This is a genomic window from Mycobacterium sp. E1747 (assembly GCF_001667775.1).
Lineage (GTDB): Bacteria > Actinomycetota > Actinomycetes > Mycobacteriales > Mycobacteriaceae > Mycobacterium.
The window spans coordinates 1-87,231 of record NZ_LZJI01000083.1 but is presented as its reverse complement, the minus strand read 5'-3'; the positions used below and the strand labels follow the sequence as shown (position 1 = coordinate 87,231).

Below are 87,231 nucleotides of genomic sequence, written 5' to 3'. Positions count from 1 at the left end.
CCACCCCTACGTTCGTGGACCGCACGACCCTGGTGCCAGTGAGTTCTTCCAGGAAAGTGTGTTCCTGTGCTGGGCGGCCACGATCGCGTCCCGGGTGTGAGTTGGTGCAGCCATCAAAGTCTCCTATCTTGACCGTGGTCGTTTAGCCGAGCTCAGTTGCCGCCTGCGCGTCCGTCGTCAGTCGGACAGGCCTGCCGGTTTCAGATTATATGTACTTGTAAAGTTATGTAGTGTACAAGTATAGAAGGGATAGGTCACCCTCGTCCCAGGATCGGCCCGACATGTGCCGAGGCCCAAGATCGGCACAACGGGAGGAGACGCATATGCTCTTGCACGGCAAGCGAATCGTCATCACAGGCGGTGTCACTGGGATCGGAAGGGCGAGCGCGCTCGCGATGGCGGGCAACGGAGCGTCGGTAGTGACCATGTCGCGCTCGGCGCCCGAATCGGAACGTGCCGCGACGGTCGTCAGCGCATTGCGTGAACTAGGCTCGGGATCCTTCGCACACGTGCAAGTAGACGTGACGAAGCAGGACCACGTCGATGCGGCGTTCGACGAGGCCGTTGCCGTGCTGGGTGGTATCGACGTGCTGGTGAGTTCGGCGGGCATCGAGCAGCAGAAACCGACTGAAAACCTGCTGGAGAGTGACCTTTACGAACAATTCGCCGTTCACGTCCTGGGTACCGCGTTCACCAATGCTGCCGCGTTTCGGTACATGAAGCCGGTCGGTCAAGGTTCCATAGTCAACTACTCGTCGTATGCGGGTGTGGTCACCATGCCACAAATGGCTGCTTACGGCGCAGCGAAAGCGGGCGTCATCGCCTACACACGCGTGATCGCCCAAGAGTGGGGGCCATTGGGAATTCGGGCCAACGTGGTGTGCCCGGCGGTGCATACCGAATTGGCCGAGACCTGGTATTCGGAGATGTCACCGGAGAAGTCCGCCGAGATCGCCGCGTGGAAGCAGGCCGTGATCCCGCTGACCGGTGACTTGGGTAAGCCGGAGGACGCCGCGAACCTCAACGTGTTCTTGGCTAGCGACATGTCGTCCTTCATGACCGGGCAACTCGTCGGGATTGACGGCGGAATGTTGATGGCTCGGTGAGCCGGGTGGCATCACAACGAAAAAGCGACGGCACGCGGATGCGATTCGGACTGTGGATGATCAACGCCGGCATCTGGAGTCAGCCAGAGCTCGCAGCGCAGTTGGTGTCAGCCGCCGAGGCGACCGGGTTCGATTCCCTTTGGGTTGGCGACCACGTTGCCATGCCTGCGACACACGACTCGGCGTACCCGTACAGCCCCGACGGCAGCGTGCCGGTTCCCGCCGACTTTGCCTTCTCGGATCCGCTGATTCACCTGGCGTGGTTGTCCGAACGTACCTCCAGCATGCTGCTGGGCACCGCAGTCCTGCTGCTGTCCGTGCGGAGCCCGATCATTACCGCCAAGCAGGTCGCATCGTTGGACAGGATCACCGGCGGCAGGGTAGCCCTGGGGGTCGGCCAAGGCTGGTTGCGCAAAGAATTCGAGATGCTGACAAACGGCCAATGGTCCACTCGGATGGCGCGTCTCGAAGAAGGGATCAACGTTATGAGGGCGCTGTGGTCCGACGATCCGGCGACCTTCAGCGGCGAATTCACCCGCTTTGCAGACGTGCACTGTCTGCCGCAACCGATACGCCAGGGAGGGCCTCCAATTTTCATCAGCGGAAGCACTGTGGTGGCCGCTCGTCGCGCTGGCAGACTCGGTGACGGTTACCTGCCGATGGCAACCACGCCCGACGAGACCGCGCATCTGGTGGCTGAGGCGCGTCGCACGGCAGAGGAACATGGCCGCGACCCAGCTGCGATCGAGGTGACCTACTGTGCGCCACCCAATCCCACTGACTACACCGACCCAGCGGCCGCGTTGACCGCCGACTCCGTCGATGCTTACGCAGCGGCCGGCGTGACCCGGATCATCCTCGCGCCGCCGGTCATCGACTTGGCGTCAATGGAGTCCAACCTTCGAGAGTTCCTGCAGACTGTCAATCACTAGCGCGGCTGCGACTACCCGCGCAAACCGCTTCGCTTCATAGCCGAGTCAGCGTGCGCCGGCGACAACCTCACGATCCGGCGCAGAGAGTATCTCGCACGTGTTCCCGCAGGCGGTTTCGTCGTCCACGGCTTCGGCGGACATGGTCGCCGCGGCGCCCTTCACCATGGCGCGCAGCACGGCCGCGCGAGAAGTCTCCGCGGGAAGGAAACAGCTGGGCGATTGGCTCAGTCCCATCCTCACCAACATCGCAGCGTGGAGGAACGCAGCATCGAGCGGATTGATCACGGGCGCAGCGGTGTACGTCGCGACATCCTGCGCGACCGGCACCATACAGGTGCAGCCGAGGATGACCGAGTCGGCGCCGTCATCATCCACTGCTGCTCGGATCTGCGCCCCTATGCGTTCGACCATATCGGCACGACGCGACCGCATCCCCGCGTACCACCCGTCGGGGTCGGCGATCGTCGCCATCTCCGACGCACTCGTGACGAACCGCATCGAGGAGCACCGATCGCTCAAGCCGTATTCGCGCAGTTGCCGGTCATGGCACTCCCGGAGCGATGGTGACAACACGCTCACTATCGAGAACCGGTTGCCGAGCGAACATGCGAGCAACATGCTGGCCTGTCCGGTGCCCACCACGGGAATCCGCACCGCTGAACGGGCTGCCCGTAGACCGTAGTCGGCGACGGAGTTGATGACGATCCCATCGAAGCCCGAGGCTTGCGCGCGGATCGATGCCTCCACCGCGGCAACGTCGGTCAGCAGGAGGTCCACCGCGTTGGTCGGCAGTGCGGGCAGGTCCATCATCACTGGCTCGACGGAGACGCCAGGCCCAAGAAGCTCCGGTGCCGGGTCGAATCCTTCGGCGTACCCCGTGGGTAGCAGATTGGCGATACGCATCAAGACTCCTCACCGTCGACGCAGAGAGTTTTGCAGTGCCGGCAGGTCACTGCATGGGGGACAAGCGTCGTACGTGCATAGTTCAAATGTACTTGTACATAATCGAACGTACAAGTAAAGATTCGACACCGTCAGCGTACAAGTACAGCGCAAGGTTGTCGTCAGATGCGCCATCGGTCCGAAGTGGACGATGCGTGTGCCTCGTGGTACGCAAAGCATCCCTAATGCACGCCAATTGCGTTGCTAAATAACGCTATTGTGGCGAATGTCAGCTGCCGTGGGAACGGTGAAGGCGGTTGTGGACGAGCGGCTACAGGGTGTCAGTGTCACTGCGTGCTGCGTTATGTCGATTTGCTTGCGGCGAATCGCGCATCCGAATATGTTCCAAGCATGTCTGGATCACCGACGCCCGTCGGTTTTGTCGACCCGCTGCGCGGCCCGGAGACCAGCGCACGGTACTGGACGACTGTCAACGCTGCCGAGGCACTGCCGGGTGTTCCCACCCCGCTCAGCTGGTCGTGGTACGACATCGGAACCGAGAAGGCTCAGATCGCCGGGAGAGTGCTCGTCGGGGCAAGTCCAGTGGGTACTCGGCCCAGTCGGGACCGCGACCAGCGCCACCTCGGTATCTTCTACGGCCGGTGTGCGCTCAACGTCGACGTCTGGCGATCATTCGCCGACGCCATCCCAGGTACGTCGGGCAACTCGATGGAACGCGACTTCCTCAGCAACGTGCGACCCGGTCACCCCACCCGTGCCCTGCCGCAGCGCTACCCGATCGTCGCGGTCAAAGCGCCGTTGGCATTTCGTCGTGCCCGACGCGAGCTGATCATGGGCGCTCAGGACCACCGGCGATGGTGGCGCGAGGCCGTGACCGCCATGGACAGCGCTGACGAGCAGCAGGCGCGGGCCGCATTCGCTGACGCACTATCCGATTTCGAGAACCACGTCGGGCTTGCCCATCTGATCGCAACGATGGCCGCCAACGGGCTTTACGACGCCTTGGCCCGAATCTGCGCGAAGGCCGGACTGCCTGGCTTGGAACGTGCGCTGACGACGGCCATGGACACCGAGGAGACCCAATTGCTCGCCCAGCTATGGGCGTTGCGGTCCGCCCCCGACACGGACTCCTTCCTGGCGGAGTTCGGCTACCAGGGGCCCGCGGCGGGCGAACTGGCGAAATCGTCGTGGCGCGACGACCCGGGTCTGCTGGCCTCGGTGCTCGATCGCTACCGAACCCTGCCTGATGACCAGAACCCGGAGATCAGGGCCATACGTCAGCACGCCGAGGCGGTGCACGCCCGCGATCAACTGTTGGGTGCGCTACCCCGGCCCGCCCGGCGGCCGGCCGCGATGCTCCTTCGATTGGCGCATTCCTATTTGCCGCTGCGGGAAAGCGGGCGGGCCGCCGTGCTGCGCACTGTCGACGTCGCTCGTGCCGCTGCGAAGGTCGTCGGCTCGCACGCGGTCGCCGACGGCCGTATCCACCGGCCCGATGACGTGTTCATGTGTACGGTTCCTGAAATCATCGGCGAAGCAAGGCAACCCAGCGCTGACGAGCTTAAGTTTCGCCGTGAACGATGGGAGCTTTACCAGACCATGCAGGTTCCCGCGGTCTGGACAGGGTTGCCGACGCCATCGCTCATCGTTGCCCAGCCCGACGAAGAGACCGTAACGCTGCAGGGCATCGGGACGGGCGGAGGCACGGTGGAGGGAAGGGCTCGCGTCGTCGTCGACCCCAGTAGCGACGACGACCTCGAGCCCGGCGAGATTCTCGTCTGTCACACCACCGACCCGAGCTGGGTGTCGCTATTCCACTACGCCGCAGCGGTTGTCATCGACATCGGTGGGGCGGTGAGCCACGGCGCGATAGTCGCTCGCGAGCTTGGCGTGCCCTGCGTCATCAACACGGGGAACGGCTCACGCCGATTGCACTCGGGCGATCTGATCCGCGTCGACGGTGACGCCGGGACCGTCGTACGTCTTGATAGTGCACCGACCGAACACGACTTATTGGAGGAACACACATGACCGACGCCACGCTCGAACTCGACTTCCGCGCACAAGTAAGGGCCGCCAATCCCTTTGTCATCGGGCCGCATCAGCAGACCGACGACCCGGGGTGGCAGGAGAGCGTGTTCTTGTGCTGGCATGATCGATCAGCGGGTGTCGGCGGCTTTCAGCGCATTGGCTTCGAACCCAACCGCGGCACCTGCAACCAGCAGACTGCCGCCTACTCGTCGGACGGCACTCGGTTCCGCTCGGTCAACCACCTCCTGCCCTACCGTGCCGCGGATCGCGGCCGCGAGGCGTTTCACGCCAACGGCACCACCTGCCGGTTTGAAGGCGACAGCGAAACGCGTTGGATCGTGGATCACGGTGATGACTACCGCTGCAACCTGTTGTTGACCGACATCTACCCGTACACGCCGATGTACGCGACCGAACACGGGCGCGCCCGCGACTGGGCCGTCGACTCGGAAGAGGCCGATGGTTTCGTGCCCGCGCACTGGGAGACCTCGGCGCGCATCCGCGGTGAACTGACACTGGCAGGCCGTGACTATCACATCGACGGGTTCGCCCACCGCGACCAGTCGTTCGGCTTCCGAGACTGGAAGATCATCCGCAGCCACCGTGCGTTCGTCGGTACCTTCGGTGAGGCGTTCAACTTCTCGATCCTGAGTTGGCACACCAATACCGATGCCTACGCTGGCTACGGCATGGTGTTGCGCGACGGTGTCGAGGAGTGGACCGACGACGTCGAACTCGTCACGCAGATGGCGGCCGACGGGGTGACCGTGTACGGAGGCCAGGCCACGCTGCGGATGCCCAGCGGTGAAGTCATCGTCATCGACGCCAAGGCGCATGCCTCGATCATGCTGTCCAACTACGAGTACTTCGGCGTCGACACCAACTGCCAGGTTTCGGTCGGCGGCTTATCGGGCGGCTACGGCGATTTCGAAGTCTCCAACAACCCGTACGACGGCCGCCGCTACCCGACCTTCGCCATCGGCACCACTCTGGAGAACGGCCTCTTCTTGCCGTGAACTAGACAGCAGGCGTGATTCGGGCGCTGGCGCGCTCGAAACTACGCCTGAGTGCTCCTGCGGTCACTGCTTCAGCATCAACCTGCAGATTCGGAACCAGATCGAACGCGGCAGGCGTGTCCCCAATCATGCGAAGGCGGTCGCCTGACGAAGTGGTGTCACTTTTCGCCTGCCGGTTCGCAAGGCAGCGAGTACGGCCGCTGCGCACTGTTCGGCAGTCGCGTGAAGAAAGCAGCCGGCTTACGGTCGCCTTGAGCGGTCGCACCGGCGGGGTAGTCCGGTGAGTCACAGCCGCTCAGCCGGACCACCGATGCCGTGGAAGGTGATGTCCATAATCGCGTCGACCTGCTCGGCGAGATCGTCTTCACCGTCGTGCATCGAACGGTCCAAGGCCAACCAGAAGGCGGTGCCGAACAATGATTGGACCGCTATCTCGATGTTGAATTCGCGATGTTCCCATCGGTTGAGGTTGAGCCGGGTGGCATCGATGGCAGCTTCGATGAGGGGCCTGACGTGACCTGCGTAGAAGCGGCGCGCGTGGTCGCGATCACCGAAGAGGATGACCCCGAGCGCGCCAATCGATTCGACGAACATCTCGAGGAGAGCCGCCAGGAATTCGCGCGTCGACTCACGCTGTGCGGCACCTCCGGGGTCCGGCGGCAAGGCACGGACTGCATCGATCCGAGCACTGAGCAGGTCGTGCATGGGTGCCATGATCGCCTCGTCGAAGAGCTTCTCCTTCGACTCGAAGTGCTTGTAGAGCAGGGCGCTATTGACCCCTGCGGCGTCCGCGACGGACTGGATGCGCGCGCCGGAAAAGCCCTTGACGAGAAACTCGGCCCGGGCCACGTCGAGTATCTGACGGCGCCGTTGTGCTCCGGCAAGTCGCGGCGGCTGGGCACTTGACACAAAGGGTAACGTACCGCATCAGTGATGTAGGTAACTAATTACCTATCGTTTCGTCGGGTGTGGCAGCTGGCGTGAGAGAGCACATTCACAGGCCTTCACTCGATCCAGTACCACCCTTGAGCCGAGGAGTTTTTAATGGCTGTTAAGACATCGGTCCCGTTGATTTCTGATCGCTTCTCGCCTCCTGCCGCGTTTGCGGCCCAGGCGCAGGCGGCGGTCGAGAGCGGCGTGGTGGACGAGTTGTTGGTGTGGGACCAGATGACTAACTTCTGGCCTCGCCAATTGTGGTCGCCTGCGGAGTCTCCGATGGCTGCGGTGCTGCCGGATATCGATTCCTATGCCGACGCGTTCGCTGTCAGCGCGTATGTGCTCGCTTCAGCACCGGACCTCGGCGTGGCCATCAGCACGGACGCGATTCGCCGGGGACCCGCGGAACTTTTCCAGACGATGACGACCCTGCAGAACATGTCCAATCAGACTGCGACGGTGATGATCGGTGCCGGAGAGGCGAAGCAAATCACGCCTTACGGTTGGAAGCGATCAGAGGGCATCAAGCGACTCGAGGATCAGCTGCAGACGTTCCACGCATTGTGGGACGCCACGCAGCCGGTCACCAGAGAGGGCAATTTCTGGAATCTTCGGGATGCCTGGATGGGTTCTGCCCGGGCCGCGCGGCCGCACGTATGGGTACTCGGTGGCGGCCCGAAGCTGCTCGACCTCGGCACTACTTACGCCGACGGCATGGCCGCCATCGTGCCTTGTGTGTTTCCGACACCGGAAGCGTTTAAGGCGTCCGTGGATTCGCTCAAGGCCGACCTCGTGCGCAAGGGCCGCGACCCCGAGTCGTTCGACTTCGGAATCTGGTTCATGGCGCTCGTACATGAGGACCAGCAGGTCATTCAGCGCGCACTGGCAAGCCGATTCTTCCGGTGGATGGCAGGTATCTACGGGCGTCTGGAAATGCCGGTGTGGCGAACGGAAGGTTTCGAGCCGCCGCTGCCGGACGACTGGCATTACGCGACCAAGCTGTTGCCCGTGAAGTGGTCCGATGACGAGGTGGAGGAGCTGCTCTCGAAGGTCAGCGCAGAAATGGCCTCGCGGGCGTTCGTGCACGGAACGCCAGAGTCCGTTGCGAACCAGGTACAGGCCTACGTCGACGCCGGGGCTACCTGGGTCAGCGTGTGCGACATCCTGCCGATCGGGCTGGAACCCGAGGACGCCCAGCAGGGTCTGGCCCGCAACATCGAGATCTGCGCGCGACTGAAGGCGGCGGCGGAGTGAGTCTCAACGAAACGCTTGCACAACTAGACCGAGACTGGCTCGACGAGGTCCTGCGGGACGGAGGGCACAACCAGAGCAAGGTCACCGGTCTTCGCGTCGAACCGGTCGCCCTAAGTGGCGCGACGACCGACATGGCCCGGCTCAACATCACCTACGCCGACGTCGGCGCCGGACCCGAAACGCTCGTCGCGAAGATTCGCGGCACGAAGCCGGTTCAGGTCCAAATGGACCAGGCGATGGGGCTTTTCGAGCGGGAGCGGCGGTTCTACACCGAGTTCGCCGCCAAGGTGCCGGTGCACACCGCGAGTCTGTTCCACGCGGGCGACGGCGACACGACTCCATTGCTGCTCGAGGACCTCGGTGCGTTGCGAATGGGAGAGCAGCGACAGGGGCTCGCAGTCGATGATGCCGCCGCCTTGATGGACAGTCTCGCGACCATGCATGCCGGCTTCTGGCAGTCACCGGCGTTGGCGGCAGAGTGGTTGGTGTCCCCTACCGAAGGGATCTACTGCCAGATGATTGCCCAGGTCGTCGCGAGTGGCGCGCCCGCCGCGGCAGAGCGCTTCGACGGCGAGGTCAGTAGCGCCACGCTGGCGGCAATGATGGATGCCGCGCAGGACTGGAACCGGGTGCTGCAGCGATGCGCAGAAGGACCACACACGCTGACGCACAACGACTGTCGCCTAGACAACGTGTTCTTCAGCGACTCGCCCGGGGGTCGCACAGTGACGCCCTATCTCATCGACTGGCAGGTCCCCGCCGGAACGCGGGGTACCCAGGACGTCGCCAATCTGCTGGCGGGGTCGATGAACATCGACGACCTCGCTCAGCACTGGGAAATGCTCGTCGCGCGCTATCACGACGGCCTGCTCGCGGGCGGAGTTACCGACTACACCAGGCAGGAGTGCATCGAGCACTACCGGCAGAGCGTCATTTATCCCCTCGGACAGGGGCTGGCCATGCTGGGTGCGCTGGATACCGGCGACGGCCGCGGTGTCGGCGAGATCAGCGTGCTGCGGTGCCTCAAGCACATTGAAGCCCTCGACTCGTTCGCAACACTATGATCGACGATCTCAGCGCCTTCATCATTTCCGGCCGGGTACGGGCGCAGGCAGGTGATGGGCCTGAAACAGCGGCTCGGACCCCGCGTCAGGGGGTTCAGGACGGCGTCGACGCCGAGCAGATCGGCTTCCGCCGCGTCTTTCTATCGGAGCGGTGGAACCTCAAAGAGGCTGGTGCACTGCTCGGGGGTGTCGGTGCTCGCACGGACACCATCGGCCTCGCGACAGGCGTCATTCCGCCGTCGGGTCGTCATCCACACCATGCTGCGGCGTTCGCCTCGACGATGCAGGCCGCCTACGGGCCGCGATTCGTCCTGGGGCTCGGCTTGGGCGGCGGGGGCGCCGACACCATCGTCAACGGCAAGATCCAGTCGACAACCTACCCCGCGTTGCGGGATTACGTAGACATCATTCGCGCCCTATGGCGCGGTGAGAAGGTTGACTATGCCGGGCCGGCAGGCACTTTCGCCGGAATGCGCATGGACGATCGTCACGACGGGCCAGACCCCGAGATCTGGTATGGAACGTTCGGATTGGCAAAGGGCGCGCGGCTGGCGGCGCAGTGCATGGACGGCGTGCTGTTGATTCCCAACCTCACGCCGGAAGCGACGCTGGCCTCGGTCACGCGAATCCGTGCCGAGTGCGAGCGGATCGGCCGCGATCCCGCCACGCTCCGTATCGCGCAAAGCGTGGTGACGGCACCCGAGCTCAGCGACGTTGAGACGCGGCAGATCTGTCACGCGCGGGCCCTGACCTATCTGCAGGCGCCGGGCTGGGGAGAAACTCTGGTCAAGATGAACGGCTGGTCGATGGACACTTTGGCCGAGATCCGCTCCCACGCCCAGCTCCAAGGTCACGACACCATCGCCGACAGCGTGTATCACCGCGCGGAACTCGCCGAGCCGTCCAAGGCGGTGCCCGACAAGTGGATGCAAGAATCCTGCGCCATCGGATCCGTCACCGCGTGCGCTGACCAACTCCAACGCTACCGAGACGCGGGCGCCGACGAGGTGGTGACCTACGGGTCGACGCCGGGACAGAACGCCGCGCTCGCCCGCGAGTGGCGTAGGAGATCGGAATGACCCGAGCACGCGGTGTGGGCGCCGTGGGTGCGCCGCAGTTGCCGAACGCAGTCGATCGAGATCACGAAATCATGGAGATGGCATGGCAATTGGGCGTCTAGCAGGCAAGGTCGCGATCGTCACTGGCGGTGGCAGTGGAATCGGGGCTGCCATGGCCCGGGCGCTGCACGCCGAGGGCGCCCAGATCGCGATTGCCGACATCAGCGGCAAAGAAACCGAGGTGGCCGCGGAATTGGGCGATGACGCGATCGCAGTATCGACAGACGTTAGCGATGATGCCGCAGTCGCGGCACTGGTGACCCGGACGGTCGCCGAGTTCGGCCGCCTCGATGCACTCTGCAACAACGCCGGGATCGACGGAACCCTCAGTGCGCTAGCTGATTACACGCTCGAGGACTTTGATCGGGTGTATGCCGTCAACACCCGCGCGGTCTTCAGCGGTACGCGGCACGCGTTGCCCATCATGATCGCGCAAGGCGGTGGATCCATCATCAACACCGCTTCGGTCGCAGGTCTCATCGCCTTCCCGGGCCTGTCGGCCTACTGTGCCAGCAAGGCTGCGGTGATCGGCCTCACCCGCTCAACCGCGGCCGAATACGGTCGAAGCGGCGTGCGCTGCAACGCGATTTGTCCGGGAGTGGTGAAGACCACGATGCTCACTGCGCTCGAAGCAAATCATCCCGAAGTGCTCAAGGCACTGCTGGACACCACCGAGACCACGACACCGCTGGGACGACTGGGTACGCCGATGGAGATCGCTTCGGCCGCAGTGTTTCTCGCCAGCGACGAGTCGACGTTCCTAACCGGCGCGGCCATTCCCATTGACGGTGGCTACACCGCGGTGTGACCAGATTCCGCCGCACCACTCGGCCAGCGCGGGGTCCTCTGGCCGACCCCGTAACCCAAGCGCCCGCCCGAATCAGTGCGCGGCCCTCCACACGGGCCCGCGCAGGCCGAGTGAGTCCACGAGGAACACTTCGATCAGCGTGCGTCGGTGCTCTAGATCGGGGTCAGGACGCAGGATCAACGATGTCAGCACGGTTTGAAGCCACTCATAGATGTCTGCGTCGGCGACGTCAGACCGGAGAAGTGCCTCCTTGCGCGCCTGCCGCAACCAGGCTCGCCACTCCCGAAGTCCGCGGTCGTGCACGGCTGGCTGCCACAACGCTTGATGCAGGGTAACGGGCGAGTCCTTGCCAATGAGCGTCGCGAGTTCCGTGTCGGTGCCTATCGCGTCGACGATCTCCGACACCCGACGGACGAACGCATCGACGAGCGTGTCATGCTCGAACCGCTTGTCGATATCGTCTGCGAGTTCCGAGATCCGTTCGGCAACAGCCGCATTGATCAACTCGAGGCGCGTTGAGAAGTTCTTGTACACGGTCTGTCGTGACACCCCCGCGGTCTTGGCGATGACGTCCATGGTGGTGGCCCGGATTCCGTTGCGGCGGAAACAGTCGCGCGCCGCCGACAGGATCAGGCCGCGTGAGACGTCACGAGACGAGACTCCAGCCGGGTTGGACACACGCCGAAGTGTAAACCACAGACGTAGCAAGTCTGTCCGTCAAATCAGCTCTTTCGAGCACACAATGTGCGGAAATTTGTTGACAAATTCTCTCTGTTGTAATGTCATTTGAGGTCGAGTGTCCGACACTTCGTCGGCTCTCCGTACAGACTCACACAGGAGTGATACATGTCCGATGTCCGTGCCGGAATCGCAATCTGGGCGTCTCGCCACATCAGCCCCAAGACGGCCGGTCCGTACGCTCAGGCGCTGCAGGCGACCGGGCAGATCGACTACGCGACGATCTGGGATCAGCTCACCAGCTGGTTCCCGAACGCACTGTTCACTCCGGAGAACACGCCACTGGCCGAGCACTTTCCGGACATCGACTCCCTGCAGGATCCGTTCGTGACGATGTCGTTCGCGATGAGTGCGGTCGACCAGCTTGGCTTCGCGATCTGTACCGATGCCACCCGCCGCGATGCTCCCGAACTCGCTCAGACCATGCTCACGCTCGCGTCGGCCACCGAGGGCAACGCGCTGCTGTCGCTCGGCGCGGGAGAGGTGCGTCATATCGGGCCGTTCGGCCGCAAGCGGTCGCAGGGCCTCAAGCGGCTCAACGAGGCGCTGCAGGTGCTGCGCTTGCTGTGGACTGAACGCGAACCAGTGAGCTTCGAGGGGGAGTTCTTCAACCTCAAGGACGCGTTCATCGGTAACGCTGGCAAGGATCGCCGCCCAGAGGTGATCGCGATGGGCGGGGGGCCCCGTCTCGTCGAGATGGCGCTGAAATACGCGGACGGTTTCGGGACAGGTGCGCCGTTCGTGTACGCCGATCCCGAGGCGTACGGCAAAGTCGTTCAGGGGCACCGAGAGACTTTGAAGACACTCGGTCGTGGAGACGACACGTTCCACTTCGGTTTGCATCACATCTGTTTCATCACCAAGGACAAGGACGACTTCGAGCAATACGTCGACAACCCATTGGTGAAGTGGTACGCGGCGACCGGCGGCCGGATCAACCAGAATGATTGGGCGCCAGAGGGAATCGACCCAGTGATGCCGCTCGACTGGCACTACGCCTTGCACATGAGGCCCAACTCGATGACGCTCGACGACCTCACCGCCGTCACCGACCGCGTCACGCCAGAAATGGTCCGCAAGACCTTCTTCTACGGCACGCCTGACGACATCGCGGCTGAGATCAAGCCCTTCGTCGAGCAGGGCGCGACGATCAACCTGATCGCCGACTTCGCGCCGATGCTCATGCCGGTAGTCCCCGAAGAGATCATCGAGGCGTCCGCCGAGATCTGCCGCCTCATCAAGGCCTGACGGCGATACGTCTCCCGGCCCGAAGAAGGAGTGCGCTTCGGGCCGGGGACGGTCCCACGATGACTGCTTCCGTGCAGTGGGCTCGTTGCCGGTTGCCTTCGAGCCCAGATGCGTTGGCTGAGAGGAAACGGATCGATGCCGCAGAATCCCCCGGACGGTGCGGAAGCGCGACTGCAGTGGCTGGTCGACCGCGCTGAAATCGGCGACCTGCTGACGGCCTACGCCCTTGGCGTCGACGCGAAGAACTGGCCGGCCATCGCGGCGTTATTCACCGACGATGGTGTGATCGAGTCCCCGTTGGGCAGCTTCCCGGCGAGTGAGTACTCGCGGTACGCGGGGGCGGTGGTGGAGCCGTTCTGGGCGACCCACCACATGATCACCAATCACGCTGTCACGATCGACGGCGACCGCGCGACATCACGCGCCTATCTGCAGGCGATCCACCTCTCCGAGCCCTCGGATCCGATGCGGCACGCGGACATCGGCGGCTGGTACGACCACGAATATGTGCGGGTCGACGGTCGCTGGCGCGTCGCAAAGATGGTGTTGGGGTTCGTGTGGACTGATGGCGAGTCGTTGGCGCCGCCGGAACTGGACGGATAGGGAGCGGATTGAGATGGCGCCGACTGCACCCAATCATGCTCGTCAGTCGACGGCCTCGGGGCGTTGACGCCACAGCTCGATGACCTTCTCGTTGTCGGCGGTGGTGCTTCCGTATATGACCACTTCGTCGGCCCCCGCGTCGCGGAAGCGCTGCAGACTCGTGACCACCTCGGCTGACGAGCCGATCGCACAACTGTCGTGCATCCACTCCAGTGGAACGTGCTTGGCCGCTTCGATGAGTTGGTCACGGCGATAGCTCAAATCGGCGGTCTTGGTCCGCTGCGCCTTGAACAAGGCATGCTCGGTGAGTTCGTGGAGGATTCGAGCGTCCCACCCGTTCACGGCGGCGTAGGACTCCACCACCGACGGCATGCCCACGATGTAGGTGAGCAGTCGGGCGGCGGTTTGGTTCAAAACGCCCACCTCGTCGAAGTCGGGTGTGGTGATCACCCCTACTGCGAGTCGGAATCCGGCCGGATCGAGCCCGGCGCGTTCGCGCTCCGTTCTGATGATCTCGGCCGTGCGTGCCACCGCTTCGGGGGTAATCAGGTCGAGCATGACGGCGCCGTCGGCGACGGTTGCCGCGATCTTCGCCGCTTTAGGCCCACCCATGAGACCCCACCAGATCGGCGGTGGCGTGCACTGCGGCGGGTCGGCCATGAAGATGCCTTCGTAGCGACCGGCCGGCCCGTCGTAGTCGACGGTCTCACCGCGCCAGAGCCTGCGGATGATGTCGATGTAATCGACGAAGGCGCGCAACGAGTACATCTTCCCGAGTGCGCCAGGCTGGTTCGCCAGACCGAGGGTCTCCATCCAGGTGGTGTGGCCGCGGCCGAGCCCGAGGACGGTGCGCTCCCCGTAAGCGGCTTGCATCGTGGCGCCCAGTGCGGCGGTCATCACGGGATGCCTCGCCCCAGCTGCGAGCACGCCGGTCCCGAGCGAGAGCCGAGAGGTGACTGCGCCGACGCCGCCGAGCAACGGGCCGGTGACCTTGATGTCGTAGCGCTCGGATAGGAAGCCGCGATGCAAGCCAAGTGTCTCGGCGAGCCTGCCGTCCTCAAGTATCACGCCCGGGTGCCGCTGCCGGCCGGCCGTAAGGAAGATGCTCAAGTCGTCGATGACGGGCGCCGCATTCGCGGCCTGTTCAGTTGCGCAGGAATCGACCACACGGGCGACCTTACAGTGAGTACGCATTTAGTGTCAACTGAATAGTCCGGTACCTTTACCCTGGTGAGCAGCCCAACGTCACCCCGAGAGGCGCTGACCGCTCGACTCCGCGAGACGCTCGAATCAATGCTCGAACAAGGCGATACCAGCTACACCGAACTGACCGTGACAGGCATCTGCCGTGCCGCGGCCATCTCGCGCCCGACCTTCTATGCCCACTTCGATGACAAAGTCGACCTGATACGCGCCATCGCTGCGGACACCATCACAGAACTGGTCAGCGCCTCGGCGCTGTGGCTGGACGCGCCGAAGTCGACGCGAGTCGAGCTCAATCGGGCGATGACGGCGCTGTTCGCGGCGTATGCACCACATCGCCGCGTGATGGCCGCCGCTTCGGAGGTGTCGGAGTACGACACGCAGTTGCGGGAGTCCTTCACGACTTCCATGGAGCACGCGGCGCAGCGGGTCGGCGATCACATAATGGAAGGGCAGGCCGCCGGATTGGTCCGGGTTGGCTTGCAACCGCTGCCGACTGCTCGGTGGTTGGCCTGGATGACCGAGCTCGGCCTGCGTCGCAGCTTCGCCGGGCGGTCGACAGCCGATCCGGAGTCGATCGCGGCGATGACGGACATGCATTGGTTCACGCTGTACGAGGGGGTCTGATCGTGGTGCGGCGCGTGGGACGCGCCGAGAGCCGGGCGCAGCGTCGCTCAGAGGTGGAGCGAGCTTTGGTGAGCTCGCTCCAGGTTCTGATTGGTGAAGAACCGCGATTCGCCGATCTCACGCTCGCGCGCCTGGTCGACGCCGCCGGTGTCTCGCGCACCAGCTTTTACAAGTACTTCGACAGCAAAATCGACGTGCTCAGCATCTGGCTGGACGAGCTGATCGACCTGGTGGTGCAGGCCGCTCGGGCGTGGCCTGCTGACGGCCCGCCCACGCGCGCATTGCTCGCGCAGGGCCTGCAGGACGTCGTCGCGGTCTGTCGGCCACGGATGAAGCTGATCTCAGCTGTGTACGAGACCGGCGCCCACGATGCGGAGTTGCGCGCTCAACTCACCTCAGCGTTATCAAACGCCCAGCACGCAGTCGAGAAGCACATCGCCCTGGGACAAGGCGGCGGCTGGGTCAACCCCGCAATAGATGAAGCCGAACTCGCCCGGTGGTTGGTGTACCTGACCGAGAACGGGATACGCCGGATCATCGGGCCGGGGCCTGAATCCCGGATTTCCGAGAGCGTAGCGGCTTGGACCGACATCGTGTGGAACACGCTCTACGGCCAATTCTCCTGCTAGAGGTTTCCGAGGTAGCGAACGGAATCCCTTGCCAGCGTGAGGATCCCGAGGATGTCTGCTGAAACGAGTGTTTCGCAGATCGTCAATCGCTATCCGAGCTCTCGCGGGACGCGATGCGGACAGCCGTCCTGCCCATCGTCCATGCAAAACCAACCGCTGCATTGACGAGCTCCACTGGCGCCACTTATAGTTAACAGTGTGCGCGTACCCGTTGTAAAGTCGAATGAGCCGTTGACGCTCAACCGCTTTCTTCACGACCCGATTGATGCGTTCGGGGGGTCGTTGACACGAATGAACGGCTTGGATGCTGAGGTGCTGGCGGAACTGCAGCGAGGCGCGGTGCAAGCACGATTCGACCAGTTGCGCAACGAGATTCCGCTGCTGCGTCGAGTGGCGGACGAGCTCGGCGTGACTCGTCTGGACGCCGTCGACGATGTCGTTCCGCTGTTGTTCGACCACGCGTTCTACAAGTCGTATCCGACGTCGCTGATCGAAAAGAAGCGCTTCGCAGATCTCACGCGATGGCTGTCACGGCTGACGACCGTCGATCTGACCGGCTTGGATGCCGCAGCATGCCGGTGTCTGGACGAATGGTTCGCGCTGCTGGACGCCGAAAGCCCACTGCGCGTGTGTCATTCATCCGGAACTTCGGGCTCGTTCTCTCTGGTCCCGTGGACACAGCGGGAGTTCGACACCCTAGGCGCGGCATTCGCGGCGACATTCGCGCAGGAGTTCGGCGCCGACGAGGACTGCCGTGAAGCCGACCCAATGGACGTGATATTCCCCTACTTTCGCAGTGGCAGCGCGATGGTCACGCGTCTCAACGACGCTATCGAGGTCCACGTGGCCAAGAGTCCAGACCGCTTCCATGCGGCCTTGCCGGGCCGGCTCAGTGCCGACGTGATGTTCCTGGCCGGTCGCCTGCGCGACGCGACGGCAAAGGGGACATTGCGGCAGCTGACGCTCGATCCCGAATTATTAGCTCGCAAGGACGAATTCGACGGTCTGCTGCGCCGGATGCCGGAACTACTCGAGGAGTTTCTGGACCGACTGACAAGCGAACTGGCGGGGCGGCGGATCTTCACGGTCGCGGTCGGTCACACCGTGCACAGTCTCGCACTGGCGGGCCTGGCTGCGGGCAAGCGAGACGTGTTTGCAGCCGATTCCGTGGTCGCACTCGGCGGAGGCGCAAAGGGCGTGGTGCAGCCCGAGGGCTGGCAGAACGACGTCGTGGAGTTCTTCGGTGCGACGCGAATCCGATCAGGATACGGGATGTCCGAAATCACGCTCGCGGCAAGAGAATGCGAGCACGGACGCTACCACTTCAATCCATGGCTCGTCCCGTTCGTCCTTGATCCTGACACCGGTGCCGCCCACTCCCGAACCGGCACCGTCACGGGGCGAGCCGCGTTCTTCGACACCGCCGTGATGACCCGGTGGGGTGGGTTCATCACCGGCGACAAGGTAACCATGCACTACGAACCGTGCGCCTGCGGTCAAACCACGCCAGGCTGCGATAACCGCATCGAGCGGTTCGGCGCAGGACACGACGGCGATGACAAAATCACCTGTGCGGCAACCGACGCGGCACATCATGAGACGCTGGAGTTTCTGTCGACAACATGACTACCTCGAAACCTCTCGTACCGTTGGTGATTCGCGGTCAGGTCATCACCGACGACCTCATCGAACACGGAGCTCGCGCCGACGGCGGTATCTTCCTTTCGCCCGATGTCGCGTCGCGAACCGCGCAGCTGTCCTTAGCCGACCCCGCCGCATTAAGTGATATCCATGCTCGCCCGCTCGACGAGATCGTCGACTACCTTGTTGAACTCGGCACCCGATTGGACTGTGCGGGCAACGAGCATCTCGCACAGGCGCGCGAGATGTCCTACGATGCTGCTCCCACGACACCGCCGATCGTCGACGAGCAATTTCGGCTGATACCCGCGCTTTTCAGCCGTGAGGCGCTGACCGACATGCTCGATGTCGGGATCGGCCGCGCTCATCTCGACGGCTGGGTGCGCACAGCGCTGTCCGACGGCAGGACGCTGAACGTACGTGCGTTCGGCAGTCGTTGCGTGCACATCACAGCCGGCAATTCGCCCATGCTGGCAGCCCTCGCGGTCATCCGTAACGCGCTAACCCGCGGCGACGCGATCATCAAGAGCCCGTCGAATGATCCCCTGACCGCGGCGGCGATTGCCGTCACGATGGTCGAAATGGCGCCCGACCACCCCGAAACGCGTCATTTGAGTTCGGCATACTGGCGTGGCGGTGACGAGAAGGTCGAACAGCCCCTCTATCAGCCGGCGAACCTCGAAAAGATCGTGGCATGGGGCGGTTTCGGGTCAATCAAACATGTCACTCGGTATCTGCAACCGGGCCTGGAGTTGGTGAGTTTCGATCCCAAGCGCAGCGCGAGCGTGATCGGCGCGGCCGCGCTCAACACAGACGCGGCTTTCGCCGATGCCGCCGCACGGCTTGCCGTCGACATCGGGCACTTGAACCAGGCGGCCTGCGCGAACGCCCGGACGGTTTTCGTCGAGTCCGGCACCGACGGCGCGGGAATCGACAAGCTGCGGGAATTCGGGAAGCGGGTGTATCAAGAGTTGATGGCGCTGCCCCAACGTGTCAGTACGCGCCCCAAGAGAGGCATCGCGCCCGCACTGCGGGGGGCACTGGACGCCGCGCGCTTCGACGACGAGTGGTTCACCGTGATCGGCGGCCGCCACGACGAGGGCGCAATCATCGTCTCTCACATGCCGGAGCCGGTGGATTTTGCCGCAGCCCTCGATGACCGGGTGGCGAACCTGGTGCCAGTGGACTCGGTCGACGAAGCAATTCAGCGCTTCGACAGCTACACCCAGACGGTCGGTGTTTATCCGGAGTCGCTCAAGCTCGAATTGCGCGATGCCGCAGCACTGTCCGGAGCTCAACGCATCGTGTCGCTCGGCTACGCGTGTGCGCCCACATTCGCCGGACCGCAGGACGCGTTCGAGCCGTTACACCGGCTCACACGATGGGTGACCGACGAGGCGCTCAGTCCCGCGACGCATCCCTTGGGCGATCTCTTCCTCGACACCGCTGGTGCCGTCTGACGTTTCGTCTAGGCGCCGCCTCGTTCGTCCGTTCGGACGGACGGTCAGACGCGAAAGAACGCGGGAATCAAACGCGATGCGATGAACGCCGGGGTACGTCGTGCGGCGACCGCGGCCAGATGGACGGCGGTGTTGGGAACGATCTCGGGTTGGCCTCGCTCCAGTGCCCGGAATGTCGCCGCGACGCAGTCAGCGGGGGTTGCCTTCGCGAACGCGGGCATGGCGTCCATTGTCGCTTCCAAGCCGGAACTCGGCCCGAATTCGGTGTCGACCGGGCCTGGACACAGCGCCGTGACGGCCACGCCGACCTTGGCCAGCTCGTAGTGCAGAGCGTGGGCGTATCGTAGCGAAGCGCTCTTGCAGGCACCGTAAGCTGCGAAATTAACTGGCGGACATAGTATTCCGGCGAGCGACGACACGATGACTACTGCACCGAAACGCCGCTGGGCCATCCCTGGAGTGAGCGCACCGCAGAGCGCGAAGATCGCCTCGACGTTCGTACGGAGCATCTCCACGGCGCGGTCGGGGTCAAATGTGTACACGGTCCCGCCTCCGCCGAACCCCGCGCAGTTGATCAAAATGTCCACCTCGAGGCCGGCCTCGTCAACCGCGTCAAGCATGTCTGCGCGCGAACGTGGGTCGGCGACGTCGCAGCGCGTTACGAACGCATCACCCAGCTCTTCGGCGAGGGAGCGGAGCCGGTCTTCACGGCGTGCCGCGAGAGTCACGTGATGGCCTCGCGCGGACAGTGCACGGGCGAACTTGTCACCGATGCCCGACGAGGCGCCGGTCACCAATGCCGTCGCGCCGGGACGCGGAGCGGGCAGCCCTCGTCGCAATTCCGAAGCCATGTGGTGTTCTTACACCACAGCCGTACTCGATGTAAATCGTCACCGGCCGACCGCGAGCGGATGGTTGCCGGCGGTCGATACGTGCGCCGAACCGCCCGGTGAGGAAACGATTGACACCGAGTACGCACCATTCGTAAGGTCGAGCCATGGCGCTCATAAGCACTCTCGACCCCGCTACCGCGTCCGGCAAGCTCACGGAATGGCTAACGAATCAACTTCCGGCGGGTGCGAGGCCGGCCATCACGAATCTTCGGGTGCCCAAAGAGAGCGGGATGTCGGCGGAAACCTTGATGTTCGATGCCGAATGGACAACAGACGCCGGCCGGGTCTCGCGGGCGCTTGTCGCCAAGGTGGCGCCCAGCGGACCAGGAATCTACATGGACTACGACATCTTGCGCGAGGCCCGGGTATTGCGCGCAGTCGCGCAGGACTCATCGGTGCCCGTTCCCGAGGTGTTGTGGTCAGAGGCTGATACCTCGGTGCTCGGTGGGCAATTTCTCATCATGGAACACGTCAATGGTCAAGTGCCGCGCGATGATCCGCCGTTCACCGCCGAGGGCTGGGTCCTCGATCTGACGGCCGAACAACAATCGATCCTGTACGAGAACAGCCTTCGGGCGATGGCCGGCGTGCACGAGATCGACATTGACGATCTGGAGATACGGAGCGCGTTCGAGCGTCCGGATCTCGGTGACACGTTGGTCGCCCAGCACGTGGGCCATGTCGAATCGATGGCGCACTGGGCTTGCGGCGATACCCCCAATCCGGTCATCGACGCCGGCATGGCGTGGCTTCGGGCCAACCAGCCCACACAGACGGCTCAGGCGTGTCTCTGCTGGGGCGACGGGCGCTTGGGCAACCTGATGTACAACGACGACCTGTCCGTAGTCGCCGTGCTTGACTGGGAAGCCGCGACGATCGCGGTGCCCGAGTACGACCTCGGCTGGTGGCGGTTCGCCATGCGTCACTACTCCGACGGAATGGGTCTTGAGTTGCCGCCGGGCTTCCCGCCAGATCATGAAGTAGCAGCCCGGTTCGAAGCCATCACCGGTCGGCCGCTGCAGGATGCGCAGTTCTGGGAAGTGCTCAACGGCGTGCGATTCTGTTGCATCGTCGCCCGGGGAGCGTCGCTGATGATCGCCGCCGGCCTGCTGCCCCCTGATACTCAGATGGCGGTCAACAATCCCGGAACCAGAGTGCTGGCAGACATCATCGGAGTCTCCGTCCCCAGCGGTGACTCCGCGTATTACGTCGGTAATCGCTAGCTGCGTGCGGTCACGCATGGGTGGGGTTACGTGTCGGTTCATAGCGAGATGAGTTCGGCCACTGCGCCTTCGGGGCAGGACCGACAATGATCCGCGTGCCGTCCTCCGGGAGATGAGCGAGCCATCGAGCGCACCGGGACGCCGTCGACTCAGCTGTGATGCTATGCGGCGGCGATGCTCACCTGTGGAGAGCATGGCGTCCACCTGCGCGGCGTCAAGGTGTGCGCGCAGCTTCCGATCATATTTGGCCGCAACGGAACCGAACCGACGACGGCAGGCACTGTGCACTCCCGTCACTCTGTTTCGAACCACTGCCGCTTTCCTTCTCCAGGCCAGAAAGGCCGTCCTACAACTCTGCTAGACAGCATGTACGAAACATGGTAGACATCACATCAGCCCGTTTTTGGGCGTACTGCAGACTGCACCCGCTCTGCAGCCAGTTGGGGTGAAAGACCATGCGCGAAAGCAAATTTGGAACGGCGGCCGACAGTGAAATGTGATTGTCGCGGGCGCGAGACACGGACAGAAAGCGGCCGCCTAGGTGGCTGACCCCGGCCAGAAGGCATTCGTGCTCGAGATGACCCCGGCGTTCGGCGGCATGTCCGACCAGAGCGCGGCGAGCACCGTGACCGAACGAATCGAGGACGAGGACACGCGTGGCGGCCGGGGATCGAGCACAGCATTGGCGGATTCAATCGCTAAGCAGTCGGAAAAGGAGCTAAGTTGACGAATTTCGCTGTCCAGCCCCCGGAGTCGGATATGTGGCTACCCCGCCCTTCTCCCGGCGAGACATGGGATACCGCTATGGTCTCCACCCACTACCACGGGATCCACATCCCCGAGGAGCGCATCGGCGCCTACATCTACTCGCTCAATCGACCCGCCTTCGGCTGCAACCAAGGCGGTGTGCTGATTTTCCGCGGCGACCAGGCAATCGACCCCCTCGACATGGAATACATGGACTACGGCATGACGATGGCCTGGCCGGTAGTCGAGGGCAATTCACTCACGACGGAAAACGGATTGAAGATCGAGTTTTTGGAACTCGGTCGGGTGGTGCGGTTGACCTACGTCAGCGCCGACGAACAAACACGGTTCGACCTTCGCGGCGAAGCCGTTACACCGTTGATAGCTCGAGGGCACATCATCCCCGGGGAGGATGTCGAGACCAACCCTGCGATGCGGCCCGGTGGCAGCGAACAGATGATGCACATGACCGGTGAATTGGTGCTCCACGGAACGAGTTACCGGGTCGATTGCTACAACCCTCGCGATCGCTCGTGGGGTCAGGTGCGTACTGAACAGATGCGGCGCCGCCATGCGTTGCCCACCCTGCCTCCCGTCGGCTGGACACCCATGTACTTTGGCCCCGATCTGATCCTGAATACCGCAGGCTACGTCTCGCCGTCGACGAACCCGAACTGGTCGGGGTTGTACGACGTCGATCCGGACGCGCCCTCACACTATTTCGCATGGATGATCGTCGACGGTGAATCCGTCGATGTTGCCAGGGTGGTGCGCACCGCCCACGAGATGCACCCGGACCTGTACTCGGTCGCCCGCCAGCAAGTCGACATCGAGTTGGTGGACGGACGCATGTTCACCTTCCACGGCGAGACGACGTCGATGACCAATGGCTTTGCGTGGCCGAACTGCGCCATCCGAATAGGTACGTCGCATTGGGTGTCCAGTGACGGCAGGGAGTGTGACAACACGTACCAGGAGCAGTGGTTCGATCACTTCTATCAGAAGGAAATGAACCGCCGCCAGGGCCACCGCACCTCGGTCGCAACGGTCGGCGTCTAGGGGCCCAGACATGGCAGTCATCAACAGTGTCGATGCTGACGTCGCGCGCAGGGCATTTCAACAAGCGCTGACAGCGCACCTTCCGGGGGTCGACGGCGTCGAAATCACCGATGTGCGTTTGTCGACAACGAGCGGAATGTCGGCGGAGACAGTTCTTTTCGACGCGGCGTGGCATGTTGCCGGGAAGAGACTGCAGCGTGGACTCGTCGCTCGTGTGGCGCCGGCGGGGCCCGGGCTGTTCTTCAGTTACGACCTCGACCTCGAGGCCCATGTGATCGGTACCCTGCGCGACCGGGCTGGCGTACCCGCGCCAGAGGTCCTCTGCTACGAAGACGACTCGTCTTTGCTCGGTGCGCCGTTCTTCATTATGGAACGGCTCGCCGGTCGGACACCCGCCGACGACCCGCCGTTTACGGCGACGGGATGGATGTATGACCTTCCCCCGGAGCAGAAGCGGCTCGCGCTCGACAACGCGCTCGCCGCGATGGCGTCGGTCCACCGAGTCGATCCTGCGGCCGTGGGACTCGACGACATCGGCCGGTACGGCTCACCGGATGGCGATCCACTGGGCGCTCACATCGAGCACTGGCAGAAGGCCTTCGCCTGGGCCAGCGACGGAGTGCCGAACCCCTTCGTGGAAGCAGGTTTCGACTGGGTGAAGGCGAACCGTCCCACCAAAGCCGAGCCGCGAGTCATCAGCTGGGGTGATGCGCGCATCGCCAATGTGGTCTTTGCCGACGACCTATCAGTCTCTGGATTAATCGACTGGGAGATGGTATGCCTGGGGAGTCCAGAATTGGATCTCGGCTGGTGGTTCGCAACACTGCGTCTGTTCAGCGACGCCATCGGAATACCTCTTCCCCAAGGGTTTCCGACGCGGCAGGAAACGGTGAGCCGGTATGAAGACCTGACCGGTTTCGACGTCAAATACCTGCATTTCTACGAAGTATTTGCGTATCTGCGTCTGTCAGTTGCCATGATCCGCGGAGCAAGGATGCTGATCGCCGGCGGCGCTCTGCCGCCCGATGCTGGGATGGAGTTCAACAATCCCGCGACTCGACTGCTGGCCGAGGTCACCGGCGCAACACCGCCGACCGGAGACTCGCAGTACTTCATCGGCAATCGCCACTGACGGGGTGGCCTGCCACTTGATGCGCCCACGACACGGTTGGGTGCATGGTCCGATCCGGCCCCCGTAGCGCCATCCACAGCTGGCGCGCTACGTCGTTGTCGCAGCGCATCAGCATCGTCGTGACGTCGCAATCCAGCACCGCGTCCCGGTGGTTGTCCGTTGTCTTCAATCGGCCCTTACCAACGTGATACCGAAAACCGCACGGGGTCGGTAGCTGTCTGTTAAACAAGACAATGTGTTCGTTCGCACTGTCTGAATTAACGCGCATCTCACCGTTGAGGAGCAAGAATGCAATCGCCGATGACCACGGGCATACCGATTGACAACCACCGCGCCACCCCACTGGCTCAGGTTGGTGAACTCGCCAAAACCCTAGGAGCCAAACCCGAATTTGACTACCTGTGGTTCTTCGATGAGATCTCGGGTTGGTTTCATCGCAGCCTGTGGGTGCCCGAGAACGCGCCGATGGCCAGTGTTCGCGACAACAACTCCACGCACGATCCGTTCATCGAGGCCGCATTCGCCCTTGCCGCCAATCCGGACGCCGGCATTCGGTTGACGGCGGACGCCGTGCGTACGCGCCCCGGCGAGATGGTGCGTTCGTTGATGAGCCTGGGCAGCGCGGCGCAACGGCAGGGGCAAGTCGTGTACGTGATGGGTGCCGGGGAGTCGCGTCAGATCCGTCCCCTCGGATATCCATCAGGGCAGGGCCTGGGCAGATTGGAGGACTTGTTCCGGCTCTACCATCTGCTGTGGGAACGCGACGAACCGTTCTCCTTCGAGGGCAATCACTGGCGGTTGGACCACGCTTACCTTGGTGAGACGCGGCCAGCCGTACGTCCCGAGTACTGGGCGTTAGGCGGTGGCCCGAAACTGATTTCGATCGCCGCCCGCTACGCCGACGGCCTGGAGGCGGCGGCGCCCAACACCTTCGTGACTCCTGACGACTGGGCGCGCATGGTGACCGACGTTCGGAACAAGGTGGAGGCAGCGGGCAGGGACCCCGATGCATTCGGGTTCGGGCTGTGGCTGGGCTGTCAGATCCACGAGGACCGGGATGTTCTGGAAGCGTCGTATGAGAATCCGTGTATGAAGTACCTGGCCGCGATCCTCGGCCGGTTCAACCAAAGCGACTGGCGCCGAGACGGTATCGAACCGGTGATGCCCGATGACTGGCATTACGCCCGTCGCTGGCTGCCGTTCAAACAGTCCGCCGATGAAGTCAGGAAGATAGTAGACGCAGTACCGCCCGACATGGTGCGGAAGGCGGCTTACGGTGGGTCGCCGGCGCAAATCGCCTCCATCGCACAAGAGTTCGTTGACGCGGGCGCGACCTACGTCGGTCTGATCGACTTCATGCCACTGGTTCTCGACGGACTGACCGACCCGCCATTCGGCCGATGGGCCGAGGTATGCGGGACACTACATGCGACGGCAGGCAAATGACGGGCCATCTCGTCGATGTCCTCGACGACATGAGCGCATTCGTATTGGGAGGCCGGCTTCGATCGACCCTGCCCGACGGCGTTGCGAACGTAACCGAGGTGCGCACGCCAGCCATGGGGCTGGACGACGCGGTGGCGGCGGAGAGCATCGGATACCGTCGGGTCTGGTTGTCCGAGCGCTTTAACATCAAGGAAGCGGCCACCCTGCTGAGCGGTATGGCGGCGAAAACGACACGACTCGAGATCGCCACGGGAGTCGTCCGTCCAACCGACCGGCACCCGAAATTGATGGCGGCGACCGCGGCCACCATGCAAGCCTGCTATGGCAACCGGTTCGTTCTCGGGCTGGGACGTGGAGACGCCGAGTACAACAGGATCGCACTCGGGATGGCCGAGTCGCCGGCGTATGTCGCATTGGTCGACTACGTGGACATCTTGCGGCGTCTGTGGGCTGGTGAGCGCGTCGATTATGCCGGGCCCGCAGGCACTTTCAACGCAATGGCGTTCGGCGACGTCTACGAGGGCGATCCGCCACCGGTGTTCTACGGTAGCTTCGGCGGAAAGAAGGCGGCGACCGCAGTCGCAGCGGCATTCGATGGAATTCTGCTGTGCCCGTTGCTCACCCCGGAGGCGACGGCCCGTGCCAAGGCCAATGTCACCGAGGCCTGTGAAGCCATCGGACGCGATCCCGCCACCGTGCGTATCGCTCAAAGCGTCATCACAGCACCCGAACTCGACGATCTTGAAACGCGGCAGTTGTGTCACGCGCGCGCTGTCACGTACATGCAGATCGATCACTGGGCTCGCGCGACTGTGATTGCGAACAATTGGAGCCTCGAGCCCGCGCTCGCCCTGCAGAACCACGACAGGTTCCGCGGTATGCCCTCTGCCGACGAAGTCTTCCACCGCAGGGAATTGATGGATGCCGTCGACTTGATACCGGAGGACTGGATCTCCTCGACCTGTGCCACGGGTGCATTGGCCGACTGCGTCGCAAAGCTGGAGGAGTTCAAGGCGGCTGGGGCAGACGAGATTGTGACCTATGGCAGTGCGCCGCAACAGAATGCGGCATTGCTCGACAGGTGGCGGCGCCGATGAACGTGCCACGCCACATCGACGAACTCACGGCGGAGTGGTTGTCGACCGTGCTGGGTCGACCGGTTGAGGTCATGCGGGTGGATCGCCTGGCCGAGGACTCGGCCTTCGCCGCACAGTTGTTCCGGTTGCACCTCACGGGCGATTCGACAACGGAGGATTTCTCGTCCACGGTGATTGTCAAGTTGCCTGTCGGTGCCGACAATCCGGCACGCCAGATCCTCGACGGGTTTCACGCATATGACCGGGAGGTCGCGTTTTACCGTGATGTGGTGGGGAGGGGGGCGACCGTTCGCACCCCCCGAGCACGCTTCGTGGCGCACGATCCGGACTCACACGACTTCGTGCTGATCATCGAAGATCTCGCACCCCTGGAGGCGGCGGATCAACTCAGCGGCTTGAGCATGGCCCAAGCGGAAACGATCATCGACGCCCTTGCTGAGTTTCACTGCTGGGCCTGGGAGAACGACAATCTCGACGTCGCTGGTGCTGGGCTACCACGTATCGACGCACTCGACACCCGCGCCCATCATGCGATGTTCGGCGAGGTGTTCGACCTGGCTTGGCCGCAGGTCGCCGCACGACTGTACGACGAGATCGCACCCGAAGTCCACGAATTGTGCAACCACTTCTCCACTTTGATCCACTACCTCGCCGAAGCGCTAGGAACGCCGCGCACAATCATCCACGGTGAACTGCGCTCGGATAATCTGTTCCTGCCGCTCGACGGATCCGACCCCTACCTGATCGACTTCCAGGCGGCCACGCGTGCGTGCGGACTGCTCGACGTGGCTTACCTCATCACCTCCAGTGTGCGCAGTGACGTTCGGTGCGGCAACGACGCGGTACTGGTGCAGCGCTATGTCGACGGCATCGCTCGTCGCGGCATCACATCGTATGGCTTCGATCAGGCATGGCGTCAGTATCGAATTTCCGCGATGTTTGGCTTGGTCTACCCGGTCCTCGCTTCCACGCGATGGGAGGCGTCCGGTCCCCGAGGTCGCCTTCTGCTCGACGAGATGGTCCGACGTTCGACGACCGCGATCTCGCAGATCGGCGCTGTCGAACTCCTCCCCTGAGGGCAGCTGTACACGAGGAACGTGACCGCACCTACTGCGTCGCTTCGCTAGAAAGCGTTGCCAATAGCGCGTTTCGGCATTGCGAGATACACGCCTGGCGCCGACGATCCCTCGATCGCGTTACGAGTCGGCATCGCCGCGGGCAAAGCAGAAAAGCTGCGGGGGGCGGGGACGCGCTGAAGATTTTATGAAACGTATTGTGGTGACACCCTGTCTGATATAACGTCGAGGCAACCACAAAGGAGTGATATGAACAACACCCGTACTGCCGACGTGATCGTCGTCGGCTCCGGCCACAACGGACTTGTCGCGGCGTGCTACCTCGCCAAGGCAGGGCTCGATGTCCTGGTTCTTGAGGCCCACAGCACGCCGGGCGGGATGACGGCCACCAACCCGATGCCCGAGGCACCCGGGCACTACACGAACGACGCGTCGATACAGCCCTCGCTGTTCCGAACCACGCCGATATCGCGCGAGTTGGGGCTCGAAAGCAAATACGGGCTGCGCATGCGGATCATCGACCCAGCGCACGTCCACATGCAGGAGGACGGCACCTCGTTGGCCCTGCATCGCGATCCGCGCAAGACCGCAGAAGAACTCAAGTACTTCTCGCGTCGTGACGCCGCGGAATACCTTGAGATGTTCGAAACGATTCGTGCTGCAGTCGAGATCGGTCTGCCCTTCATGATGACCAACCCAGTTCGGCCGAGCTTCGGTCCAGTCTTGAAGATGCTCAAGGCCGCTGCGGTCAATCACCGACGGCTGGCGGCGATCGGACGCTGGGCGGGAGGATCCTTCAGCGAGACCCTCGACGACGCCTTCGAATCCGACATCATCAAGGCGCAGATGGCGATCAACCTGCCTTTTACGCCGTTCGCAACCGATGGTGGCGGGTGGGGCATGATCTACCTGGGCATTATGAGCAAGTACGGCACCGCGATGTTCGAAGGTGGCACTGGCAACTTTCCGCGCTCGCTCATCGACTGCCTCACCGATCACCGCGGCAGCGTGCGCTGTTCAGCCGAGGTCACCGAACTCATCGTCGACGACGGCCGGGTGACCGGTGTTCGGCTGAGCGATGGTGAGGAGATCTTTGCCCGTCGTGGAGTGCTGACCGCGTGTAGCCCGAAGACGACACTTACCAGGCTCCTGCCGCACGGCACACTGCCGTGGAAACTGGAGAAGCGCGCCGAACACATTCCCACGCGCGTCCGGGGGATCGCCGATTTCAAGATGGACGTTGCGGTCAAGGGGCGCCTCGACACGTCGCGCCACGAGAAGTGGCGAGGAGATGGCATCGACCTTCGGCTCGGTGCCAACTCGTTCAACACCTGGCAGGAAGTGCTGGCCGCAGAGCGGGCATGCCGCAGGGGTGAAATTCCGCTGCATGTCTGCGGTCTCGGCCAGGTCACCACGTCCATGGCGCCCGAACTCGCACCCAAGGGCCACGACACCTTCTGGATGTGGAGCGGTCTCACTCCGGCCGACCCCGCTGCCGACTGGGACACGGTTCGGAGCCAGCTGCAAGATGCCGCGATAAAGCACGTCGACAAATTCTACGTCGGCGTAGAAAGCCTGCAGATCGGCGCTCGCACGTTGGTACTCCCCGACATCGAGAAGCGATTTCACGCCATCGACGGCAGTGTCTATCACGTCGATCCCGTTATCACACGCTTCGGGCCGCGAAAGCCGGCTCCCGGGTTCGCAAGCTACTCCACCCCCGTGCCCGGCCTCTTCCTTACCGGTTCCGGCACCCATCCCGTGGCGGGCATCAGCGGCATTCCAGGGCGAAACGCAGCGCAGACGATGCTGCGCGTCTTCAAGAAAGAAACCGGGCGCGCCTCGGCGCTCGCCGACCGGCGCGCGCAGGATGCGGCCATTGACCACAGCCTCAAGTAGCGGAGTACGCGGTCTGTAGGCCACATCAACACGACAGATTTCGCAGTACGCCAGAAAGGCAAACCTATGAACAACATCCTCCACTTCGCCGATCATGCGGCGCTGACGCAGGAACAGACGGGCGGCAAGGGCGTCAACTTGAGCCGGCTGTTCCAGGCGGGATTTCCAGTGCCGCCAGGCTTCAGCGTTGCCTCGGATGCGTATCGGAACTTTATCGCCACCGATGGTCTCTCTGACCGGCTGTCCGGTCTCATCGACGCACTGACCTACGACGACCCCAGCGCGTTGGAGGCCCAGACCGCGGAGATTCGAGACCTCATCTTGGCCGCTCCGATGCCAGACGACCTGTCGATAGAGATCCGGGACGCTTATAAAGCGTTGGGCGACAATGCCTTTGTCGCGGTGCGGTCTTCGGGTACAGCTGAGGACTTGGCGGATGCTTCATTCGCGGGGCAGCACGACACCTACCTTGACGTGCTCGGCGCGGACGAGGTCATCGACGCCGTCCGCCGCTGTTGGGCGTCGCTGTGGACCGCCCGAGCCGTCGGCTACCGTAAGCACAACGACTTCGATCACGCCGCGGTGGCGATCGCGGTGGTCGTCCAGAAGATGGTGACCTCCGACGTCTCCGGTGTCATGTTCACCGGTAATCCGCTGACCACGGCCACCGACGAGACCGTCATCAACGCGACGTGGGGACTCGGTGAGGCACTGGTGCAGGGCATCATCACCCCAGACCAGTTCGTAGTGCAGGTACCCCAATTCACCGTTCTCGAAGAGCAGGTCGGTTCGAAGGAACTGCAGATCGTGCGCGACGAGACGAGCGGGCGAGGCGTGGTGGAGCAGGAGGTGCCATCGGACAGGCAGAAACAACTGAGCCTCAGCTCACGCCAGGTCATCGAGCTCGCTCGTCTGGGACAGTCCGTACAGGAGTACTACGGCGCCTACCCACAAGACATCGAGTGGGCGATCGAGGACGACAAGCTGTACCTCCTGCAGTCTCGGCCCATCACCGGTGTCGACTTCACTTGGGATGCCGAGGTCGACCTCGGTCACCTGCAACCCGTCGCGCAGGACACCGTGTGGACTCGGGCCTACGCGGACGCGATCATGACCGGATCGCCCGGTGCGCTCCAATACGCCTGTCGCACACCACAGTTCTCGAACCGACACATGCGACGTATGTGGGAGATCTTCGGCTTTCAAGACCTCGCCGAAATGCGCGCCTTCAAGTACTGGAAGGGGCAGTGGTACTTCAACGTCGACACCGAGCGGTTGCCGATCGAACGCCTCGTTCCACCGCCACTACGACACATGTTCCTCGACTTCATTCCGCCCACAATGCACGAGGATGTGCTCAACGCACCATTCGACTGGGGACAATTCGCCAGGGCCGTAATCCGTTGGCACACTCTGGATCCCGATACCACTCCCGGTCAGTTCCCGCGCACGTTCGAAGCATGGCGCGCCCGTACCGACTATGAAGGTCTGTCCAAAACAGAACTCCAGGCGCTCAACGACGAGGACCTGATCGCCTACTGCGAGCGCCTGACCGCTCTCGAAGGAGAGTGGGGCGAGGCGATCTTCCTCCCGTACTTCTTCACCCTGCGCATGGCCATGGCCGGGCTGGCGTGGATGCTGACGAACTGGTACGACGGCGGCGAACCCATGTCGGTGTTCGCCACACTCGTTGCCGGCGCCACCCGCCGCACGGACACCCAACGTGAGAACTCAGATCTACTCGAACTGGTCTCCATGATTAGGCGGTCGCCGGCGCTGTCGCAGGCGATTGAAGAACATGAGAATCAGGCATTCTTCGATCACCTACACACCTTCTTGGAGGGGCAGCACTTCTTGCAGCGTTACGACGAGTGGATCGAGAAGTGGGGCTTTCGCGGTCAAGCGGATCGCGACTTCCTACATCCGCGCAGGGCGGACGATCCGTCGATCGACTACCGCGCGTTCAGGATGTTGCTCAACGCGGATGCAGACCACGATCCGGAAGCCGGCGAACGGCGACTCGCGCAGCAGCGGAACGAGACCTTCGCGGACGTGCTGGCCAACGTCGGAGCCAAGCCGAACGGTGGCCTCAAGGTCGAACTGCTCAAGGCTGTACTCCCGTTGTGCCACGAATACCTCATCATCCGCGACAACGAGCGCTGCCGTCCGACCGACATGATGATGTATGCGTGGAAGCGCGGTTTCGACGAAATCGGCCGCAGGTTGCACGAACGGGGCATGACCGATGACCCCCGTGATCACAACTGCTTGTCCGAACTCGAGCTCTACCAGTACTTCCGCGGACTCGAAGAGCACCCGGAGTTGTTGAAGGTGAAAATCGCCGCGCGGCGCCGGCATATCGACGCCGCGCTAAATAAGGAAAACGACCCGCCGAAGTATCTGGTTCGCAATCGTGCGGTTGATCTGGATCATCCCCGCGGGGAAGGCGAGGAGGGCGTGTTGTCGGGCACAGCGACGAGCCCCGGCACCTACACCGGCGTCGCACGCGTGGTGCGTTCCCACAGCGAAATGGGCAGGGTCAACCAGGGCGAGATCTTGGTGACGCATTCGACGGACCCAGGGTGGAATCCCGTGTTCACCGTCATCAAGGCGGTGGTGGTGGAGACTGGTGGCATGCTCTCACACGCGTCCTGCCTTGCACGCGAAATCGGTTTCCCAGCAGTGTATTTGCCCGATGCCATGAAGCTCATCGAAGACGGTGCGATCATCACGGTTGACGGCAATACAGGTTCAGTCGTGCTTGAGGACGCTGCGCGAAGCGTCGAGGAAGAACCGGCGGAGGCTGGAGTTGCCGGCTGACGAGCCCCGTCGCAACGAATGTTCAATAGTTCGGCGGCCGGCGCGCCTCGACATCGAGGGAACCTTCAACCTGCGTGATGTCGGAGATCTGCCAGTGGCAGGAGGTGGGACCATTCGGTCCCACCTCCTGTACCGCGGAGACGCCATCGACGCGGTGACTGAGTCGGGTGCCGACGCGTTGAGACGACTGAACCTGCGCACCGTGATCGATCTGCGTGAGCCGGCGGAATGCAAACGGCCGGGGCCCGACCTCGGTGACCTTGTGAAGGTGACACGAATACAGGTATTTCGGGACAGATTCGACTACGGGAACTTCCATGGTATCGACGATCTGTACGCCGCGATTCTCGACGCCGCCGGGTCGGATCTTGCCGCGGCCATTTCCGTTCTCGCACAGCCGAATGCGCTTCCAGCTTTGGTGCACTGCACCGGAGGCAAGGACCGCACGGGACTAGTGATCGGCTTGTTGTTGGCGGCGTTGAACGTTCCGATTGATGCCGTGGCGAGCGAATACGCCCTCACCGCGGTGAATTTCGTCGGTGAGGCACGGACACGGGGACTCAAGCGCGCCGCAGAGGCTGGGGTGCCGGCGCAACAAATCGCTGTGCTCCTGGGCAGCCCTGCCGAGGCGATGACCCACGCGCTGACGCATGTGGTGAATACAGCGGGTAGCGTCGCGGAGTACTTGACGGCTCACGGCGTGACACCTGGTCAGCTGCAACGGATACGCGAGGAGTTGGTTACGCCTACGCACTGACGCCGTACAGCGTGTTCCACACGATCGCCGTCAAGCTGTCCGCCACTTTTCTCAACTGCGCCGGACTGGCGTCCTGGACGAGCTGATCTACACCTCGCTCCAGCAACCATCCCAACCAACCCGACACCGCCAGTGCATCGAGGGTGGGGTCTACTGAGCCGCGCGTCTGCGCAGCTGCGATGACGTTGTGCAGTTCCTCGATCGATTGACGACGGAGGGCGTCAACCGAGCGACGCGCGTTCGGATCGGTCACCGCACAGGCGTGCATTGCCCTGGAGAATCGTATGTTCCGCGCTCGATATCGCACCAGTTCGCCAAGCGCACGTCGCATCTCATCGCGCTCGATGGCGCCGTTGTTGTGCCACCAACTCGACAGCAGTTCCTTGCCGTGCGCGACGTGGTTCGAGTAAACCGAATACAGCAGGTCACCCAGGTCCTCGAAGTACATGTAGAACCGCGTCCGCGACATGCCAGCCTTTGTCGTCAAGCGCTCGACGGAGATCTGATTGAACGACTCGCCCGAATCCAGCAATGCCTGCATCGCGAGGAGCAGCTCGTTTCGAGTCGCGTTGCGCCTGCTGCTACGTCGGCCGTATTCGCGGCGGTCATCGCCGACGTCGGTCCGGCCCGATCTCACGCGGGTTCAGCTCCTCTCAGGGTGCGCCAGAAGATCTCGGTGAGAGCCTCGGCGAGCCTTTCGAGTTCGTCGTGGTGCGCGTCGGCGACCATCTTGGCCAATCCGCGTTCACTCATCCACATCAACAGGGCGGCCGTGGTTGCGCTGCTGAGACTCTTGTCGATCCTCCCGCTCGCCTGACCTTCTCGGATGAAGCGGGTGAGCACATCGGCAGATCGCCCCATCAGGCCAACGAACTCCCGCTCCGCGCTTCCGCCCGGGAGGGGTTCGTCGATCGCCAGCATCACCACACGATGAGTCCGGTACTTGGCGAAGATCTCGTCGATAGCGAGGCGAAGGTCCGCTTTGGAACCATCCGGTGGAAGGGACAGCCATGGCTGCAACAGATCGTCGAGAACCGAGCGCGCAAGATCACCCAGCAGTGCGTCCTTATCGACGAAGTAGGAGTAGAAGGTGGAGCGCGTGACACCGGCGGTGGTGATCAACCGCTCGACGCTCATGTCTCCGAACGCCAGCCCGTCGCCGTGGAGCGACTCCACGGCGGATAGCAGGTCGGCCTCGAGCGAGGCTTTGCGGCGCGCGCGCAGTGCCGTGGTGTCGCGCGTTTGACGTGCCATTTTTAGCATGGTAGCGCACTAATCGCGACAACACGTAGTGACATGGTGTTCGCGGTAGGCGAATGCCATCGCGGCACTTCGAGATCGGCACAGCCGGCTGGGCAGACGTCAGCGGCGGCGAAGTGGATGACCGCCTCGTCGGCCCGACGGCTACGGGAGCAAAGCGAAAGAGGTGATGCGGCCAACCCAAGCACGTAATCGGGGGGCTCTATCGGTCGTTGACTTTCGAGCAACAAGAAACTAACGTCCGGCCAAGAATGGCAGTCTCTGACATTCTCGGCTAGGAGGTCACGGGTGACGCAGGAGTTACAAGGCATGGTGGCTGTCGTGACTGGGGCCGGCCGTGGCATAGGCAAGGCGATCGCCGACAGCCTCGCCGGGCACGGAGCCACCGCATTGCTCGTCGACGGCGGCTACACCGCCTGACTTTCGGAGGACTACATGACTTGGGATCACGAAGCCGACCTTATCGTCGTCGGCTCGGGCAACGGCGGGATGAGCGCGGCCGTGGCAGCCGCCAAGAACGGCGCCGATGTCTTGGTGCTCGAGGTTAGCGGTGCCACTGGCGGTGGTTCATCGTGGTCAGGCGGCGGCCTGCACATCTGGGGAGTCCGTACCTACGACGAGTACCGAGCTCTAACCCAGGACTTGCATGACCGGCAGCTTGGGCGGGTCTTCTTCGAGGCGTTCACGCAATACTCGCCGTGGCTTCAAGAAATCGGTGCGGCGGTCACGAAAAGTCCGTACCTGCCAGATGGCAAGTACGACCTGCACATGGGCCGCGACGTGACTGGACCGCCCTTTTCGGCGTATTGCCGCGAGTACTTCGACAGCCTGGAGCGCATTCTCGAAGAGTGCGGTGGCCGCGTCATCCTTGGTACGCGGGTCACCGAAGTGCTCACCGACGAGGCCGGCACAGTGATCGGGGTTGCCGCGACGGGGCCGGAAGGACGGGTCCGCTGTCGCGCTGACGCGGTCGTGCTCGCATGCGGCGGTTTCCAGAACAACCCAGAGATGCGGGTGCGCTATCTCGGCCCCGATGCCGACCTCGCAACGATTTTGGGCTGCCCATACCAGACCGGTGACGGCATGCGTATGGCAGAGACCGCGGGCGGCTCGTTAGGCGGATCAATGAGCACTTTCTCCGCGGTTTGGATGAGCGCGTTCCCGGCGAGGAATCCTGCCGAGGACCCGGCAGAGTACGAGCGCCGGCCGTATACCCTCGATGGGAAATACGAATTGTCCGATCACTGCATTGTTTTCGAGCCGCCGGGGTCGATTCTGGTGAACCTGGACGGACGGCGGTTTATCGACGAGGCCGAAACCTATTACCGCGTCCCGCAGGCTGTGATCAAACAGCGTCGCGCGACCGCTGTGATGCTTTGTGATGCGACGGTCTGGGAGCCCTGGGCGAACCAACCCAACTTGTTCACTGGACGTACCCCGCGGGAGCAATTCCGCACGATGGAACGTGCCGGCGGTATCCTGCTCACTGCAATGACTATCGAAGATCTTGCTGATCAGTTGGCTGGCCTGACGCCTAATCGAGTGCATAAGGCTAATCTTTTGCGCACGATCGCGGGATACAACGAAGCGGTCCGCAACGGCACGGCCGCTCAAATGGAAGTTCCCCGCACAGCAGCGATGACCTCGGCCGGGACGATGAACGCGCCGGCGCTGTTGGAGAAACCGCCGTTCTACGCGTGGCCTCTTCGTCCCGCAATCTATATGTGTTACGGCGGGGTGCGGATCAATGAGCACGCTCAAGTTCTGGACGCCGGGAGCCAACCCGTCCCGGGCCTTTATGCGGTTCCGCCGGTCGCGGGCGGGGTCTTCCGCGAGGTGTACGCGGGCGGCATCTCGTGCGCGGGCGCGTTCGGCTGGATCGCCGGCCGCCACGCCACCGCCAGAATGTCGTGACCGAGAAGCGCCGGTACGGACGATCTCGGCGCGACCTGGCTGAGATCGCGATACGGCAATTCGACGCAAAGGGTTTCGATGCAACCACCGTCGAGGATATTGCTGAGGCGGCGGACTACTCACCGCGGACGTTTCACCGGCAATTCCCAGCCAAAGAGGACGTGGTTTTTTTCGACCTCCCCGACATCCTGGCGCCCCTGACCACTCTGCACAGGGCAGAGTCGGCGTCGGTCTGGTCGGCGGTCACCGCGCTTTTCATTGAGAACGCTCGACGGTGGGAATCGTGGAGCACCGACGTTGCACGCAGCCGCACCAGGCTGATTTTCGAAGAGCCCGCGCTTTACCGGCGCTTCCTCGAGATCATGGACCAGTGGGAGGCTGTGCTCACCCGAGTATTGGCTGACGAACGTGGTAACGATCCGTCGCACGACGCCTATGCTCAGCTGCTCTCTGGTTGCGCCATTAGTGCCTGCCGAGTCGCCTTGAGGTCATGGCTGGTACAGCCGCAACGCTCTTTGCCCGACCACATGAATGACGCCTTGGATCAACTCGCCCGCGGCTTTGACCTCGTGGCGGTAAGCGCGCTGGAAGGTCCACCGTGAACCGAAGATTCGTCAGCGAGCGTCGCGGTAGCGGCGCCCGAAAGAGGTTGTGCCAACTCGGCACAGTCCGTCAAACACCTTGCCGTTTTTGGCCAGGATTTGTTCAGGCACGCTACAGCAGAAACGACGCGTGAGTTGATGTGCTCGGCCTGCGCGTAAGCGAACGCGCAGGGCATTGGTCAGAACGCGCCTCTGTTCGGGCAGAGGTCTTGCACTGCCCGGTCGGCGAAGCTCAAGGCAGACGAGATCGTCCAGTCTCGATGTATCGACAACATATGCTGCCCGGCATCCCACAGCGATCCATCGTTGGGTGGTTGCATGAGCTTGCACACGCCTTGGGCCTCTTGGATCGCTTGGTGCTTGTCCATGACGATTCCGTCCCCTGCTATCGCCTGCAGGAAGACGTTGTAGTTCGGGGGAGTATCGATGCCGTCGTCTGGGTAGGCGTGTGCGGGCGCAACAGCCACAGCCACTGCCATCAATGGTAGGGCGGCAATCGCGGCGGTCTTTTTTAACATAGATTCGATCTTAGGCTTGTTTGCGCCTGGATCTGAAGGAATTGGCCCAGGTGCGGCAGCGGGAGGGTCGCAGCGGTGATGGGATCTGGGACGCGATCATCTAGTTCGGGGTACCCGGCGCACGACCCGTTGGGCGCGCGGCAGCCAGTCGGCGCTCGTCTGGGGCGGTGTCAAGGGTGGTGAGCGCAAGCTTTTGACGAGGGCTCTCAGCCGAGGTTCCTTATCGGTGCCCATAAACCCGACGAACCAATCGAATGCGGAGTCCACGAGATCGTCGGTGAGGGTCAGTTCGTGCTTCGCGATGGCGTTGAGCAGATGTTCGACGACCCGAGTGGAGTCGCCCGCGCCCAGCGTAATGCAGATCCATGCCCGCTCTCGAGGAGTGAACAGCTCATGCGCCTCTGTTGTCAGCGCCCAGGCGAAGGTGACCTCGTCCGATGTGGACATCGGACGGTAGCTGCCACGCCGGGTCGCGGCGTGAGTTGGACGTAATTCTAGTTGCGGGGAAGCGGAGTTCACCGGTAAAGCACGCCAGTACGCGTGGCGAGCGGCGCCGCCGTGACCGCTTCGTATGAACGCCGCCCGCGACCACCGAAGGCGCGGTGAGGCCACCCCACCAACGACCACTTCCAGATCGACGGCAGCTTGTCATCATTTTTGAATCTATAGTCAATTTGACTGTGTGAACCGCGCTTGTCAAGTATGTTTTCGCTGCTTACGGCGGTGATCTGAACGAGGACCGGCTACGGCGGAAGTCGGCAGCTGTGCTCTTCTCCGGCCCGGGCAGTCCGGGTGTGCAAGGTGTCACCGAGTTCGGGATAGCGGTGAAAGCTCAGACCCCGATAGAAGAAATTGGCCTTCACCCGCTGCGTCGCCAGCGTGGACTGACCGATGGCGAGGTCGCAGACGTATCCCGGATGCGCTATCGCCGATGCCGAACCGGTGACGGCTCGGCTCAGGGTGTGATCGAGCGGCAGTCGTAAGCGATCACCGACGATCATCTGATGCGCTGCTGCACCGCCGGCGGTCAGCGTCACGGCCGGCGCGGCGTCGAATACCGTTCCGACCGTGAGGTCCTCGAAGAACGGCCTACCAGACTCAGTCATTAGGTTCGGTCTCCGGGGAGAGCGCTACGACACCGAGCAGTGCGGCGGCTAATGCGGGCACGGCGATCGCCAAGCCGGGAACCGACATCCGTTCGCGGCGGACGCCGGCTGCGCCCACGCACGCATCGGCGAGATCAGTTGCCAATCCAACTCCGAGCACGGTGCGTCGGGCTCCGCCGTGCACGCGGGCAAGTAGCGTCGCGTAGCCAATCTCGCGCACACCGAACAGTCGAGTCGAAACGTCCGGTGCCGCTCCGGAAGTCCCAAACAGGGCCTGGAGCGCGCGTGGCGCCAGCAGTGCGACCAGACCTGCACCGAGTCTGGTCGCTATGAGCAGTCTCACCGCGGACCTGCGTTGGTGTGGTGCGAATCGTCTCATGGTGATTCCTGTTCCGTGTGTTCGAGTAGGTGATTGTGGAGGGCTTGGCGAGCAACCTGAGCAGCTTCTCACGTCCCTTCGGGTTGATTCGAAAATAAGGTGTCCGTTGTTCAAAAATCCTTGTGCGGTCATGGATCCGGTTCGTTTCGCCGCCTGTGCAGAGGTGGTGTTGATGGCGGCGGCGATGTCATCGGGCGTCGGCAGTCCTACAGCGGATTTCGGTTATCGAATGAGATTCGACGAGATTCGGCCGACGGTAGCACCCAGCTCGGCGGATTCGACGAAGGGCGGTTTGGTGACCTGACCCCAGGCCTGGAGGCCGGGTGCCCCCGCACCGTCGAGCAGGCCGAGGGCGGCGCTGAAACCGGCGCGCGCCGTGAAGTCGTAGACGTCGCTGATGTGCACTCGGGCGGTCGCGCGGCGGCCGCCGCCCTCGGCCACCGCGGTGGCGGTCGCGCGTCCTCCGCCGCCGTGGTGTTCACCGCCGCTGGCCCAACGGTCGACGCCGGCTCGAGCCAATCTGGCGATCCGGCTTCGGGACAGTAGTGATGCCGTCGCTGCGAGCACCGGCCCGCTGACCATGGGCGCCGTTGTCTGGGTGAAGCTTTCGATGCGCGCCTGCGGCCACCTGGCGCCGAGTGCGATCGGGTCGGGCGTGGGGAACTGCACCCCCCGCCCGCCGGGCAGTCGTCCCGACCTCGAACCCGCACGCAGGAACGTCACCGCTCCTGACGGATGATGCCGTGGCGCACCACCGGCCAGGATGTCGATCATCGATCGTGCCGTCGCCGCGGAGGGCTTCATGCCGACGATCCGGTAGGCGATCGTCAGTGATTCGACCGTCGGAAGGTTCGCCGCGACCAGCGCGGCCGCGAGGTCGCCTGAGGCGCCGACGCCGACGGACGGCACCAGCCGCACGTTCACTTTCGCGGCCGCGCAGGACAATTCGGTGGATACTTCGTACACCCATCGAGGCTCGCCGCTGAAGTCGACGTAGTGAGCGCCGGCCCGGATCGCGGCTTCTGCCACGGGCCGCCCGAAGGCGGTATACGGTCCGACGCTGTTCACTACGACGGTCGCATCGTCAAAGGCTTGATCGAGTTGGTGTGGTTCGAGCGAGCTGACGCGTACCTGCAGCGCGGTGCCCTGGGCGAGCCGATCCAGGGGCTGGCGGCGGCGTCCGACCACGACGGTGGGAATGTCGGCGTCCGCAGCGAGCGCGGCGATGCGGGACCCGGTGGATCCGGTCGCGCCGATGACGACGAGCGTTCCCGTACCGGCCAAGATCAGCGGTCTCCGAGGCGGCGGCTGATTTCGAGCAGGCCATAGGTGACCTCGCCGTCCCAGGTGTACTTGACGGCGACTTCTTTTGTCACCCAATGCTTCTCCTCAAGCATCCGTTTGGGGTCCATGCCGGCAGTTAATTGGCTGGGAGCGAAGCAGGTCCAGTAGTAACCCTCATTGAGGGTCTCTGCCTCGATGACGTGGTCCTTGCCGTCGGCGCGGAACACGACTTCGAATGTCTTGTCGTGGTAGTCGTTGCGGCCGGGACCCCAGTAGGGACCGCTGACGTACTCGGCCTGCTTAAGCTCTCCATCGATGACCACGTACGGTGTCGCTGAACGAACCGTTTCGCCCTGCTCCATGTTCAGCGTGCCGATCACTCGGCCGCTCTCTGGCCAGGTGGCGACGGTCCAGACGTGCCCGGTGAACAGTTCGAGGTTGCGTGGCCCGACGCTGTGATCTCGGTAGCCGGGGCCCCCGATGGTGATTTCCTTGTCGAAGTAGCGCAGGTAGCCGCGGAAAGTGCCGCCTTGCTCGTAGCGCACGTCGTAGCCGGTGGTGAGGTTTCCGTCCTCGGCGCGCTTCGACTGGAACATCGGAGAGCAGCCCTCCCAGATGATGTCGAACTTAGTGGGAACCGGGTATTGGTCGAACCCTGAGAATCGGTTGCGATTCTCCTCCTGGGTGGTCAGATAGGTGACGCCGTCGAAAGTCACTCGCCACTGCCGCAGAGGCTCCATGCACTCAAAGATCAAGGTTCCATCGCCCATGCCGGTCGAGGTCTCATAACGGCCGAAATTCCGGGCCATCAGCAGGCGGCCGTCGCCGAGGGCCAGGCAGAAATCACCTTGCCACAGCGTCGTATCGTCGGCGACCAGACCCATGTGGTGGTAGAAGAGGATCTGGTTTTCGGGATCGTAGCCCTGGAATAGACAATTTTCATTGGCCAGCGGCAGGTTGCGAGGCGCGGGCTGGTGGTGCAGGTCCCGGGCGGGGTCGATCCCGAACGGGTTCTCACGGGTCTTGGGTGCCATCTGCGTAACCTCTCTATTTCTTTGCGTTGTTCGTGGATGGGGTTGTGGCGACGCCTGCTTCGGCGGCGGAGCTGACGCGTTTCTCTTTACTGGCGAACATCACGGCTGCCGAGATGACGCGGGCGAACAGCCCTGCCGGCAGCAGGTGTCCGAGCGCGGCGATGGACCGGCTGGCGGGGTCGACGCCGGTGACGGTGCGACCGGCTTCGGCGGTGCGATATGCCGCGCTCGTCACCTGGCGCGGCGTGCACAGCAGCGGGCCCAGGCGCGACCAGTCAGCTCCGTGATCGGTGTTGTCGACAATGCCGGTGTCGCGTACGGGTCCGGGACACGCCACTGTAAAAGTGACTCCTGCTGCGCCGTATTCAGCGTCCAGCGTGCGAGTCAACACCACCAGGTAGTTCTTGATCGGGCCGTAGAACGTATTGAACGGAGTGGCCGGCATGAAGCCCGCCGCCGACGCGATGTTGATCACCTGCCCCCATCCACGCCGGAGCATGCCGGGCAGGAATCGATAGATCAGTTCGGCGGGCGCGAGAGCCATGACGCGATTGACGGTCTCGTGCTGTTGCCAATCGAATTTCAGCATGTGACCGTCGAGCATCAGACCGGCGTTGTTGACGAGCACGTCGACCTCCAGCCCCAGTTCGGCTGTCTGATCGGCGAGCATGGCTGGCACTGCGGGATCGGCGAGGTCTGCGCCGATCACCTCAACGCGGACGCCATGTCGGTGTCGCAACTCGTCGGCGAGCTCGTCCATCGGGCCCGTGCGTCTCGCCACGAGAACGAGGTCGTGGTCCTTTTCGGCGAGCAGTCTGGCGAAGTCCGCCCCGATCCCTGACGACGCTCCAGTCACCAACGCGGTGAGTCGGCGTTCGGCGACAATCCGGTCGCGCGCGGCGGTCATCGTTTGTCCTCTCTGCAGGGGGATTGCGCTCATCTGGATCATGCGGGCTTGTCAGCGGCGCGTTTGAGGATCTTGACGACCCCGGCCGTGCCGTCGACGCGAACGTAGTCACCGTCCTTGAGCACGTGAATTGCGTTGCGTGTGTTGATCACCGCGGGTATGCCGAGCTCGCGGGCGACGATCGCGCCGTGGCTCAACGGACCACCGACATCGACGACGACGGCACCGGCGACGAGAAAGAGCGCCGACCAGGATGGATCTGAAGTGTCGCAGACGAGGATCTCTCCGTCGTCGAGGTCGGCCTCCGCAGGGTCGCGTACGACACGGACGACACCTTCCACGACGCCGTGGCTGGCGCCGAGTCCGGTGATCTCGGTGACCTGGTCGCCAGTCAGTTCTGAGATAACCTGAACTTCCGGGACGCCCTCCCATGTTTGCGGGAGTTCGACCTTCGCGTATTCGTCGCGTTGTGCGCGTCGCTGGGCGGTGACGGCTTTCCAGTCAGCTTTACGGTCGTTGACGATCTCCTCGACGGTCAGATAGGCGATGTCCGCGGCGTCGTCGAGTTCACCGCGGCCAACCATGTCCTCGGCGATGACGCGGGAACTGGCGCGACACACGTCGATGGCATGCAGCAGGGTCGCCTTCCCCGTCTCGCGCAACGGAAAGAACGCACTAGTGGCGAACAGCACCGCACGGGCGAACACCCGCCGGGGGAGGGAGAGCCCCGACAGGAGTTCCTGGACCGCTGCGACGCGGTCCTCGGCGACTTCACGAGCCTTCACCCGGGGAGAGCGTTCCTCGGACATGCTTCGATAGGAGCGCAGGATCTCGGCCAGGGCATCCGGGTCGTCACGCCACACCGGGCTCGATGCGGACGCTTCGTTCGGACCGTGAAAACCATAGCGGCGCAAGAACTCTGCAACGTCGCGGTTGCCGCGAGAGACTTCCCACAGCATTGCGACCATCTCAGCTTCCTCCAATGAGCGAAGGCCGCGCGCGATGCGCAGTTCCAACCCGGGGGAGCCCGCACGAGCGCAGAGCTTCGTGAGTTGCTCGAAGGCCGCCTGCGTCAGGAAGGTGCCCAGGGTGTGCGGCCGCATGTAGCCGGCCATCCGGTCCTGCGCTTCCGACATCCGTCGCCGAGCGTCGTCGGCGGTCGCTGTCTCGAGGGCGTCGATGGAGTCGCGCCACCACTGCTGGCTCTCGACGAACATCCCACGGATGACCCGCACTACGGTTGCGGCTGCGATGGGCGCCTTCACGGCGACTAGGGGGTACCGGCGCCTGGATGCTCGGCTTGGGATACCCGCACGTACGTTGCTGAACAGCTGCTGTTCGAGTGCGTCGCCGGACGTGAAGGGCGTTCGGTCGGCGAGTGACCGCAGGAGGTCGACGTTGGCGACCAGCCGACCGTAAATGACCGTGCAGATGCGCTCGTCGCTGTTGGAGTTGTGCCGGGCTGCGGACTCTGGGAGGACGCCGAGCTCGCAGAAAGCGCCGAGGGTGCCGACCGTCACCGGCCGCATCCAGAAGCTGCTGCTCAGTGGTGTCACCACTCCGGCGAGGTTCTCCTCGGCATTGACCGTCGTCCAATACGTCGTCGGTCCGCCGGGTTGGTGTAGTGGATCGTCCGCGATCGTCATGCAGAGACCCCTCGTAGGCTCTCGCCGATCGGGAGTCCGATCGATGCGCCGAGGTCCGCCATGTCGAGAGTGACGTCGATGTCGGCACGTCCGTCCGCCAGAGCTGCGCGAAGGCCATCGCAGAATGCGCTGAGTTCCTCCTTGGTCGTGGCGGTCAGCTCATAGATGGCCAGGTAGCGCTGGTGCGGCCCCGTGACACCGGGGAGAGTCTCCACATCGTGTACCAACTTGTAGCGGCTGGCACGAATCACCCCCGGAATGTTCGCGACATCGGGTAGGTGCTTGTCGTCATACCAAGCGTTGTAAGCGTTTTCGGTTTGAGGACTTGTCGGTCCCGTGAAGGCGAGCATCACTGCGTTGTGCATGACGGCAACGGTATGCGCGGTTCGGTTTCGGCATCGCCACCAGCCCGGGGTGGTCTTTGTCCGGTGAGATGGTGGGAATTCGGGGGTGTCGCACCCCTCTCCTGCTCAGACACCGAGCGCCGAGAGCATGCCGAGATCCTCGGCGGCGGCCGCAAATCTCCCGCCCACCGTGGCCTTGTAGTCCTCGCTCTGGTCGGCATCGCCCGGGGTGAAGTAGTTCATGACCCCGTGCATCAGCCGGCGACGGTAGTCCAGCCAGAGCTCGTCCAGCGACGGTGCCGAGTCCACCCGAGCGGTCAGCGCCTGACGGTAGTGTTCCAGGAGTTCCCGTTCGTGCGTACGCCTGTCACTTGTCGACATCGCTCCGGCCAGCAGGTAGGCCACGTCGACTGCCGGCCGTCCCCGGCTGACGACCTGGAAGTCGAGCAGGCCCACCGTGTCGCCCACGAAGTACAGGTTGCCGATGTGCAAGTCGCCGTGAACGACACAGGCCGGACCGCCCCGCGCGTGTTCTACCATCGCCTCGACTGCTCGCGCGACCACCGTGCGGTCGCGCAGCCAGTCGGGCAAGCCGGCGCATCGGGGACGCTGGATGACGTCGTCCCAGTTCGCAGGGACGGCGAGGGCGTGGAATATCGGCCCAAGAATGTCCGTCAGGAAGGGTCGCTCGAGCATGCGGTCGTCGTTCCACCACTGAGCGTGGAGGACCGCGGCCTGCTCCAGCGCGGCGGCGACGGTGTCCGCGCCGAGGGGGCGGTCGAACCGCCCGAAGCTGTACCCCGCCGCAACGAGATCCTCCATGACGATCACAGCCGATCGTCGTTCGTCGGTGTCGGCGTACCAGGATCTCGGCATGACCAGCTCGAGTTCGGGCGCGAGATCGCGATAGAAATGGCCTTCCGCTACCCACAGACGGCTGAACGGGCCGGGCTCGGTGTCGTCGGCGTCGGGTCGAGAGGGGTTGTCGAGTGACGCCTTGATGCAGAACTGATCAGGGAGATCGCCTCGCAGATCATCGTCGTCGTATCGCACCGAGACGCGGTACTTGCTCGCCCATGACACGTGACCGCCTGCGAAGCTCAGGTCGGTGATGCGGATACCGGGATGCGTCGACTGCAGGCATGCGGTCAGCCACTCCGGCGTCAGATCCTCGGGCTGACGGGGCAGGGCGGGGCGCGCATTCACGAAGTGACGTCGACCGTGCTCGCCGCGCGCTGGGCGGCGTCGGTCATCAGCCAATCCATGAATGCCAGCGCGCCCTCGTGGACCTTTAGTTCGCCAGCTGCCGCGACGAGGTCCGTGGCGGAATCGCGTAGTGCTTCGGGAGTGGGCTCCGACCACCACCGGCCGGCAGGTTCACCGGTGACGATCCGTGCCGTCCGGCCGGCCCCGGTCTCGAAGAAGGCACCCGTACACGGGCAGCTCTCGTGGGCCAACCACACGACGGTTGGCGAAACCAACTCGGGCCGAAGGAGTGGCCTGAGTGTCGCGATGGCCTCGTCGTCGAACTCGCCTGCCGCCGCCATGCGAGTGAATGCCGCCGGCGCGACGCTGTTGACCTTAATGCCGTGCTTGGTGCCCTCGATTGCGAGCGCCCTCGTCAATCCGGCGATCGCCCCCTTCGCACTCGAGTACTCAGGCGATCCCTCCTCTCCGTAGAACCCGGCACACGACGTGGTCGTGATGACCCGTCCGTAGCCCTGATCAATCAGGTGTGGCCACGCGGCCCGCAACAACCCGTAGGTGCCTCCGGCGTGTACGCGCCAGGTTCGTTCGAAGTCGTCGAAGGATGTCTCGCGAAGTGGTTTGCGCGGCAACAGTATTCCCGCGTTGGCGACGATGATGTCAATCCTGCCGAAGGCGTCCAACGCTGTGTCCACGATCTTCTGGCCACCTGAGCTCTCGGATACGTCGGTCGTGTCCGCTACGGCCTCCGCTCCCGTCGCGCGGATCGCATCGACGACGTCAGCGGCCGGGCCGGGTGACGGCGCGTCGCCGACGACGCTGCCCCCGAAGTCGTTGACGACCACTCGGGCGCCGCGTTCGGCCAGCGCGATGGCGTGGGCGCGTCCCAGGCCGCGACCGGCGCCTGTGACGATGGCAACGCGGCCGTCCAATCGCATGAGTTCCGACATGACTGCTCCTTCTGAAGGGCCGGATGTTCCATCCCACGCTAGGACTGGTGAGGCCCACATTTCTCCACCCACCGGGGGTGGTGTTTTCCGTGAGCAAGGGTGGTCATTCGCTCGTCCACTCGCTCTCGGATGCGTTGTGCCCGAACGAACTCAGTGCGGCACCGACGTCCTCTCGCCGCGACACGCCCAGCTTCCGGAAGACGCTGCGAAGGTGCCAGTCGACGGTGTTCTTGGTCAGCAGCAAGGTTTCGGCGATCACCCGGTTGCTGTGGCCGTGAGCGGCCAGCTCGGCGATTCTCCGCTCGCTTCCGGTGAGCGAGGCGGATCCGGTGATGGAGGCGCGTCGTGGTCGCGCACCTGCCGACAGGAGTTCCTCTCGGGCAGCATTCTGCAGCACCACGGCGCCACAGCGGTAGGCGATGTCCATCGCTCGTCGTAGCGGGTCGCGAGCGGCGACCCGCTGGCCTCCTTTCCGCAGGACCCTGCCGAGATCCAGCAGCGACTTGGCGAGCTCGAGCTCTCGTGCCGACTTCTCGAGCACGTCGATCGATTCCGTCAGTGACTCAATCGCAGCGCGCTCAGCTTGGCCTCGCGCCTTGATCCGCAGTGCGGCGCCGAGAGCACCGTGGAGCGACTTCTCTCTCGCCAGCGCGATCTCGGCGTCGACGAACCCGTGCGCCCCGGACGGGTCCTCCAGCAGGAACGCCGCTTCGGCGGCGTGGGAACGCCATGGCAGCACGGCCGGGTTGCCGACAGTGAACGGCTCGAGATCATGGCCGGCAGCGACAAAGTCCGAGAGTGCGCCCGCGGCGTCGTGACATGCGAGCTTCAGACGCCCTCTGGACCAGTGGAACCACGCATTCAGACCAGAGGCCTCCGGACGCGCGGGCTCCATCTCGCCCGAGCGGATCAGCTTCTCAGCGGCAGTGAGGTCTCCCGTCTCGATGAGGCAGTCGACGAGGAAGCCGTGTGGTGCTGGCACTGTCGCGTGCCAGCCGGTCGCGGTTCCCTCGATCGCAAGTTCGGCCGCGCTCCGCGCTTCGTGTACCCGTCCTATCCGGTGCAGCACCATCGCCTGCAGGAATGACGCCTCCGCCAGCGCCAGCCCCGAACCGCGTTGCCGCGCGTGGGCCAGTACCCGATCGACAACGTTCGCCGCGAAGGTTTCGCGCTCGCAGAAGAGCAGCGTGACGACGATCAGCGAGGTTCCGACGTCGTCGTCGGAATCCGGATCGTCCATCAGGGCGTGGCCCTGGAGGGCCAGCGTCGCGATCTCGGCGGGCGACGTCAGGTCGTCGGAGGTCAGTCCGCGCTGAACTGCCAGGGCGGCAAGCAGATTGCGTTCTGCATCCGACACCGGTGTGCGCTGCGTGACGGGTGCGGCCAACGCCTCGAGGCGTGAGTGTGCGGCGGTGCGGCCGTCGGCGACGAAGTTTGACGAACACGCCCAGCCAGCGTGAAACGCCATCAACAGTTCGGCATCACGGGCGAAGAGCTCCGTGCCAAGGCGAAACACGTCGACGGCCTCACGGTGGCGGCCGTAACGGTGCAGCGTGCGGCCCAGTGCCTGGAGGGTTCGCGCTCGCTCGCCGTCATCCTCGACGTGGGCGAGCGCCTCCTCGAAGCGACGAAGGGAAGTCGTCCTGCCGCAAGCAGCCTCGGCAAGTCCGAGATCGAGCAGGAGTCGCGAGCTGCGACGGGCCGGGGGACTCCAGTCGACGGCACGGGTCAAGTAGCTCACCGCGACCTTTGGTGCCCCCCTGGCCGAGGCTGCCCGGCCAGCGTCGTGCAACGTGTCGTGCGCCCACCGTTCGAGCGTCGGCGTACCGAGCGCCAGGTGGCGGGCAATCTCCTGACTGCCCGCGCCGGCATCCCGCAGTAGACGGGCAGCTTCGCTGTGTGCTCGCGTCCGGGAGGGCACCGGGATGTCGTCGTAAACGGCCGCATGGATGACCGGATGGTGGAACTCGGTCGTCTCGGCACCGGCAAGGATTCCGCGTGCGATCAAGCGTCCCACGGCAATTCCAACCCGATCCGCGTCCAGCCGAGCGAGTCCCGCCGCCATCGTCATTGTTGCGGAGTCGCCGAGCACGGCGCAGGCTCGTGCCAGTTCGAACGCATCCTGGCCCAGGTGGGTAAGGCGCTGCACGACACTGCGAGTGACCGCTTCCGGCGCGAACTTCACCAATTCCTCGGCCGCGGTCGATCGCCAACGCTCCGGCTCGTCACGTAGCGCGGCGACCAGTTCGCGCACGAGGAAAGGATTGCCCCTCGTCGCGCGCCAGGCAGCGTCAGCCATTTCGGGGCGATCGGCGATGGTGGGGGCATCGAGGCTGAGCATGGTGCGCACCGCCTCTCTACTCAGTTCGGCAGGGTGGAGGTAGTCGATGTCGCCAACGTCGGCAATCGACGCAAGGCGCGCGGATTCCAGACCGTCGTCAGGGCGGCGGAACGCCATGACGAGGCAGACCGGTAGGTCATCGAGGCGTTGCCACAGGTAGTGCAGAAATCGCAGGGACAGCTCGTCGGCCCAGTGCACGTCGTCGACCAGCAGTGCCAACGGTTGTCTTTCGGCGAGGTTGACGATCGCCCAATAGAGGCCATGAACCAGTGCGAACTCGTCGGCCCCGGTCGGATTGACGACCGCCGTTGCGTCGTCATCCAGCAGGGCACGTGCCATCCCCGCGCGGCCTCGAAGGAGCTCGGTGCGCTCAGCGGCTGGTGCTCGCACGAACCGGGCCTCGAGCAGTTGAAGAGCCAGACCGAAGGGATAGTCCTGTTCGAGCGCGCCGGCGCGGGCGGTAAGCACCGACATGCCCTCCCCGGCCGCCATCCCGGCGGCTTCGTGTAGCAGTCGAGTCTTGCCGATACCAGGCGGCCCCACGACGAGTATCCGTCCGCCGCGGTCCTCGCGTGCCGAGGCCAGCGCCTCGGCTAGGCACTTCAATTCATCGTCCCGCTCCAACGGGGCTCGGGGTGTCTCGGGGAACACCGCACTCCTCCAAACGCGTCGCGTTACCGCTCAGATGCACAATCTAATCGGCGATAGACTTATCGGAATCGTTTTCCCTGGAGACGTCCAGGTTCGCCGGCGGGGACGAGGAGGTGTGCGTGGCGATTGAGGAGTATCCGGCCATGCACCGGGTCGAGGCGAACGGTGTGGACGTGCACTACTTCGATGTCGGCAGTGGACCTCTCGTGCTGCTGTACCACGGCTTTCCAGACACCGCTCACAGTTGGCTGCCGGTGGCGCGTCGACTGGCGGCGGAAGGCTATCGCGCGGTCGCGCCCAACCTCAGGGGGTACTACCCGACGTCGAAGGGGCCGGACGGGGGCGCCTCGCTCATCGACGGTGGGCTCGATGCCCTCGGCTTGATGACCGCGCTGAGAGCCGAGCGCGCCGCGATCGTCGGGTGCGACTGGGGTTCGCTGGTCGCCTACGCGGCGGCTCACCTGGCTCCGGAACGCATCTGGAAGGTGGCGCCGGGGACCGGAATGCATCCGGCCAACCTCTCGTTCTCCGATCCCGAATTGCTTTATCGTTTCCGCCACTTCGTCGTTCATCAGTTCCGTGGTCTTGCCGAGTTGCATGCTCGCCGCAACGACTGGGCCTACCTCAACCGGCTGTACCGACGGTGGTCGCCGACGTGGGACTTCGACGAGGCTGATCTGAGGGAGGTGAAGAATGCCTTCCGGGCGGGCGGGATTGGTGGGCCCTTCGCGTGGTACCGCAGTCTGGCGGCGGCGCAGGTACTGGCGTCGTATCGCGGTCAACGCGACATCATGAGCAGGCTGACCACCGTGCCGGCGCTGGTGTGGGCGGGTACCGCCGACGGCGCGACCCCGGCCCGGTTCACCATGGGCCAGGAGGCCTTTCATATTGGTGGCCTCACCACGCGATTCGTCGAGGGTGCCGGTCACTTCCCGCATGCCGAAAAGCCGGATGAGACAGCGGATCTGCTCCTCGAATTTCTCGGCCCGGCCGCAAGGGCTCCGCGGCAGCTATCGTGAGCTTCTCGGCTTCAGATGCGTACCGGCATGGTGATCCGACTTGGGGAAATGAAGTCGTTCCGCCATGTTTGCTGCTCAGTGAGGATGGACAGGGTGGGGAAGGCCTCGAACACGCGTGGCAACACGATTCGGCCTTGAAGACGGGCCAGTTGAGCGCCGATGCAATAGTGCACGCCTCGACCGAAACCGAGGTGCCGGTTGGGATGACGCGTGATGTCGAAGCGCTCGGGATCGTCGAACTGACGGGGATCCCGGTTGGCCGACGCCATACCGGCCCACACGAGGTCGCCCTGCTGGAAGGAATGGCCGGCCAGCTGCACGTCGCGGGTTGCGACCCGGCCGGTCCAACGTCCCGACGGCTCCAGACGGACGATTTCATCGACCGCTCCAGCCATCATCTGCCGGTCGCGCATCACCAGTTCGAGTTGGTCGGGATGATCATGCAGGAACTGGAGTCCGTTACCCAACATTCCCACGATGGTGTGTGAACCACCGGCCAGAAGCGCGGCCACAGAGGAGACCAACTCAGCAGTGGAGAGCTTCTCGCCGTTTTCCTCGGCGGCGATGAGCAGCCCCAACAGATCGGCACGTGGGTTACTTCGCCGATGCTCGATGAGCGAGACCGTGAACTCACTCAATTCTCCGGCCAGCTCGAGCGCCTCGGCTCGCGCCTGCCCGGTGACCGCTGCATCGAAGACGTTGACGAAGGCCGTCGTCATGCGTTTGAAGTACGGATAGTCGCCGGGATCAATTCCGAGGATCTCGGAGATGACACGAATCGGCACAACGTGCGCCACCACCTCGTTGTAGTCCACGATCTCGCCACGGTGCGGGATCAGATCGGCGATCACCTCGTCGACCACGGACTCGACGGTCTGTTCCCAGAGCAGAATCGCCTTGGCCGAAAACGCATGTCGGACGAGGGATCGCAAACGCGTGTGCGCTGGTGCATCAAGGAACAGCAGGATGTTGCCCACGGTATCGACCGCGAGCCGCTGCCGTGCGCTGCCTTCATCGTGCGCGGCTTGCGGGCCGCCCAAGAAGATCGCACTCGAGAACTCGTCGGGCATCGACAAGATCTGCATGACATCGTCGTATCGGAAGAACAACGTCCCGAGCGAATCCACGGCGTGCACGCCGTCACCGTCTTCGCGCATGGCAGCGAACACGCCGTGCATCTTCGGTGCGTCGATCGACTGCAGGTCGAAGCCGGCCAAGGTCATCCTGGAACCCCCGAACGGACGTCAAGTTGTCGTTGTGCACACACCGTGCACAACGACAACGCTACCCCGTCATGTGAGTCGCCGCGGCGATCCCGCGCAATATCTAACCAATATTCGAATCGGTGGACGTGCGCGTCGCCGAACCGCACCGCATCCGATAGGTGCTGGGCGTCATCCCGTGCCATCGCTTGAAAGCATGTGTCAGCGCCGAGGCGGTGGCGAAACCGGTGCGCTCCGCGATCGCGGCGATCGACAGCTTCTCGTCGACGAGCAACTGTTCGACGCGTTGGCGTCGCACGAGCTCATTGATGTCGCGGTAGGAGGTGCCCTCCGCCGCGAGATGACGCCGGAGCGAGCGCGGAGTCGTGTGGAGGTCACGTGCGACGATCGGCAGCGATGGTGTCGCCGCAGGCGATCGTCCCAGGCGCTCATACACGAGGCCCGTCATGCCGATCATCTCGTGGCGGCGTTGCTGGATCGTCAGACAGTGCTTCTGGCACATACGCGCGGCGCGTTCGTCCGCTTGGGGCAGTTCACGGTTCATATCGAACGCAGGTACACGAAGCCACGTCCGCGACATCGACGGGCGGGGCCCCACGCCCAGTAGTGCGCGGTACGGGGAGGCATCCTCCACCGCGTATGCCAGGCCCGCGTCCATCACGCGCGGTGCCGTTCCGCCGAGCACGGAGAAGATGTTCCAGAGGATGCCGATCTCGTGGTCCGTAACGAAACGCCTAACCGCCGTCGGCAGGTGCGTCGCATCCACTTCGATGCAGACGGATGCGCCGTCGCCGTGCACCGACACCTTGGCAAAACTCAGAGCTTGATCCTGAAATCGCAGGCCGACCTGGAGGGCTTCGGTCAGGGTGCGACTGCTCATCAACGCAAATCCGAGCATTCCGAACGCCCCGATCGTGTATCGGCCGCCCGCCGTCAAGCCCGGTGACGGGTCGGCTGGCAGCACCCCCGCGAGATTCTCGATGAGTCGAAGCTCCTGGTGTGTCCGGATCTCGGCGTCCGGGTCCGTAAGGTCGCCCCGTCCGAGCCCGGTGCCGGCGAGCATTACGTCCTGGCCGATACCTCGGGCTGCGCCGAACGCCATCAGCACCCTGGCACTTGCGGCAGTTCGCATGGCTCCGAACGAGATCACCAGCCGATGGTAGGTCGCGCATGGTAATGGCCGCAATCAGCAACTAACTGGCCGAACCGCGCATTGTCGCGACCACGGGACGAACTTTACGGTGCCATCACTATGGCTAACCCGGAGAACACATTTGACGTGATCGTGGTCGGCGGCGGAGCGGCCGGCGCGGTCTGCGCTGCGACCCTCGCTGCGCGGGGGGCGCACACGCTGCTCGTAGCCGAGACTCGCGAACTGGGCCGCAACCTGCGAAGCCCGATCGTCGACGGGCACCGGGCGATCATCCAGCATCCGTGGTGGCACGTCGGTTGGGGTGGCGGCGCCTGGGCGCGGGTGATGCGCGAACACAACCTCCCCGCCCGCGTACATCTCGAGACCGACGCCGTCCTGGGAGTACGGGGCGGTGCCAGGATCACGCTGCCTACCGTTCTGTCGGCCAAGTCCGTCAGCGACGCGCTGTTCGCGATTCTCCCCGTGGAGGACGAGAACATCCGCAGCGGCGTCGAGCGCGCGCTCTACCATGCGCTGGCCATTCCCTACGAAGAGTTGTTCGCCCTCGCGGACAAGCCGTTCACTGAGTGGTTGGATGACATCGGGGCCGATCCAATCTCGAAGATGATGATGGTTCAGCTGGGCGCCATGTTCACCAGCTTGTCTGCCGAGTCCATCCCCGATCACCTCTCGGTATTCGGCGCCGTGGCGAGCCTGCGGTCGTTCCTGGGTGGCGAGAGCTGGACATGCGTCATCGAACCCGATGCGCAAACCGGTCTGGTCTGGCCGCTCGGCGAGGCGGTAAAGAAGTACGGAAGCGAAGTCTGGACCGGCACTGCCGTCGCGCGAATCGTCGTCGTAGACGGACGGGCGGTTGGGGTGGAGATGAAGGACGGTCGAACCGCGCGCGCCGCGCATGTCGCCATGGCTGTCGGAAACCCGCGTCTCCCAGCTCTTCTGGATCCGTTGCCGAGTGAGTTAAGGGCGCCGCTGGAGAAGGAGTCGCCGCTGGCCCTCGACGAGGTATTCGTGCTCACCCTGCTCAAGCAGCCTCTCGTCGACGTCAAGACCTTCCTCATCCTGGTCGACCCCAGCACGGGTGGCCTGGTGTGGATAGCCCCGAGTAGCACCGTCGCGCCGTGGTTCTCACCCGACGATCGACAATTGGTCCCGGTCTGGATAAAGGACCTTCCTGGCAAGGCCGCGCTCGACGACGCCGCGGTCGACGAATACGTCGACACCGTGCTCGAGGAGCTATATCCCGGCTGGACCGAGGCCATCGATGCTCGTACACATTTGCGGCACGGCCATCACTGGTTGAACCCGGCCTACCTGGGCCCGAAGGTGCCGAGGCGCTCGCCGACGGTCGACGCACTCTGGTACGTCGGCGAGGGTACGACCCCGGTGGGGGGGTTGGGCCTCGAGCAGGCGGCGCATGCGGGCTACACGGGCGCTCTCGAGATCGTGGACAGCCTCGGCCTGAGCCGCGACATCGATCCCACGCGAGTGGTCGGCGCCTTCGCGACCGAGGCAGCGGTGCTCTGACGTGACCACGGCAGACCTGTCTCACGGTATTCACCAGGGAGACAATCCATTCGAGTTCGATGGCGCGCGCGATCTCTTGCAGCCCACTCATCCTGAACTCCCGCATTACAGCGAAACGATGTTCTTCATCGCGGTCAATCCGCAATCCGGCGACTCGGTCTTCGTCCATGTGGGCCGACAACCGGGCGATCTGGAGATGTGGTGGGCGCAGACGATCGCGGTGCTCGCAGATGGGCGGATCGTGGCGGACCGTTCCTTTGGACGAGCGCCGGACGACCGAGGCCCTGCCACAGGCAATCTCAGAATCACGTGTGTCGAGCCGCTGCGGAAGTGGCACATGACGTTCGACGGTGCGGGCGAACTCACGAATGCGACCGAGATGGCCACCCGAGTTGTCGGCGCGGGCTTGGCGGTTCGGATGTCGTTCCACGTCGAGTTCAGTGCCGCCGCACCCGTGTGCGACTTCGCCAGGATTCTGGGGTCGGGCGCGTTCGACTGGGCGAACGCGCATCAGGAGCAGAACCTCTGGTCGAAGGGGCAGCTGCGCATCGGTGACGAAACCTTCGACGTCACCGGTGTCGGATTTCGTGATCACTCCACCGGCCCTAGGGATTTCAGCAAGATGGGTGGCGATCACTTCGCCTTCGGCGGCTTCCCGGCGAGCCGGCGCACCTTCCACTCGCTCGTCGCGTGGTCGCGTGAGACGGAGGACGTGGCGATCCGGATGTTCGGACTCTACGAAAATGGGATCTACGAGATCATCCCGCATGTCGAGATGACCGGGCTTCGGGATAACGTCAGCGCCGAGCCCAGGACGGTGGACTTCGCAATTCGTCGCCCCGGCGACGATGCGTTCCGAGTGACCGCGGAGGTCATCAACCACTTCACCATCACCCTCGGTTATCCGAACGAGAACATCAACGGAGCGCTCTTGGGCAGGGACGACGTGTTGTCGTCGTTGGCGATCGTGAAGTTTCGTTGGTCCGACGGGGAAAGCGGCGCCGGACTCGTCATTCGCGACTACCGGCCGTCCACGTTGCCATCGGAGCGTTCGCGCTGACCCGCTGTCAGTCGTGCATGTCGTAGAGCGTGTGCCAGACGATGTCGGTCAGCGACTCCAGCAGACGTCGCTGCTGACGCGCGTTCGCCGACGTCGCCATCTGGTACAGACCCCGTTCCACCATCCAGATCAACCACCCTGCAATCTCCTTGGGATAAAGCGAGCCTCTGATGGTGCCGCCACGCTGGCCCTCCCGGATATGACGTTCCAGGCGCACGATCGAGCCGCGTTGCAGCCGTTGGACTTGCCCCTGAACTTCGGGCTCGTAGGCCGATGCCTCCGTCAGGGCGGCCATCGTGAATTTATTGGGCAGATACAGGTCGAAGACTCCACCGAGCGCATCCATCAAGTCGCCACGTGAGGCTCCCGCCTTCAGCTGCCACCACGGCCCCGCCGCCACCAACGCATCGCGATACAAATCCGCGGCGACTTCGAGAAGGAGTTCGGACTTCGCCTTGAAGTTGGCATAGTACGTCGCACGTGCCACACCCGATTCGGCCAGGATGTCGTCGACCGTGATCTCCGTGTATGCCTTCCGCGCGAGCAGTCTGCGCATGCCCTCGACCAGCGTGGCGCGGTAGTGCGCGCGCTGCTGCTCGCGGGTCCGCCGGATGTTCGACTGGCCATTCATGCAGGAAGTGTAGGAACTGCACTCCGCACTCCTTGCGTAGTGGTCCGATAGAGGGTCGGTCGGCAGCGGCTGAATAAACTCATACTTGACATCTGACTTTATTCTGGCATAGAAAAGTGCTCGGTGTCACAACGGCTTGGTGGGTGCATGGTCCCGGGCTCGACGCCGGTCCTCTCGCGAACTGAAGGTGGTCATGTCACAAACACTTGAACCCCGAATTCTGCACGGCGACAACCCGTTCAGCGTTCAGCCGGAGCACGAGTTGCTACATGCCGTGCGGCATGACGTCACGGACTGGAGTGAGACGCAGTTCTTCCAGGTCTGGAGTCCTGAGGCCGGCGTGGGTTTATTCATCCACATCGGCAGATGGCCCGGTGACCTCGACCTCTGGTGGGGTCAGGTGATCGCGATGCTGCCCGACGGCACGCTGCTGGCCGACAGGTCGTGGGGTCGAGCCGTCGACGACCGCGGGCCCGCCACCGGCAATCTGCGGGTGGAGTGCGTCGAGCCGCTGAAAAGGTGGCGAGTGACGTTCGACGGCGCGGGCGAGCCGACGACACGCGAGCAGATGGCGAAGGGTCCAGTCGGATCGTCGCGTGCTGTCGCGTTCAGATTTGCCGTCGAACTCGACGCCGCCGCACCAGTGTGGGATATGCATGGAGCACTTGGGTTCGAGAACCTCAGCTGGGCTGCGTTCCATCACACCCAGGGATTCCGGACCACGGGCACACTCTCGACCGAGGGTGGACGGGAATGGCGGTTGGACGGCGTGGGGTATCGCGATCACTCAAGCGGGCCGAGGAACTTTGCCGACTTCGGCGGGTTGCACTTTTTCGTCGCCGTCTTTCCGGAAGTCGGTCGTGTGTCCAATGGACTGGTGAATTGGCGTCGCCACGGCGACGTGGATCATCGGGTCTTCTCGATACAACAAGACGGCAGGTGCGAGATCGGCTACGACCTGCGCATCACGGGGCTGGAAGATCTTGCGACCCACCGGCCACACGACGTCGTGGTAGAACTCGGCGGTGAGACGCCCCGTCGCTATACCGCGGAATGGTTGCACGGTTACACGCTGTCGCTGCTGGAGCCGAACCTGAATGTCAACGGTGCCGCCCATGACGAAGAGGAGGATCCGCTGTTCGTCACTCAGGGCGCTTTCCGCATCGTCGCCGAGGATGGCGCCGAAGGCTGGGCCGTCATCGAGCGTGACTATCGGCGTTCGATGCTGCCGTCTGTCGAGATGCGCTGAAGGGAGGTCACGAATGGCTCTGTCGAACACGACCGACCCCCAGCGCGCGGCGACGTCGCTCGCTGAATGGTGGGAGAAGACCCATCCGGGTGACACCGGTGTCACGGTTACAGATCTTCACATGCCGCACTCCGCCGGGATGTCCAGCGAGACAATTTTATTCGATCTAATTAGGATCGACGCCGACGGGTGTACCCACCTCGAGAAGCTGGCTGCGCGGGTCATCCTGCCCGGCGGTGAGGTGTTTCCCGATTACGACCTGCGCCGAGAAGCCAGCGCGATGGAGTCCGTGGGCGCCACCACGAAGGCACCGGTTCCCGCTGTGCTCAGCGTCGAATACGACACAGCGATTCTCGGCGGCCCGTTCCTGCTGATGCAACAGCTTCATGGCCGAACGCTCGGGGATGACCCACCGTTCACCGCCGGTGGCTGGTTTACCGAGCTGCAACCCGAACAACGTGCCGCGATATTCGAAAACGGCCTCGCTGCACTGGCACAGGTCCACCGCGCGGACACGAGTGGATTCACATCGGAGATCCTCGGCCATCCGGATCGGGCCGCTGGCAGTGCCACGGGACAGCACATCAAATACTGGCAGGACTTCTTCGAATTCTGCCGAAATGGCAAGGCACACAGGGTAGTCGAAACGGCGCTGCAGTGGCTGACCGATAACGTCCCGGAGGACGAGTCCGCACTCGGGCTCGTCTGGGGTGACGCGAGGCCGGGGAACATGATGTTCGACGACGACTGCCGGGTCACCGCGGTGCTCGACTGGGAACTGCTCGCCCTTGGTCCCGCCGAGATCGACCTCGGTTGGTTCGCCTTCCTGAACAGGATGTACACCGAGGGGATCGGAGTGCCGATACCCGACGGAATGCCCAGCCAGGAGCAGATGCTCGCTCGATACAGCGAACTCGCCGGCGCTCCGCTACTGCACACCGAATTCTACGAGATTCTCGCGGGCACCCGGCTCTCCATCGTCATGATGCGTCTGGCGCACATGCTCATGGACAAGGGGTTGATGCCGTCCGACAACCCGATGCCCACCACCAACCCGGCGTCGATGGTGCTCGCCGGTCTGCTCGGTATCGATCCGCCGGGCGCGGAGACGGGCTGGGTGACCGGGCACCGCTAAGGTCCGTGAAACGGTCGGGGCCATCCGATGGCGGTCGGATGGCCCCGAACCCGTCACATCGGGGTCACGCGCGCAGGTGAGTCATGAACTCCATCGCCCGGGCTCCGCATGCGTCTGCCTCTGCAGGCCCGAGCACCAATGGCAGCACGTCGACCAGGCCTACGAAGGTTGCTCCGGCTTCGACGTATTGGCGTGCGATGGCGGCGCATTCAGCCGGTGTGCCGACGTGCAGCGCACGTTCGACCATCTTTGCCGGCGTGCGGTCGACAATCGACTGAGCCTCGGCCTCTGAGAGTTCGAACGGGTTGAATCGGATCGCGTAGTTGTAGTCGAGCGGCATCACCGGCTCGAGACCCTCTCGTTGCCAGGCGCTTTGACTGCTACGGCCGAAGATCGGGGCAAAGAACTTCATCAACGGGTTATTGAAGGCGCGCTGCAGAACCTCGGCATCGTCGTGCATGAACGTGGCGAACCACACCCCGAAGCCGAAAGCCTCGGGGTCGCGGCCATGCGCCTCCACACGTTCCTTGAGGTGCTTGACTTGGGCGGCGTAGTGCTCGGGATCCAGCGTCCCGACCGGGGCGTTCGTCTCGAAGCCGTCCGCGTACTGCGCGGCGAGCTCGATCAGGCGTGGGCCACCTCCGAGTGCCCAGAGCTCGGGGCGTCGCTCCGGACGGGCCGCGCCCAGGAACGCCTTATCGAACTTCCAGTAGTTGCCGTCGAAGTCGAACGGTTCGTCCCGCTCCCATAGCAGGCGGGAGAGCCGTAGGACGTCTTCCAGCCGACCCAGTCCCTCCTTCCTGCGGTACCCGAACGGCTTGGCTTGACGAAGCTCGCCTGCGCCGATTGCGAGGACTGGACGACGGTCCGTCGCCGTCGCCAGCGTCATCAGACTGCGCATCAGCTCGGCAGGGCGGGCGCGCACGGCGTCGGTCGATAGGTGCACGCCCAGACGGGAATTGGCTTGCGCGGCCATTGCCGCGAGCAGGAACGGATCGTTGGTCGAATGAAGGGGGAGCAGCTCGGCGAAGCCTGTGTTGTCGGTGTTCCAGAGATGCTCGGGGAACCAAGAGGTCAGTTCATCCCATGCCCAGAAGGTGTCCACGGCGCCGCTGGCGACCATCGCGTCGACGAACGGTGCTATTTGGGCCGTCGGAATGTTGCGGTTGTTGCCGTACGGAATCGCCGTTTCCAGCAAGGGGTCTCCTCGTGTCGCGGGAACTGTGACTGTCGTCACGGGACAAGCGGACATTATCATCGCGCCGCGAAAAAACAAACTAGTAGTCTGATTTGTTGGTGTGGGTTATAGTTTCCAAATTGTGTTCATACACAGCTTATTTAGATGACACGCGCGCCCCTGGCAGCCGCTCGTGGCATGTAAAATGGACTATCCATATGAGTTATTCGAAGGCGTCGGTCGCAACGACGCCGCGCGCCTTCGCTTCGAGAACCAGCCATTGCACGAGGAGGACTAGTAGGGATGCCAGCGCAATCCGATGTCATGGAAGCGACTGGGGCGGCGCCGGTCGTCGACGACCTAAGTACGTTCGTGTTGGGTGGGCGCCTTCAGTCGCAATTGCCGGATGGCCTGGCGAACACGACCGAGGTGAGGACCCCGATCCAGGGCTTCGCCGACGCAATCGACGCTGAACGGATTGGCTTTCGCCGAGTGTGGTTGTCCGAGAGATTCAACATCAAGGAAGCGGCCACCCTCCTCAGCGGGATGGCGGCTCACACGAGCCGGCTCGAACTGGGTACTGGTGTCATTCGGCCCAGCGATCGCCACCCCAAGCTGATGGCCGCGTTCGCGGCGACCATGCAAGCGTGCTACGGGCCGCGATTCGTGCTCGGACTGGGGCAGGGCGAAGCCGATTACAACCGCGTCGCGCTGGGCCTCTCGGCCGCTCCCGGATACGCGGGGCTGGTCGACTACGTCGGGCTTCTGCGCCAGTTGTGGCGGGGGGAGCGCGTGGACTACGACGGTCCGGCAGGGAGCTTCCACGGGCTGGCGATGGGCGACACCTACCACGGTGATCCACCCCCCGTTTGGTACGGCAGCTTCGGCGGTCCGCGTGCGGCAAGGGCAGTCGCAGAAGCGTTCGACGGGATCATGCTGTGCCCCTTGCTCACTCCCGAAGCCACCCGGGCAGCGCGGAAGAACATCGACGTCGCTTGCGAGAGGATCGGGCGCGATCCGGGCACGGTCCGAGTCGCCCAGTGTGTAATCACCGCACCCGATCTCGACGAATTCGAGACTCGCCAGCAGACGTACGCGCGTGCGGTGACGTATATGCAGATCGACCACTGGGCGAAGGCGACCGTGAAGGTCAACAACTGGGATCTCGCTCCGGCGGTGCGGCTGCAGCAGGCTGATGAATTTGCCGGAATGGCATCCGCCGACGAGCATTTTCACCGGCGGGATCTTATGGAGGCGACCAGATTCATCCCCGACGAGTGGATAGCCGAATCGTGCGCGCTGGGCACTTCCGAACAGTGCGTCGACAAGATGCTCGAATTCCGCAACGCCGGTGCCGACGAGATCATCATCTATGGCACGACCCCGGGGCAGAACCAGGGCGTCGTCGAGTCCTGGCGAGCCCGGGCTTCATCCGGAAGGTTGTAGCCGCGCAATGATTCCAGCGAACCAGGACCAGGTCGACGATGCGTGGCTGACGGCCGCGCTGCGACGAGGTGGTCAGATCGCGGACGACGACCGAGCGAATATCCTTCTCAAGGCACCGCTTGGCGAGCACTCCGCATTTGGCGGTGAACTGTTCCGGATGCAATACGCCACCACCTCGGGCTTAACCGTGAGTGCGGTGGTCAAGATGCCCTTTCCGCCAGGGCCGACGCGCGACGTGCACGATGTGATCGGCTCGTACGGGCGAGAGCTGGCGTTCTATCGCCACGTCGCGCACGGCTCATCGTCGGCTCCCGTCCGCACACCGCGGCCCATCGTCACCGAATCGGATCCGAACTCCAGCGACACGATCCTGATCATCGAGGACCTCGCCCCGCTCGTCGCCGCAGACCAGCGCACGGGGCTGTCGCTAGCCAACGCGGCGTCGGTCGTACGCGGCCTGGCTGCACTGCATGCGTGGGGATGGAACAACCCGGTGCTCGACGGATTGGCAGAGACGTTGCCGCGCATGGACTCTGACCGGGCGCTGATGGTGTGGTCAACGTTCGGGGAGGTCTGCCGGATCGCGTGGCCAGCCATCGGTTCCCGCCTCGCGGACGACATCCCCGCTGCGGTCGCGCGAACATGTGAGCGGTTCGCCGAGTTGATTCCGTTCTTTGTCGCGGAGCTGTCCCACCCGCGCACGATCATTCACGGTGAGTTGCGTTCAGACAATCTCTTCATCGGTGATGACGGCGTGCCGATATTCATCGACTTCCAAATGGCGGGTCAGGCCTGCGGGGTTTTCGACGTGGCGTATGTGGTGTCGCAAAGCATGCGGACGGATGTGCGTCGGGGACACGACGAGGAGTTGGTACGCGCATGGTGGGAGGGGCTGCGCGAGCGCGGCGTCACCGATTACTCGTGGGACACGGCATGGAGGCAGTACCGGATCGCCACGGTCTGGGGGCTCGTCTACCCGATGCTCGTCTCCACGCGCTGGGATGTCGCCACCGCGGAGGGGCGAGACTTGCTCGACGGCATGATGCTGCGGGGCGCCGCATGCGTTGACGATCTCGGCGCGGTCGGTCTGCTTCCGGGCGGATGACTCTGTGGCGCAATTCGACCCGCACGTGGGACAGAAGCGGCTGGCCGATGTTGGTCCGGCGGCGATGATCGATCGGAGAGTGACATGATTTCAGAGGACCCAACGCTGTCGGGAAAAGTGGCAGTAGTGACGGGGGCCAGTCGCGGTATCGGTCGCGGGGTATGCAGCGCCCTTCGCGATGTCGGGATGCGGGTCTTCGGCGCGTCGCGATCCGACCCCGCGCTACCCGGAATCGAGTGGGTGGAGGCCGACCTCCTCACGGCCGATGGAGTGGCGCTTCTCGCCGATACGGCGTTGGAAGCGGCTGCCGGAATCGATCTCGTCGTCAACAACGTGGGCGGGATCGAACAGCCGCGCACCAACGGGATCGCAGCGGTTTCCGACGCCGAGTGGCAGGTGTCGCTCGACCTGAATTTATTCGCTCCGGTGAGGCTCATTCGACGGGCACTTCCGTCGTTGGTGGAGCGCGGCGGGAGCATCGTCAACATCTCGTCGATAGGAGCGGTCAAACCGGAGCCGGGCATTGTCGACTACGCGGCGTCGAAGGCCGCCCTGAACACCTTCACCAAGGCGCTCGCCGTGGAGATGGGACCGCTAGGTGTGCGGGTCAACACGCTGTCTCTCGGCGCGATCGAGACCCCAGGGTGGACCGGCGAGGGGCAACTCGGCGATCAGCTCGCCGCTGCGACCGGCCTTCCCCGACAAGAGGCGATCCAAGCGATGTTAGACCAGCTCGGCGGCGTCTCGCTGGGACGACTGGGCTCCGTTGAGGAGGTGGCGGCGGCGGTCGTGTTCCTCGCCGGGAAGGGAGGGGCGTACATCACCGGCGCCGACCTGCGGATCGACGGCGGCCTGTATAAGGGCATGTAGCGGCTGGGGCATAATGACGCACCGCAGGCGAAGCATGTTCATGTGCGGCGGCTCCGTCCATGCCTCTCGAGTTGGATCGGAGCACCTGTGACCCGGCCCGGAGCCGACCAGCGAGCCGGCGCTCGAACGACCGCCGCTCGCAAGCAGCGCCGCACTCGGGCCGAACAGCGCGCGGAGCTTCGACAGCGACTGCTTGAAGCGGTCGAGCGACTCCTTGTCGACCATTCGTTTCCTGCCATCACCATCGACCAGATACTGAACGAGGCGCGGGTGTCGAGGGCAACTTTCTACGCCAACTTCTCGGACAAGGCATCATTGCTTCTGGAGCTCGCGCAGCACTTCATCGCCGAGTCGTCGGTCGTGGCCACACGGTGGTGGGAATTGCGCGCGGACTGCACCCGCGACCAGTTGGAACAGGCTCTGGGCGGAATCTTCGATATGTACCTGCGGCACAAGGTTGTCGAAGCCGCGATCTCCGATGCAGCCGGTTACGAACCGAATATCAAGAAGCAGGTGCTCGACCTGCAGAACGACGCGATCGCAAAACTGACAGCACATATCGAACGCGGGCAGGCGGAGGGATTCGTCGACGGCCGGTTGGAGCCCGCCGAAACGGCTGGCTGGGTGATCTGGATGATCGAACGCGGCCTTTACACCATGGCGGCTTCGGCGGGCACCGCGCGGACTGCCCGCTTGCTGAAAGCGTTGACCGACATCGTATGGAAAACGCTCTACGAATGATTCGCTCGGCTTGCGACGCATGCTCATCATCGTCCTTCGCGGAGGGTCTCCGGCGATGAGGTGCGCCGCCCGGCCAACTGGTCGCCAGGGCGGCGCCCCAGCAGCCCAATTTTCGCAGCTCTACAGGTACGACCTGGACGTTGAAGCCCGTCAAGGGTGCGGTGAAGAATCACACCTGCAAAGCCCTCCCCAATTTGCCACACAGATGACGGCCGGTGCGGCTCGACGCCCGCCTGCCATCGAGGTTCTGCGGTGTCTGGTCGCCGAGTGCGCGCCCTACCTCGTTTCTCGGGCGGCGACGCCGTACATAACGATGTCGGTCAGCGCACGCGCCCGGACGTCAAGGTCTGTGTTTGTCCCTCGCATCGACTCGTCGACGGCGAACCAGAACGCCATCCCGAACGCGGCCTGCACCGCTGTCTCGGTGTCGTAGTCTGCGTGCGGCCATCGCTCCCGGTTGACCTCTCCCGCCTCAATGCTGGCCTCGATCAACGGTCGAATGTGCTCGAAGTAGAACTCAGTCGCCGGGCCGCGATCGCCGAACAAGACGACGCCGAGTCCCGGTGCGGACTGGGTGAAGAACTCGAGCAGGGCGCGGACGAAGCGCAGCATGCTCGCGTACTGGGCTGCGCCGAGGGGATCTGACGGCAGCGTCTTCATGCCGGCGATCACCCCTTCCAACGCCGCCCGCAGCGGAGCGACCACGGCGACGTCGAACAGCTCCTCCTTGCTGCGGAAGTGCTTGTAGACCAACGCGATGTTCACCTCGGCGGCGCGCGCCACCTCACTGATGCGGGCGCCGGCGAAGCCGCGTGAGAGGAATTCTGCGCGCGCCGCGGCCACGATCTGCTCCTGGCGTGCCTCTTTGGAGAGGCGCGGACGTGACGCACTTGACACGACAAGCAGCTTATGGCAAAGATCACGAAGTAACCAGTTACTTACCTTCTACATCTAAGGAGGGCGACGGTGCCCGAAGTGCTGACCGGTGTGAATCTCTGGGGCTCGCGCTACGCGCCGCTGCGGCTGGCGGGAGACCTGGCTCGAACGATCGAGGCCAGCGGACACGTGGATCAGGTCCTGGTGTGGGACCAGCTGATGAGCTGGTTCCCGCAGCATCTGTGGACACCGGAGAATTCGCCCGTCGCCGCCGTAGCTCCAGACATCGACTCGATCGCCGATCCGTTCGCCACCGCATGCTTCGCTCTGAGTGCGACCGAGGGGAAGGTGGGATTCGGGGTGGGTACGGATATGCTGCGCCGTAATCCCTCTGAGCTCGCGCAGATGCTCCTGACCTTAGCGACCACGACGACCGGACCGGGTTGCTTCTACCTCGGCGCCGGCGAGGCTAAGAATACGGTTCCCTTCGGCATCAAGAGATCGATGGGCGTGAAGCGCCTTGAGGACGGCCTGGCTGTCCTTGAGAAGTTGATCAAGGGCACCGAGGCCTTCGACCACGACGGAACGGTGTGGAACCTCAAGGACGCGTTCATCGGCAACGGCGGCAAAGACCGCAAGCCCCGCGTGATCGCCATGGGGGGTGGCGACCGCCTCATTAATGCTGCCCTCAAGCACGCTGATGGCATCGCAGTCGGCGTGCCCTTCGTGATGCCGTACGCCGATCAGTTCGGCGAGTTCGTCGACACCCACAAGAAGACGCTATCCGAGATCGGCCGTGACCCCGAGGAATTCGACTTCGGGGCAATCCACATGCTTTTCGTCTGCGAGAGCGAGGACGCGTTCGAGCAGTACATCGACAACCCGCTGCTGAAGTTCTTTGCAGCGACTGCCGGCCGGCTGGACATGTCCAAGTGGGAGCGTGAAGGCATCGAGTCGGTCATGCCACTGGACTGGCACTACGCGTTCAAGATGCTCTCCGGGTCCTACACGCGCGACGAGGTCTATGCGATTACCGACAAGGTGACACCCGAGATGGTGCGCAAGACCTACCACATCGGCAATCCGGCCGAGATTGCCGCGAAGATTAGGCCGTTTACCGACGCAGGCGCCACTCGTCATGCGTTTGCCGATGTTTCGGCGCTGCTGGGCATCAAGGACGCGGCAGATGCCGTCAACGGAATGATTGAGGTATCCCGGTTGGTAAAGGCCGACTGAGGCTTTTCGTACAACTGCGGGTGGGGTGCTCTGGTCGAGAGCGGCGGAGCCACCGGTCTGCCAAGCGGACTCATCAATCGGCTTGAGGAAGCTCAATGTGTCGCCATCAGACATCAAATGGGATAACACGACTCGTGTGGTCGCGGACGGTCGCGGCTCCGAACCCGCACCGCGGCGTCGTCCTGCCCAATCCGGTGAGCCCTGTGAGGGCTCAAGTGGCCAGCCCCGCCGCCTTAGGTCGTGTCTTGCGTCGTGCCCGGGACGGTGTCGCGCTCAACGTCGACGAGGCGGCGATCGCGATGACCGCCCGCGGCGATGACCTGGCCGACTTGTGCGCCAGCGCGGCCCGTGTGCGCGACGCCGGCCTGGAGTCGGCCGGCCGTCGGGGTCCCGGCGGGCGGTTGCCGGTGACGTATTCACGCAAGGTGTTCATCCCGGTGACGCACCTGTGCCGCGACACGTGCCACTACTGCACTTTCGTCACGGTGCCGGGCAAGCTGCGCGCTCAGGGCAAGGGCATGTTTATGGAGCCCGACGACATCCTCGACGTCGCGCGCCGGGGCGCGGAGTTGGGTTGCAAGGAAGCGCTTTTCACCCTCGGCGACCGGCCGGAGGCCCGCTGGGACGAGGCCAAGCAGTGGCTCGACGAGCGAGGCTACGACTCCACACTGGATTACGTGCGCGCCATGGCGATCCGGGTGCTCGAGGAGACCGGTCTGCTGCCGCACCTGAATCCCGGCGTGATGAGCTGGACCGAGCTGTCGCGGCTCAAGCCAGTGGCCCCGTCGATGGGGATGATGCTGGAGACCACGTCGCGGCGGCTGTTCGAGACCAACGGGCTGGCGCACTACGGCAGCCCGGACAAGGATCCGGCGGTGCGGCTGCGCACGCTGGATGACGCCGGCAGGCTCTCAATTCCCTTCACCACCGGTCTGCTCGTCGGCATCGGGGAGACCCTGACCGAGCGCGCCGAGACCATGCACGCGATTCGCCGCTCGCACAAGGAGTTCGGACACGTTCAGGAAGTGATCGTGCAGAACTTCCGGGCCAAGGACCACACCGCCATGGCCGCGGTACCCGATGCCGGCATCGATGACTTCCTGGCCAGCATCGCGGTGAGCCGCCTCGTGCTCGGCCCGAAGATGCGCATTCAGGCGCCGCCGAATCTGGTCTCCCGCGACGAGTGCCTGGCCTTGGTCGCAGCGGGCGTCGACGACTGGGGCGGCGTATCGCCGCTTACCCCTGATCACGTCAACCCAGAACGGCCTTGGCCGGCGCTGGACGACCTGGCCGAGGTGACGGCCACCGCGGGTTATGAACTGGTGGAACGACTTACCGCGCAGCCGTCGTACGTGCAGGCGGGTGCGGCGTGGATCGATCCGCGGGTGCGCGGGCATGTGGATGCGCTGGCTGATCCGGACACCGGGTGGGCGCGGGATACCAAGTCGGTGGGCCGCCCGTGGCAGGAGCCCGATGAGGCGTCGGAGTCGTCGGGGCGCACCGATCTTCACGCGGCCATCGACACCGAAGGCCGGCTGACCGAGACGCGCAGCGACCTGGGTAGCGCGTTCGGGGACTGGGAATCCATTCGGGAGAAGGTCTCCGAGTTGGCGGCGCGGGCGCCCGAGCGCATCGACAGCGATGTGCTGGCCGCCCTGCGGTCGGCCGAGCGCGACCCGGGCGGCTGCAGCGACGACGAGTACTTGGCGCTGGCCACTGCCGACGGTCCGGCCCTGGATGCCGTTGCCGCTCTTGCTGATTCGCTACGCCGAGACGCTGTCGGCGACGACGTCACGTATGTGGTTAACCGGAACATCAACTTCACTAACATCTGCTACACCGGCTGCCGGTTCTGCGCGTTCGCCCAACGTAAGGGTGACGCCGACGCGTACTCGCTGTCCACCTCCGAGGTCGCCGACCGTGCCTGGGAAGCGCATGTCGCCGGCGCCACCGAGGTATGCATGCAGGGCGGGATCGACCCCGAACTGCCGGTCACCGGCTACGCAGATCTGGTGCGGGCGGTCAAGGCCCGGGTGCCCTCGATGCACGTGCATGCCTTCTCGCCGATGGAGATCGCCAACGGCGTCACCCGCAGCGGGTTGTCGGTGCGCGAGTGGCTGACCGCGTTGCGCGAGGCCGACCTCGGGTCCATCCCCGGCACCGCCGCTGAGATTCTCGACGACGAGGTGCGGTGGGTCCTGACCAAGGGCAAGCTGCCCACCTCGGAGTGGATCGACGTGGTGACCACCGCGCACGAGGTGGGGCTGCGGTCGAGCTCGACGATGATGTACGGCCACGTCGACACCCCGAAACACTGGGTGGGACACCTCAACGTGCTGCGCGGAATCCAGGACCGCACCGGCGGGTTCACCGAATTCGTGCCGCTGCCGTTCGTGCACCAGTCCTCGCCGTTGTATCTGGCGGGTGGCGCGCGTCCCGGCCCGACGCACCGGGACAACCGGGCGGTGCACGCGCTGGCGCGGATCATGCTGCACGGCAGGATCTCCCACATCCAGACGTCGTGGGTGAAGTTGGGGATCGAGCGCACGCAGGTGATGCTGCAGGGTGGCGCCAATGATCTGGGCGGCACGCTGATGGAGGAGACCATCTCGCGGATGGCTGGTTCGGAGAACGGCTCGGCGAAGTCGGTCGAGGAACTCGTCGCGATTGCCGAAGGCATCGGCCGCCCCGCCCGCCAGCGCACCACGGACTACACGCCGTTGACCTCGGCACCTGTAACCCAATCAGTTGTCTATGAAGGAGTATTGCATGCCTGAGTTAAAGCTTGGATATAAGGCGTCCGCTGAGCAGTTCGGTCCGCGTGAGTTGGTGGAGTTGGGTGTGTTGGCCGAGGAACACGGCATGGATAGTGCCGCGGTCAGCGATCATTTCCAGCCCTGGCGTGTCACGGGTGGGCATGCGCCGTTTGCATTGTCGTGGATGACGGCGGTGGGCGAGCGTACCAAGCGGATCACACTCGGCACGTCTGTGCTAACCCCGACATTCCGATATAACCCGGCGGTCACGGCGCAGGCGTTCGCGACAATGGCGTGTCTCTGTCCGGGTCGGGTGTTCCTTGGTGTGGGTACAGGTGAGGCGCTCAACGAGATCGCCACCGGTTTCACCGGTGAATGGCCGGAGGTCAAGGAGCGGTTCGCTCGTCTGCGTGAGGCTGTGCGGCTGATGAGAGAACTCTGGACGGGTGATCGAGTCGATTTCGATGGCGAGTACTACCGGCTGCGCGGGGCATCGATCTACGACGTTCCGGAGGGCGGGGTGCCCATCTATATCGCTGCCGGCGGGCCCGGTGTGGCCAAGTACGCCGGCCGGGCCGGCGAGGGGTTCATCTGCACGTCGGGTAAGGGTGTCGAGTTATACACGGAGACCCTCATTCCGTCGATGAAGGAAGGCGCAGAACTGTCGGGTCGAGATCCGCGCGATATCGACAAGATGATTGAGATCAAGATTTCTTATGATCCCGATCCTGAACTAGCACTGCAGAATACGCGATTTTGGGCTCCGTTGTCGTTGACCGCGGAGCAAAAGCACTCGATTCAGTCGCCGGTCGAAATGGAACAGGCTGCTGATGCCTTGCCTATCGAACAGGTTGCCAAGCGTTGGATCGTCGCTTCTGATCCCGATGAGGCCGTGGAGAAGGTCGCTGCCTATGTCGACTACGGGTTGAATCATCTGGTGTTCCACGCACCGGGGCACGATCAACGACGTTTCCTGGAACTCTTTCAAACGGATCTGGCACCTCGGTTGCGCAAACTTCAGTCTCGAGACGGTGTTGAGGTCTGCTGATACGGCGCTGATCGTCCCAATACGGTCCTTTGCCGACGGTAAGACCCGTCTGGCCCCGCTGCTGACCACGGAGGAGCGTGCTGAGTTGTTGTGCGGCATGGCGTCTGGTGTGGTGCAGGCGGCGGAGGGGTTGGCGACTGTAATCGTCTCCAGCGCAGTCGAGGTGCGGGCCTGGGCGTCTTGTCGCGGTCTTGCCTGCATCAATGACCCGGGGTCGTTGAATGCCGCAGCTGCGGCGGGTGTGGAATGGGCACGGTCGCGTGGTTGTCGTCGCGCGGTCGTCGCGCATGCCGATTTGCCGCTCGCCCGAACGTTCCGGGCGGTCGTTGACGGTTTCGCGGACGACGATGTGGTGGTTGTCCGTGGGAACCGGGATGGCGGAACGCCGGTGCTGGCGATCTCCACACGTGTGCAATTCCGGTTCTACTACGGGCCTGCCTCATTCGATCGGCATCTGCTCGAGGCACGGCGCAGAAGTCTGCCTGTTCGAACAGTCGTCGACCCCGATCTGGCAACCGACCTCGACACTCCCGAGGACATCGAACGACTCCTTGCCTCACCGTCGTTGAGCAGACGGGTAGCGGGTGTCGCTCCGCGAGGACGATTAGTCGCGAAATGACGTCCAGAACAGATGAACTCGCCGATATAGAAGACGGTGATCGGGAAACCCTCGTTGTTCATTCGGAGTCGATGATTGTGACGACCGATATCGGAGAGTTCACCGCGATCTGGTTTACTGTCTCTGCTGACCCTACGGTGCACATTGCCCTGGTTCGCGGTGACGTCACCGGGGGGGATGTCTTGACGCGGGTTCACTCGGAGTGCCTGACCGGCGACGTCTTCGGCTCCCGGCGCTGCGATTGTGGAGAACAACTCGGTGCCGCGATGTCAGCCGTTGTACGCGCTCGGCGAGGAGTGATCATCTATTTAAGGGGCCATGAAGGGCGCGGGATCGGACTGATCAATAAACTCAGGGCATACGCACTTCAAGAGGGCGGATTGGACACGGTGCAGGCGAATGTTGCGCTCGGCCTGCCGGTTGATGCCCGTTCCTATGAAGCCGCAGTCGCGATCCTGCGTTACTTGGACGTACGCAGCGTTGCACTGCTCACCAACAATCCGGAGAAGGTCGTAGGACTTCGTCAAGCGGGAATACTTTGCACCACAATGGTTCCCATGCCAGCGGCCGAAACCGAGGACAATCGCGACTATCTCACTACCAAGGCGGATCGCATGGGGCATCGAGGACTGATACCCAGATAAACCCCGGGCAAAGGCGCTGACTCCATCGCCTATAAGAAGGGGATGCGGCCAACCGCGGGCGTCGTAACCGGCCCGCTGCCTCACACGGTGTGCATTGGGCGGCCGACGGCGTCCGACATCTGGACGCAGAAGCCAGGTTTGACCGGTTGCGCCAGCCCGGCCCGGCGAGCGGGAGTCGCGGGTGCCCCCTGCTGGGGTGACGCGCCAGTCCAACGCAGTGTTCGACGATGCTAGGGCCGAGCACGCCAGGCAGACGTTTCTTCTGAGAGTCATCGCTCGTAGAAGTTAGCGCGTCGCGTAGTCGAGATAGCGCCATCGGTTCGAGAGAACTACGCCGCTAGGGCGGCCGAAGTGATTTACACACACCGTGCATACCGCTACAGTCCGAGTGGGCGACGTCACAGTTCGCGTCGCGCCTGCACGAACGTCAACGGAGGATGGTGGCAACGATGCCCTTGCCCGCACCGATGACCGGAATTCCGGTCGATAACCACCGCGGCACCCCACCAGCCACAGTGGGCGATGTGGCTCGGACGCTTGGAGCGAGTCCGGAGGTCGATTTCCTGTGGTTCTGGGACGAGATCTCCGGCTGGTTCCATAAATCGCTATGGACGCCCGAGAATGCGCCTATCGCTGCGCTTCTCGACAACAACTCGACCAACGACCCTCTTCTCCTAGCGATGTTGGGCTTGGCGGCCAACTCGGAGATCGGCGTACGCGTGACGGCAGACGCGGTGCGCAGCAGGCCCGCCGAGCTGTACCGGTCGCTCATGACGCTGTCGTCGGCGGTGACCGATGGGCCGGGCGTGGTGTGCACGCTGGGTGCGGGCGAGCTGCGGCAAACGCGGCCGCTTGGCTACGAGCGCTCCACAGGCCTCGCGCGCATGGAGGACATCTTCCGATTGAGCGGTCTACTCTGGGACCGTGACGAGCCGTTCGACTTCGATGGCAATGTCATTCGGTTCGACCAAGCGTATCTCGGTGCAGACCGACCGCAGCGGCGCCCCGAGCTGTGGGCGCTGGGCGGCGGGCCGAAACTGATCGATATTGCCACCCGGTACGCCGACGGCATCGAGGCGGGTGTGCCGAATGTGTATTTCTCACCAGATGATTGGGCCACGCAAGTTGGGAGCGTCAAGGAACGGGTAGAGAAGAATGGCCGAGACCCTGAGGCCTTCGGGTTCGGGATCTGGTTGGGGTGCCTCATCAATGAGGACCCCGACGTCATCGATCGAACTTTCGAGAACGAATGCTTGAAGTATTACGCGGGTGTGCTCGGCAGGTTCAATCAGGCCGACTGGTCGCGCCAAGGCGTCGAATCGATAATGCCGCCGGGGTTCCACTACGCGACGAACTGGTTGCCCTTCAACGAAACCGCTGAGGAAGTCGCGCAGATCGTCGCGCGTGTGCCGCCGGAAATGGTACGCAAGTCGGTGTATTACGGCTCGCCGGCCGAGATCGGGAAGATCGCCGGTGAATACGTCTGCGGCGGTGCGACATTCGTCGGCATCGTTGACTTGATGCCCCTCATGGCACCACTCGACGATGCGGTCAAGGCACCATCGCGATGGCTCGAGGTCTGCGCCGCACTCAAGCAGAAGTCGTGGGCAACCTCGTGACGATCCCACCCTCGATCGAGGGAGTCGACTCGGCGTGGACGTCATCCACTCGGCCTCCCCGTGACGGTGACCGGCATTGACCCCGTCGGGGTCGGGGCCACGTTCACCTCAGTCCTGTACCGCGTGCACATGCGGGGGCGCGGCGCTCCTTCGAGCGTCATCGTCAAACTGCCGGTGCCCGACCCGAAGATGCGGGCACCGGCCACGGCGCTCGGCCTCTACACCCGCGAGGTGACGTGGTATCGCGAAATTCCGAGTCGGCCCCCATTCGGTCCCCCAAGCTGCTGCATGCCGACTTCGACGAAGAAGTGCGGAGTTCGTCGTTGTGATGGAGGATCTAGCGCCGTTCGTGGCCGTGGATCAGATCGTCGGTTTGAGCCTGTACCAAGCCGAGGCGGTTGCCGACAACCTGGCGAGACTCCATGCCTGGTCGTGGGAGTCGCCACGGCTCACCAACGAAGCCGCGGTGTTCCCGGCACTGGATTCTCCCATCGGCAGGGCAGTCAACGCCCAACTGGCGCACTTGTTCTCGATGGGGTGGTCGCACTATCGACTGGTCGTTCCGCGCATCGCGCCCGAGATCAGCGACTTCGCCGACCGGTTCGGCGAGTTTGTCCCGATTCTGATCGATCGGCTCGCCACCCCAAGGACGTTGGTGCACGGCGAGCTCCGCTCAGACAACCTGTTCTTCGCTGCCGATGGTGAGCCGATCATCATTGATTTCCAGATGGCCTTGCAGGAGGCTGGAATTCGCGACCTTGCGTACGTCGTTTCCCAAAGTCTTCCTGTTGAACTCCGGCGTGCTCACGAAGGAGCGCTTGTTCGCCGGTATTGGGAGGGCCTCGTTTCCGCAGGAGTGCGGGACTACTCGTTTGCCCGTGCGCAACACCAGTACCGCAGTGCTGTTGCCTTCGGGCTGGTGTACCCGATGGTGGCGTTCACGCGATACGAGACGGCGAATGAGCGTGGTAGGGAAGTTCTTAAGACAATGTTGGGCCGGGCGATCGAGGCGATCGAGGACAATCAAGCCGTAGAGACCGTGGTGAGCGAAGGCTCAGTGAAATTCGACTAAGCGCCATGAGATCTCGGTCATTGCGGCAGTGATCGGTCCGAGAAGCTCGGGTTCACGGGTGATCTGGTGACACGACCGCTCAAGCATCCACACCAGGACCTTGGCCACCGATTCGATATCGGCAGGACCGTCAGTCCTATCGGCCCAGCGGCGGGTCAGGTATTCGGTGACGTTGTCGGCGATCGAGCCGAGTGCCCCGTCCCATATCGCCCTCATCTGATCGTCGTACTCCGCCATTTCGATTAGAGCGGTGAGCACGGTCTTGTGATCCATCCATTGCGCGGTGATGTCCACCAGCAGGCGGTCCAATTCATCGCGGGTGAGTTGGGGGTCGGCCAGCACTTCGGCGCCGACTTCCTCACGCCAGGCGATCTGCTCGCTTACTAGGCAGGCGACGACGTCCTGCTTGTCCTTGAAGTGAAGGTAGAAGGTTCGCCGTGCCACCCCCGCCTCGGTGACGATCCGGTCAACACTCAACGCGTTCACGGGCGTGCCGTGGGCCAGGAGCCGCGCCGTGGCTTCGAGTACATCGTTACGCGTTGCCTCGCGGCGCTGGCGACCGATGTGAGCCTGTATCGACATTCGGTGCGTCGCCATCGTCGAAGCCTACTGCCAACATAGTCGGTGGCTGGGCCGGTCCGGCTACGGGCTCACATGGCTGGTTGCGCCCGCCGACGATTCCGCGATCGGGGAGTGGCCGTCTGCCCGGCTGCTCGACACCGCCCGCCCGATCGCCGCCACCACCGCCAGGCAGAAGGCCAGCGAAAGGGAGCTGAGGGCGAACCGCACCGCTATCGGCGGATCCCATTCCAAGGCCATGTAGTTCGGCCAGGCAAGAGTAAACCACGAGGTGACGTATCCGAGCATCGGAATCATCACCACGAAGAGCCGGTTCCAGCCCTTGAGGTGCGGGGATGCCAACCAGAGGATGAAAGCGCCCAGTAGCATGCCGGTCGCGTTGATCCACGTGACCCATAAGGGAAGCGGACCGAGCTGAAACGGTTGGCTGCCGTAATACTCGTAGGCACCGAGCCCGACGCCGGGGTACTCCAGCGCGAGGTCCGAGACGATGAAGACGAGGAAGAGCATCCACACACCCTTGATGGAGATGCCGCGCCTCATGAAGACGTAGCCGATGTACCCGTCCAGGCCCACGAAGAACGCGTAGGCGAACGGGATGAACAGCGGGACGTTGACGTCCCAGCCCGAGAGCACCGGCCCCGGAAGGTCGTTCGGCCACCACAAGTAGCAGACGTGATCGATCAGCGGCTCGGGCACGATGGCCAAGGCGCCACCAAACCACATCAGCGTGGGTAGCCAGTTCTTGTCGCGAAACCCGCGGTGGACGCACCACGGAAGGGCGAGGAGTCCGATCCCGCCACCCCAGATGGTGAAGAACCACCCGACGCCCGTTCCCGCCTTCACCGCGTCCGGAACCGGCAGCGCGTTCGCCAGGTAGGAGATCGTCATGCCGCGTCCTCGGCCAAGGGGGTCCGGTCGAGTGAATAGAGGGGAGGTGCAGTGAAGTCGGGAGCCGGGCCGTCGGGTAACCCGGCCCTAGCTGTGACGCGCCGCATCACGGACTCCTGGAACAGCAGGCCGGGGTCCTGGGTGCCGATCGCGCGGAACATCATGCCTCCGACGTAGGGATCCTCCGTGGCCAGCCTGCGTACCTGCGTGAAGTACTCGACGGCCTCTTTTGGCGGCGGGGCATCGAGGTTCTCGGTCTCGGTAGCCTCGAACGCGAGATCGTTCATAGTCGCAGTTGACCACGGGAAGGCGCTAACTTCGAACAACTGTTGCGGCAACATCTCGATCGCCTTGTCGAGAGGGTGCTCGCGCAGCAGGTCCCGCAACCTTTTGGCCGACAGCGCGGCGTTGGTGATGCCCTGACCGTACACCGGATTGAATGCGGCGTAGGCGTCCCCGAGCGCGATGAATCTTTCTGGACGATCGGCGAGTTCGTGCCAGCGGCGCAGCTGATTGGTCGATGTCCGTGTTGTCGAGATGTCGCAGATCTGCTCGGCGCGTTGCCACATGTCGTATATCACGGGGGTAACGCCGGTCTTGAGGAACTCGGCGAAACCCTTTCTGTCCCTTGGGGGATAGTCTCGAGCTTGACCGACCGCGATGACGCCGACGATCCCGTCCTCCTGCGGGTTGATCGAGCCGCCGCGTGTGAAGCCGGGAATGGGCGGAGCTGTGATCGACCTCAGGTCGCCGGGCCACGCGTCCTCCGGCAGATGGCAGTAGGTGGTGGCATAACCTAGGTAGGACTTTACGGTGGTCTCAACCGGTGGCGCGTAGCCGATCTCCTCGAACCATTGCGGGGCACGCGACCCCCGACCGCTGGCGTCGACAACGAGGTCGGCCTCGAGTATCCGTTCGCTCTCGTCGGTCAACGCCACCACGCCCGTCACGCGTTTACCCTCCCCGGCCGTCGCCAGCCCGATCACCTGACCGACGGTGAACGCAATGTTCGGCACGTTTTTCACCAGAGTGCGCACCACCCACTCGGTCGTCCAGCGAGTGGCGAACGTGACGCGGAAATCGCCCGGTGCGCGTGCGATCCAACCCTCGGGCAGTAGTAGCGCTTGGTGGCGGCACATGTCGAAGAACGGCGTTGGGACGGCGAGCATCTCATCAGTGAAGGTGTCGAACAACTCATCGAAGGTGGTGCGCGCGACATAGAGGAGACCATGCAGGTGTGCGCCCTGCGGGACGCCGCGACGGGTGAGGGGTACCTGCCGCGGTCTCTCCTCGGTGAAGGCCAGCTCGTCTCGCTCGACGATGGTGACCCGGCCAAAGAAATGACTCAGCGCTCGGGCGGCGGCCATACCCGCCATGCTGCCGCCAATGACGATCGCGTGGTCCCCGTGTTCTGGCATCGTGCTCCTCGTTATTCCATTCGGCTCCACCGTGTTCCGATGTTATGCACATTATGTGCATAACGATTATGTCATCGGGGCCAGGCGGTGTCCAGGAGGTTGCGCGGTCCATTCGAATGCAGCGACTCGCCGTCGTGCGCGCTCGGCGGGGAGATAATCATGCACTTGCGACGTTACGAGGGACGCGAAATCCCTCTACTTAACAAGCTGAAGGCGTACGCCTTACAGGAGCACGGGTTGGACATGATCGAGGCCAACGTCGCACTCGGCCTGGTCGTGGACGCTCGCTCCTATGACGGTGCTGTAGGTGTTCTTCAGTTCCTCGGTGTGCGCAGCGTTGCGCTGCTCACCAACAATCCCGAGAAGGTGGTGGGACTTCAGCGTGCGGGAATCCGTTGCAACACAGTGGTGCCGATGCCGGCAACTTTGAATGCGGACAATCGTGATTACCTCAGTACGAAGTCGGAGCGGAGGGGCATCGAGGATTGCTGGCTCGTTGAACGTGTCGCGCGGCCACTGTGACCTTAGACCGTGTATAAGGTATGGCGGATGATGTCCGTACCGGTCTCGATCAGTGACGGATCGTCGGTCTCTCGAGACACCACCTGCTCCATCACCCGGTCGATCATCGCGACCAGCCATGGCGCGGTCGTGGCGGCGACGAGTTCGGGGTCGACCCACCCGGCCCGCTGCCCTCGCACCATGTGCTTGCGAAGTGCGGTCGTTCGGCGTTGAAACGCATCGTCGAGCGCTTCGCGCAGGAGCGGATCGTGTGCGCTCGTGTCCTGCACCGCGTTCACCACGAACCGCTGACCGGCGTACTCCGCGGCGAGCCTGCTCAGTACGCTTGAGAGCAGATGACCGGTGGGACGTTCCGCCTCCCACCATTCGGTGAGCACCCGGGCCACGCGGCGGTCGAGGGCGTCGTACCAGGCCCTCACCAGTTCGCCTTTGTCCTCGAAGTAGAGGTAGAAGCTGGCACGCGAAATGCCCCCTCGGCGTGAGAGTCGTTCGACACTCAGGTCTACGAATGTGGTTCCCTCGCTCACGCTTTCAGCCGCGGCATCTGCCAGTGCAAGCAGTATGTCGGCTCGCCGCGTAGACCGACTGGACGGCGGCCGCCGATTCGGCTTAGCCATTGCTACCGGCGTCCGCGTACAGCGTCTTCCATACGATGTCGGTTGCCGCCGAGGTGTACTTCTCGACAGCGCGATCGTCCGCCGGTGCGATGAGCCTCATCTGTCCGTTCTCCAGCATCCAGGTCAGCCAGACGGCAAGGTGGCTGGCCGAACGGGATTCCACGACGACACCCGCTCGCTGTCCCTTGAGGATGTGCTGCTCGACGGCGCCGACGAACACATCCATCATCTCCCGGAAGTGTGCCCCAATGACTGCATCCTGGGTCGACTGTTCAACGATGCACCTCATGACCACTCGGTGAGTTCGGTACGCCTCGAAAATGATACGAAAAGACTGCTCGTACTCCGCCCTGGTTCCGCCGGCGGTCATGGCGAGCCACGCGTCGGCGGCCTGGAGAAAATCGTCGCGGACGGCGACGGCCAGACTGGACAGCAAGCCGCTCTTGTCGCCGAAGTATTTGTAGAACGTCGAGCGCGCGACTCCCGCTTCATTGACCAACTGGTCGACGCTCAATTCGCCGTAACTCGTGTCCTCATCGACCAGGCGCTCGATCGCATCGGCCAGTCGGCGTTGAAACTCCGCAGCTGCCGTGGGATTTCGTCTGACGACCAGTTCCGCGCGGTGCCGGGAGCCCTCCGGTTGTACTCGCACGCCGCGATGATAACCGTGCATTCCCGCAGGCAACGCAAGTTGGTGGCTTTGGAGGTGACATCGTCCCCACAACCGCTCAGAGGCGCGGTGCTCACAGGCGCGCATCGGCCACCGACGGGATCGTCGCCGGCATGGTCGGGCCGGATTCGTCGAAAACCACCATGGACGACCGGTTCTGGAGACCGGATGGTGCCAACCGGGCCGAGCGGGCGGCAAAGCGTCGAAGTCCAACCCGCGGCCTATTGTGTTCCACGCCTCAAACTGCATACAGTGTGTCTAGTCGTCATGGTTGCGGTGTTAGTAGAACTCCAGACGTCACGCCCCTAAGGCGCGGCGCGAGCCGGGCCTCGGCACGCCGGGGGGTCCGCACCACCGTCCGACGACTGGAAGATTCACGATCTCCACCTGATGAGCGTGTGCGCTCCCGAGTAACGAAGGAATCGCAATGAAAAACCAACTGCCTCGCGAAGCGGATGTGATCGTGGTCGGGTCCGGACATAATGGCCTCGTTGCCGCCGCTTACCTGGCGAAAGCCGGGCTCGACGTCCTAGTCGTCGAGGCGTCGCCGACGGCAGGTGGCATGACCTCGACGAACCCCTTCGCACCCGAGGCCCCGGAATACAAGATCAACGAGGCCTCGATCCAGGCGTCGCTGTTTCGCACCACCACCATCGATCGCGACCTGGGCCTATCGCGCAACTACGGACTGCGCCAGACCGTGATTGATCCGGCTCACTTCCAGCTGTCCGCGGACGGGGCGTCGTTGGGCCTGTGGCGGGATCCCCGCAAGACCGCCGCCGAACTCGCGTACTTCTCCAAGAAGGACGCCCGGGCGCTCATCGAGTTGTACGAGGTCATCGACGCCGCCGTGGAGATTGGCCTGCCGATGATGCAGACCAACGTGATGAAGCCGGAGATCAAAGCGATCCTGAAGTCCGCTCGCGCGTTGGTGAAGAACCGCAAGCAGCTTGCGGCGCTGGGGCGTTGGATGTCGAGCTCGCAGGCTGAGGCAATTGAGGAGAGCTTCGAGCACGACATGATCCGAGCGCCCCTGCTGTCGTCGCTTCCGTTCATGCCGTTCGACGCGGACATGTCGGGTTGGTCGCTGATCTATCTGGGCGTGCTGTCCAGGTACGGGGTCGCGATGTTCCACGGCGGCACCGGATCTCTGCCCAAGGCGCTGATCGGCGTCATCAAGGACAACCACGGCGATGTCATCACCAGTTCCCCGGTCGAGGAACTCATCGTCACCAATAATCGCTGCACCGGGGTCCGTATCAGGGGTGGCGCGGAAATCTACGCCCGCCGTGGGGTATTGACTGCGTGTAGCCCGAAGACCACGCTGACCCGGCTGCTACCTCGCGGCGTCCTGGAGCCCAAGAAGCAGAATGCCGCCGACCATATTCCGACGCGCAAGCGCGGCATCGCAGACGCCAAGGTCAACGTCGCGCTCTCGGGCCGCATCGACATGTCCAAGCACGAGAAGTGGCGTGGCGACGGCATCGACATGCGACAGGCCTGCAACTGCTACCACACCTACGAGCAAGCGCTTGAGGCGGCGCGAGCGTGTGTGCGCGGCCACGTACCGGAAGCCATTCCCGGATTGGCGCAGGTCACGAACTCGTTCGATCCGTCGATGTCGCCCGAAGGTAAAGACCTGTGGTGGTTCTGGACCGGGTTGACCCCGTCGTATCCGGAAGAGGGATGGGACGTGGCCCGGAAGAAGATCACCGACAGCATCATCAAAGACGCTGACGAGTACTACAAGGGTGTGGACGAACTACAGATTGCGGTTCGTCCTTTGGTGCTCCCCGACATCGAGCAGCGTTTCTGGGCGGTCGACGGCTCGGTCTATCACGTCGATCCGACGATCACCCGTTTCGGACCGAACAAGCCGGTAGCTGGCTTCGCCGGCTACACCACGCCCGTCGCCGGCTTGTTCCTGACCGGCTCGGGCACGCACCCCGTCGCCGGGATCAGCGGGATGCCCGGCCAGAACGCCGCGCGCACTATGCTCAAGCAGTTCAAACTGCAGGACCGTGGCGGCCGACTCGGTGTGCTCAAAGAGCTGGTGAGCTCGCGGCGATCGGACAATGGCGACCCGTACGCGAGCGGTCAAAACGACCCGTTTCCGGCCTCGCGGGCCTAGGCCCGTGACGCCGGTCAGTCCAAAGCTGCAATTGGCCGTGAAGGCCGCAATCGTGGGAGCGTACAGCGTCGGTGAGCGATTGCGGCCGCCAACTCTCGATCAACTGCACGACGTGCCGAGTTCGGGAGCAGAACTCAACGCCGACTGGCTCTCTGAGGTGCTGTGCCGCGACGTGCCGGGCGCCAGAGTCGTCGCCTTCACGACGCCGTACGGCAGCAGCGGCACGTCCGAGCGACTCTCGCTACGCGTCGAGTACAACGGCGTGGGAACGGCGGCCGGTCTGCCGACCCAGCTGTTCACCAAGACGACGAAGTCCTTCCGGCAGCGTATGGTCCTCGGCGGCGCGGGTGCGATCACCGGCGAGAGCCAGTTCTACACTCGGCTGCGCGATAAGGCGGCCATCGAGGCGCCGAAGGGCTACTGGGGCCGGGTCGATGCTGCATCCTGGCGATCGATCACGATCATGGAAGACATCGTTGCGACCAAGGGGGTCCGATTCCTGACTCCCACAACTGGTTTCACCTACGACCAAATCTCCGACCTGGTCAGCGAACTCGCACTGCTGCACGCGCCGCTTTGGGGTGATCCGGACATCCTCAATCTCAAGACGCCCGCCGACTACCTCGCGACGACGCGAGTGTTCCTCGATATCAAGAGGCGCTGCGAGGTGGGCATGAGGCGCGCAAAGGACGTCATCCCGCAACGCCTCCTCGGACAAAGTGACCGGCTCTTCGAGGCGACGGTGACCTCGATGGACCTCAGCAGTTACAACATGCCGCGGACGCTTCTGCACGGTGATGCTCACGCCGGCCAGACATACGTGACGTCCACCGGGAAGATGGGGCTGGGGGATTGGCAAGCGATCCTGCAGGGCGGCTGGGCGTTCGACTTCGCCTACCTCGTGAATTCCGGGTGTGAGCCGGAGGATCGTCGACTTTGGCAAGAGGACCTGATTCGCCGCTACGTGCAGACATTACGGGACACCGGCGGGCCGGTGATCGACTTCGACGTGGCGCTGCTGCAGTATCGGCAACAATCGTTTTGGCCTTACACCGCTTGGGCGTTCACGATCGGCCGCGCGGCGTACCAACCGAAGATGCAGCCCGTTGACACGTGTCTGGCGGTGATTAGACGCACGGCCGCCGCGATCGATGACCTTGATGCATTCGACTCCCTTGAGTTGTAAAGCGCCGCAGGGCTCACTTGAACTCGGCGTGAGCGGAACTCTCGTTGGTTCACCAGGATGTGCACCCCAACGATTGGTTCATCCTTGGCAAGGCATCGGCACCGGCAGCTGGGCTCTCGACGTGAGCTACCCGGCGAAGCGCTCGACAGCCTCCGACAAGCCTCACGGTGGTGACGGCGCATCGGTTGGCTGTAATCCAACGAAACTCGGGTACGCACGTCCTCGGGCGTCGTATGCTCCAAAGAGTGCTTTCTAATGTGGGATAAAATGTGAGGAATGCGCTGATGTCATCTATCGCTCCGGTCGAGACACACGGAATCGATACTCCCGTCAACGAGGTAGGTCAGTGGGTCGCCACCGGTTTGACGTGGGGGCTTGGCCTGCTCGTGTTGGTGTGGATCATCACTCTGTGTCGGCGGGAGCGAACAATCTGGCCGCTATGCGTCGCAGCGAGCGGCACACTCGGATGTTTGATGGAACCACTGTTCGATCATTTGTACGGGCTGTGGTTCCGCGAGCAGGGCCAGTGGCACCTCTACACAACATTCGGTAGCTCACAACCGGTGTGGCTCCCTGCGGCCTACCTCACCTTCTACGGGGGAGCGACCGTCTACATTGCGCGGTACCTCGAGCGCCGCCCGACAATGCGCGCGGTGTGGCAGATGTACGGCTTTATCGTTGTCATGGCGATTGCCGCCGAGATGACCTATGTCAGCGTGCTGGGCGTGTACGAGTATCAAGGCAGCCAACCCTTCGTGGTCTTCGGATACCCGATCTTCCTCGGCTTCACTAACGCGATGTCGGCGCTAGTCAGCGGTATCCTCGTGTACCGGATGGTGCCGCTGCTGCACGGCTGGGGTTATCTGTCGCTTATTTCGCTGGTACCAATGGCTTTCGCTGCCGGTTTGTTCGGTACCGGAATCCTCTACCTGTCTGTGCGGCACGGCATCAAGAATCCGCCCATGCTGCTGGTCCACGTTGCCGCCCTCACCGTCGTAGGTGGTATCGCGAGCACCGTGGCTCTTCTTGGCAAGTTGTTGGTGAAACCAGTAGCGAACGGCACTGCTTCGCCGCTTGCGGCCGTGAGACTGCAGCATGACATAGCCGCGAATACATGAAGCTTCGCACGGCTGGAGACGCCGACTCAGGCCGCACGGCTGCGTTCAAAGGTTTCATCGCAGCCGATACGTGACGCTGACGACGTCCCGCAGGACAGGGCCGGCTCAGCAGGGTGGGGGGTCGGCGCTCCACTCCGTCATCGTCCAGCCGTCGGTCGGGTTGCCGGTGATTACGACACGACCGAGATTGGTCAATTGCTTGCTCGTCAGCAGCGACGGATCTGGATTGTGCACGTTCATCAGCACCCAAATCATGATGGCTCCGCCGTGTGAGAAAGCGACTGGGTTGAGCTCTCCGCTGTCATAGATGTGTTGCACCGCGTCATTGAAGCGCGCTTCGAACTCGTTGCCGTCCAGCGATCCCGGGATCCGGGCATTGCGGTCGCCCTTGAACCACTGTTTGGGGGCCGTGAAGTACCCCATCGCATTGGCCTCCGGCTGTCCTTCGTAGTCCCCGGCCTCGACCTCGCGCAATCCGGCAAGCACGTTGACGGGTTCACCGAGCGCCTGCGCGGTTGCCGCAGCCGTTTCCTGGGTGCGGACCATGGTCGAGGCGTACACCCCGTCGTAGTGATGATTGCTTAGCGGGCCTGCGGCCAGGGTGGCTTGACACCATCCCCTAGGCGTCAATTCTGGTCCAGGCGTTGAGGTGTCAACGATTCCCGAAGCATTTGACGCCGACTGTGCGTGTCGCACGAAAGTCAGGGTGATGTCGTGCGGACTCGCGGCGTGAACCTGCGCGCAGCCCAGCGCGAGTACCGCGGTAACAGCACCGGTGAGCACGCAGGTAAGCCGCAGCAGTTCTTTTACAGCCCACCGAGTCGGCAACGTCGAGCGGATTGACGACAGCGCAGCTGTCGCCGCAAAGGGGATGTTCACGCTGAAAACGTAATGGATCAAGGTGAACTGCGTGCCGACGGCAGTCTCTCTTTCCAGGTTTCTTCGCTGTCGGGGACGGTCACGAAAATCGAATCAAAAGTAGAAGACGTGTTAGGGTTCAGGATCGCGTTGGCATAAGAACCTGGATCGAAATCTGATGACTGAAACGCCATGCTGAGCGCGAACTCCCGCCGCGATGCATTGTTGCGCGCGGCCACCACTCTGTTCGCCGCTGGCGGCTATCACGGCACCAGGATTGACGACGTCGCGCTCGCTGTCGGATTGAACAAGGCGACGGTGTACCACTACTACGCCAGCAAATCGGCGATCCTGTTCGACATCTAGCAACGTGCCTCCGACTTCACCTCGGGCGCCCTGCACGATGACCCGACACTGACGGCGCGCGCGGCACTCGCCCGCATCACCGGGCGGCTTCTCGATGGCATTTCCGGCGATATCGAACGAGCGGCCGTTTACTTTCGGGAGAGCCCGTACATCACCCGATGGTTCACCGAGGAGCAGGTCGCCGACATTCGCGCCCGAGAGTCAAGCATCTACCACCGGGTGCGCGGCGTTATCGATCGTGGAGTCACCAACGGTGAGTTCGCGGACTGCGATTCCCACGTGCTTGCGCACGGCTATCTCGGCATGACGCTAGGTTCGTACCGGTGGCTGGGCTGGCGGGACGGATGATGAGCCTCGTGATGAGCACTGAACCACCGCCCTGAGCATGCCTGGCCCTGGCAGGGCTGAGCGGCGTCGCTCGGTCGGGATGCAGCAGACCGATCAGCGACTTCGTTACCTGGGGAGGGCTAGCGCCGCGAAAACGGCGCATACATAGCTGTCGAAAATCGTGCGCAGTAGTCGTGGCGCCGACCGCAGATCCATGAAATGCACGCCGATGAGTCGGACCTTGATCATGGCCAGGCCGAGCACGAGAACCGTGGCGATGGTCGCGATGTCCCCGCGCTGTTCGATTCCGGCGGTGAACGACCCGAAAGTCAGTATCACCAGTCCAACCCACACGGCCGTGAGTCGTCGTGTCGTGGTCATCCATCACCTCACCAGAAGATTTACGACCACCTCGTCACGCACTTGTGCTATCGAGGGCAGTCAGCCCGGCCCGCGGCGTGAGCGCATGGGTCATCGGAACGTCGTGCGGCTCGGTGGGCAAGTGGTCCACCAACTCCGCGTCACGCACGACGGCGACCAGCCGCGCGTGCGGGTCCCGGCCGCCCAGCGAGCGATCGTAGAACCCGCGACCGCGGCCCAACCGGACGCCGGAGCGGTCGACCGCCAAGGAGGGCACCAGGATCAGGCTCGCCTCGGCGATGGCCGAGGCGGGGAGCCACGGCTGGGGCGGCTCCAGCAATCCCCACCGCGCCGAGGTCAGTGCGCCGGGCCGGTATTCGCCCCAGCGCAGCGGCAGCGCCGCGCCGTCAGCAGCGGTGCGCGCAACCGGCAGCAGCACTCGTCCGGACCGCCGCAGCAACACGTCGAGCATGTCTATCGACCCGGGTTCGGCGCCCACCGGCACGTACGCGCACACAGTGTCACCGCTGCTCACAACGCCTTCCGCGGCTTCCAGTCGCCCGCTCAACATCCGGGCGTCCTCGGCGCGCACGTGATCGGCAACGCGGCGGCGGGCTGCCTGCAGCTGGGCCCGCAACGCGGCCTTACCAGTGGTTGCCATGCCTCAACCATTGCAGCCGGGTCTTTGGCCGCGCCACATCGCCTCGGCAAACCACAGTCGGGTTATCGTGTGAACAATGTCAAGTCCGAAACTGGTGGTCCCACACACGGCGATCGTGCCCGCTGCCGGTCTTGGTACCCGCTTCCTGCCCGCGACGAAAACGGTGCCCAAAGAGCTGCTGCCGGTCGTCGACACCCCCGGCATCGAGCTGGTGGCCGCGGAGGCGGCCGAGGCGGGCGCCGACCGCCTGGTGATCATCACCTCTGAGGGCAAGGACGGCGTAGTCGCGCACTTCGTCGAGGACCTGGTCCTCGAGGGAACGCTCGAGGCGCGCGGCAAGAAGGCGATGCTCGACAAGGTGCGGCGTGCGCCGCAGCTGATCAAGGTCGAGTCCGTCGTGCAAGCCGAACCGCTCGGCCTGGGACACGCCATCAGCTGCGTGGAGCCCACGCTGACGTCCGACGACGACGCCGTGATGGTGCTGCTGCCCGACGATCTGGTGCTGCCGACCGGCGTCCTCGAGACGATGTCGAAGGTGCGGGCGCAATACGGTGGCACCGTGTTGTGTGCCATCGAGGTGGCACCCGAAGAGGTCAGCGCCTACGGGGTTTTCGATGTCGAGCCGGTGCCCGGTGACGACAACCCTGACGTGCTGAAGGTCAATGGCATGGTGGAGAAGCCCAAGCGCGAGGATGCCCCGTCGCTGTTCGCCGCGGCGGGCCGCTACGTGCTCGACCGCGCCATCTTCGACGCGTTGCGCCGCGTCGACCGCGGGGTGGGCGGCGAAGTCCAGCTCACCGATGCGATCGCCTTGCTCATCGCGGAGGGCCACCCCGTGCATGTCGTCGTGCACCGCGGATCTCGACACGACTTGGGAAATCCCGGCGGCTACCTCAAGGCTGCGGTTGACTTTGCATTGGATCGTGACGACTACGGCCCGGATTTGCGGCGATGGTTGGTGGCGCGGTTAGGCCTGGCCGAGAAGTAGCCGGCCGATACGTCCGGCCCACGACGGCGCCCGTCAGGGTACGAGAGGGCGGTGCCCGCCAGGGCACTAGAGGGCGGTGCCCGCCAGGGCATTGAGGGCAGAGAGGCGCGCTGTGCGTTCTGTTGAGGAGCAGCAGGCCCGGATAACCGCTGCCGCGGTGGCCCCGCGGCCAATCCGAGTGGCCATCGCCGAGGCGCAGGGATTGATGTGTGCCGAGGAAGTGGTCACCGAACGGCCCATGCCCGGCTTCGATCAGGCCGCGATCGACGGCTACGCGGTGCGCAGCGTCGACGTGCTGGGTATCGGCGAAGTGGGTGCTGACAGCCTGCCTGAGCCACCCGGGGACGCCGAGCTGGACGAAGACCGCCGCGAGGAGCCCGACCTGGGCCGCGCCGATCACCGTGCCGGCGCGCACCGCGACGTCGCCGGGCTGCACGTCGTCGCCGGTGCGGCGCACGTACGCACCCGAAGGGGCGCCGCGCAGGATCCGCACCCGCTTGCTGCCGCCGTCGGTCCACCGCAGCGGGATCACGGCGTCGGCGAGCGTGGGTAGCGGCGCGCCCGTGTGCACCCGCGCGGCCTGGCGGGGTTGCAGGCGGCTGGGCGTGCGCGCGCCGGCCTCGACGGTTCCCATCACCGGCAGGACCAGGCCCTCGCGGCGGTCTTCGTCCAGCTCGGCGTCCCCGGGTGGCTCAGGCAGGCTGTCAGCACCCACTTCGCCGATACCC

Annotated in this window: 79 protein-coding genes and 4 pseudogenes; 50 read left to right on the top strand and 33 right to left on the bottom strand. The window is 63.8% G+C overall.

Annotation, left to right across the window (positions count from 1 at the left end):
* Positions 1 to 281 precede the first annotated feature (281 nt).
* Together A5695_RS08935 and A5695_RS08930 are read left to right on the top strand one after the other, a co-directional pair.
* Complete coding sequence (locus tag A5695_RS08935; protein WP_082945936.1) at positions 282 to 1,106, top strand: SDR family NAD(P)-dependent oxidoreductase; 825 nt, start codon at positions 282 to 284, stop codon at positions 1,104 to 1,106.
* Between the two features lie 56 nt (positions 1,107 to 1,162).
* Complete coding sequence (locus A5695_RS08930) at positions 1,163 to 2,038, top strand: LLM class F420-dependent oxidoreductase (protein WP_197515412.1); 876 nt, start codon at positions 1,163 to 1,165, stop codon at positions 2,036 to 2,038.
* Positions 2,039 to 2,083: 45 nt separating this feature from the next.
* Here the strand turns inward: A5695_RS08930 and A5695_RS08925 are convergent, their stop codons facing one another.
* The gene (locus A5695_RS08925) at positions 2,084 to 2,941 is read right to left on the bottom strand and encodes an aspartate/glutamate racemase family protein (RefSeq protein WP_068080089.1); all 858 of its coding nucleotides are present in this window, start codon (positions 2,939 to 2,941) and stop codon (positions 2,084 to 2,086) included.
* A 390-nt stretch (positions 2,942 to 3,331) separates the two neighbouring features.
* Between A5695_RS08925 and A5695_RS08920 the strand changes: the two genes are divergently transcribed.
* Complete coding sequence (locus tag A5695_RS08920; RefSeq protein WP_068080087.1) at positions 3,332 to 4,972, top strand: PEP-utilizing enzyme; 1,641 nt, start codon at positions 3,332 to 3,334, stop codon at positions 4,970 to 4,972.
* On the top strand, positions 4,969 to 5,988 hold the full coding sequence (locus A5695_RS08915) for a hypothetical protein (RefSeq protein WP_068080085.1): 1,020 nt from the start codon (positions 4,969 to 4,971) through the stop codon (positions 5,986 to 5,988). Before A5695_RS08920 ends, A5695_RS08915 begins: the two co-directional genes overlap by 4 nt.
* A 285-nt stretch (positions 5,989 to 6,273) precedes the next feature.
* Here the strand turns inward: A5695_RS08915 and A5695_RS08910 are convergent, their stop codons facing one another.
* Positions 6,274 to 6,837: a TetR/AcrR family transcriptional regulator gene (locus A5695_RS08910; protein ID WP_068080083.1), complete on the bottom strand. Its 564-nt coding sequence runs from the start codon at positions 6,835 to 6,837 to the stop codon at positions 6,274 to 6,276.
* A 195-nt stretch (positions 6,838 to 7,032) separates the two neighbouring features.
* On the opposite strand from A5695_RS08910, the gene A5695_RS08905 reads away from it, so the two are divergent.
* The 4 genes from A5695_RS08905 to A5695_RS08890 all read left to right on the top strand — a co-directional run bounded on the left by A5695_RS08905 (position 7,033) and on the right by A5695_RS08890 (position 11,168).
* A complete protein-coding gene (locus tag A5695_RS08905) occupies positions 7,033 to 8,178 on the top strand; it encodes an LLM class flavin-dependent oxidoreductase (RefSeq protein ID WP_068080081.1) in 1,146 nt (381 codons plus the stop codon).
* Positions 8,175 to 9,242: an oxidoreductase family protein gene (locus tag A5695_RS08900; RefSeq protein WP_068080079.1), complete on the top strand. Its 1,068-nt coding sequence runs from the start codon at positions 8,175 to 8,177 to the stop codon at positions 9,240 to 9,242. The genes A5695_RS08905 and A5695_RS08900 overlap by 4 nt, the downstream gene beginning before the upstream one ends.
* Positions 9,239 to 10,321: a TIGR03857 family LLM class F420-dependent oxidoreductase gene (locus A5695_RS08895; protein WP_068080077.1), complete on the top strand. Its 1,083-nt coding sequence runs from the start codon at positions 9,239 to 9,241 to the stop codon at positions 10,319 to 10,321. Before A5695_RS08900 ends, A5695_RS08895 begins: the two co-directional genes overlap by 4 nt.
* 82 nt (positions 10,322 to 10,403) lie before the next feature.
* On the top strand, positions 10,404 to 11,168 hold the full coding sequence (locus A5695_RS08890) for an SDR family NAD(P)-dependent oxidoreductase (RefSeq protein WP_068080075.1): 765 nt from the start codon (positions 10,404 to 10,406) through the stop codon (positions 11,166 to 11,168).
* A 72-nt stretch (positions 11,169 to 11,240) separates the two neighbouring features.
* Here A5695_RS08890 and A5695_RS08885 read toward each other — a convergent pair whose 3' ends face one another.
* Positions 11,241 to 11,846, bottom strand: a complete 606-nt coding sequence (locus A5695_RS08885; RefSeq protein ID WP_197515410.1) for a TetR/AcrR family transcriptional regulator — start codon at positions 11,844 to 11,846, stop codon at positions 11,241 to 11,243.
* 168 nt (positions 11,847 to 12,014) lie between these two features.
* Here A5695_RS08885 and A5695_RS08880 point away from each other — a divergent pair, with 168 nt between their 5' ends.
* The gene (locus A5695_RS08880) at positions 12,015 to 13,154 is read left to right on the top strand and encodes an LLM class flavin-dependent oxidoreductase (RefSeq protein ID WP_068080073.1); all 1,140 of its coding nucleotides are present in this window, start codon (positions 12,015 to 12,017) and stop codon (positions 13,152 to 13,154) included.
* Positions 13,155 to 13,289: 135 nt separating this feature from the next.
* Positions 13,290 to 13,757: a nuclear transport factor 2 family protein gene (locus A5695_RS08875; protein WP_068080071.1), complete on the top strand. Its 468-nt coding sequence runs from the start codon at positions 13,290 to 13,292 to the stop codon at positions 13,755 to 13,757.
* 42 nt (positions 13,758 to 13,799) lie between these two features.
* Here the strand turns inward: A5695_RS08875 and A5695_RS08870 are convergent, their stop codons facing one another.
* Positions 13,800 to 14,924, bottom strand: a complete 1,125-nt coding sequence (locus A5695_RS08870) for a TIGR03857 family LLM class F420-dependent oxidoreductase (protein ID WP_068080069.1) — start codon at positions 14,922 to 14,924, stop codon at positions 13,800 to 13,802.
* A 63-nt stretch (positions 14,925 to 14,987) separates the two neighbouring features.
* Between A5695_RS08870 and A5695_RS08865 the strand changes: the two genes are divergently transcribed.
* From A5695_RS08865 to A5695_RS08850, 4 genes are all read left to right on the top strand, one after another.
* Positions 14,988 to 15,587: a TetR/AcrR family transcriptional regulator gene (locus A5695_RS08865; RefSeq protein ID WP_156749534.1), complete on the top strand. Its 600-nt coding sequence runs from the start codon at positions 14,988 to 14,990 to the stop codon at positions 15,585 to 15,587.
* Between the two features lie 68 nt (positions 15,588 to 15,655).
* The gene (locus A5695_RS28975) at positions 15,656 to 16,216 is read left to right on the top strand and encodes a TetR/AcrR family transcriptional regulator (RefSeq protein ID WP_197515409.1); all 561 of its coding nucleotides are present in this window, start codon (positions 15,656 to 15,658) and stop codon (positions 16,214 to 16,216) included.
* A 231-nt stretch (positions 16,217 to 16,447) separates the two neighbouring features.
* Positions 16,448 to 17,842: a hypothetical protein gene (locus A5695_RS08855; protein WP_068080062.1), complete on the top strand. Its 1,395-nt coding sequence runs from the start codon at positions 16,448 to 16,450 to the stop codon at positions 17,840 to 17,842.
* A complete protein-coding gene (locus A5695_RS08850) occupies positions 17,839 to 19,317 on the top strand; it encodes an acyl-CoA reductase (RefSeq protein ID WP_068080060.1) in 1,479 nt (492 codons plus the stop codon). Before A5695_RS08855 ends, A5695_RS08850 begins: the two co-directional genes overlap by 4 nt.
* Positions 19,318 to 19,361: 44 nt before the next feature.
* Here the strand turns inward: A5695_RS08850 and A5695_RS08845 are convergent, their stop codons facing one another.
* A complete protein-coding gene (locus tag A5695_RS08845; RefSeq protein ID WP_197515408.1) occupies positions 19,362 to 20,111 on the bottom strand; it encodes an SDR family oxidoreductase in 750 nt (249 codons plus the stop codon).
* Between the two features lie 329 nt (positions 20,112 to 20,440).
* On the opposite strand from A5695_RS08845, the gene A5695_RS08840 reads away from it, so the two are divergent.
* The 10 genes from A5695_RS08840 to A5695_RS27415 all read left to right on the top strand — a co-directional run bounded on the left by A5695_RS08840 (position 20,441) and on the right by A5695_RS27415 (position 33,466).
* Positions 20,441 to 21,433, top strand: a complete 993-nt coding sequence (locus A5695_RS08840; RefSeq protein ID WP_197515407.1) for a phosphotransferase family protein — start codon at positions 20,441 to 20,443, stop codon at positions 21,431 to 21,433.
* A 541-nt stretch (positions 21,434 to 21,974) separates the two neighbouring features.
* Entirely contained in the window at positions 21,975 to 22,160 is a 186-nt protein-coding gene (locus A5695_RS08835; RefSeq protein WP_068080054.1) for a hypothetical protein, read from the top strand.
* A 77-nt stretch (positions 22,161 to 22,237) separates the two neighbouring features.
* Positions 22,238 to 23,239, top strand: a complete 1,002-nt coding sequence (locus A5695_RS08830; RefSeq protein ID WP_082945930.1) for a hypothetical protein — start codon at positions 22,238 to 22,240, stop codon at positions 23,237 to 23,239.
* 10 nt (positions 23,240 to 23,249) lie between these two features.
* Positions 23,250 to 24,371, top strand: coding sequence for a phosphotransferase family protein (locus tag A5695_RS08825; protein ID WP_068080050.1), 1,122 nt, complete (start codon positions 23,250 to 23,252; stop codon positions 24,369 to 24,371).
* Between the two features lie 288 nt (positions 24,372 to 24,659).
* Positions 24,660 to 25,817 (top strand): LLM class flavin-dependent oxidoreductase, encoded by a 1,158-nt coding sequence (locus A5695_RS08820; RefSeq protein ID WP_068080048.1) that lies wholly within the window; start codon positions 24,660 to 24,662, stop codon positions 25,815 to 25,817.
* Positions 25,814 to 26,914 carry a TIGR03857 family LLM class F420-dependent oxidoreductase gene (locus A5695_RS08815; protein ID WP_082945929.1) on the top strand — a complete coding sequence of 367 codons (1,101 nt, stop codon included), beginning with the start codon at positions 25,814 to 25,816 and terminating at the stop codon, positions 26,912 to 26,914. The genes A5695_RS08820 and A5695_RS08815 overlap by 4 nt, the downstream gene beginning before the upstream one ends.
* A complete protein-coding gene (locus A5695_RS08810) occupies positions 26,899 to 27,990 on the top strand; it encodes a phosphotransferase (protein WP_068080045.1) in 1,092 nt (363 codons plus the stop codon). Before A5695_RS08815 ends, A5695_RS08810 begins: the two co-directional genes overlap by 16 nt.
* 249 nt (positions 27,991 to 28,239) lie before the next feature.
* Positions 28,240 to 29,889 carry an NAD(P)/FAD-dependent oxidoreductase gene (locus tag A5695_RS08805; RefSeq protein WP_068080043.1) on the top strand — a complete coding sequence of 550 codons (1,650 nt, stop codon included), beginning with the start codon at positions 28,240 to 28,242 and terminating at the stop codon, positions 29,887 to 29,889.
* A gap of 66 nt (positions 29,890 to 29,955) precedes the next feature.
* Positions 29,956 to 32,709 carry a PEP/pyruvate-binding domain-containing protein gene (locus A5695_RS08800; RefSeq protein ID WP_068080041.1) on the top strand — a complete coding sequence of 918 codons (2,754 nt, stop codon included), beginning with the start codon at positions 29,956 to 29,958 and terminating at the stop codon, positions 32,707 to 32,709.
* Entirely contained in the window at positions 32,699 to 33,466 is a 768-nt protein-coding gene (locus A5695_RS27415; RefSeq protein ID WP_197515406.1) for a tyrosine-protein phosphatase, read from the top strand. The genes A5695_RS08800 and A5695_RS27415 overlap by 11 nt, the downstream gene beginning before the upstream one ends.
* Here A5695_RS27415 and A5695_RS08785 read toward each other — a convergent pair.
* A complete protein-coding gene (locus A5695_RS08785; protein WP_156749532.1) occupies positions 33,456 to 34,007 on the bottom strand; it encodes a TetR/AcrR family transcriptional regulator in 552 nt (183 codons plus the stop codon). The two genes, A5695_RS27415 and A5695_RS08785, sit on opposite strands and share 11 nt — an antisense overlap.
* A 92-nt stretch (positions 34,008 to 34,099) precedes the next feature.
* On the bottom strand, positions 34,100 to 34,720 hold the full coding sequence (locus tag A5695_RS08780) for a TetR/AcrR family transcriptional regulator (RefSeq protein WP_068080034.1): 621 nt from the start codon (positions 34,718 to 34,720) through the stop codon (positions 34,100 to 34,102).
* A 294-nt stretch (positions 34,721 to 35,014) separates the two neighbouring features.
* Here A5695_RS08780 and A5695_RS30020 point away from each other — a divergent pair, with 294 nt between their 5' ends.
* From A5695_RS30020 to A5695_RS08770, 3 genes are read left to right on the top strand one after another with little or no spacing between them, the layout of a single operon-like run.
* Positions 35,015 to 35,146: an SDR family NAD(P)-dependent oxidoreductase gene (locus A5695_RS30020; protein ID WP_255398655.1), complete on the top strand. Its 132-nt coding sequence runs from the start codon at positions 35,015 to 35,017 to the stop codon at positions 35,144 to 35,146.
* A 15-nt stretch (positions 35,147 to 35,161) separates the two neighbouring features.
* Positions 35,162 to 36,640, top strand: coding sequence for an FAD-dependent oxidoreductase (locus tag A5695_RS08775; protein WP_068080032.1), 1,479 nt, complete (start codon positions 35,162 to 35,164; stop codon positions 36,638 to 36,640).
* Positions 36,637 to 37,242 (top strand): TetR family transcriptional regulator, encoded by a 606-nt coding sequence (locus A5695_RS08770; protein ID WP_068080030.1) that lies wholly within the window; start codon positions 36,637 to 36,639, stop codon positions 37,240 to 37,242. The genes A5695_RS08775 and A5695_RS08770 overlap by 4 nt, the downstream gene beginning before the upstream one ends.
* Before the next feature lie 179 nt (positions 37,243 to 37,421).
* Here the strand turns inward: A5695_RS08770 and A5695_RS08765 are convergent, their stop codons facing one another.
* The 12 genes and pseudogenes from A5695_RS08765 to A5695_RS08715 all read right to left on the bottom strand — a co-directional run bounded on the left by A5695_RS08765 (position 37,422) and on the right by A5695_RS08715 (position 49,608).
* Positions 37,422 to 37,760 (bottom strand): DUF732 domain-containing protein, encoded by a 339-nt coding sequence (locus A5695_RS08765; RefSeq protein ID WP_068080028.1) that lies wholly within the window; start codon positions 37,758 to 37,760, stop codon positions 37,422 to 37,424.
* A 96-nt stretch (positions 37,761 to 37,856) separates the two neighbouring features.
* Positions 37,857 to 38,207, bottom strand: a complete 351-nt coding sequence (locus A5695_RS08760) for a hypothetical protein (protein WP_068080026.1) — start codon at positions 38,205 to 38,207, stop codon at positions 37,857 to 37,859.
* Positions 38,208 to 38,509: 302 nt separating this feature from the next.
* Positions 38,510 to 38,866: pseudogene (locus tag A5695_RS08755) on the bottom strand (acyl dehydratase); the annotation flags it as partial.
* Entirely contained in the window at positions 38,859 to 39,086 is a 228-nt protein-coding gene (locus A5695_RS28365) for a hypothetical protein (protein WP_156749531.1), read from the bottom strand. The pseudogene A5695_RS08755 and the gene A5695_RS28365, both read right to left, overlap by 8 nt.
* A gap of 381 nt (positions 39,087 to 39,467) precedes the next feature.
* A complete protein-coding gene (locus A5695_RS08750) occupies positions 39,468 to 40,529 on the bottom strand; it encodes a saccharopine dehydrogenase NADP-binding domain-containing protein (RefSeq protein WP_068080022.1) in 1,062 nt (353 codons plus the stop codon).
* A gap of 2 nt (positions 40,530 to 40,531) precedes the next feature.
* A complete protein-coding gene (locus A5695_RS08745; protein WP_068080020.1) occupies positions 40,532 to 41,563 on the bottom strand; it encodes a hypothetical protein in 1,032 nt (343 codons plus the stop codon).
* A 13-nt stretch (positions 41,564 to 41,576) separates the two neighbouring features.
* On the bottom strand, positions 41,577 to 42,470 hold the full coding sequence (locus tag A5695_RS08740; protein WP_068080107.1) for an SDR family oxidoreductase: 894 nt from the start codon (positions 42,468 to 42,470) through the stop codon (positions 41,577 to 41,579).
* A gap of 38 nt (positions 42,471 to 42,508) precedes the next feature.
* Positions 42,509 to 44,116, bottom strand: coding sequence for a PEP-utilizing enzyme (locus A5695_RS08735; RefSeq protein WP_068080018.1), 1,608 nt, complete (start codon positions 44,114 to 44,116; stop codon positions 42,509 to 42,511).
* Positions 44,113 to 44,481, bottom strand: coding sequence for a DUF4286 family protein (locus A5695_RS08730; protein ID WP_068080016.1), 369 nt, complete (start codon positions 44,479 to 44,481; stop codon positions 44,113 to 44,115). Before A5695_RS08730 ends, A5695_RS08735 begins: the two co-directional genes overlap by 4 nt.
* A 105-nt stretch (positions 44,482 to 44,586) precedes the next feature.
* Positions 44,587 to 45,666, bottom strand: coding sequence for an oxidoreductase family protein (locus A5695_RS08725; protein ID WP_068080014.1), 1,080 nt, complete (start codon positions 45,664 to 45,666; stop codon positions 44,587 to 44,589).
* Positions 45,663 to 46,616, bottom strand: a complete 954-nt coding sequence (locus tag A5695_RS08720; protein ID WP_068080012.1) for an SDR family NAD(P)-dependent oxidoreductase — start codon at positions 46,614 to 46,616, stop codon at positions 45,663 to 45,665. Before A5695_RS08720 ends, A5695_RS08725 begins: the two co-directional genes overlap by 4 nt.
* A gap of 103 nt (positions 46,617 to 46,719) precedes the next feature.
* Positions 46,720 to 49,608, bottom strand: coding sequence for an AAA family ATPase (locus A5695_RS08715; protein WP_082945922.1), 2,889 nt, complete (start codon positions 49,606 to 49,608; stop codon positions 46,720 to 46,722).
* Positions 49,609 to 49,727: 119 nt separating this feature from the next.
* Between A5695_RS08715 and A5695_RS08710 the strand changes: the two genes are divergently transcribed.
* A complete protein-coding gene (locus A5695_RS08710) occupies positions 49,728 to 50,627 on the top strand; it encodes an alpha/beta fold hydrolase (protein ID WP_068080008.1) in 900 nt (299 codons plus the stop codon).
* Positions 50,628 to 50,638: 11 nt separating this feature from the next.
* Here A5695_RS08710 and A5695_RS08705 read toward each other — a convergent pair whose 3' ends face one another.
* Together A5695_RS08705 and A5695_RS08700 are read right to left on the bottom strand one after the other, a co-directional pair.
* Positions 50,639 to 51,850, bottom strand: coding sequence for a cytochrome P450 (locus A5695_RS08705; RefSeq protein WP_068080006.1), 1,212 nt, complete (start codon positions 51,848 to 51,850; stop codon positions 50,639 to 50,641).
* Between the two features lie 103 nt (positions 51,851 to 51,953).
* Positions 51,954 to 53,000: an AraC family transcriptional regulator gene (locus tag A5695_RS08700; protein ID WP_082945921.1), complete on the bottom strand. Its 1,047-nt coding sequence runs from the start codon at positions 52,998 to 53,000 to the stop codon at positions 51,954 to 51,956.
* Positions 53,001 to 53,102: 102 nt separating this feature from the next.
* Here A5695_RS08700 and A5695_RS08695 point away from each other — a divergent pair, with 102 nt between their 5' ends.
* Both A5695_RS08695 and A5695_RS08690 read left to right on the top strand, forming a co-directional pair.
* The gene (locus A5695_RS08695) at positions 53,103 to 54,527 is read left to right on the top strand and encodes an FAD-binding protein (RefSeq protein ID WP_068080002.1); all 1,425 of its coding nucleotides are present in this window, start codon (positions 53,103 to 53,105) and stop codon (positions 54,525 to 54,527) included.
* Between the two features lie 118 nt (positions 54,528 to 54,645).
* Positions 54,646 to 55,587: a hypothetical protein gene (locus tag A5695_RS08690; protein WP_156749529.1), complete on the top strand. Its 942-nt coding sequence runs from the start codon at positions 54,646 to 54,648 to the stop codon at positions 55,585 to 55,587.
* Between the two features lie 7 nt (positions 55,588 to 55,594).
* On the opposite strand, the gene A5695_RS08685 is transcribed toward A5695_RS08690, so the two are convergent.
* Positions 55,595 to 56,218, bottom strand: a complete 624-nt coding sequence (locus tag A5695_RS08685; RefSeq protein ID WP_068079998.1) for a TetR/AcrR family transcriptional regulator — start codon at positions 56,216 to 56,218, stop codon at positions 55,595 to 55,597.
* A 193-nt stretch (positions 56,219 to 56,411) separates the two neighbouring features.
* Here A5695_RS08685 and A5695_RS08680 point away from each other — a divergent pair, with 193 nt between their 5' ends.
* Both A5695_RS08680 and A5695_RS08675 read left to right on the top strand, forming a co-directional pair.
* Positions 56,412 to 57,467 carry a hypothetical protein gene (locus A5695_RS08680; protein WP_068080105.1) on the top strand — a complete coding sequence of 352 codons (1,056 nt, stop codon included), beginning with the start codon at positions 56,412 to 56,414 and terminating at the stop codon, positions 57,465 to 57,467.
* 13 nt (positions 57,468 to 57,480) lie between these two features.
* The gene (locus A5695_RS08675; protein WP_068079996.1) at positions 57,481 to 58,602 is read left to right on the top strand and encodes a phosphotransferase family protein; all 1,122 of its coding nucleotides are present in this window, start codon (positions 57,481 to 57,483) and stop codon (positions 58,600 to 58,602) included.
* Between the two features lie 64 nt (positions 58,603 to 58,666).
* On the opposite strand, the gene A5695_RS08670 is transcribed toward A5695_RS08675, so the two are convergent.
* Positions 58,667 to 59,800: an LLM class flavin-dependent oxidoreductase gene (locus A5695_RS08670; RefSeq protein WP_068079994.1), complete on the bottom strand. Its 1,134-nt coding sequence runs from the start codon at positions 59,798 to 59,800 to the stop codon at positions 58,667 to 58,669.
* 282 nt (positions 59,801 to 60,082) lie between these two features.
* On the opposite strand from A5695_RS08670, the gene A5695_RS08665 reads away from it, so the two are divergent.
* The 4 genes from A5695_RS08665 (at position 60,083) to A5695_RS08650 (ending at position 63,941) form a co-directional block, all read left to right on the top strand.
* Positions 60,083 to 61,225 carry a TIGR03857 family LLM class F420-dependent oxidoreductase gene (locus A5695_RS08665; RefSeq protein ID WP_068079992.1) on the top strand — a complete coding sequence of 381 codons (1,143 nt, stop codon included), beginning with the start codon at positions 60,083 to 60,085 and terminating at the stop codon, positions 61,223 to 61,225.
* Positions 61,226 to 61,232: 7 nt separating this feature from the next.
* The gene (locus A5695_RS08660) at positions 61,233 to 62,330 is read left to right on the top strand and encodes a phosphotransferase (RefSeq protein ID WP_068079990.1); all 1,098 of its coding nucleotides are present in this window, start codon (positions 61,233 to 61,235) and stop codon (positions 62,328 to 62,330) included.
* Positions 62,331 to 62,414: 84 nt separating this feature from the next.
* On the top strand, positions 62,415 to 63,200 hold the full coding sequence (locus tag A5695_RS08655) for an oxidoreductase (RefSeq protein ID WP_068079988.1): 786 nt from the start codon (positions 62,415 to 62,417) through the stop codon (positions 63,198 to 63,200).
* A gap of 87 nt (positions 63,201 to 63,287) precedes the next feature.
* Positions 63,288 to 63,941 carry a TetR/AcrR family transcriptional regulator gene (locus A5695_RS08650; RefSeq protein WP_068079986.1) on the top strand — a complete coding sequence of 218 codons (654 nt, stop codon included), beginning with the start codon at positions 63,288 to 63,290 and terminating at the stop codon, positions 63,939 to 63,941.
* A 276-nt stretch (positions 63,942 to 64,217) separates the two neighbouring features.
* Here A5695_RS08650 and A5695_RS08645 read toward each other — a convergent pair whose 3' ends face one another.
* Positions 64,218 to 64,838, bottom strand: coding sequence for a TetR/AcrR family transcriptional regulator (locus A5695_RS08645; RefSeq protein WP_068079984.1), 621 nt, complete (start codon positions 64,836 to 64,838; stop codon positions 64,218 to 64,220).
* A gap of 69 nt (positions 64,839 to 64,907) precedes the next feature.
* Between A5695_RS08645 and A5695_RS08640 the strand changes: the two genes are divergently transcribed.
* The 7 genes from A5695_RS08640 (at position 64,908) to A5695_RS08615 (ending at position 73,811) form a co-directional block, all read left to right on the top strand.
* Positions 64,908 to 66,053 (top strand): LLM class flavin-dependent oxidoreductase, encoded by a 1,146-nt coding sequence (locus A5695_RS08640; protein ID WP_068079983.1) that lies wholly within the window; start codon positions 64,908 to 64,910, stop codon positions 66,051 to 66,053.
* Between the two features lie 95 nt (positions 66,054 to 66,148).
* A complete protein-coding gene (locus tag A5695_RS08635; RefSeq protein ID WP_068079981.1) occupies positions 66,149 to 68,830 on the top strand; it encodes a bifunctional FO biosynthesis protein CofGH in 2,682 nt (893 codons plus the stop codon).
* Positions 68,823 to 69,857: a glucose-6-phosphate dehydrogenase (coenzyme-F420) gene (fgd, locus tag A5695_RS08630; protein ID WP_068079979.1), complete on the top strand. Its 1,035-nt coding sequence runs from the start codon at positions 68,823 to 68,825 to the stop codon at positions 69,855 to 69,857. The genes A5695_RS08635 and fgd overlap by 8 nt, the downstream gene beginning before the upstream one ends.
* Positions 69,841 to 70,476, top strand: a complete 636-nt coding sequence (gene cofC / locus A5695_RS27410) for a 2-phospho-L-lactate guanylyltransferase (RefSeq protein WP_197515405.1) — start codon at positions 69,841 to 69,843, stop codon at positions 70,474 to 70,476. Before fgd ends, cofC begins: the two co-directional genes overlap by 17 nt.
* Entirely contained in the window at positions 70,473 to 71,120 is a 648-nt protein-coding gene (ribA, locus tag A5695_RS08625; protein ID WP_068079976.1) for a GTP cyclohydrolase II, read from the top strand. The genes cofC and ribA overlap by 4 nt, the downstream gene beginning before the upstream one ends.
* A gap of 449 nt (positions 71,121 to 71,569) precedes the next feature.
* Complete coding sequence (locus tag A5695_RS08620) at positions 71,570 to 72,739, top strand: LLM class flavin-dependent oxidoreductase (RefSeq protein ID WP_197515404.1); 1,170 nt, start codon at positions 71,570 to 71,572, stop codon at positions 72,737 to 72,739.
* A 241-nt stretch (positions 72,740 to 72,980) separates the two neighbouring features.
* Positions 72,981 to 73,811 (top strand): phosphotransferase, encoded by an 831-nt coding sequence (locus A5695_RS08615; protein ID WP_082945913.1) that lies wholly within the window; start codon positions 72,981 to 72,983, stop codon positions 73,809 to 73,811.
* On the opposite strand, the gene A5695_RS08610 is transcribed toward A5695_RS08615, so the two are convergent.
* Genes A5695_RS08610 through A5695_RS08600 form a run of 3 tightly spaced genes read right to left on the bottom strand, consistent with a single transcriptional unit; the run spans position 73,794 to position 76,699 of the window.
* Positions 73,794 to 74,408, bottom strand: a complete 615-nt coding sequence (locus A5695_RS08610) for a TetR/AcrR family transcriptional regulator (protein WP_082945912.1) — start codon at positions 74,406 to 74,408, stop codon at positions 73,794 to 73,796. The genes A5695_RS08615 and A5695_RS08610 overlap by 18 nt on opposite strands.
* 45 nt (positions 74,409 to 74,453) lie before the next feature.
* Positions 74,454 to 75,281 (bottom strand): hypothetical protein, encoded by an 828-nt coding sequence (locus A5695_RS08605; RefSeq protein WP_068079970.1) that lies wholly within the window; start codon positions 75,279 to 75,281, stop codon positions 74,454 to 74,456.
* Complete coding sequence (locus A5695_RS08600; protein ID WP_156749527.1) at positions 75,278 to 76,699, bottom strand: NAD(P)/FAD-dependent oxidoreductase; 1,422 nt, start codon at positions 76,697 to 76,699, stop codon at positions 75,278 to 75,280. The genes A5695_RS08605 and A5695_RS08600 overlap by 4 nt, the downstream gene beginning before the upstream one ends.
* Positions 76,700 to 76,858: 159 nt before the next feature.
* Between A5695_RS08600 and A5695_RS08595 the strand changes: the two genes are divergently transcribed.
* Complete coding sequence (locus A5695_RS08595) at positions 76,859 to 77,221, top strand: hypothetical protein (RefSeq protein WP_156749526.1); 363 nt, start codon at positions 76,859 to 76,861, stop codon at positions 77,219 to 77,221.
* A 2-nt stretch (positions 77,222 to 77,223) separates the two neighbouring features.
* On the opposite strand, the gene A5695_RS08590 is transcribed toward A5695_RS08595, so the two are convergent.
* A complete protein-coding gene (locus A5695_RS08590) occupies positions 77,224 to 77,748 on the bottom strand; it encodes a TetR/AcrR family transcriptional regulator (protein WP_082945911.1) in 525 nt (174 codons plus the stop codon).
* 82 nt (positions 77,749 to 77,830) lie between these two features.
* Complete coding sequence (locus A5695_RS08585) at positions 77,831 to 78,490, bottom strand: TetR/AcrR family transcriptional regulator (protein WP_231974762.1); 660 nt, start codon at positions 78,488 to 78,490, stop codon at positions 77,831 to 77,833.
* Between the two features lie 445 nt (positions 78,491 to 78,935).
* Here A5695_RS08585 and A5695_RS08580 point away from each other — a divergent pair, with 445 nt between their 5' ends.
* The 3 genes from A5695_RS08580 to A5695_RS08570 all read left to right on the top strand — a co-directional run bounded on the left by A5695_RS08580 (position 78,936) and on the right by A5695_RS08570 (position 82,943).
* Positions 78,936 to 80,639 (top strand): NAD(P)/FAD-dependent oxidoreductase, encoded by a 1,704-nt coding sequence (locus tag A5695_RS08580; RefSeq protein ID WP_068079964.1) that lies wholly within the window; start codon positions 78,936 to 78,938, stop codon positions 80,637 to 80,639.
* A gap of 52 nt (positions 80,640 to 80,691) precedes the next feature.
* The gene (locus A5695_RS08575) at positions 80,692 to 81,825 is read left to right on the top strand and encodes a phosphotransferase (RefSeq protein WP_231974761.1); all 1,134 of its coding nucleotides are present in this window, start codon (positions 80,692 to 80,694) and stop codon (positions 81,823 to 81,825) included.
* 473 nt (positions 81,826 to 82,298) lie between these two features.
* Positions 82,299 to 82,943 carry a hypothetical protein gene (locus A5695_RS08570; RefSeq protein WP_231974760.1) on the top strand — a complete coding sequence of 215 codons (645 nt, stop codon included), beginning with the start codon at positions 82,299 to 82,301 and terminating at the stop codon, positions 82,941 to 82,943.
* 105 nt (positions 82,944 to 83,048) lie between these two features.
* On the opposite strand, the gene A5695_RS08565 is transcribed toward A5695_RS08570, so the two are convergent.
* Positions 83,049 to 83,726 carry a histidine phosphatase family protein gene (locus A5695_RS08565; protein WP_156749536.1) on the bottom strand — a complete coding sequence of 226 codons (678 nt, stop codon included), beginning with the start codon at positions 83,724 to 83,726 and terminating at the stop codon, positions 83,049 to 83,051.
* 267 nt (positions 83,727 to 83,993) lie between these two features.
* Here A5695_RS08565 and A5695_RS08560 point away from each other — a divergent pair.
* Positions 83,994 to 84,497: pseudogene (locus tag A5695_RS08560) on the top strand (TetR/AcrR family transcriptional regulator); the annotation flags it as partial.
* A gap of 123 nt (positions 84,498 to 84,620) precedes the next feature.
* Here A5695_RS08560 and A5695_RS08555 read toward each other — a convergent pair.
* Positions 84,621 to 84,875 carry a cytochrome C oxidase subunit IV family protein gene (locus tag A5695_RS08555; RefSeq protein WP_068079961.1) on the bottom strand — a complete coding sequence of 85 codons (255 nt, stop codon included), beginning with the start codon at positions 84,873 to 84,875 and terminating at the stop codon, positions 84,621 to 84,623.
* A 34-nt stretch (positions 84,876 to 84,909) separates the two neighbouring features.
* Positions 84,910 to 85,515: a 5-formyltetrahydrofolate cyclo-ligase gene (locus tag A5695_RS08550; RefSeq protein ID WP_068079959.1), complete on the bottom strand. Its 606-nt coding sequence runs from the start codon at positions 85,513 to 85,515 to the stop codon at positions 84,910 to 84,912.
* A 76-nt stretch (positions 85,516 to 85,591) separates the two neighbouring features.
* On the opposite strand from A5695_RS08550, the gene A5695_RS08545 reads away from it, so the two are divergent.
* Together A5695_RS08545 and A5695_RS28970 are read left to right on the top strand one after the other, a co-directional pair.
* Positions 85,592 to 86,503: a UTP--glucose-1-phosphate uridylyltransferase gene (locus tag A5695_RS08545; RefSeq protein ID WP_068079956.1), complete on the top strand. Its 912-nt coding sequence runs from the start codon at positions 85,592 to 85,594 to the stop codon at positions 86,501 to 86,503.
* 112 nt (positions 86,504 to 86,615) lie between these two features.
* Positions 86,616 to 86,855, top strand: a pseudogene (locus tag A5695_RS28970) (molybdopterin molybdenumtransferase); the annotation flags it as partial.
* Positions 86,856 to 86,864: 9 nt separating this feature from the next.
* Here A5695_RS28970 and A5695_RS27400 read toward each other — a convergent pair.
* Positions 86,865 to 87,231 (bottom strand): annotated as a pseudogene (locus tag A5695_RS27400) (molybdopterin molybdenumtransferase); the annotation flags it as partial.

Bases quoted from the DNA above. Each gene is read 5' to 3' on its own strand.
- A5695_RS08935 (WP_082945936.1), top strand. From the start codon at position 282: ATGTGCCGAGGCCCAAGATCGGCACAACGGGAGGAGACGCATATGCTC.
- A5695_RS08930 (WP_197515412.1), top strand. From the start codon at position 1,163: ATGATCAACGCCGGCATCTGGAGTCAGCCAGAGCTCGCAGCGCAGTTG.
- A5695_RS08925 (WP_068080089.1), bottom strand. From the start codon at position 2,941: ATGCGTATCGCCAATCTGCTACCCACGGGGTACGCCGAAGGATTCGAC.
- A5695_RS08920 (WP_068080087.1), top strand. From the start codon at position 3,332: ATGTCTGGATCACCGACGCCCGTCGGTTTTGTCGACCCGCTGCGCGGC.
- A5695_RS08915 (WP_068080085.1), top strand. From the start codon at position 4,969: ATGACCGACGCCACGCTCGAACTCGACTTCCGCGCACAAGTAAGGGCC.
- A5695_RS08905 (WP_068080081.1), top strand. From the start codon at position 7,033: ATGGCTGTTAAGACATCGGTCCCGTTGATTTCTGATCGCTTCTCGCCT.
- A5695_RS08895 (WP_068080077.1), top strand. From the start codon at position 9,239: ATGATCGACGATCTCAGCGCCTTCATCATTTCCGGCCGGGTACGGGCG.
- A5695_RS08890 (WP_068080075.1), top strand. From the start codon at position 10,404: ATGGCAATTGGGCGTCTAGCAGGCAAGGTCGCGATCGTCACTGGCGGT.
- A5695_RS08880 (WP_068080073.1), top strand. From the start codon at position 12,015: ATGTCCGATGTCCGTGCCGGAATCGCAATCTGGGCGTCTCGCCACATC.
- A5695_RS08875 (WP_068080071.1), top strand. From the start codon at position 13,290: ATGCCGCAGAATCCCCCGGACGGTGCGGAAGCGCGACTGCAGTGGCTG.
- A5695_RS08850 (WP_068080060.1), top strand. From the start codon at position 17,839: ATGACTACCTCGAAACCTCTCGTACCGTTGGTGATTCGCGGTCAGGTC.
- A5695_RS08840 (WP_197515407.1), top strand. From the start codon at position 20,441: ATGTCGGCGGAAACCTTGATGTTCGATGCCGAATGGACAACAGACGCC.
- A5695_RS08830 (WP_082945930.1), top strand. From the start codon at position 22,238: ATGGTCTCCACCCACTACCACGGGATCCACATCCCCGAGGAGCGCATC.
- A5695_RS08825 (WP_068080050.1), top strand. From the start codon at position 23,250: ATGGCAGTCATCAACAGTGTCGATGCTGACGTCGCGCGCAGGGCATTT.
- A5695_RS08820 (WP_068080048.1), top strand. From the start codon at position 24,660: ATGCAATCGCCGATGACCACGGGCATACCGATTGACAACCACCGCGCC.
- A5695_RS08815 (WP_082945929.1), top strand. From the start codon at position 25,814: ATGACGGGCCATCTCGTCGATGTCCTCGACGACATGAGCGCATTCGTA.
- A5695_RS08805 (WP_068080043.1), top strand. From the start codon at position 28,240: ATGAACAACACCCGTACTGCCGACGTGATCGTCGTCGGCTCCGGCCAC.
- A5695_RS08800 (WP_068080041.1), top strand. From the start codon at position 29,956: ATGAACAACATCCTCCACTTCGCCGATCATGCGGCGCTGACGCAGGAA.
- A5695_RS08785 (WP_156749532.1), bottom strand. From the start codon at position 34,007: ATGCAGGCATTGCTGGATTCGGGCGAGTCGTTCAATCAGATCTCCGTC.
- A5695_RS08780 (WP_068080034.1), bottom strand. From the start codon at position 34,720: ATGGCACGTCAAACGCGCGACACCACGGCACTGCGCGCGCGCCGCAAA.
- A5695_RS08775 (WP_068080032.1), top strand. From the start codon at position 35,162: ATGACTTGGGATCACGAAGCCGACCTTATCGTCGTCGGCTCGGGCAAC.
- A5695_RS08765 (WP_068080028.1), bottom strand. From the start codon at position 37,760: ATGTTAAAAAAGACCGCCGCGATTGCCGCCCTACCATTGATGGCAGTG.
- A5695_RS08760 (WP_068080026.1), bottom strand. From the start codon at position 38,207: ATGTCCACATCGGACGAGGTCACCTTCGCCTGGGCGCTGACAACAGAG.
- A5695_RS08745 (WP_068080020.1), bottom strand. From the start codon at position 41,563: ATGGCACCCAAGACCCGTGAGAACCCGTTCGGGATCGACCCCGCCCGG.
- A5695_RS08740 (WP_068080107.1), bottom strand. From the start codon at position 42,470: ATGACCGCCGCGCGCGACCGGATTGTCGCCGAACGCCGACTCACCGCG.
- A5695_RS08735 (WP_068080018.1), bottom strand. From the start codon at position 44,116: ATGACGATCGCGGACGATCCACTACACCAACCCGGCGGACCGACGACG.
- A5695_RS08730 (WP_068080016.1), bottom strand. From the start codon at position 44,481: ATGCACAACGCAGTGATGCTCGCCTTCACGGGACCGACAAGTCCTCAA.
- A5695_RS08720 (WP_068080012.1), bottom strand. From the start codon at position 46,616: ATGTCGGAACTCATGCGATTGGACGGCCGCGTTGCCATCGTCACAGGC.
- A5695_RS08705 (WP_068080006.1), bottom strand. From the start codon at position 51,850: ATGACCTTGGCCGGCTTCGACCTGCAGTCGATCGACGCACCGAAGATG.
- A5695_RS08695 (WP_068080002.1), top strand. From the start codon at position 53,103: ATGGCTAACCCGGAGAACACATTTGACGTGATCGTGGTCGGCGGCGGA.
- A5695_RS08690 (WP_156749529.1), top strand. From the start codon at position 54,646: ATGTTCTTCATCGCGGTCAATCCGCAATCCGGCGACTCGGTCTTCGTC.
- A5695_RS08685 (WP_068079998.1), bottom strand. From the start codon at position 56,218: ATGAATGGCCAGTCGAACATCCGGCGGACCCGCGAGCAGCAGCGCGCG.
- A5695_RS08680 (WP_068080105.1), top strand. From the start codon at position 56,412: ATGTCACAAACACTTGAACCCCGAATTCTGCACGGCGACAACCCGTTC.
- A5695_RS08675 (WP_068079996.1), top strand. From the start codon at position 57,481: ATGGCTCTGTCGAACACGACCGACCCCCAGCGCGCGGCGACGTCGCTC.
- A5695_RS08665 (WP_068079992.1), top strand. From the start codon at position 60,083: ATGCCAGCGCAATCCGATGTCATGGAAGCGACTGGGGCGGCGCCGGTC.
- A5695_RS08660 (WP_068079990.1), top strand. From the start codon at position 61,233: ATGATTCCAGCGAACCAGGACCAGGTCGACGATGCGTGGCTGACGGCC.
- A5695_RS08655 (WP_068079988.1), top strand. From the start codon at position 62,415: ATGATTTCAGAGGACCCAACGCTGTCGGGAAAAGTGGCAGTAGTGACG.
- A5695_RS08635 (WP_068079981.1), top strand. From the start codon at position 66,149: ATGTGTCGCCATCAGACATCAAATGGGATAACACGACTCGTGTGGTCG.
- fgd (WP_068079979.1), top strand. From the start codon at position 68,823: ATGCCTGAGTTAAAGCTTGGATATAAGGCGTCCGCTGAGCAGTTCGGT.
- ribA (WP_068079976.1), top strand. From the start codon at position 70,473: ATGACGTCCAGAACAGATGAACTCGCCGATATAGAAGACGGTGATCGG.
- A5695_RS08620 (WP_197515404.1), top strand. From the start codon at position 71,570: ATGCCCTTGCCCGCACCGATGACCGGAATTCCGGTCGATAACCACCGC.
- A5695_RS08610 (WP_082945912.1), bottom strand. From the start codon at position 74,408: ATGGCGACGCACCGAATGTCGATACAGGCTCACATCGGTCGCCAGCGC.
- A5695_RS08605 (WP_068079970.1), bottom strand. From the start codon at position 75,281: ATGACGATCTCCTACCTGGCGAACGCGCTGCCGGTTCCGGACGCGGTG.
- A5695_RS08600 (WP_156749527.1), bottom strand. From the start codon at position 76,699: ATGCCAGAACACGGGGACCACGCGATCGTCATTGGCGGCAGCATGGCG.
- A5695_RS08595 (WP_156749526.1), top strand. From the start codon at position 76,859: ATGCACTTGCGACGTTACGAGGGACGCGAAATCCCTCTACTTAACAAG.
- A5695_RS08580 (WP_068079964.1), top strand. From the start codon at position 78,936: ATGAAAAACCAACTGCCTCGCGAAGCGGATGTGATCGTGGTCGGGTCC.
- A5695_RS08570 (WP_231974760.1), top strand. From the start codon at position 82,299: ATGGAACCACTGTTCGATCATTTGTACGGGCTGTGGTTCCGCGAGCAG.
- A5695_RS08555 (WP_068079961.1), bottom strand. From the start codon at position 84,875: ATGACCACGACACGACGACTCACGGCCGTGTGGGTTGGACTGGTGATA.
- A5695_RS08550 (WP_068079959.1), bottom strand. From the start codon at position 85,515: ATGGCAACCACTGGTAAGGCCGCGTTGCGGGCCCAGCTGCAGGCAGCC.
- A5695_RS08545 (WP_068079956.1), top strand. From the start codon at position 85,592: ATGTCAAGTCCGAAACTGGTGGTCCCACACACGGCGATCGTGCCCGCT.